Origin of the sequence: Caloranaerobacter longqiensis (genome assembly GCF_050286925.1) — a bacterium.
In the GTDB taxonomy this organism is placed as follows: domain Bacteria; phylum Bacillota; class Clostridia; order Tissierellales; family Thermohalobacteraceae; genus Caloranaerobacter.
This window is the reverse complement of record NZ_JBFWFX010000011.1, coordinates 1-84991: the sequence shown is the minus strand read 5'-3', so window position 1 is coordinate 84991 and position 84991 is coordinate 1. Positions and strand designations below refer to the sequence as shown.

General features: G+C 29.0%; 75 protein-coding genes and 1 riboswitch. Of the genes, 60 read left to right on the top strand and 15 right to left on the bottom strand.

The window, feature by feature from the left end:
* From AB4Y15_RS09925 to AB4Y15_RS09915, 3 genes are all read left to right on the top strand, one after another.
* Positions 1 to 295, top strand: a 295-nt coding sequence (locus AB4Y15_RS09925) for a His/Gly/Thr/Pro-type tRNA ligase C-terminal domain-containing protein (protein WP_427340175.1), incomplete at its 5' end; no start/stop codon positions are given.
* A 269-nt stretch (positions 296 to 564) separates the two neighbouring features.
* Positions 565 to 2514, top strand: coding sequence for an OPT family oligopeptide transporter (locus AB4Y15_RS09920; protein WP_427340174.1), 1950 nt, complete (start codon positions 565 to 567; stop codon positions 2512 to 2514).
* A 214-nt stretch (positions 2515 to 2728) separates the two neighbouring features.
* Entirely contained in the window at positions 2729 to 4423 is a 1695-nt protein-coding gene (locus tag AB4Y15_RS09915) for an FAD-dependent oxidoreductase (protein WP_427340172.1), read from the top strand.
* A 45-nt stretch (positions 4424 to 4468) separates the two neighbouring features.
* Here AB4Y15_RS09915 and AB4Y15_RS09910 read toward each other — a convergent pair whose 3' ends face one another.
* From AB4Y15_RS09910 to AB4Y15_RS09900, 3 genes are read right to left on the bottom strand one after another with little or no spacing between them, the layout of a single operon-like run.
* Positions 4469 to 6427 (bottom strand): hypothetical protein, encoded by a 1959-nt coding sequence (locus AB4Y15_RS09910; protein ID WP_427340171.1) that lies wholly within the window; start codon positions 6425 to 6427, stop codon positions 4469 to 4471.
* The gene (locus AB4Y15_RS09905) at positions 6402 to 7301 is read right to left on the bottom strand and encodes an ABC transporter ATP-binding protein (RefSeq protein WP_427340170.1); all 900 of its coding nucleotides are present in this window, start codon (positions 7299 to 7301) and stop codon (positions 6402 to 6404) included. Before AB4Y15_RS09905 ends, AB4Y15_RS09910 begins: the two co-directional genes overlap by 26 nt.
* Positions 7294 to 7683: a GntR family transcriptional regulator gene (locus tag AB4Y15_RS09900; RefSeq protein ID WP_427340169.1), complete on the bottom strand. Its 390-nt coding sequence runs from the start codon at positions 7681 to 7683 to the stop codon at positions 7294 to 7296. The genes AB4Y15_RS09905 and AB4Y15_RS09900 overlap by 8 nt, the downstream gene beginning before the upstream one ends.
* A 290-nt stretch (positions 7684 to 7973) precedes the next feature.
* Here AB4Y15_RS09900 and AB4Y15_RS09895 point away from each other — a divergent pair, with 290 nt between their 5' ends.
* The 4 genes from AB4Y15_RS09895 (at position 7974) to AB4Y15_RS09880 (ending at position 12119) form a co-directional block, all read left to right on the top strand.
* Complete coding sequence (locus AB4Y15_RS09895; protein ID WP_427340168.1) at positions 7974 to 8102, top strand: winged helix-turn-helix transcriptional regulator; 129 nt, start codon at positions 7974 to 7976, stop codon at positions 8100 to 8102.
* 245 nt (positions 8103 to 8347) lie between these two features.
* A complete protein-coding gene (gene pflB / locus AB4Y15_RS09890) occupies positions 8348 to 10573 on the top strand; it encodes a formate C-acetyltransferase (RefSeq protein ID WP_427340166.1) in 2226 nt (741 codons plus the stop codon).
* Between the two features lie 27 nt (positions 10574 to 10600).
* On the top strand, positions 10601 to 11332 hold the full coding sequence (gene pflA, locus AB4Y15_RS09885) for a pyruvate formate-lyase-activating protein (protein ID WP_427340165.1): 732 nt from the start codon (positions 10601 to 10603) through the stop codon (positions 11330 to 11332).
* A gap of 370 nt (positions 11333 to 11702) precedes the next feature.
* Positions 11703 to 12119: a secondary thiamine-phosphate synthase enzyme YjbQ gene (locus AB4Y15_RS09880; RefSeq protein WP_427340164.1), complete on the top strand. Its 417-nt coding sequence runs from the start codon at positions 11703 to 11705 to the stop codon at positions 12117 to 12119.
* Between the two features lie 233 nt (positions 12120 to 12352).
* On the opposite strand, the gene safA is transcribed toward AB4Y15_RS09880, so the two are convergent.
* Entirely contained in the window at positions 12353 to 12976 is a 624-nt protein-coding gene (gene safA, locus AB4Y15_RS09875) for a SafA/ExsA family spore coat assembly protein (protein WP_427340163.1), read from the bottom strand.
* A 292-nt stretch (positions 12977 to 13268) separates the two neighbouring features.
* On the opposite strand from safA, the gene AB4Y15_RS09870 reads away from it, so the two are divergent.
* From AB4Y15_RS09870 to mnmL, 32 genes are all read left to right on the top strand, one after another.
* Positions 13269 to 14459 carry a class I SAM-dependent methyltransferase gene (locus AB4Y15_RS09870; RefSeq protein ID WP_427340162.1) on the top strand — a complete coding sequence of 397 codons (1191 nt, stop codon included), beginning with the start codon at positions 13269 to 13271 and terminating at the stop codon, positions 14457 to 14459.
* 73 nt (positions 14460 to 14532) lie between these two features.
* Positions 14533 to 14641: riboswitch (TPP riboswitch) on the top strand.
* Between the two features lie 124 nt (positions 14642 to 14765).
* Positions 14766 to 14960 carry a sulfur carrier protein ThiS gene (gene thiS / locus AB4Y15_RS09865; protein ID WP_427340161.1) on the top strand — a complete coding sequence of 65 codons (195 nt, stop codon included), beginning with the start codon at positions 14766 to 14768 and terminating at the stop codon, positions 14958 to 14960.
* Position 14961: 1 nt separating this feature from the next.
* Positions 14962 to 15768 (top strand): sulfur carrier protein ThiS adenylyltransferase ThiF, encoded by an 807-nt coding sequence (gene thiF, locus AB4Y15_RS09860; protein ID WP_427340160.1) that lies wholly within the window; start codon positions 14962 to 14964, stop codon positions 15766 to 15768.
* A gap of 3 nt (positions 15769 to 15771) precedes the next feature.
* A complete protein-coding gene (locus AB4Y15_RS09855) occupies positions 15772 to 16548 on the top strand; it encodes a thiazole synthase (RefSeq protein ID WP_427340158.1) in 777 nt (258 codons plus the stop codon).
* Complete coding sequence (gene thiH, locus AB4Y15_RS09850; RefSeq protein WP_427340157.1) at positions 16548 to 17657, top strand: 2-iminoacetate synthase ThiH; 1110 nt, start codon at positions 16548 to 16550, stop codon at positions 17655 to 17657. The genes AB4Y15_RS09855 and thiH overlap by 1 nt, the downstream gene beginning before the upstream one ends.
* A gap of 17 nt (positions 17658 to 17674) precedes the next feature.
* Positions 17675 to 18694: a thiamine phosphate synthase gene (gene thiE, locus AB4Y15_RS09845; protein ID WP_427340156.1), complete on the top strand. Its 1020-nt coding sequence runs from the start codon at positions 17675 to 17677 to the stop codon at positions 18692 to 18694.
* A gap of 16 nt (positions 18695 to 18710) precedes the next feature.
* Complete coding sequence (gene thiC / locus AB4Y15_RS09840; protein WP_427340155.1) at positions 18711 to 20024, top strand: phosphomethylpyrimidine synthase ThiC; 1314 nt, start codon at positions 18711 to 18713, stop codon at positions 20022 to 20024.
* Position 20025: 1 nt separating this feature from the next.
* Complete coding sequence (locus tag AB4Y15_RS09835) at positions 20026 to 20634, top strand: thiamine phosphate synthase (protein WP_427340154.1); 609 nt, start codon at positions 20026 to 20028, stop codon at positions 20632 to 20634.
* Positions 20635 to 20799: 165 nt separating this feature from the next.
* Entirely contained in the window at positions 20800 to 22113 is a 1314-nt protein-coding gene (locus AB4Y15_RS09830) for an MFS transporter (RefSeq protein WP_427340153.1), read from the top strand.
* A gap of 166 nt (positions 22114 to 22279) precedes the next feature.
* Positions 22280 to 23551 (top strand): MFS transporter, encoded by a 1272-nt coding sequence (locus AB4Y15_RS09825; protein ID WP_427340152.1) that lies wholly within the window; start codon positions 22280 to 22282, stop codon positions 23549 to 23551.
* A gap of 231 nt (positions 23552 to 23782) precedes the next feature.
* Positions 23783 to 25360: a sodium:neurotransmitter symporter family protein gene (locus tag AB4Y15_RS09820; RefSeq protein ID WP_427340151.1), complete on the top strand. Its 1578-nt coding sequence runs from the start codon at positions 23783 to 23785 to the stop codon at positions 25358 to 25360.
* 181 nt (positions 25361 to 25541) lie between these two features.
* Positions 25542 to 26237 (top strand): hypothetical protein, encoded by a 696-nt coding sequence (locus AB4Y15_RS09815; protein ID WP_427340149.1) that lies wholly within the window; start codon positions 25542 to 25544, stop codon positions 26235 to 26237.
* A 133-nt stretch (positions 26238 to 26370) separates the two neighbouring features.
* Positions 26371 to 26850: a 4Fe-4S ferredoxin gene (locus AB4Y15_RS09810; RefSeq protein WP_427340148.1), complete on the top strand. Its 480-nt coding sequence runs from the start codon at positions 26371 to 26373 to the stop codon at positions 26848 to 26850.
* A 394-nt stretch (positions 26851 to 27244) separates the two neighbouring features.
* The gene (locus AB4Y15_RS09805; RefSeq protein ID WP_427340147.1) at positions 27245 to 28702 is read left to right on the top strand and encodes an aminoacyl-histidine dipeptidase; all 1458 of its coding nucleotides are present in this window, start codon (positions 27245 to 27247) and stop codon (positions 28700 to 28702) included.
* Positions 28703 to 28721: 19 nt separating this feature from the next.
* Positions 28722 to 29033, top strand: a complete 312-nt coding sequence (locus AB4Y15_RS09800) for a DUF1292 domain-containing protein (RefSeq protein WP_427340145.1) — start codon at positions 28722 to 28724, stop codon at positions 29031 to 29033.
* 31 nt (positions 29034 to 29064) lie between these two features.
* On the top strand, positions 29065 to 30366 hold the full coding sequence (locus AB4Y15_RS09795; RefSeq protein WP_427340144.1) for a M18 family aminopeptidase: 1302 nt from the start codon (positions 29065 to 29067) through the stop codon (positions 30364 to 30366).
* A 42-nt stretch (positions 30367 to 30408) separates the two neighbouring features.
* Positions 30409 to 31245, top strand: coding sequence for an HAD family hydrolase (locus AB4Y15_RS09790; protein ID WP_427340143.1), 837 nt, complete (start codon positions 30409 to 30411; stop codon positions 31243 to 31245).
* Between the two features lie 707 nt (positions 31246 to 31952).
* On the top strand, positions 31953 to 33248 hold the full coding sequence (hisZ, locus tag AB4Y15_RS09785) for an ATP phosphoribosyltransferase regulatory subunit (RefSeq protein ID WP_427340142.1): 1296 nt from the start codon (positions 31953 to 31955) through the stop codon (positions 33246 to 33248).
* Positions 33249 to 33260: 12 nt separating this feature from the next.
* On the top strand, positions 33261 to 33899 hold the full coding sequence (hisG, locus tag AB4Y15_RS09780; protein ID WP_427340141.1) for an ATP phosphoribosyltransferase: 639 nt from the start codon (positions 33261 to 33263) through the stop codon (positions 33897 to 33899).
* Between the two features lie 2 nt (positions 33900 to 33901).
* The gene (gene hisD, locus AB4Y15_RS09775; RefSeq protein WP_427340140.1) at positions 33902 to 35191 is read left to right on the top strand and encodes a histidinol dehydrogenase; all 1290 of its coding nucleotides are present in this window, start codon (positions 33902 to 33904) and stop codon (positions 35189 to 35191) included.
* A complete protein-coding gene (gene hisC / locus AB4Y15_RS09770; protein ID WP_427340139.1) occupies positions 35188 to 36246 on the top strand; it encodes a histidinol-phosphate transaminase in 1059 nt (352 codons plus the stop codon). The genes hisD and hisC overlap by 4 nt, the downstream gene beginning before the upstream one ends.
* The gene (gene hisB, locus AB4Y15_RS09765; protein WP_427340138.1) at positions 36243 to 36827 is read left to right on the top strand and encodes an imidazoleglycerol-phosphate dehydratase HisB; all 585 of its coding nucleotides are present in this window, start codon (positions 36243 to 36245) and stop codon (positions 36825 to 36827) included. Before hisC ends, hisB begins: the two co-directional genes overlap by 4 nt.
* Positions 36827 to 37429: an imidazole glycerol phosphate synthase subunit HisH gene (gene hisH, locus AB4Y15_RS09760; protein WP_427340137.1), complete on the top strand. Its 603-nt coding sequence runs from the start codon at positions 36827 to 36829 to the stop codon at positions 37427 to 37429. The genes hisB and hisH overlap by 1 nt, the downstream gene beginning before the upstream one ends.
* Positions 37426 to 38148 carry a 1-(5-phosphoribosyl)-5-[(5-phosphoribosylamino)methylideneamino]imidazole-4-carboxamide isomerase gene (hisA, locus tag AB4Y15_RS09755; protein WP_427340135.1) on the top strand — a complete coding sequence of 241 codons (723 nt, stop codon included), beginning with the start codon at positions 37426 to 37428 and terminating at the stop codon, positions 38146 to 38148. Before hisH ends, hisA begins: the two co-directional genes overlap by 4 nt.
* Positions 38149 to 38169: 21 nt before the next feature.
* Positions 38170 to 38934, top strand: coding sequence for an imidazole glycerol phosphate synthase subunit HisF (hisF, locus tag AB4Y15_RS09750; protein ID WP_427340134.1), 765 nt, complete (start codon positions 38170 to 38172; stop codon positions 38932 to 38934).
* 5 nt (positions 38935 to 38939) lie between these two features.
* Positions 38940 to 39569 (top strand): bifunctional phosphoribosyl-AMP cyclohydrolase/phosphoribosyl-ATP diphosphatase HisIE, encoded by a 630-nt coding sequence (gene hisIE, locus AB4Y15_RS09745; RefSeq protein WP_427340133.1) that lies wholly within the window; start codon positions 38940 to 38942, stop codon positions 39567 to 39569.
* Positions 39570 to 39746: 177 nt separating this feature from the next.
* Positions 39747 to 41402 (top strand): LytS/YhcK type 5TM receptor domain-containing protein, encoded by a 1656-nt coding sequence (locus AB4Y15_RS09740; RefSeq protein WP_427340131.1) that lies wholly within the window; start codon positions 39747 to 39749, stop codon positions 41400 to 41402.
* On the top strand, positions 41380 to 42144 hold the full coding sequence (locus AB4Y15_RS09735; RefSeq protein WP_427340130.1) for a LytR/AlgR family response regulator transcription factor: 765 nt from the start codon (positions 41380 to 41382) through the stop codon (positions 42142 to 42144). Before AB4Y15_RS09740 ends, AB4Y15_RS09735 begins: the two co-directional genes overlap by 23 nt.
* Before the next feature lie 131 nt (positions 42145 to 42275).
* A complete protein-coding gene (locus AB4Y15_RS09730; protein ID WP_427340128.1) occupies positions 42276 to 43706 on the top strand; it encodes a carbon starvation CstA family protein in 1431 nt (476 codons plus the stop codon).
* A 219-nt stretch (positions 43707 to 43925) separates the two neighbouring features.
* On the top strand, positions 43926 to 44741 hold the full coding sequence (locus tag AB4Y15_RS09725) for an FTR1 family iron permease (RefSeq protein ID WP_163234169.1): 816 nt from the start codon (positions 43926 to 43928) through the stop codon (positions 44739 to 44741).
* Positions 44742 to 44994: 253 nt separating this feature from the next.
* Positions 44995 to 46251, top strand: a complete 1257-nt coding sequence (locus tag AB4Y15_RS09720) for an MFS transporter (protein WP_427340127.1) — start codon at positions 44995 to 44997, stop codon at positions 46249 to 46251.
* A gap of 100 nt (positions 46252 to 46351) precedes the next feature.
* Entirely contained in the window at positions 46352 to 47308 is a 957-nt protein-coding gene (mnmL, locus tag AB4Y15_RS09715; protein ID WP_427340126.1) for a tRNA modification radical SAM protein MnmL/YtqA, read from the top strand.
* A 2-nt stretch (positions 47309 to 47310) separates the two neighbouring features.
* Here mnmL and AB4Y15_RS09710 read toward each other — a convergent pair whose 3' ends face one another.
* The 6 genes from AB4Y15_RS09710 to AB4Y15_RS09685 all read right to left on the bottom strand — a co-directional run bounded on the left by AB4Y15_RS09710 (position 47311) and on the right by AB4Y15_RS09685 (position 54103).
* Entirely contained in the window at positions 47311 to 48069 is a 759-nt protein-coding gene (locus AB4Y15_RS09710) for a glycosyltransferase family 2 protein (protein ID WP_427340125.1), read from the bottom strand.
* Complete coding sequence (locus AB4Y15_RS09705; RefSeq protein ID WP_427340123.1) at positions 48062 to 49420, bottom strand: TIGR03111 family XrtG-associated glycosyltransferase; 1359 nt, start codon at positions 49418 to 49420, stop codon at positions 48062 to 48064. Before AB4Y15_RS09705 ends, AB4Y15_RS09710 begins: the two co-directional genes overlap by 8 nt.
* Complete coding sequence (gene xrtG, locus AB4Y15_RS09700; RefSeq protein WP_427340121.1) at positions 49413 to 49991, bottom strand: exosortase family protein XrtG; 579 nt, start codon at positions 49989 to 49991, stop codon at positions 49413 to 49415. The genes AB4Y15_RS09705 and xrtG overlap by 8 nt, the downstream gene beginning before the upstream one ends.
* Positions 49992 to 50612 (bottom strand): DOMON domain-containing protein, encoded by a 621-nt coding sequence (locus tag AB4Y15_RS09695; RefSeq protein ID WP_427340120.1) that lies wholly within the window; start codon positions 50610 to 50612, stop codon positions 49992 to 49994.
* A gap of 67 nt (positions 50613 to 50679) precedes the next feature.
* Positions 50680 to 53646 (bottom strand): 6-pyruvoyl-tetrahydropterin synthase-related protein, encoded by a 2967-nt coding sequence (locus AB4Y15_RS09690; protein WP_427340119.1) that lies wholly within the window; start codon positions 53644 to 53646, stop codon positions 50680 to 50682.
* Between the two features lie 4 nt (positions 53647 to 53650).
* Entirely contained in the window at positions 53651 to 54103 is a 453-nt protein-coding gene (locus tag AB4Y15_RS09685) for a GtrA family protein (protein WP_427340117.1), read from the bottom strand.
* Positions 54104 to 54726: 623 nt separating this feature from the next.
* On the opposite strand from AB4Y15_RS09685, the gene AB4Y15_RS09680 reads away from it, so the two are divergent.
* Positions 54727 to 55137: a hypothetical protein gene (locus tag AB4Y15_RS09680; protein WP_427340115.1), complete on the top strand. Its 411-nt coding sequence runs from the start codon at positions 54727 to 54729 to the stop codon at positions 55135 to 55137.
* Between the two features lie 114 nt (positions 55138 to 55251).
* Positions 55252 to 55890: a tRNA (guanosine(46)-N7)-methyltransferase TrmB gene (gene trmB, locus AB4Y15_RS09675; RefSeq protein ID WP_427340114.1), complete on the top strand. Its 639-nt coding sequence runs from the start codon at positions 55252 to 55254 to the stop codon at positions 55888 to 55890.
* Between the two features lie 153 nt (positions 55891 to 56043).
* On the opposite strand, the gene AB4Y15_RS09670 is transcribed toward trmB, so the two are convergent.
* A complete protein-coding gene (locus AB4Y15_RS09670) occupies positions 56044 to 56220 on the bottom strand; it encodes a DUF1540 domain-containing protein (protein WP_427340112.1) in 177 nt (58 codons plus the stop codon).
* A gap of 156 nt (positions 56221 to 56376) precedes the next feature.
* Between AB4Y15_RS09670 and AB4Y15_RS09665 the strand changes: the two genes are divergently transcribed.
* From AB4Y15_RS09665 to AB4Y15_RS09640, 6 genes are all read left to right on the top strand, one after another.
* Positions 56377 to 57762, top strand: coding sequence for an RsmF rRNA methyltransferase first C-terminal domain-containing protein (locus AB4Y15_RS09665; protein WP_427340110.1), 1386 nt, complete (start codon positions 56377 to 56379; stop codon positions 57760 to 57762).
* 15 nt (positions 57763 to 57777) lie between these two features.
* Positions 57778 to 58500, top strand: coding sequence for a pseudouridine synthase (locus tag AB4Y15_RS09660; protein ID WP_427340109.1), 723 nt, complete (start codon positions 57778 to 57780; stop codon positions 58498 to 58500).
* A 195-nt stretch (positions 58501 to 58695) separates the two neighbouring features.
* On the top strand, positions 58696 to 59340 hold the full coding sequence (locus AB4Y15_RS09655; protein WP_427340107.1) for a phosphatidylserine decarboxylase family protein: 645 nt from the start codon (positions 58696 to 58698) through the stop codon (positions 59338 to 59340).
* Positions 59330 to 59845 (top strand): CDP-diacylglycerol--serine O-phosphatidyltransferase, encoded by a 516-nt coding sequence (gene pssA, locus AB4Y15_RS09650; RefSeq protein WP_427340105.1) that lies wholly within the window; start codon positions 59330 to 59332, stop codon positions 59843 to 59845. Before AB4Y15_RS09655 ends, pssA begins: the two co-directional genes overlap by 11 nt.
* An 87-nt stretch (positions 59846 to 59932) precedes the next feature.
* Complete coding sequence (locus tag AB4Y15_RS09645; protein ID WP_427340103.1) at positions 59933 to 60484, top strand: DUF6648 family protein; 552 nt, start codon at positions 59933 to 59935, stop codon at positions 60482 to 60484.
* Positions 60485 to 60556: 72 nt separating this feature from the next.
* Positions 60557 to 61210, top strand: coding sequence for a DUF4397 domain-containing protein (locus tag AB4Y15_RS09640; RefSeq protein ID WP_427340101.1), 654 nt, complete (start codon positions 60557 to 60559; stop codon positions 61208 to 61210).
* A 112-nt stretch (positions 61211 to 61322) separates the two neighbouring features.
* On the opposite strand, the gene AB4Y15_RS09635 is transcribed toward AB4Y15_RS09640, so the two are convergent.
* Entirely contained in the window at positions 61323 to 61862 is a 540-nt protein-coding gene (locus AB4Y15_RS09635; protein WP_427340099.1) for a hypothetical protein, read from the bottom strand.
* A 269-nt stretch (positions 61863 to 62131) separates the two neighbouring features.
* On the opposite strand from AB4Y15_RS09635, the gene AB4Y15_RS09630 reads away from it, so the two are divergent.
* From AB4Y15_RS09630 to AB4Y15_RS09600, 7 genes are all read left to right on the top strand, one after another.
* On the top strand, positions 62132 to 63100 hold the full coding sequence (locus AB4Y15_RS09630; protein ID WP_427340097.1) for an RluA family pseudouridine synthase: 969 nt from the start codon (positions 62132 to 62134) through the stop codon (positions 63098 to 63100).
* A gap of 85 nt (positions 63101 to 63185) precedes the next feature.
* On the top strand, positions 63186 to 63614 hold the full coding sequence (locus AB4Y15_RS09625) for a CBS domain-containing protein (protein ID WP_427340095.1): 429 nt from the start codon (positions 63186 to 63188) through the stop codon (positions 63612 to 63614).
* A gap of 129 nt (positions 63615 to 63743) precedes the next feature.
* Positions 63744 to 67289: a pyruvate:ferredoxin (flavodoxin) oxidoreductase gene (nifJ, locus tag AB4Y15_RS09620; RefSeq protein WP_427340093.1), complete on the top strand. Its 3546-nt coding sequence runs from the start codon at positions 63744 to 63746 to the stop codon at positions 67287 to 67289.
* 529 nt (positions 67290 to 67818) lie between these two features.
* The gene (locus AB4Y15_RS09615) at positions 67819 to 69483 is read left to right on the top strand and encodes a uridine kinase family protein (protein ID WP_427340091.1); all 1665 of its coding nucleotides are present in this window, start codon (positions 67819 to 67821) and stop codon (positions 69481 to 69483) included.
* A 68-nt stretch (positions 69484 to 69551) separates the two neighbouring features.
* Positions 69552 to 70469: a glutaminase A gene (gene glsA, locus AB4Y15_RS09610; RefSeq protein WP_427340089.1), complete on the top strand. Its 918-nt coding sequence runs from the start codon at positions 69552 to 69554 to the stop codon at positions 70467 to 70469.
* A 171-nt stretch (positions 70470 to 70640) separates the two neighbouring features.
* Positions 70641 to 71102, top strand: a complete 462-nt coding sequence (locus AB4Y15_RS09605) for an NUDIX domain-containing protein (protein ID WP_427340087.1) — start codon at positions 70641 to 70643, stop codon at positions 71100 to 71102.
* Between the two features lie 124 nt (positions 71103 to 71226).
* Positions 71227 to 71751: a GerMN domain-containing protein gene (locus tag AB4Y15_RS09600; RefSeq protein ID WP_427340085.1), complete on the top strand. Its 525-nt coding sequence runs from the start codon at positions 71227 to 71229 to the stop codon at positions 71749 to 71751.
* A 102-nt stretch (positions 71752 to 71853) separates the two neighbouring features.
* Here AB4Y15_RS09600 and AB4Y15_RS09595 read toward each other — a convergent pair whose 3' ends face one another.
* The 3 genes from AB4Y15_RS09595 to AB4Y15_RS09585 form a co-directional block, all read right to left on the bottom strand.
* On the bottom strand, positions 71854 to 73896 hold the full coding sequence (locus AB4Y15_RS09595; RefSeq protein ID WP_427340083.1) for a M28 family metallopeptidase: 2043 nt from the start codon (positions 73894 to 73896) through the stop codon (positions 71854 to 71856).
* Positions 73897 to 74121: 225 nt separating this feature from the next.
* Positions 74122 to 75270 (bottom strand): rod shape-determining protein RodA, encoded by a 1149-nt coding sequence (gene rodA / locus AB4Y15_RS09590; RefSeq protein ID WP_427340081.1) that lies wholly within the window; start codon positions 75268 to 75270, stop codon positions 74122 to 74124.
* Between the two features lie 92 nt (positions 75271 to 75362).
* Entirely contained in the window at positions 75363 to 76772 is a 1410-nt protein-coding gene (locus AB4Y15_RS09585; protein WP_427340079.1) for an aminotransferase class V-fold PLP-dependent enzyme, read from the bottom strand.
* Between the two features lie 136 nt (positions 76773 to 76908).
* Between AB4Y15_RS09585 and AB4Y15_RS09580 the strand changes: the two genes are divergently transcribed.
* The 6 genes from AB4Y15_RS09580 to AB4Y15_RS14135 form a co-directional block, all read left to right on the top strand.
* Positions 76909 to 77718, top strand: coding sequence for a 5'-methylthioadenosine/S-adenosylhomocysteine nucleosidase family protein (locus AB4Y15_RS09580; protein WP_427340077.1), 810 nt, complete (start codon positions 76909 to 76911; stop codon positions 77716 to 77718).
* On the top strand, positions 77669 to 78685 hold the full coding sequence (locus AB4Y15_RS09575; protein ID WP_427340075.1) for an SPL family radical SAM protein: 1017 nt from the start codon (positions 77669 to 77671) through the stop codon (positions 78683 to 78685). The genes AB4Y15_RS09580 and AB4Y15_RS09575 overlap by 50 nt, the downstream gene beginning before the upstream one ends.
* Positions 78686 to 78696: 11 nt before the next feature.
* Positions 78697 to 79521, top strand: a complete 825-nt coding sequence (locus AB4Y15_RS09570) for a deoxyribonuclease IV (protein ID WP_427340074.1) — start codon at positions 78697 to 78699, stop codon at positions 79519 to 79521.
* Positions 79522 to 79754: 233 nt separating this feature from the next.
* Entirely contained in the window at positions 79755 to 80498 is a 744-nt protein-coding gene (locus AB4Y15_RS09565) for a hypothetical protein (RefSeq protein WP_427340072.1), read from the top strand.
* Positions 80499 to 80631: 133 nt separating this feature from the next.
* Positions 80632 to 84069, top strand: coding sequence for an RHS repeat domain-containing protein (locus tag AB4Y15_RS09560; protein WP_427340070.1), 3438 nt, complete (start codon positions 80632 to 80634; stop codon positions 84067 to 84069).
* A gap of 33 nt (positions 84070 to 84102) precedes the next feature.
* Positions 84103 to 84991, top strand: an 889-nt coding sequence (locus tag AB4Y15_RS14135; RefSeq protein WP_489672024.1) for an RHS repeat domain-containing protein, incomplete at its 3' end; no start/stop codon positions are given.

Genomic DNA, 84991 nt, shown 5'->3' with positions numbered 1-84991 from the left:
TGTACAAGTAAGTATATTACCTATTTCTGATAAGTTTAACGAATATGCATTTGAAATTAAGAAAGTATTAGAAGAAAAAGATATAAGAGTTGAAGTTGATACAAGAGCAGAAAAAATAGGATATAAAATTAGAGAAGCACAACTTAATAAAGTTCCTTATATGCTTATTGTTGGGGAAAAAGAAGCAGAAAATAAAACAGTTTCTGTAAGAGCAAGAGGTGAAGGAGATATAGGAACATTTGATATCGAAGAATTCCTTAATAGAATATTGGATGAAATTAAGAATAGAAAATAATGTTTGACGCCTATCGTATAGATAGGCGTTATTTTTTCAAAAAAATATTAAAAAAAATAATTCAAAAAGGAATTTTATGAGAAATATGAAATATATTTTTAATAGTAATAATTAAAAATGTTCTAAAAATTCCAAAAGTCAAGTGGTAGTGGTAAAGTTTTACAATTTCTAAAGATTTTTTAATTGGGGGGTTTTATGAGAATAACAAAATATGAAAGGAGTGAGGAATTAGCTTATTTAAAAAAATTATATAAAAGGGGGAAAGATTGATGTCAGAAGTAAAAAGAAGTTTGTCAGACGCTGCTTATAATCCAAAGGCAGGAGAAGAGTATGTTCCGTTTATACCTGCCAACAAAGTGATGCCTGAATTTACTGCTACAGCAATCATTATAGGTTTTCTTATGGCTATTATATTTGGTGCAGCAAATGCTTATTTAGGATTAAGAGTGGGTATGACTATTAGTGCATCAATACCAGCAGCGGTTATTTCAATGGGCATCATAAGAGGTATAATGAAAAAAGAATCAATACTTGAAAACAATATGGTTCAAACTATAGGATCAGCCGGTGAATCACTTGCAGCAGGTGCTATATTTACACTACCAGCGCTTTTCATTTGGTCTCAGGAATTAGGAATGGATGCTCCAAATTTATTCAGAATAATAGTTATATCACTTATAGGCGGTATATTAGGCGTACTATTAATGGTTCCTTTAAGAAAAGCACTTATTGTTAATGAGCATGGTAAACTTCCATATCCTGAAGGAACTGCTTGTGCTGAGGTTCTTGTAGCAGGAGAAGTTGGGGGCTCTAAAGCAAAAACAGTATTTATGGGATTGGGAATTGGTGCTCTTTATAAGTTTATAGCTGATGGAATTAAGTTGTTCCCAAGTGAAATTGAATGGGAAATAACAGGGTATAAAGGAGCGGCAATAGGTGGAGATGTACTACCTGCGTTATTAGGTGTTGGTTTTATTATAGGGCCTAGAATTTCTGCTTATATGCTAGGCGGTGCTGTTCTAGGTTGGTTAGCCATAATACCTTTGATCTCACATCTTGGTGAATTTATAACAGCACCTATATATCCAGCACCTGTACCAATTAAGGAATTAGGATATTGGGGGATTTGGAACTACTATATCCGTTATGTAGGTGCAGGAGCCGTTGCATTTGGTGGTATTATTAGCTTGATTAAGTCTTTACCACTTATAGTTAGAACATTTAAAGAAGCTCTTGGTGGATTTAAAGCAGGTTTTGAAAATAAAAGCAACTTAAGAACTGACCAAGATATGTCTATGAAACTAGTTGTTGTAGGAGTAATTGTATTAATACTAATAATGATATTTACAGATATTATACCAGTAGGTGTTATGGGTGCAATATTAATAGCAATATTTGGCTTCTTCTTTGCGACAGTTTCATCGAGACTAGTAGGATTAGTTGGTAGCTCATCAAATCCAGTATCCGGTATGACAATTGCTACATTATTGATTACATCTATTATATTTAAAGCTATAGGTTTTGATGGACCTGCAGGAATGATAGGGGCACTTTCTGTTGGTGCTGTAATTTGTATAGTTGCAGCAATGGCAGGTGATACATCTCAGGACTTAAAAACTGGTTTCTTAGTAGGTGCAACTCCTAGGAAACAACAATACGGTGAACTTATTGGTGTTATCGCTTCAGGTTTAGTAATTGGTTTTATTCTAATGTTATTGAATAATGCTTGGGGATTTGGTTCATCTGAACTACCAGCTCCACAAGCTACATTAATGAGATTGGTTGTTGAAGGTGTTATGCAAGGCAACTTACCATGGGCACTTGTATTTACAGGTGTAGGCATTGGTGTAGTTATAGAACTAATGGGTATTCCAGTATTGCCAGTTGCAGTTGGTTTATACTTACCTATACACTTAAGTACACCAATTATGGTTGGTGGTTTATTGAGAGGAATATTAGAAAAGAGAAAAGAAGCAGAAGCAGTTATAAAAGAAAAGATTGAGAGTGGTGTACTATATTCATCAGGATTAATTGCAGGAGAAGGTTTATTAGGTATTTTATTGGCTATATTTGCTGTGATACCAGTAAAGGATAAAAGTCTTGGAGATGTAATTGCATTCGGCAATGGTGTATTAGGCAAATATGGTGCATTGATTGTATTCATATTGTTGGTACTCACATTGATGAAATATTCGTTTTGGAAAAAAATAGAAGAGTAAACTGTTGAAAGGGGATAGTTTTATCCCCTTTTAATAATAACTTTATTTTGTAAGGTAATATAATAGTTAAAAGGGTATAATTAATAATAAAATTTGACATATGTAAAACTGTAAGGGTAAAATATAATTGTCAAATGCCAATAACATTTTTTAGAATTATATTTTAATTTTAAGTCTGACAAATAACAAAAAGAACTTTTCGAGGAGGGTGTTTATGTCTAAAAAATACGTTATTATCGGTGGAGTAGCATGCGGACCGAAAGCTGCTGCTAGGTTAAGAAGATTAGATCCTGAAGCTGAAATTACATTAATTGAAAAAAGTGATGTTATTTCTTATGGTGGCTGTGGTATGCCATATTATTTATCAGGAGAAGTTAAAGAGTTAGAAGAATTATGGTCAACTCCTGTTGGAGTACCTAGAGACCCTCAATTTTTTAAAAAAGTTAAGAATATTAATGTACTAAATAATACTTTAGCAGAAAAGATAGATAGAAAAGAGAAAAAGGTTATAGTAACTAATTTAAAAACAAATGAAAAACAAGAGATACCTTATGATAAACTTGTCTTAGCGGTTGGTTCTATACCTAATGTACCACCAATAAAAGGAATTGATTTAAATAATGTATTTAAACTATATCATCCTTATGATGCAGAAAAAATTAAAAGTTTATTAGATAGTGGCAAAGTTAAAGATGCGGTAATAGTTGGTGGAGGATTAATAGGTTTAGAGGTTGCAGAGGCTTTAACTAAACAAGGTGTTAAAGTAACAGTAGTAGAAATGATGGATAAAGTGCTTCCTAAAATGTTGGATACTGAAATGTCTATGTTATTAATAAGAGACATGAAAAAGAATAAAGTAGATGTATTGACTAGTACAAAAGTATTAGAATTAGAAGGGGATAATGAGGGAAATGTTAAGTCTGTAGTTACTGATAAAGGGAAACTTGATGCTCAATTGGTATTAATTTCAGTTGGTGTGAGACCTAATATAAAACTTGCAGAAGAAGCAGGATTAGAAATTAGTGAAAACAGAGCGATAAAAGTAAATGAGTATCTTCAAACAAGCGACCCTGATATATATGCAGGTGGGGACTGTGTAGATAATGAAAATATAATTTATAATAGAAGATTATATACACCATTAGGAGATATAGCCAACATTCATGGTAGAATTATAGCCAATAATATTTATGGAAAAAAAGAAAAATTCCCTGGAACAGTAGGAACAAGTATATGTAAAGTTTTTGATTTCAATGTTGCTTCTGTGGGAATGACAGAGGAAATGGCAAGAAAAGAAAATAGAGATATAGTTACAGTTTTAGCACCTGCACCAGATAAAGCACATTTTTATCCAACAGGTAAGCCAATTTTTATTAAATTAATTGGAGAAAGACCAACAGGAAAGATAATTGGAGCACAAATAGTAGGGTATGGTGATGTGGCTAAACGTATAAATATGATAAGTGTAGGACTTTACTATGGAATTACTGCATCTGATTTAGCAAACATGGATTTTGCATATGCTCCACCATTCTCACCAGCTATGGAAAACTTAATAGTAGCTGCAAATATAATGCGTAATAAAATAGATGAAATTGCAAAGTCTATTTCTGCAATTGATGTTAAGAAAAAACTAGATAATGGAGAAGATTTTATCTTATTAGATGTTCGTTCACCTAAAGAAATTGAAATGATGTCTTTACCATATGAAAATGTAAGATACATACCATTAGGTGCATTAAGAGAAAAATACGGTGAATTACCTAAGGATAAGGAAATAATAGCATTTTGTAAAATAAGTTTAAGAGGATATGAAGCACAGAAAATTTTAGAAGAAAAAGGATTTAAAAATGTGAAATTTATGGATGGCGGAATATTGGCTTGGCCATTTGAACGTAAAATGAAATAAAAAAACATCTGCCCTTATTTAGTGGGGCAGATGTTTTTTCGTGTATTATAAGCTGTTTTTAATGAAATCTGGTACATTTTCATCAGAATACCAACCAGTTATTTTATTAGAATCTTTTAAGTAAAATACTACAGCATATTGTTTATTGTTTAAAGAAAAATTTCTGCAAGTCCTTAATAGTTTCTCTATTTTTTCTTTATCTTTAATTTCTATTTTTTTACCCTTTATAGATTCAAAATCATATATATTATCAATGTTTTCTACTTCTTTTATATTTTTTACTATTGCGTATTTAATGTCATTAGGTGTTATTCTTGCTTTTTCGTAATATCCTTTTTGTTTTAGCCAGTTTTCCAAGTTCTTATACGATTTTTTCCATTCCGGCACTATCATTGACTCGTGCGGTTTAACATTATCTATATATTCAACATCAATATATGCCCAAGGCTCTTGTTTTGCAGTCATTTCCTCATAAGATTCTTCCAAAATATCTGCTTTTACAGCTTCTATAAATTCTTTTATTTCATTTTTGTTAGAAATTGTAACGATTTCATTTGAATACATCGGATTGATTTTTATGATTTGTATTTTATTCGGATCTATCCTAAATATACTATTATTAATTATTTTATATTCTTTTAATTCGTATATTTTCTTTATATACGGATTATTATCAACCATCTTTTGAGGTACAGAGTATTCTCTCATTAAAATACTTCCATTTTTCAATTTGTATCCTATAGCAATTTGCCTATTTCGGTTTTCTGATGGTATATTTTCTATTTCAGATTTATTATTTATTATCGTTTCATGTAGTTTTAATATATAAATAATATTATTTTTATTGCGAATCAGTAAATTATCTTCTTTTAAACTCTTTTCATTTACATAACTTCCGAAATATGCACCTTCTATTTCGTCTAAATTAGGTAATTTTTTCTCATATCCTATTAAATCTAAATCAATAATTGTAAAAAATAAACCGGCAGCTATTACAAAAGGAATAAAACCATATAGCCTATTAAATACCCATATAGACTTTCTTATTATCATTTCTGCTATGATGTAGCCGAATAATGCTCCTATAAAAAATCCAAAATATAGCCAAAAATGATTTTTTGTAACTGCAAATGAAAAATATAATCCTCCTAAAATCATACTGCAAAACGTAACACCATATTTGAATATAGGTTTTAATATATCAAATACGATACTATCTCCGGCACTTTCTAAATTTCTTTTATGATATAAGAATTTTGAAACTAAAAACAAAATAACCAATAACGCTATATACCATATTATCAATAAAGGATTTATTTTTTCTCCGTATAAACCTCCAGTTATAGGTATTACTTTTAAAGCAAAATTTTCAATAATTGTATCATTTGCAGCATAGCCAAACAACATTATATCTAGAGTTAGCATTATCAAACCTGTTAATCCTAGAGGTAAAAATAAAAATATTAAAGATAATATGGCTTGAATAAAAGAGACACCACTTATCATGCCTGTAAATACTGTCATAAGAAGTACGGTGTAATTTAAAATTAGTGTAGTAAACAGCCATTTATATATATCACCAGCGGTTATATTTGCTCCTGTGTATATTCCATTATAAATTAAAAACATAATTATAAAATTTACAAAAATTGGCATAAACAATATGATTGAACTAGCTAATACATGGCTATTAAATAGCATGTTTCTTGTAAATGGAAAAGAATGCATCATACCTGTTGAATTTTTAAGTTGCATATACCTGAAAATAATAGTTCCGAGTATTAATGGGAAAACTATGGCAAATATTATTTGAAAAATATGTTCATTTATGCTGATATATGTTTCAAAGTAAGAATTAATTGTATTTGCGTTTTTTACATTGATTAAAAAGACTATTGGACCAGTAAATATTAAAGCTAAAAAGTATAATGTTCCTATTCCCCAAAGTCTTCTCAAATCTTCTCTTATGATAGTTTTATTAAAATATGATGTTTGTGATTTCATAACCTGCACATCCTAACTCATATATAAATACTTCTTCAAGGGAAAGTGGTAGTATGTCTAATATAATAGGATTATATTTGTTAAAGATTGATACTACCTTTTCTCTATTACCTTTTACGATTAATAAATGTATGCTTCCACGTTTTTCTTTATGAAGTATTCTTAGTTCTTTATTTAGATTAGTTGGAAAATCATTTTTATATGCTATTTGAATTTTATGGACATCAGATTTTAAATCATCTAAGTTACTTTCTATAAGCATTTTACCTTTATGCATAATACCTATATGATCACATATGTTTTCTAATTCTTTTAAGTTATGGGACGATATAAGTACAGTTGTTTCTCTTTCGGCTACATCTTCGACTATTAAATTCCATACCTTTCTTCTCATTAAGGGATCGAGTCCGTCTATAGGTTCATCGAGTATCATTACTTCTGGCATAATTGATAGAGTAAGCCAGAAAAGTACTTGTTTTTGCATTCCCTTTGAAAGCTTGTTTATTTTTTTGTTTTCATCTATTTCAAATACTTTTTTTAATTTTTCATATCTCTCTTCATTCCAATTAGGATATATTCTTTTATAATATGATGCCATGTTTTTAATCGTATATTGAGGAAAGAAATATAAGTCATCAGGGATATAACCTATTTTTGATTTGATATTTATATTTTCATATACTTTTTCTCCTAATATTTCTACATCTCCTTTATCTTGTTTATATATGCCTGTTAAATGCTTTATCAATGTGGTTTTACCAGCACCGTTAGGACCAACTAAACCATATATAGAACCTTTTGGAACATTTAAATTTACATTATCTAAAGCTTTAAAATTACCGAAATATTTATCTAAATTTTTTACTCTAATCATTATTTTCTCCTCCTTTCACTCTATCATAGGTTTCTTCTAATAATTTGATTAATTCTTCCTTTTCACAACCTAAATATATTAATTCTGATAAATTTTTTATTATTTCATTTTTTAATCTTTCCATCTTTTCTTTATCCACCTTCTCTATTTTCTTTGATACAAAACTTCCTCTTCCTCGAACAGAATATATATATCCTTGTCTTTCTAGTTCTCTGTATGCTTTTTGAATAGTATTTGGATTTATAGTGAGCTGTTTTGCTAAATCTCTTACAGATGGAATCTTTTCATCAGCTTTTAGTACATCGTTTATTATTAATTCTTTAAATTTTTCTACAAGTTGTTCATATATTGGTTTTCGATTTTTTAAGTCTATTTGAAACATTTTGCACCTCCTTACATGTGTAATAAGTGTACTATTAGTATTAATACACTCATTATATCTTTTTTTCATATTATTGTCAACAGTTGAAATTTTATCATGTTTTGTTAAATAAGCATTTTGGTACACTGAAATGTATTAGATTAAAAAAACTAAATTTTTTCAAGCGTACATAGGTATTGCGGTCAGAAGAAATCATTCAAAAAACATGTAATGTTTTAGAGTTTTAGAGATAGATGAGAAAGAATTAAGGAAAAAGCAAAAAAACAAAAAGATTGGTTGAATGTAGATAAGTGATAATTATATTAAGTAAAAGATATAGTGATATCAGTAACAAAGAGCTAGGACAAAGGTTAAATCTATCAGAACCAACAGTGTCAAATATTTTAAGTGAACAGAGTAATCATGAAAAGCTGAAGTAGACTATTGAAAAGATTGAAAAAGTTATAAAATTATAAAAGCCTGACCCTTGTTATTCTTCATCTCGACAAACCATATAAATATATTTCCTTGATTTATTTATCATTAAAAATTATAATTATATTAAGAAGTTATGTATACAGTATACAAAACAAAAAACAAAAATCAAGATAGAATATAGTATAAACATGAAGGTTATTATATATTTAGAATTTTATATAAATACATGAAAGGATGTGTCGATTAAATGAAAGAATGGCAAGGTTTTGAAAAAGGTAGATGGATGAAGGAAATTGATGTAAGAGATTTTATCCAAAAAAATTATAAACCTTATGAAGGGGATGAAAGCTTTTTAGCAGGGCCAACTGAAAGAACTAAAAAACTTTGGAATAAAGTATTGGAATTAATGAAGGAAGAAAGAAAAAAGGGAATTTTAGATGTTGAAACTAAAAAGGTTTCAACTATAACTGCCCATGCACCAGGATATATAGATAAAGAATTAGAACAAATAGTAGGACTGCAAACTGATAAACCTCTTAAAAGAGGAATTATGCCCTTTGGGGGATTAAGGGTTGTTAAAAAGGCTTTAGAGTCCTATGGATATGAATTAGATAAAGAAACGGAAGAAATATTCTTAAAGTATAGAAAAACCCATAACGATGGGGTATTTGATGCTTATACCGATGAAATGAGAAGAGCAAGAAGATCAGGGGTTATTACAGGACTTCCTGATGCCTATGGGCGTGGAAGAATTATTGGCGATTACAGAAGGGTAGCATTATACGGCGTCGACAGATTAATTGAAGGTAAAGAAGAAGAAAAGAAACAGTTAGAAATGGATTATATGGAGCCTCATGTTGTTCAAATTAGAGAAGAAATTGCAGAACAAATAAAGGCTTTACATGAGCTGAAGGAAATGGCTAAATCCTATGGTTATGATATTTCCAGACCTGCAGCAAACGCTAAAGAAGCGGTGCAATGGACTTACTTTGCTTATCTTGGAGCTATTAAAGAACAAGACGGAGCAGCAATGTCTTTAGGCCGTGTATCTACATTCTTTGACATATATATTGAAAGAGATATAAAAAACGGCGTATTAACTGAAGAAGAAGCTCAAGAATTAATAGATCATTTTGTAATGAAATTGCGTATGGTTCGTTTCCTTAGAACGCCAGAATATAACCAATTATTTTCTGGAGACCCAACTTGGGTAACTGAAGCCATAGGCGGTATGAGTATAGATGGAAGAACTTTGGTTACTAAAACAAGTTATCGTATATTACACACCTTATATAATTTAGGACCAGCTCCAGAGCCAAACTTGACAGTTTTATGGTCAACAAGATTGCCAGAAAACTTTAAAAAATATTGTGCAAAGGTATCAATAGACACAAGTTCAATACAATATGAAAATGATGACCTTATGAGACAATGGTATGGTGATGATTACGGCATAGCTTGCTGTGTATCAGCTATGAAGATTGGTAAACAAATGCAGTTCTTTGGTGCTCGTGCTAATCTGGCAAAGGCTCTTCTCTATGCTATAAATGGTGGGAAAGATGAAAAAACTGGAGTACAAGTAGGACCAGAATTTGCACCAATAACATCAGAATACCTTGATTACGATGAAGTAATGAGAAAGTTTGACCAAGTAATGGACTGGTTAGCACAGCTTTATATAAATACATTAAACATAATCCATTATATGCATGACAAATATGCCTATGAAAGATTACAAATGGCTTTACATGATAAGGATGTATTAAGAACTTCAGCTTGTGGTATAGCAGGGCTTTCAGTTGTGGTAGACTCTTTATCAGCTATAAAGTATGCTAAGGTTAAAGTTATTAGAAACGAAGAAGGATTAGCAGTAGATTATGAAGTAGAAGGTGAATATCCTTCCTTTGGTAATAACGACGATAGAGTTGATGAAATAGCAGTAGAGATAGTTAAGAACTTTATGAATAAATTACGTAAGCATAAAACTTATAGAGATTCTATACCAACACTTTCTATATTAACTATTACTTCTAACGTGGTATATGGTAAAAAGACTGGTAGCACTCCAGATGGAAGAAAGGCTGGAGAACCATTTGCGCCAGGGGCAAATCCAATGCATGGTAGAGATAAAAGAGGAGCAATAGCTTCAATGGCATCTGTTGCAAAACTTCCTTACGAGCATGCAGAAGACGGGATTTCATATACATTTTCTATCGTTCCAAAGGCACTTGGTAAGGATAAAGAGGAAAGAATAAACAATCTTGTTGGAATACTAGATGGGTATTTCCATGATACAGGACATCATATAAATGTTAATGTCCTTGATAAAGAAACATTATTAGATGCTATGGAACATCCAGAAAAGTATCCACAATTAACAATTCGTGTTTCAGGATATGCTGTAAACTTCATAAAACTTACAAGAGAGCAGCAATTAGATGTAATTAAGAGAACTTTCCATGAGCGTTTCTAGAATTAAAAAATTAAAGTGGTGTTTAAAATGAATGTGAAAGGTAAGATTCACTCAATTGAAACTTGTGGAACTTTAGATGGTCCTGGACTTCGCTTTGTGATTTTTACCCAAGGTTGTCCCTTAAGATGCCAGTATTGTCATAATCCAGACACCTGGAAATTTGAGGATGGAGAAGAGGTTACAGTAGATGAAATTATGAATGAAATTGTTAAATATAAATCCTTTATGAAGTTTTCAGGTGGTGGGATAACAGCTAGTGGTGGGGAGCCTTTAATACAGTCTGATTTTATTAAAGAATTGTTTAAACGATGCAAAGAAGAAGGAATTCACACTGCCCTAGACACCTCTGGATGTGTAAGTATAGAAAAGGCTAAAGAAGTTATTGACTATACAGATTTAGTTTTACTTGATATAAAATCTTTTGACGCAATAAAATACAAGAATTTGACAGGAATAGCTTTAAAACCCACAATAGAATTTGCGAAATATTTATCTGAAATCAATAAGCCAATGTGGGTAAGATATGTATTAGTACCTGGTTTAACCGATGATATAAAAGATATTGAAGAATTGGCTAAGTTTCTATCATCCTTAAAGAATGTAGAAAGAGTAGAAATATTGCCATTTCATAAAATGGGAGAATATAAATGGGAAGAGCTTGGATATGAATATAAATTAAAGGATACAGAGCCTCCAACAAAGGAGAAGATTGAAGAAGTGAAAGCGGTATTTAAAAAATATAATTTGGATGTTAAGTAAAAAGCACTACAGACCATATGGTCTGTAGTGCTTTTTATATGTGCGCCAGGTGGGAGATATTTAGAAGGAAAAATTTAAGAAGATGATTAAATTGAAATAGAAGAGATAAAGAAAGTATATCAATAGAAAATATCAATTTGGATAAATTTTATGGAAAATATTACAAAATAAAAAATGAATATAGATATTAAAACTTTATATAAAAAGAAAATCTTAGATTCTGGTGAAATGATATGATACTATTAATATAGCAGTTATTGCATGTGTTGATGCAGGAAAATTAGCATGAATAGAGTATATGAAAAAGATATATAGGTATTATTTTAAATTTGAATTTGGAAACTTAACAAAATTACAGGAGGTGGATATTTTGAAAACCTATAGAAAAGAATTATGGTTTAAAACTGAAACTAGAAGAGCTTTTATAAACATTACTCCTCAAATTGAAGAATGTTTAAGAGAGAGTGGTATTAAAGAAGGATTACTTTTGTGCAATGCTATGCATATTACATCAAGTGTCTTTATTAATGATGATGAACCAGGATTACATAGAGACTTTGAACGCTTTTTAGAAAAACTAGCTCCAGAAAAGCCTTATGATCAATATGACCATAATGGATTTGAAGATAATGCAGATGCACATTTGAAAAGGACAATTATGGGAAGAGAGGTTGTTGTAGCTATAACAGATGGAAAATTAGATTTTGGTCCTTGGGAGCAAATATTTTATGGAGAGTTTGATGGAAAAAGGAGAAAAAGAGTTTTAGTAAAGATTATAGGAGAATAGAAAAAAGTCCCTATGGTACTATGACACATTGATTGAGGTGAAAAGAGATATTGGAAAAAACAAATATTATGCCATTAAAAAGCTTGAGATTTGTAATATTGGAGAAATGAATAAGTTGTTATATGCCTTAGAGAAAAATGGTTTTTGATCTGAGGGAATAGAGAAGATATTTTTTAAAAATGCTAAAAGAGTTATCAAAGGAATTTTATAAGTCAAGGGTAAAAACCCTTGACTTATTTTCTAATTGCTTTCATAAACATTTGAGTCCAATAGTATCTTCCGTATTTATCTTTTGCTACACCTACACCTATTTCGTTGTATATTGGACTTAGTATATTATTTCTATGACCTTCTGAATTCATCCAACTGTTCATAACCTGTTTTGGAGTTCTCTGCCCTTTAGCTATATTTTCACCTGCTGCAGTAAATCTTAAGCCAAAATCCTCCATCATTTTAAAAGGAGAACCATAAGTTGGAGAATAGTGTCCAAAATAGTTTTTGTTTATCATATCTTGTGATTTAAATCTTGCAACTCTTGAAAGCTGCCAGTTTGCTTTAAGAGGTTGTAAACCTCTTTTTGACCTTTCTATATTAACTAGCCTAATAACTTCATTTTCAAGTGCTTTAACATCACTTATGTCTGGTATTTTAAGTTTTTGTCCTGGATATATTAAATTAGGATTTTTTATTTGTGGATTTGCTGAAATAAGTTCACTAAGTCCAACTTCGAACTTAACAGCTATTTTCCACATACTGTCTCCAGGTTTTACTGTATAGATTGTTTGTTGTGCAGAAGCAGGTATAGAAGTTAAAAATAAACTTATTAAAATATATAAAATCAAAAACTTTCTCTTCATATTATCACCTATATTTTTATTTACAAATAGTTTAAGTAATAATAGTTATGATTATGTTATATAAATAATGTTAAAGGTTCTAATTTTTAAAAGAACAAAATCTTCGATTTAATAAATTAAGGAAGATTTTGCCCATATCCATAGACGGAAATTATATTTGAATTTATCCACAATTTAAAGTAGTCTAATAATTTCCTATGGATTATAAAAAAAAACTTATAATTTGTTTTAAGTTTGTTATAATGATATAGGATAACTAAACTTGCACGTAAACTAAAGGAGAGATATGTAGATGGATGAAATTCGAAAATTACTTCATGATATTATTGATAAAAATAGTTTAATATATGGAGTTTTGAGTAAAGTCAAAGTTAAAGATGAACAGAATTTTTCAAAGGTTACGATAAAGCCGGTACTGATTAAAAATTCTGTTAATATACAGTTTACATATCATTATAAAAATAAGGTTATGCATAAAAATATAAAATTGAACGAATCTTCAAATGAGATAGTGAAATTAATAGACACATATTTTAGGCAAGCTGTTTTATTTACAACAGAAGCCGATTATCAGATTTTAATTAGCAAGAAGGGAAAAGTTAAGATACTTAAGAAAAAACCAACAAAGAGTTTAGTAGATTTAAGTCATAATCGTAAAAAGAACTATTTGATAGAAGAGGGAAAACCATGTCCATTTTTAATAAGATTAGGAGTAATGAATGAAAAGGGTAAAATATATTCAAAAAAATATGATAAATTTAGGCAAATAAATAGATTTTTAGAAATTGTTTCAGATGTTATATCGAAGGTAGAAATAGGAAAAAGTTTTAATATAGTCGATTTTGGGTGTGGTAAATCTTATTTAACTTTTGCACTCTATTATTATCTAGTCGATATTCTCGGTTTGGATGTTAATATAGTAGGGCTGGATTTAAAGAAAGATGTTATAAATTTTTGTAATAATGTAGCTAAAGACTTAAATTATGATAAACTTAAATTTATACATGGAGATATAAAAGAATTTAATGGTTTTGAAAAAGTTGATATGGTTGTAACATTGCATGCTTGTGATACTGCTACTGATGATGCACTTAGTAAAGCTGTAATGTGGAATGCAAAGATAATACTTTCTGTGCCATGTTGCCAGCATGAACTGTTTTCAAAAATTAAAAATCCTATAATGATGCCTATGCTAAAACATGGGATAATAAAAGAAAGACTTGCATCTTTGGTTACAGATAGTATAAGGAGCAATGTATTGGAAATATTAGGATATTCAACTCAAATGATAGAGTTTATAGATATGGAACATACTCCTAAAAATATCATGATTCGTGCAATAAAAAAAGCTAATTATAATAAAAAAGCGATTAAAGAGTATATAGAATTTAAAGAATTTTGGAACTTAGAAAATCTTTATATTGAATCAGTTTTTGGTAATAAACTTACTGACTTGTTGAATATTAATGATAATGTAGATTAATGAAATAATAATTTTATTGGTTGTAAACGAGAAAAACGTATGTTATAATTTTTGTAGAATTAAAACTGAATATTTGCACAACTAGGGGAGCCTATAGTGATAGGCTGAGAAAGAGATGTTATCTCTGACCCTCATAACCTGATGTGGGTAATGCCATCGTAGGGAAGTTTGTGTTTGTAATTTATCACAAATTCTCTAGGAATTTGTGATTTTTATTTATACAGACTTATTTGGTTATGAGGGAAGCGTTAGATAGCTTCCCTTTTTCTTTTAAGTTCATCAAAATAACGGAAAGGAGGTGGAAAGGTGATAGTCAATGGAAAAGAAATGAACTTTGAAACAGAAATAACAGTAGATGAACTTCTTAAAAATCTTGAACTAGATAAAGATAAAGTTGTTGTCGAGGTGAATTTTGAAATAGTTCCTAAGGAAAAGTATACAGATAGAATACTAAATAAAGAAGACAAAGTTGAAATAGTAAGTTTTGTAGGAGGAGGTTAATTTGAAAATATTTTTGAATGAAAGAAAATTTGATATAGCAGAAGGTACTACAGCTTTTCAAGTTAGAGATATTGTTAAAAAAGATGCAGATATAGTTGTGCTAAACGGATTTATTATAAAAGAAGATATGGTTTTAAAGGAAAATGATAGATTAACATTGATTAAACGTGGAGAAATTCCCGATAGAGATGAATTGGAAGCTCTTTTAATTGCACGTCATACTCCTGGAGTCCATGAAAAAGTAAAAAAGGCATACATAGGTATTGCGGGGCTTGGAGGACTCGGTTCTAATGTGGCTATTTCGTTGGCGAGAATAGGTATAGGTAGACTTCTTTTAGTAGATTTTGATGTCGTTGAACCTAGTAATTTAAATAGGCAGCAGTATTTTATAAAACATATAGGTATGTATAAGACATGTGCTATGAAGGATATTATTTTTCAAATTAATCCATTTGTAAACGTAGATATAAAAAATGTGTATTTAGATGAAAACAATATTACTGAAATTTTTAAAGAAGTTGATATTATAGTAGAAGCTTTTGACAATCCTTACTCTAAAGCAACATTAGTAAATACAGTACTAAATAAAATGCCGGAAAAAGTTGTGGTAGCTGCTTCTGGATTAGCTGGCTACTTTTCTAATAATACAATAGTAACTAGAAAAATTAAAGATAATTTTTATCTGGTAGGTGATGGGGTAAAAGAAGCAAAAGTTGGATGTGGTTTAATGGCACCAAGAGTGGGAATAGCAGCTAATCATCAGGCAAATACCGTTTTAAGAATTATTATGAATGAAAGGGATGTATAGATTATGGATAAGTTAATTATTGGTGGAATCGAGCTAGAAAGTAGATTATTTATAGGGACTGGTAAATTTCCAAGCAAAAAAGTAATTCCAGATGTTATAAAAAGTTCCAAAACACAGGTAATTACTATGGCATTAAGAAGAGTAGATTTAAATTCTAAAGAAGAAAATATTCTCGAGTATATACCTAAAGACTGCATTTTACTTCCAAATACTTCTGGTGCAAGAAATGCAGAAGAAGCAGTAAGAATAGCAAGATTGGCAAAGGCTCTGGGATGTGGAAATTGGATAAAAATAGAAGTAATATCAGATAATAAATATCTTCTACCAGATAACTACGAAACTATAAAGGCTACTGAAATATTAGCAAAAGAAGGATTTATAGTGCTTCCATATATGAGTCCAGATTTAATTGCTGCTAAAAGGCTAGTTGAAGCTGGGGCAGCAGCAGTTATGCCGTTAGGAGCACCTATAGGTACAAATAGAGGGCTTAAGACCAAGGAATTGATACAGATTATGATAGATGAAATAGACTTGCCGGTAATTGTAGATGCTGGTATAGGTAAACCTTCTGATGCAGCTGAAGCTATGGAAATGGGTGCAGCAGCAGTGTTAGTTAACACAGCTATTGCCACTGCTGGAGACCCTGTTAAAATGGCAGAGGCTTTCAGATTGGCAGTTGAAGCTGGGCGATTGGCTTATACTTCTAAATTAGGTCCTGAAAAAAGATTTGCTGAAGCTTCTTCACCACTTACAGGATTTTTAAACGAAGGTGAGAAATAATGAGTTTTTATAGAGAATATTTAAAATATAAGGATTTTGAATTTAATAAATTTTTGGAAAATATAACATCAGCGGATATATTTAGGATAATAAATAAAGATAAAATAGATGAATACGACTTTTTGGCTTTTCTGTCAAATGAAGCCGAAAAGCATTTAGAAGAGATGGCACAAAAAGCACACAGATTAACAATTCAAAATTTCGGTAAAACAATACTTCTTTATACACCGTTGTATCTTTCTAATTTTTGCATAAATAGATGTTCATATTGTGGGTTTAATATAGAGAACAAAATTAAAAGAAAAAAATTGACTTTTGAAGAAATAGAAGAAGAAGCTAAAGTGATTTCATCTACAGGGCTTAGACATATTCTAATATTAACAGGTGAATCGAGAAAAGAAACTCCTGTTTCTTATATAATTGATGCAGTAAAAATTTTAAAGAAATATTTTGATTCTATTTCTATAGAAATATATCCTCTTAAAGAAGATGAATATAGAGAAGTTATCAAGGCGGGAGTAGATGGACTTACTATTTATCAAGAAGTATATGATGAAGATATATATGATAAAGTCCATATAGCTGGGCCTAAAAAAAATTATAGATTTAGATTAGATGCTCCTGAAAGGGCATGCAAAGCCCGAATGAGAAGTGTTAACATAGGTGCTCTTCTCGGGTTAAATGATTGGAGAAAAGAAGCCTTTATGACAGGGCTTCATGCAAAATATCTACAGGATAAATATTCTGACGTAGAAATAAGCGTTTCTTTGCCTAGAATAAGGCCTCATATAGGAGTATATGAAGATATATATCCAGTAAGCGATAAGAATTTAGTTCAAATAATGCTATCTTTAAGACTTTTTCTACCCCGTATAGGCATTACGATTTCTACAAGAGAAAATCAGAAATTAAGGGATAATCTAATTCCATTAGGAGTTACTAAAATGTCAGCAGGAGTATCTACAGAAGTTGGTGGCCATTCATCTAAGACAAAAAGTGATAGTCAATTTGAAATATCTGACAAACGAAGTGTTATAGAAATGAAAGAAGCTATATTGTCAAGGGGATATCAACCGGTATTTAAGGATTGGATGCACATAGATTATTAATGTTGAGGTGTTCTTTTATGAATATTTACAGAATGATTGATGCAAATATTAATAGAGTTTCTGAAGGATTGAGGGTTTTAGAAGACATATCTCGGTTTATTTTAGAAGACTATAATATGTCTAAAAGCCTTAAGGAAATGCGTCATCTTGTTAGAAAGAGTTTTTTAGATTCTAAACTGATAACTTTTAGAGATTCCTGTAATGATTTGGGATTTAACATATCACAATCCAGTACTATCGATAACAAAGAAGATTTATTAAGTTTAGTAGAAGCGAATTTTAAAAGAGTACAAGAAGGTTTGAGAAGTATTGAAGAATCTCTCAAGATTTTAGGGCATTACGATAAATCAAAAGTATATGAGAGATTAAGATATGAGTCTTATGATTTGGAGAAAAAATTTGGTTTAAAAAAAGATTTCCTCGATACTGATATATACGGAATTACTGCTGAAGAGTTTTCTTTAGGTAGAACTAATATTCAGGTAGTTGAAGAAATGATAAAGGCTGGAATAAAAATTATTCAATATAGAGAAAAAGAAAAAAGTAAACTTGAGAAATATAATGAATGCAAGGCTATTCGAAAACTAACAAAAGATAGTGGAGTAACTTTTATTGTTAATGATGATGTAGATATAGCTATTGCTGTAGAGGCTGATGGGATTCATTTGGGACAAGATGATATGCCTATAGAAGAAGTCAGAAAAATAGCAGGTAATATGATTATAGGCTTGTCAACACACAATATTGAACAAGCTAAAACAGCGGTTAAAAAAGGTGCAGATTATATAGGAGTAGGACCTATATTTAACACTACAACTAAAAAGAATGTAGAAAAATCTGAAGGACTAAAGTATCTCAAATGGGTTTCAGAAAACATTCCAATTCCCTATGTAGCAATAGGAGGGATAAAAGAGTCAAATATTATAGAAGTTAAAAAATACGGTGGAAAATGTTTTGCTATGATATCTGAAATTGTTGGTTCGCCGAATATAGTTAAAAAAGTAGAGAGTATAAGAAAATTACTAAAAACTATATAGTAAAGGAGAATGGGATATGAATTATACAACTCAAATGGATGCCGCTAAAAAAGGCATAATTACTAAGGAAATGGAATTAGTTGCAGAAAAAGAAAAAATAGATGTTGAAGTTTTAAGAGAAAAGATAGCACAGGGTAAGGTTGTAATACCTGCTAACAAAAACCATAACTCACTTGATCCAGAAGGAATAGGAGAGGGTTTAAGGACTAAAATAAATGTAAATTTAGGAATTTCAAAAGATTGCTGTAATATTGAAGAAGAGCTTAAGAAAGTAAAAACAGCTCTTGAAATGAAGGTTGAAGCGATTATGGATTTAAGTTCTTATGGAAAAACTGAAGAGTTTAGGAAAAAGCTTATTGATATGTCTTCAGCTATGATAGGCACTGTACCTGTATATGATGCAGTTGGTTTTTATGATAAAGAGCTTAAAGATATAACAGCAGAAGAATTTTTAAAGGTTGTAGAAAAACATGCTCAAGATGGTGTAGATTTTATGACAATCCATGCAGGGATAAATAGAGAAACTGCTGAAGTTTTCAAAAGAAACAAAAGGCTTACTAATATAGTATCAAGAGGTGGTTCTTTATTATATGCATGGATGGAACTAAACAATAAGGAAAATCCATTTTACGAATACTTTGATGAAATTTTAGATATATGCGAAAAATACGATGTAACCATAAGTCTTGGTGATGCCTGTCGTCCAGGAAGTATAAATGATGCTACAGATGCAAGTCAGATTAAAGAACTTATAGTGCTTGGAGAACTTACAAAAAGGGCATGGGAAAGAAATGTACAGGTAATGATAGAAGGACCTGGACATATGCCTTTAAATGAGATAGCTGCAAATATGATTCTTGAGAAAAAGCTTTGTCATGGAGCACCTTTTTATGTGTTAGGGCCTATAGTAACAGATATTGCACCGGGATATGATCATATTACGAGTGCTATAGGAGGAGCTATAGCGGCTGCGAATGGTGCAGACTTTTTATGTTATGTAACACCTGCTGAACATTTAAGACTTCCTACATTAGAAGATATGAAAGAAGGTATTATTGCTTCTAAAATTGCTGCACATGCTGCTGATATAGCAAAAAATATTAAGGGTGCAAAAAAGTGGGATTATGAAATGAGTAAAGCAAGACAAAGCTTAGATTGGGAAAGAATGTTTGAGCTAGCTATTGATCCTGAAAAGGCAAGAAGATATAGAAGGGAATCTATGCCTGAACATGAAGATAGTTGTACAATGTGTGGAAAAATGTGTTCTATGAGAAATATAAACAAAGTAATGCAGGGTAAAAATATAAATATTTTAAGAGAGGACGACTAAAATGCTTTACCTCATTACTAATAGGAAAATTATTAAAAAAGACAGCTTTTATGAAGTAATAGAAGATGCAGTAAAAGGTGGAGTAGATGCTGTTATATTAAGGGAGAAAGATTTATCTTATAATGAACTTCTGCCTATTGCAGTTAAATTGAAAAACATCCTTAGTAGTTATAATATACCATTAATAGTCAACGGAGATTTAGATATTGCAAAAAATATAAAAGCAGCCGGTTTTCATACAAGTTTCGATAGATTTATAAAAGAAAAAATTGAATTTAAAGGACTTTTAGGTGTATCTGTACACAGTTTAGAAGAAGCTATAATTTCTGAAAAGTACGGAGCGAGTTATATCTTGGCTAGTCATATATTTGAAACGGAATGTAAAAAAGGATTAAAACCAAAAGGCATAAAAATGATTGAAGAAATAAAGATGAATGTGAAAATTCCTGTAATAGCATTAGGTGGTATAAATCATGAAAATATAGATAAAGTTTTATCTGCAGGAGCTGATGGAATTGCAGTTATGTCATACATAATGGCTTCGGAAGAACCATTCTTGTCTGCTAAAAAACTAAAAGTGAAAATTAATGAATTTTTATCTAAAAAATAAGAAATAAAAATCATTTTAAAATTTTCTAACAAATTAAATGATTTTCACAAAATTTTTAAAAAGAACTTATAAAATATTAAAAAATCACTTTATATATTGAAAGACAGAAAATATTGTGGCATAATTAACAAGATAGCAAAATAAATATGATAGGAGGATATATTAATGAACGCAGTAATTAGTTACATTAAAGATGTTAAGAACTCATCAAAGAATGCTAAACTATTCATACTAACAAACGTTTTATTTGCTATCTTGATGGGTGCCACTTGGACTGGATTGGGTATAGTAATTGAAAAAACTTTTAATCCCAAAGTATTAGGAACTGCATTTGCAATGCATACATTGGGTATGGCAGTATCGGCTGTTCCTGTAGGTAGAGGAGCTAATAAGTTTGGATATAAGCCTGTATTAATGGCAGGTACAATTGTAGGAGCAGCATGTCTTGTTTTAAATGGTTTTATTCCGAATGTTTTATTACTTTATGTTATCAATTTTATATTTGGATTGTCTCAAGGTGTTTATGAGGTACTTCCTGCACCATGTATAAATGCTAATACAAATGAAAAAGAAAGAGCATCAGTTATGGCGGTTATGTTTGGACTATACTGGCTAGCGGTTGTAATAATAACTAAAACTTCAGGGAATTTTATTTCAATTTTTCAATCAAAGCTAGGAGTAAGTGAATTAGTTGCATATAAATATTATACTTTTGTTTCTGCAGGAATTGGATTGTTAGGGATTTTTCCTATTATGGCAATGGATGAAGTTAATAAAGATGAAAGATTAGATATAGAGAAGAAAGAATCAACTTTACTTCAAGATTTAAAAGTAGTTGCTAATAAAGAAGTAATGTTATATTTAGTATATATGGGATTAATAGGTCTTGGAGCAGGATTGTTCTGTCCGTTCTTCGCTAATTTCTTTAAAAATGGACTAAACTTAGAGCCTACTGTTGTTGGTAATATACTTTCAGTTCAGTATTTTGCAATGGTTATTGGAATGTTTATTTGTCCATTATTGGTTAAGAGGGTAGGTTCTGTTGTAACATTAGGAGCGGCTTCTTTAGCATCAGTACCTTTTATGTTAATTATTGTTAATTCAGATCAATTTGGTTCTGCAATGATACCAGTATTAACAGCTGCTTTCTTCATGAGATCGGGACTTATGAATTTAGCTATGCCAGTTATGTATAGTTTACCATTAGAATTTGTTGAAAAAGAAAAAAGAGCTCCTCTTGCAGGAATAATATCGTTATTTAGTTCAGGAACCCGTGCATTATCTTCATTTATTGCGGGTCATATAATGGCTATACCAGCTTTTAATGTTGGAAAATATTTACTAGATGGATATAGAATTCCTTACTATGTTGCAGGAGTGTTATATACAGTAGCTACAATAATATTACTAAAAACTTATGTTAAAAAATATAACAGAATTAATAAAGGCGAAAACCAAGAAAGTCAAATGGCAGCTTAATAAAATGAGGCGTGAGTTTAAAACAAGCTCATGCCTACTTTTTTTCTAAGATATTTGTACTTTTCCTTTTTTAAAGAGGAATAAGAATAATTTTGTTGAATTAATAATAATCATTAAATAACTTTGAGTTTATATTTTGCTTATATATTGATTAGGAGGTGTAGTTATGCAAAATGTTTATGCTGAAATAAAAAAAGATAAACAAATCTGGAAATTCTGTTTTTATGGTTTTTTGAAAAACCTGAAGTTCTTTGAACCATATCTCTATATATACCTATTAGCTAACGGATTAAGTTTATTTAAGGTTGGTGTTTTATTTGCAATAAGAGAAATAGTAACGTATATTTTTGAAGTTCCTTCAGGTATTTTTGCAGATAGTTATGGTAAAAAGACAGAGTTGCTTATTTGCTTTACATTTTATATAATATCTTTTATATTTTTCTTTTTAAGTACCAATTATATGGTGATAATTATAGCTATGATATTTTTTGGACTAGGTGAAGCATTTAGGTCAGGTACACATAAGGCTATGATATATTCATATTTAGAACAAAAAGGATGGTTTTCTTATAAAGGATTTGTATACGGAAGAACTCGTTCATTTTCACTTTTAGGTTCATCAATTTCAGCCTTTTTATCTATAATTTTTGTTTTAAAACTACCTGCAATGAGATGGATTTTTCTTATTTGTATTTTACCCTATATTTTAGACTTTTTATTAATCTTAAGTTATCCTAACAGTTTGAATGAAAAGAATGAAAGTGATTTAAGTATTAAAAAATTTTTTGTTAATAGTTTTATAAAGCTTAAAAGCATATTTAATAATAAAATGCTAGTAAAAGTTTTAATCAGTTCGTCATTATATGATGGAATTTTTAAGACTATAAAAGACTATATACAGCCAATTTTACAGACTACTATATTATTAATGGGAGCTTCATATATTACAAATCTGGATTCAGATAGCCAAATAAAGGTAATTTTAGGTATTACGTATGGAATATTCTATATATTTAGTTCGATGGCTTCGAGAAACATATATAGGCTGAACAAATATTTGCCTTCAAGTAAACTTATGCAGATTTCATTTGATATTATGGGTATATTATCTATAGCATTGTATTTTACAATTAAATTTAAATTGATATATTTAGTGTTAGGGTTATATTTCGTTTTATATGTGTTAAAAGATGGACGAAGGCCATTAGTTGTTGATGTATGTGGAGATTATATGAATAAAGATGAAAGAGCGACTGTTATGTCGATAGATAGTCAATTGAAATCGCTATTTGTTGTTATTCTAGCACCATTATTTGGATTTATAGCTGATAAGTTTTCAATTCAGGTTTTATTCCTTATAATAGGAATAAGTATGTTAATAATTAATAGACTGTTAAGTCTTGTTAATGATTCGAAATATATGTCGACTAATTCTTAAAAATGGCTTAGGCCATTTTTTTTTGCATAAAAATAAAATAATTACACACATTAACAATTGCACCTGAGATTAATTTGTCAGAAAATAACTTTCAAAAAGTTAGTGTGGGGAATATAAATCAGACAATCTGCACACTCCGATATTTTCAGAAAAGTAAAAACATTTGAAATTCGTCGACATATGTCATATAATATAACTAACAGTCGAATTAAGCTTGGAGGGAGGAATTCTATGGCAAACAACAGAGAAAATTGGGGATCGAAGATAGGACTGATACTAGCGATGGCAGGTAATGCTATCGGTTTAGGTAACTTTTGGAGATTCCCATATCAGGCTGCCAACAATGGTGGTGGTGCATTCCTAATTCCATATTTTGCAGCACTTATAATGATTGGTATTCCAGTAATGCTAGTTGAATGGAATCTTGGACGTTATGGTGGTAAATATGGACATGGGACATTAGGTCCTATGGTATATTTACAAGCTAGAGAAGGGATAAGTCCGAGAAAAGCAGCAATAATAGATGCTTTATCAGGTGCATTAGCTTTTGCTGTTACATTATTAGTTAATTCATATTACAATCAAATAATTGGTTGGACTTTAGGATACAGTTATCTTTCAGCAACTGGTGGTTATATGGATACTGCAAAGTCGACAGGTGAAATTTTCGTAAACTATATTCAAAGTCCAAAAGTATTTATATTTTGGATATTAGCTTTATTAGGTCTTGCATTTGCAGTTACAAGGGGAGTTCAAAAAGGTATTGAGAGTTGGGCAAAATTAATGATGCCTGTATTATATATATTCGGAATTATATTAGCTATAAGGGCTTTAACTTTAGGAAGTCCTGTTAATCCTGACTGGTCTTCATTAAAAGGTTTAAATTATATTTGGAATCCTGATTTTACAAAACTTAATTGGAAAGCTGCATTGGCTGCTGCAGGACAGATATTCTTTACATTATCAATCGGTATGGGTATTATAGCAAACTATGCTTCGTATTTGAAACCCGATGATGATGTTGTAGTTTCGTCATTGGCAACTATCTCATTAAATGAGTTTGCAGAAATAATTTTAGGTGGTACTGCTGTTATACCTATAGCATATGCATTTTTAGGACCTAAGGGAGTAGATGTAGGTGTAGGACTATCATTTGTTGCATTACCAAACGTATTTAGATCGATGGCTGGAGGTCAGTTGTTTGGTGCATTATGGTTCTTGCTATTATTCTTTGCTGGATTTACTTCAGCGATAGCTATGTTTAACTATTTAACTGCATTAGTTGAAGAAGATTTGAAAATTGAAAGATCTAAAGCTGCATGGATTATTTTCTTTGGATATATAATTGTTGGATTACCAGTAGGTCTTGAACCGATTTTAACTAAAACTGCTGACCTTATGTATTTAACTGAAGTAGATAACTGGGTTGGTTCATATTTACTATTAGTATTAGGTTTAATAGAAGTAGCAGTTGTTGGTTGGTTAATGAGAGAAAGAGCTTTAGAAGAATTAAATAGAGGTGGTATATGGAAAGTTCCAACATGGTTCTTCAACTTATTTGTTAAAATAATAGCTCCTGCTTCAGTTGCTATACTTCTATTCTTCTCAACCAAAAAATATATCGAAGATGGATACTTTGATTTGATACCATCTTCTGTTGCTGATAAACCTCAGTTAATACCTTGGGTAGTAGGTGGTAGAATAGTTGTAATTGTTGTATTAATAGCTGGGTTCATACAATCATATATTTCAATTAAGAATAAGTATGGTAATGAGCTAAAAGAAGGTAAGATATTGATCCGTTCATAAGGAGGAATGTTAATATGACTGGTGCTGCTTTAGGTTTTATGATTACTGTATGGACTATTATATTTGTTTCCATGTTTGTAACAGTGAGACCATTACTAAAAGAAGAAAAGAGATAAAATCCCCATCAAAATGATGGGGATTTTTTCCCTAAATGAGATATAATAAATATTGAGGTGATTTAATGAATACAACAGAAGTAATAAAAGTTTTAGAACAATTATCTACAAAAATAGAAAAAACAAATCTAATAAATGAAAAGAAAAAAGAAAGATATCTTCAAAAGGTAAGCAGTTTAATTAATGAGTATAAAAATATTGAAGTATCTGATAGTTTGGAAAATGTTTATACTTCATTAGTAAAAAAAGGTAAAGAGTTATTAAAAGAATTTAGAGCAAATGCAAATTCTAAAGAATTGAACGATAAATTAAGTTATTATATAAGGTATTTAAAAGCAGCTAAAGCAGATTTTACTGGTAATACTGATTATATAAACAAGTATTTTAGAGTATATTTATTTACATCTATTTTATTCCTAGCATTATCACCACAATATTTCGGCTTTGTTTTACCAGCAGTATTTTTTATACCTATTTTCTTAGGGGTTAGAGGGATAAAAAATAGGTCATTAACTGGATTTAATTTAAGCTTAACAGTAATACCAGTATCTATAATGACGTCTTTTATATGGATAAGATATGGATTATTTGTACTATCAAATTATAAGGAAGCAGTAAATCAAACTTTAAACTATACTGGTTTATCTCTTACTTTGGCAACATTATTGACTGTTATACCACCTGTTTTAGCAGTTATATTATTAATTTTAATATTTATTCAATCATATAGAGCGATAAAATGTAAAGATTTGTTTGTATAGAAAATTAAAACAATTGTGAAAAAAATTAATTTTAGAACTTCGGATGCAGCCATTGAAACATACAACATAATATCATAATATATTAATATCGTAATATATTGATATATTAATATTGCATCCGGAGGTGTTTGACATGAAGAGTAAATCTCATATGAATTGGTCATGGATTTTAATGGTATTATTCTTTATTTTATCAATTATTGATATAAGATTTGGAATATTAGGATTTTTGTGTATGGGATTTCCTTTATACCATGCTTTTAAGGGAAGAGGTAAGGTTCATTGTGTAAAATATTGCCCAAGAGGTTCCTTCCTGGGGAAATTTTTAAGTACTATAAGTTTGAAAAATAATTTACCGAAAAGTATGAATACAAAGACTTTTAAAAATATAGTATTAGTAGTAATGCTTATAGTGTTTAATATTTCTTTATATAGAGCTGGTTTAGATTTTATTAATATTTCAATATGTATTTTTAAATTTATACTGATATCGAGCATTATAGCTATTATTTTGGGAGTATTTTATAAACCTAGAAGCTGGTGTGTAATATGTCCAATGGGACATGCTACTGGGATGATAAGAGATGCACAAAATAAAAACAGAAAAAACTAAAATGACAGAGTGCTAATAAGCACTCTGAACTTGTTGACAAACTTATATTTTTCAATATTTATGAAAATGAAAGCGAATGCTTGAAAGAATTTAGTTAAAAAACTAGGAGAAAATTTTTGAGAAAATCCGTAGGTTTGACAGGAAGTCAAACCAGCATCCTACAAGACAGGAGGTCTTGATTAGGTGCGTTAGGATTTTCTAAAAATTTAAGCCTTAAGTTTTTTCTAAATTCGTCCGCATGAGCGTCATTTTCATAAAATACTTAAGAGAATAAGTTTGCCGGCAGTCTGGGAGTGCTAAATTGGCACTCTATTTTTTTTGAAAAAAGGATATTTCTAATTAAGGTATAATTATATAATTAGCAAGAAAATATAACAAAAGGGGGGATGTTTCTATGAATTATGTTCTAGGTACTTTAGAACCTAAAGCTGTATTTAAATATTTTGAGGAAATATCTAGAATTCCTAGAGGTTCAGGAAATGAAAAGAAAATCAGCGATTATCTAGTTTCTTTTGCTAAAAATCATAATTTAGAAGTTATACAAGATGATGCATTAAATGTTATAATTAAAAAGGGTGGAACTTTAGGATATGAAAGTTCACCAACTGTTATTTTACAAGGGCATATGGATATGGTGTGTGAAAAAGACAAAGAAGTTGAACATGATTTTGAAAAGGACCCTTTAAAATTAAGAGTTGACGGTGATTTTGTAAGAGCAACAGGTACGACATTAGGTGCAGACAATGGGATTGCTATAGCTTATTGTCTAGCGATATTAGAGTCAAATGATATACCACATCCACCACTTGAAGTTGTTTTTACTACTGAAGAGGAAACTGGTATGGGTGGAGCTTCAGCTTTAAATCCTTCGAATTTAAAAGGCAAAATACTTATAAATATCGATTCAGAAGAAGAAGGTAAACTTTTAGTAAGCTGTGCAGGTGGGGTGAGAACAAGGATTATACTTCCTATAGTTAAAATACAAGTTGACGAAAAATTAAATACATATAGAATCAAGGTCAAAGGATTAAAAGGTGGCCATTCGGGTATGGAAATCGATAAAGGCAGAGGCAATGCTAACAAACTTATGGGAAGAGTATTAAAGGACATACAGAAAACGCTAAAATTTTATTTAGCAAATATTAGTGGTGGAGCTAAAATGAATGCAATCCCTAGAGAAGCTGAGGCAGCTATATTGATTAATCCAGAAGATGAGCAAAAACTAAATGAAAAAATTAAGTATTGGAATGAAATATTAAGTAATGAATTTAAATCTTCTGATCCAGACGTTAATGTGGAGCTTGAAAAATTGAATGATAATATTGATAGCGTATTTTCAATTGAAACAACAGAAAAAGTAGTGGATTTACTGGTTATGATACCAAATGGTATACAAACTATGAGTATGGAAATAAAAGGTTTAGTTCAAAGTTCGACTAACCTTGGAGTAGTAGCTGTTAAAGATAATGAAGTAGTATTTGAAAGTGCAGTCAGAAGTTCAGTAAGAAGTTTAAAGTATGATATAGTATCTCAGACAGAAACAGTGGCAAAAGTTATAGGAGCTAAGTTTGTAACAGAGTCCGATTATCCTGAATGGCAGTATAATCCTAACTCGTATATTCGTAAAGTATTTGTTAAAGTATATAAAGATTTATACGGGAAAGAGCCAGAAATTACTGCAATACATGCAGGTCTAGAATGTGGGCTTTTTAAAGAAAAGTTAGGAGATATTGATATGATTTCATTTGGTCCAAATATGTATGATGTTCATACACCAAATGAACATTTAAGCATATCTTCGACTAAAAGAACATGGGATTACTTGTTAGCAGTATTAAGAGAAATAAAATAAAAGATAAAGGAGAATGAAAATGACTAAAGATGATAAAAAGATAATGTGCCAATGTGGTTGCAATCATGAACATACTCATGACAATGAACATGAGGATTTTCCAAGGATACATCTTGTTTTAGAAAATGATACAGAAGTAGATTGTTTAGTATTAACAACAATGGAACTAAGAGGCAAAAAATTTGTTGCGTTGTTGCCAGTAGGTGAAGAGAGGGTTTTATTATATGAAATTAAAGAGACAGAAGAAGAAATTGAACTTATCAATATAGAAAGTGATGAAGAGTTTGAACTTGTTTCTAAAGCATTTTTAGAAGAGTTTGGAGATGAATAGTATAAAAATATTTTTGGGTGGGAGGTAAATTATGACAAAAGAACTAAAGTTAGCACAAGAACTAATAGATTTTATTTATAAAAGTCCAACTCAGTATCATGCTGTAAAAAGCATAAAAGAAATGTTAATCAATAAAGGATTTGAGGAATTAAAATTAAGAGATAGATGGAATATAGAAAAAGGTGGTAAATATTTTGTAACAAAAAATGATTCAGCATTAGTAGCATTTGTAGTAGGAAAAGGAGAGGTTGAAAAAGATGGATTTAAATTAATTGGAGCACATACTGATGCACCAACATTTAGAATTAAACCATCACCTGAAATGATAGCGGAAAATAGTTACCTAAAATTAAATACAGAAGTATATGGAGGACCTATTTTAAACACATGGTTCGACAGACCTTTGTCATTAGCTGGTAGAGTAAGTTTAAAAAGTGATAATCCGTTATATCCAGAAACTAGACTAGTAAATATTAATAAACCGATACTCATAATACCAAATCTAGCAATACATATGAATAGAAAAATAAATGAAGGAGTTTCAATAAATAAACAAAAAGACGTATTGCCTATATTATCTTTAATTAATGATGAATTTGAGAAAGATAATTATTTAATTAAGTTATTATCAGAATATTTAAACGTAAATCCAGATGATATTATTGATTTTGATCTTTATTTGTATGAATTTGAAAAAGGTAAAATTGTTGGCCTTAATAGGGAATTTATTTCTTGTGGAAGATTAGACGATTTAGCAATGGTACATGCTGGAATAACTGCATTAGTTAATACTAAAAGTTCAAATTCAACAAATGTAATGGTATGTTTTGATAATGAAGAAATTGGAAGTCAAACTAAGCAAGGTGCAGGATCACCAATGTTAATAAATATTTTAGAAAGAATAGTTTATGCATTAGGAAAAGATAAAGAAGATTTCTTTAGAGCAATTTATAGTTCATTCTTAATATCAGCTGATATGGCACATGCAGTCCATCCAAATTCACCAGAAAAGCATGATCCGGTGAATAAACCAAAAATAAATAAAGGCCCAGTAATAAAGATTAATGCAAACCTAGCATATACTACTGATAGTGATTCTTGTGCTGTATATGAGATGATTTGTAAGAATGCAGGGATTCCTTTGCAGAAATTTGTAAATCGTTCAGATGAAAGAGGAGGATCTACTATTGGACCTATTTCATCTAGTCAGTTAGATATACGTTCAATTGATATTGGAAATCCAATGTTAGCAATGCATTCAATAAGGGAATTGGCAGGAGTTTTGGACCATTATTATGTAACTAAATCTTTTGAGGAATACTTTAGATTATAGTATATTGAGTTTGGTTTCAAACTTAAACAATAGGGTGATGCTGTGAATTATAAATTATTAGCTATAGATTTAGATGGTACACTTCTAACTGATGATAAAAGAATATTAGAAGAGAATAAAGAAGTATTAACTACTTTATCTAAAAAAGGTTTAGAAATAATAATAGCAACCGGTAGAAGATATTGGTCAGCTAAAAATTTTGCAAAAGAGCTAGGAATTGAATTAACAATATTAGCAAATAACGGAAATATTATAAGGAGAATATCAGATGATAAGGTATTAGTTGCTAATTATTTAGAAAGAGAAGATTTTAATCGGATTGTTAAGAAGGGAAGAGAAATGGGACTGTACCCAATTTTGCATGTAGATCATTATGAGGAAGGATATGATTTACTAATAGAAGAAGATGAAGAAGGTATTAAATATTCGAATTATGTTAAAAAGAATATTATTAGGCATAAAAAATTAAAAAACATATTAGATTATGAAGAATCAAAAATATTAGTTATATGTTATGAGAATAGTTATGAAACTTTGAGAAAATTTGAAGAAAAAATACACAAAGAATATCCACAAAAATTTAACACCCATATTTTAATAAATGGTTCAGATATCGGACCTATACTTGAAATAATGAGCTTAAAAGGGTCAAAATGGCTTTCATTAAAAGATTATGCTAAAGACAAAGGGATTGATGAAAGTCAAATCATAGCTATTGGAGATGATAATAATGATGTTGAAATGGTTGAAAAAGCTGGTTTAGGAATAGCTATGAAAAATGGAACTGATAAAATTAAAAAAGTTGCTGATATTGTTACTAAAAAGACAAATAATGAAGCTGGAGTATCTCAGATATTAAGAGAAATATTTAGGATATAGTTTTGCAATATTTTACTATTATTTATATATAATATGTTTTAATAACAAAATTATTTTGATGGTAGTATACTATATTTTTAAAAGTAAAGATTTTGTTTATATAAGAGTAGCTTATATTAATAGAACTTTAGGATTGTATACAATTATATATATAATTTTTTAACCTAAGCTTTAAGCTTAGGTTTATTCTTTTTTTGAAATAGCAAGGTTTAATTTCAGACTACCTCCTGTCTTGTAGGATGCTGGCTTAGCGTCCTGCTAAGCCTACGGATTTTCTCAAAAATTTTCACCTAGTTTTTTTAACTAAATTCTTTCAAGCATTCGCTTTTATAATCCATAAGGAAATTATAATAAAATCTTATATTTTTATAAATATTAATGTTAATTTTATTGAAACTTTGTCTGGCATGCTTGCATGCCAGAGTCGTTATAAACTTTATTAAATCGTAAGTAATTTTAGATATAATTTCCGAAATGGACTTCAACAAAATCCTCTTTGATTTATTTAAATCGAAGATTTTGTTATTTTCATATATTTTTTAAAAAATTAACTTTGTCAACAAGCTTGTTTAATTTTTGCTTTAAAATTTAAATTTTTTTAAAACTTACATAATTCTATTGACGTAATCAAAAAAAAATAGTATCATTTACAGAAATGATTTAATGCGTTAAAGCGATAAACAAATAAAGCGAGGTGTAAATTTTTTATGCTGAGTTTCAAATACCAGACTCCATACGGAGTAAAATATGAACTCTATAATGATTATGAGATTAAGGAGATGATTATAAATGGTATAAAAGATAATTTTAGAAGTTATGGATATAGACAGGTTTCTACTCCTACAATTGAATATTATGATATGTTTTCATTAGTCAAAAGTACTGTATTAAAAGATGAGATGTTTAAGTTCATAGATAGCTCAGGAGAAATATTAGTTCTAAGACCTGATGTGACAATTCCTATAGCTAGAATGGTTGCAAATAATTATAAAACGAATAAAGATTATTTTAAGTTTTTTTATGTTTCAAAAGTATTTAGAATGAGTAGGAATCAAAATGGAAAAGAAAGGGAGTTCACTCAGGCTGGCATAGAATATTTCGGCAATAATGAACCTGATGCAGATGCAGAGGTAATTGCAATAGCAATTAAAAGCTTACTTAAAAATGTATCAAATTTTCAGATAGAAATAGGCCATACAGATTTTTATAAAGGGTTATTGGCAGAAATAGATATTGACAGAGCTATTCAAGATAAACTTAAAGGACTTATAGAAAATAAAAACTTTGTAGAAATAGAAAGATTATTAGATAACTTGGATATTAAAAAGGAAGTTAAAGATATTATAAAACAGTTACCGGGTCTTTATGGAGAGTTTTCCGATGTTTTAAAAAGGTCAAAAAAAATGTGTCTTAATGACAGAATGGCCAGATCACTAGAAAATCTGGAAGCTGTATATGAGATATTAAATGATTACGGATATAGTCAGTATATATCAATAGATTTAGGATTAATAAACCATTTGGACTACTATACTGGAATTATATTTAAGGGATATATGGCCAATCATGGACAGATTATTTTAAATGGTGGAAGGTATGATAAACTGACTGAGCAGTATGGTCATTGTATGCCGGCAACCGGTTTTGCAATTAACATAGATGAATTGCTTAACGGTATAAGGTCTACTATTAAGAGGTTTGATAAAGGATTTAATACGGATTATTTAATCCTTTATACAAAAGAAAACAGAAAAGAAGCCTTTAAAATGGCAAATTATCTTAGGAATGAAGGCTTAATAGTTGAAACGGATTTGTATAAAAATCTCAAAAAGCATATAGACTATGCTGAGGGCAATAAAATCAAAACTTTAATTATATATGATACTGAGAGGTTGAAGCTTATTGACATACAGAAAAATAATTGTATGAATATTGATATTGATAATTTTATGAAGCGATTAGATAACAAAGCTAAAAACTGCTTTTTAACATCAATACATTAAGGAGGATAGATTGTGGACTACTTAAATATTGCTCTTGCTAAAGGAAGATTAGGAGATAAAGGATATGAAATGTTTAAGAAAATTGGATTAGGATATAGTGAAATGGAAAAAAATTCAAGAAAATTGATATTTACAAATGAGAAAAAGAATGTACGCTTTATATTGGTAAAGGCTAGTGATATTCCGGTATATGTAGAAAGAGGGGCGGCCGATTTAGGTGTAGTAGGGAAAGATATTATTATGGAAGAAGAGAGAGACCTCTATGAAATAGCTGACTTAGGTTTTGGAAAATGCAAATTTGCTGTTGCAGCTCTTCCTGGATATAAGATGGATAATATCAGAAGACCTTTAAAGGTAGCAACAAAGTATCCAAATGTTGCAAAGAAATATTTTTTATCAAAGGGGATACAAATAGATTTAATCAAGTTAAATGGTTCTGTAGAGTTGGCTCCTTTAGTTGGTCTTTCGGATGTAATAGTAGATATTGTTGAAACAGGAAGAACTCTAAAAGAGAATGGATTGGTAGTTGTAGAAGATATGTTTCCTATAAGTGCCAGATTGGTTGCGAATAAGGTAAGCTATAAAATGAAAAATAAGAGTATAAGAGAAATAATCGATAATATACAAATGATTTTTAGAAAGGAGTTATAAGTATGATAAAGATTATAGAAACAGGAGATAGAGAATCGGAAAAATTAATAAAAGATTTGCTAAACAGAAGCCAGCTTGAATTCGGAGAGGTAAACAAAAGTGTAGAAAAAATACTAGAAGATGTTAAAGAAAATGGCGATAAAGCATTATACAATTATACAAAAAAGTTTGATGGTGTAGAATTAGATAATCTTATTGTATCTGATAATGAGATAGATGAAGCATATAATAGTTGTGATTCGAAACTTGTTGAGGCTTTGGTTGAGGCTAGAGATAATATCTGGAATTATCACAGTAAACAACTCAAAAATTCATGGATATGGAATAAAGATAAGGGGATAATATTAGGGCAAATATATAATCCAATTGAGAAGGTAGGTATATATGTACCTGGCGGTACTGCTCCTTATCCGTCAACGGTTCTTATGAATGCTGTACCTGCTAAAGTGGCGGGTGTAAAAGAGATAATTATGGTAACTCCTCCTTCGAAGGACGGAAAAATTAATAAAAATATATTGGCTGCAGCAAAAGTAGCAGGTGTAGACAGGATATTTAAAATTGGCGGTGCACAGGCAATCGGTGCCTTAACCTTTGGAACGGAGACTATTCCTAAAGTGGATAAAATTGTGGGGCCGGGTAATATTTATGTAGCTATGGCAAAAAGGATGGTATACGGATATGTTGATATAGATATGATTGCAGGACCAAGTGAGATATTGATAATTGCAGATGATAATGCAAATGAAAGATATATAGCTGCCGATATGCTGTCTCAGGCTGAACATGATGTACTGGCATCATCTATATTGATAACTACTTCAAAGGAGTTAGCTGTAAAAGTAAGAGATGAAATAGAAAGGCAGGTTAAACAATTATCCAGAAGGGATATTATAGAAAAAGCCCTCAATGATTATGGAGTAATTATAGTTGTTAATGATTTAGAAGAGTCAGTTGAGTTATCTAACAAAATTGCACCAGAGCATTTAGAGTTAATGGTGGATAAGCCATTTGAATTAGTTAATAGTATTAAAAATGCAGGAGCAATATTTATGGGTGAGTATTCACCAGAACCTTTAGGGGACTATTTTGCTGGTCCAAACCATACTTTGCCTACAAGTGGTACTGCTAAATTTTTCTCTCCATTAGGAGTGGACGACTTTTACAAAAAATCTAGTATTATATACTATGACAGAGAAAGTCTTAATAAGTGTAAAAATAAGATTATAAGAATTGCTGAGGAAGAAAGGCTTACAGCTCATGCAAATTCTATAAAAGTGAGGTTTGAAGAATGATAGAGTTATTGGTAAAGAAAAGTATATTGGATTTAAAGCCGTATATACCCAACGATTATGAATATAAGTATAAAATGGATGCCAATGAAAGCCCTTTTAATTTACCTGATAATGTTATAAAAAGTATTATAAAAAACTTATACAACTTAAAATTAAACAGATATCCTGATACAAACAGTAATGCATTGAGAAGAGAAATTTCAAAATATATAGGTGTAAATTTCAAAAATATAATAGTAGGTAATGGTTCTGACGAAATGATTAATATAATAATCAATACTTTTGCTGATAAAAATGATGTTGTTGTATCCCACTCTCCTACATTTGTAATGTATAGACTTATAAGCAAAATTGCAGGTGTAGAGTATATAGATGTACCTACGGATGAAGATTTTAATGTAGATATAGATGCTTTAATACAAACTGCTAATGATAGAGAGGCTAAACTGATATTTTTATGTTCACCTAATAATCCAACAGGAAACCTTATAAGAAAAGAAGAGATTATTAAAGTTGTAAATGAAACCAAAAGTGTTGTAGTTGTCGATGAAGCATATTTTGAGTTTGGAGGTAAAACAATAGTACAGGAAGTAAAAAACTTCAGTAGGCTTATAGTGTTAAGAACATTGTCTAAGGCTTTTGGAGCTGCTGGAATCAGGACAGGCTATTTGGTAGCGGGAGATAAGATTATAGACAGACTAAATAGCGTTAAACTTCCCTATAACTTAAATACCATATCACAACTTATAGGAATAGAGTTACTAAGGAATAAGAGTGAGATTTTAAGCAGAGTTCGATTGGTAAATGAAGAAAGAGATAAATTGTACGATGAAATGAAAAAAATAGACGGAATAAAAGTTTATCCTTCAAGTGCAAATTTTATACTTTTCAGGGTGGATAACGGGAAAAAAGTTTTTGAAGGATTACTAGATAAGGGAGTAAAGGTAAGATTTTTTAGCGGAGGTAGATTGGAAAATCATCTTAGAGTAACGGTAGGAACTCAAGAGGAGAATAAGGCTTTTATAGATGCATTAAAGGAAGTGATGAAAAAATGAGAATGTCGGAAAAAAAGAGAAAAACGATGGAAACAGATATATCTTTAAAATTAAATATTGATGGAAAAGGAAGGGGCAATATAGATACGGGAATAGGCTTCTTCAACCATATGTTGAATCTTTTTGCCAGACACGGATTATTTGATTTAGATTTAAAATGCGAAGGAGATTTATACGTTGATGGTCATCATACCATTGAAGATATTGGTATAGTGCTGGGAGAAGCTTTCAAAGACGCTTTAGGAGATAAAAAGGGAATAAAAAGATATGCAAGTGTATTTACTCCTATGGATGAGTGTCTGTCTTTAGTAGTATTGGATATTAGCGGAAGACCTTATTTGTCTTTCGATGTAAATATTACCAGGGAAATGGTAGGGGATTTTGATACTGAACTTGTAGAAGAGTTTTTTAGGGCCTTTGTAAATAACAGTAGAATTACACTTCATATAAAAATGATAAATAGTGGGAATACCCATCACATGATAGAGTCAATTTTTAAAGGATTTGGCAGAGCATTAGATGCAGCTACTGCTATAGATGAAAGAATAAAAGGTGTAATGTCGACTAAGGGGGTTATATAATGATTGCTATTATAGATTATGGTGTTGGGAACCTAAAAAGCGTATATAAAGCTTTGAAAAAATTGGGGATTGAGGCTAAAATTACGGATGATATTTATGATATAAATAATTCGAAGGGAATAATTTTACCGGGAGTAGGAGCCTTTAAAGATGCAATGAAAAATCTAAAAGAGAAAAATATAATTTCCTGTATAAAAGAAAATATAGCTTCAGGGAAGCCATTGCTTGGGATTTGTCTTGGAATGCAACTTTTATTTGAAAAGAGCTTTGAGGATGGAGAATGGGAAGGTTTAGGAATTTTATCTGGGGAAGTTGTAAGATTTAATGAAAACTTGAAAATTCCCCATATGGGATGGAACAGGTTAAAAATAAATAAGGATAACAAGATTTTAAAGTATATTAAGGAAGGAGATTATGTATACTTTGTCCATTCCTATTATGTAAAAACAAAGGATGATAATGTAATATGTGTGTCTGATTATGGAAAGAGATTTCCTGCAATTGTTGGAAAGGATAATGTATTCGGGATGCAGTTTCATCCTGAGAAAAGTGGTGAAACAGGATTAGCTTTACTAAAAGCTTTTGGGGAGATGATTAAATGATAATATTTCCTGCTATTGATATAAAGGATGGAAAATGTGTTAGGTTAAGACAAGGTCGATTTGATGATGTAACTATATATAGTGATAATCCGGTTGAAATTGCAAAAAAATGGGAGAAAGAAGGATGTCAATATCTCCATTTGGTGGATTTAGATGGTGCAGTTAATGGAATTCCTAATAATATAGAATTAATTAAGGAAATAGTAAGTTCAGTAAGTATTCCCGTTCAGATAGGCGGTGGAATAAGAAGTAGAAAAATTGTTGACATATTACTGGAATGTGGAGTTGAAAGGGTGATTATAGGTACTTTAGCAGTTAGAAATCCGGAACTTTTAGAACAATTAATAAGAGATTATGGTAATAGAATTGTAGTTTCTATAGATGCTAATGATGGTTTTGTAGCAGTTGACGGATGGATAAACTTAAGTTCTATTAATTCAATCGAATTTGCAAAGGACTTAGAAAAAATCGGTGTAAAAACAATTGTATATACAGATATATCAAAGGACGGAATGATGAAAGGACCTAACTTTAAAGTATATGAGGAATTAAAGAAAAAAGTTAATATTAATATAATTGCCTCAGGTGGAATTAGCAGTGCAGGAGATGTAAAAAAGTTAAAGGAAATAGGTGTTTATGGTTGCATAGTAGGAAAGGCCATATATAGTGGAGCAGTAAAGATTACCGAGCTACTTAAATATCAGATAATTAAGGATTGAATTGTCAATGGGGGTGCTTAAATGCTTACAAAAAGAATAATACCATGTCTTGATGTTAAAGCTGGAAGAGTCGTTAAAGGTACTAAGTTTAAAAATATAAGAGATGTTGATGATCCAGTAGAGCTTGCTAAATATTATAATGCTCAGGGGGCAGATGAATTAGTGTTTTATGATATTACAGCTTCTTATGAAAAAAGGAATATACTTTTAGATGTGGTTGAAAGAACGGCAGAAGAAGTGTTCATTCCATTTACAGTAGGTGGAGGTATAAGAACTATTGATGATTTTACTGCATTACTCAGGGCAGGAGCAGATAAAATTTCTATTAATTCAGCTGCAGTAAGAAACCCTAATTTAATAAAGGAAGCTGCATTAAAGTTTGGGTCACAATGTGTTGTACTTTCAATTGATGCAAAAAGGATGGATGGAAAAGAAAGATGGAATGTTTTTATAAATGGCGGAAGACTTGATACGGGTCTTGATGCAATTGAATGGGCCAAACTCGGTGTTAGATTGGGAGCAGGAGAACTAGTAATAAATAGTATAGACGCTGATGGAGTCAAAAGAGGATATGATATTGAGTTAACTAAGATAATTTCTGAAGAGGTTAATGTCCCGGTCATAGCTTCTGGTGGTGCAGGAAAAAAGGAGGATTTTTATGAAGTATTAGATGAAGGAAAGGCCGATGCTGCATTAGCTGCCTCCGTATTTCATTTTAAAGAGATTCTTATACAGGATTTAAAAAAGTATTTAGATAAAAAAGGCATAGCGGTGAGAAAGGGATGAAACAGATGGAGTTTGTTGAAAAAATAAAGTTTGATTCCAACGGTTTGATTCCTGTTATAGTACAGGATGTAGAAACTAAAGAAGTTTTAATGCTTGCATATATGAATAAAAAATCTTTACTAAAGACAATGGAAACGGGTAAAACATGGTTTTACAGCAGAAGTAGAAAAAAATTATGGAATAAGGGAGAAACATCGGGTAATTTTCAAGAGATTGTAGATATGTATTATGATTGCGACGGTGATTCGATACTTATTAAAGTTAAGCAAAAGGGAGTAGCTTGCCATACAGGGGAATACTCTTGTTTTTACAATAAGATTTTAGAGTCTAGTGCTTTAAGTAATGAAGACAATATAGATAAATTTGTAAATTATTTATACAAACTGATAGAAGATAGGAAAAATAATCCACAAGAAGATTCATATACAAGTTATTTGTTTGAAAAAGGTTTGGATAAAATTCTTAAAAAAATAGGAGAAGAGACAAGCGAAGTTATAATTGGAGCCAAAAATAAAAGTAAAGAGGAAGTAATATATGAAGTTTCCGACTTAGTGTATCATATTCTTGTTTTGATGGTAGAAATGGGAGTAACTGTAGAAGATATTAAAAGGGAACTTTATAAAAGGCATAAATAGGCTTAAGATAAAAATATCTTAAGCCTTTATTTTTTTCTTTGAACTTATATTTATTTAATAATATAAATAGTATAAAATTAAGTTATAGTGAAAATTAAAGAGGTGTTTATATTGATACTAACAATACTTACCAGTTTAGTAAATAGAGTTGGAACAATAATAATACTGGCTTTTATTATGTCAAAAATAGATTTATTTAGAAAGCTTGTTACTAAGAAAAATATCAGTCTCTCAGATAAATTTATTCTTTCAATACTTTTCGGAATATTTGGTATAATTGGAACTTACTCAGGTATACTGGTTAAAGGGGCATTGGCAAACTCCAGGGTAATAGGTGTATTTGTTGGAGGACTTTTAGGAGGTCCTTTTGTAGGAATATTATCGGGTATAATTGCAGGATTTCACAGGTGGGTTATAGATATAGGAGGATTCACAGCTGTAGCCTGTGCGATTTCGACGATTATAGAAGGTATAATGGCTGGGATGTTAAGTGAAAAGTTTTACAAAACCGAAAATAAATGGTTATTTTCTTTGGTTATGGGAATTATTGCTGAAATTATTCAGATGATAATAATCCTTATAGTAGCGAAACCTTTTATAGAAGCAGTTAATTTAGTGGAAATAATTGGTATACCAATGATAGTTGCTAATTCCATAGGCATAGCGATATTTATTGCTATTACAGAGAGTATATTTAAGGATCAGGATAGGGCAGCTGCATATCAAGCACAGATAGCATTAAAAATAGCAAATAAGACATTAAAATATTTTAGAAAAGGTTTTAATGCTGAAACAGCACGTGAAACAGCCCAGATAATTTATGAGATGACTGATTTAAAGGCAGTTGCTTTTACAGATAGGGAAAAGATTTTAGCTCATGTTGGAGCTGGTGAAGACCATCATAAAGCTGGTGATAGGATAAAGACTATTATTACGAAGGAAGTAATTAAGAGTGGCAAATATATGGTAGCGAATTCTAAGGAGGAAATTGATTGTAATGTTCATACGTGTGAATTAAAGTCAGCTATTATAGTTCCTTTAAAAGAAAACAATAAAGTAATAGGTACGTTGAAACTCTACAAAACTGATGATAATTCCATTACTCAGGTTGATTTAGAATTGGCTTTAGGATTAGGACTACTTTTTTCAACACAAATTGAATTAAGTAAAATAGAATATCAGTCTGAATTACTTGCAAAGGCTGAATTAAAGGCTTTACAGGCTCAAATCAATCCCCATTTTCTATTTAATGCTATAAACACAATAGTATCATTTATAAGGACAAAACCAGATAAGGCTAGGGAACTTTTATTACATTTAGGTTCATATTTCAGGAAAAATTTGCAGCAGAGTGGAGAAGAAGTTGAACTTACAAAGGAAATAGAATATATAAAATCTTATCTTGAAATAGAGAAGGCAAGATTTGGAGATAAGTTAAATGTAAAGTTTGATATACCGGATAAAATAACCTGTTTTTTACCTCCTCTAATATTGCAGCCTATAGTAGAAAATGCTATTAAACATGGCATAATGGAAAAACTTGAGGGAGGTACTATAATAATTAAAGCTATTGATGATGAAAAAGAAACAATATTAATTGTAAAAGACGATGGTGTCGGAATGGATGAGGAATATATAAAACATATTTTTTCTAAAAAGGAGGGAAATGATTCAGTAGGACTTATAAATGTAAATAATAGGCTAAAAAACAAATATGGTGAAGAATATGGTTTGAAAATTGAGAGCGAGCTAGGAGTTGGGACAACTGTAACAATGAGGATTCCTAAAAATTCAAAGGAGGATAGCTTAAATGATAAGGTGCATAATAGTTGAAGATGAAATGCCTGCAAGGGAAGAAATAAAATATTTGTTACAGGAGTTTGATGACATAGACATAGTTGGTGAAGCAACTCATGGATTAGAAGCTATTGAATTAATCCAAAGGTTAAAGCCTGATTTGATTTTTTTAGATATAAAGATGCCTAAAATTAGTGGAATAGAAGTGACAGAGCGTGTTGTAAAAGGTGAATATGTTCCTTTAATAGTATTTATTACAGCCTTTGACCAGTTTGCTATAAAGGCCTTTGAGGTAAATGCTGTTGATTATCTACTAAAACCCGTATCTAAGGAAAGACTTAAAAAGGCAATAGAAAAAGTAAAGGAGATACATTATAGTAGAGCAGATTATGATGATAAGTTAGAAAAATTTTTAAGATTTATAAAGAATGAAAGAAGGAATAAAATTAGTAAAATATCTGTGTATAAAAACGGTAAACTGATTCCTTTAGATCCCGGTGAAATAATTTATATTACAGTAGAGGGAAGAAATACAATTATAGTTTCTACAAAAGGGAAATTTGAATCAAACAATACATTAAGTCAACTTGAAAAAAAACTTAACACAAAGAATTTTTTTAGGAGCCATAGAAGCTTTTTAATAAATCTTGATTATATAGAGGAAATTGAGCCGTGGTTTAACAGCACGTATCGGGTTAAGATGAAATATAGCAAAGAAAAGATACCTGTAAGCAGGAGCCAGGTTAAAGAATTCAGAGGGATAATGGATATAAACTAAATGTAGTTTATACATGAATATTGCAGTTTAAGAGCGAATATTTGCAATTTAATCCTATTCCCCCTATTTTATTACTATTTAAAGTTATAATAAAACTGAAATGAACAACATTATAATAGGGGGTAGAAAGCATGGTATCATTCTTAACTTCTATCTTAATTTTAGTATTGGGATATTTCACTTATGGTAAATTTGTGGAAAAGGTTTTCGGAGTTGATGAAAAGAGACCTACTCCTGCAGTTGCAATGAATGATGGGGTGGATTTTGTTCAATTAAGTTGGCCAAAAATCTTCTTGATTCAATTCTTGAACATTGCAGGTTTAGGGCCAATTTTTGGTGCAATAATGGGTGCTTTATTTGGACCAGCGGCATTTTTATGGATTGTATTGGGTAGTATTTTTGCTGGTGCTGTGCATGATTATTTTTCAGGCATGCTTTCAGTTAGACATGAGGGGAAAAGTATTTCAGAGATTGTAGGTATTTATCTAGGCGAGAAAGCAAGAAAGATAATGAGGATTTTCTCAGTAGTATTATTGATACTAGTTGGAACAGTATTTATGACTGGACCAGCTAAACTTTTGGCAAGTCTTAATTTAGGTGGAATAGATAGTGCTAGTGTATGGTTAGGAATTATAATTGTATATTATTTCTTAGCCACTATTCTTCCTGTAGATAAGGTGATTGGTAGGATATATCCATTATTTGGTGCAGCTTTATTAATAATGGCAGTTGGAATAGGCGGTATGCTAGTTATTAAAGGATATAATATTCCAGAAATAGCATTAACTAATCTACATCCAAAAGGATTACCGATTTGGCCTATGTTATTTGTAACAATTGCTTGTGGCGCTATTAGTGGTTTCCATGCTACACAATCACCAATGATGGCAAGATGTATTTCTAATGAAAAATATGGAAGAAGAATTTTCTATGGTGCAATGATTTCTGAAGGTATTATAGCATTAATATGGGCAGCAGCAGCTATGTCATTCTTTGATGGTGGTATATTAGGATTAAATGAGACTATAGCAAGTGGTGGACCAGGAGCAGTTGTTAAAACTATTTCAAGTAGTTTGCTTGGACCTATAGGTGGGGTACTTGCTATGCTAGGTGTTATAGCAGCGCCTATAACATCAGGAGATACTGCATTTAGAAGTGCAAGACTAGTTATTGCAGATGCATTAGGATTTAAGCAAGGTGAAATTAAAAAGAGATTAATGCTTGCAGTACCACTATTTGCAGTAGGTTTTACTTTAACAAGAATTGATTTTGGCATAATATGGAGATATTTTGCGTGGTCAAATCAAACATTAGCAATGATAGTTCTTTGGGCTTCAGCTGCATATTTAATGATTAATAAAAAGATACATTGGATTGCTACAATTCCTGCTACATTTATGACAGCAGTAAGTGTAACTTATATACTTCAAGCTCCAGAAGGATTTAGATTACCAACTACTATTTCATATCCAGTTGGTATAATTGTAGCTGTTATTGCTTTAGTTATATTTATTACTAAATTTAAAAATGTTAAAGGGTTAGAATCTGAAATAAAAGCATAATTTTATATTATAAATAATGAATTCATTAGATGAAGAGACAGCTTTTGTTTACACAAAGGTTGTCTCTTTTTATTTTTATACTTTTCTTTGGTAGAAATATATAATGATAATCGTTATCAAAATACTTGACAATTTTGTTGCTACATTATACAATATAATAGAAAATGAAAATCAATATCAATATCAACTAAACACATTAATATAAGGAGAGGTGATTATATGTTTAGTAGTTTTCTACTAATATTTAGAGAAGCTCTTGAAGCAGCATTAATTATCGGTATTATATTAGGTTATTTAGCTAAAATTAACAAACAAAATCTTAATAAATATGTATATGGTGGAGCTGGGTTTGCAGTTTTAGCAAGCGCTGTTACTGCTTACTTATTTGAGGTATTAGCAGGTGGATTTGAAGGGAGAAGTGAAGAAATATTTGAAGGAATAATAATGCTTGTTGCAGTTGTGATACTTACTTCAATGATTATTTGGATGAAAAATCAGAGTAAAGGTCTGAAAGAAGACCTACATAGAAAGATAGACAGCGCTGTTAGTGACAATAAAGTGTATGGATTAGCATCACTTGCATTCTTATCAGTATATAGAGAAGGTGTAGAAGTTGTATTGTTCTTTAAAGCACTATCAAATCAAGTATCATGGTTAAGCTCTTTGATTGGTTCAATTATTGGGCTAATAGCAGCAATTGCTGTAGCATACATTATATTTAAGACTACAGTAAAATTAAATTTACAACAATTTTTTAAAGTTACAGGAGGTTTAATAATATTAATTGCAGCAGGATTATTTGCTCATGGAATTCACGAGTTACAGGAAGCTCATGTTATTCCTATAATAGTTGAACATTTATATAATATAAATGGTATATTGAATGAAAAAGGGACTATAGGCTCAATATTAAAGGCTATGTTTGGGTATAATGGTAATCCGTCTCTAATTGAGGTGATTAGTTATTGGATTTATTTAGGAGTTGTAGGATTAAAGTATTTTAAAGATAAAAATGTTGTTAAAGAAAGTGCTTAAATTGTAGAAAAACTGTTGACTTATAATGTCAGCAGTTTTTTTGTTTTTAGAGAAAAATTTAAGGAGAAATATTTATCATATTTTTTTAAAAAATTCAGAAAATATTTATTGACATATGAATGAAATTAAGATATTCTATACAAAGAAGTCCAAAATAACAAATAAATGCAAATAACTACAGATGTTTAAAAGTTTGGAATTGTACAACATCTATTTAACTTTACGAAAAAAGGTTTTATTTGGGGGGAGTTAAATGGACGAAAAAGCTATAAAAGAGAAAATGAGTTATAAAGTATTGCTTAAAGAAACAGAGTATATGAAATATATTATAGGAAAGTTGATTTCAAGATTTGGAGATTCTTTAGATATTGTGGCGTATGGTTGGATGGTATTTAAATTAACCGGATCAGCTGCAATGCTGGCTACATTATATGCTGTTAATGGTATTCCGTCGATTTTATTTAATGTTGTATCTGGAGTTGTTGTAAGTTATTTACCTAAGAAGAGAGTTGTTTATTTATGCGATATAGGACGCGGATTTACTGTTTTTCTAACGGCTTTTCTTTTTATAAAGGGATTTTTACAACCATGGCATTTATTTGTATTTACGTTTATAAATTCTACATTTGAAGCATTTAGAGCACCGTCAGACACATCATTACTTACTCAAATTATTAGCAAAGAGAAATTCGAACATGCAATGTCTTTAGATTCAAGTATTATTACATTTATGGAACTTATTGGATATTCTATAGCAGGTACTCTTATTATGATAATTGGTATAGGTGGAGTAATATTTATTGATGCAATTACGTTTTTTATTTGCGGTTTTTTAATAGCATTAATAAAAGTACCTAAAGAAACTTTGAAAGAAGGCAAGTTGACAGTCAATCAATATTTTAAGGATTTAAGTGAGGGAACTAGGTACATACTAAAGAAAAAATTTATTTTAAATGTCTGTATATTTGCAGGAATGTTTAACTTATTTTTAATTCCATTTAATTCTATGATGCCTGCATATGTAGAAATCGTTTTAAACAGAGGGCCTAATGCAATTTCTGTTATGGCTACATCATTTTCGATTGCAATGATTATTGGAAGTATGTTAGTACCATTTATAAAGAATAAACTTTCAGGATTCCAAATGTTTGTTCTTTCAGGAATCATATTTAGTCTATGTTATGCAAGTTTATCTCAATTACATATATTTAAAGGAACTGCATTAGTATATTTACCATTAGTAATTATTTGTGCATTTATGGGATTATCAATTCCTATGATGAATGTACCATTAAAGGTAGCATTAATGTCTAGGGTAGATCAAGAATATATTCCACGTGCAGTATCATTTGTAAATGCATTAGCATTATCAGCTACACCTATTGGTGGTGGAATTGTTGGATTACTTGTTGGATTTATATCACTTCAAAATGTATATCTATTATTTAGCATTGTATTGTTACTCTTGTTTATAGCTCAAATGTTTAATAAGAGCATGAGAACTTTATAAAGCATTAGACTGAATATACTGTGAAAAAGAAAGTTAGTATTAATTATAGTTTTTGTGATAAAATAGATAGAGTCTAGTAATAAATTTATGGGGTGGCAGTATGGAAGAAAAAGACTTATACAGAGTATATTCAGTCTATCTAAAAAACAAATATGGAGAAAAAGTTTATAAACTTCCAATAAATTTACCAATTACATGTCCTAATAGAGATGGGACGGTAGGATATGGAGGGTGTATTTTTTGTGGAGAAGTAGGTGCAGGTTTTGAAAGCTTATCGAATGTGCTTTCGGTAAGAGATCAAATTTTAACGAATAAGGCATATATCAAAAAAAAGTATAAAGCGAATAAATTTATAGCTTACTTTCAGAACTTTACAAATACATACATGGATATAAGTTCATTTAAAAAGAATATTACAGAAGCTATATTAGAAGATATTGTCGAAATTGACATATCTACAAGGCCAGATTGTATTTCTGATAAGTATTTAGAATTTCTAAAGAAGATAAAAGACGATTATGGAGTTAACGTTACTATAGAATTGGGGTTACAAACTGTTAATTATCATACTTTGAAAAAAATTAATAGAGGACATACTTTAGCTGAATTTATCGATAGTGTAATTAGGATTAAAAGTTTTGGATTTGAAGTATGTGCACATTTGATATTAAATCTACCATGGGATACAATGGATGATGTTATTGAAAATGCAAAAATATTGTCTGCTTTATCAGTTGACCAGGTTAAACTGCATTCTTTATATATTGTTGAAAATACCCCTCTTGCAAAACTTTATAAAGAAGGAAGAATACAAATAATATCAAAGGATGAGTATATTTTTAGAGTTATTAATTTTTTAGAATATCTTAAATCTGATATTGTTGTACAGAGGCTTATAGGAAGAGCTCCTGAAGAAAATACTATTTTTGTTAATTGGAATACAAGTTGGTGGAAGGTAAAAGAGGAAATAATTAATAAAATGATAGAATTAAAAACTTTTCAAGGGAAAAAATGTAGTTATTTAAATGGGAGTGCTCTTAAGAAATTTAAAGGCTGAATTTAATAGTTCAGCCTTAATTTTATACCTATTGTAATACTTTTAATAGCATTTTTTAAAACTTTCATTTTACTTTGCCCAATTTTTTTATCATAATTAAGTGTAAAAGGTGCTTCTTCAAAAATACATCCAGATTTATACAATTTATATAAAAGTTCGACCATACAAGTAAAACCTTTTTCAGTTATTATTTTTTCACCATATTTCTCAAAGGATTTTTTAAGTATTTTTGAAGAATAAAGTCTATAACCACAAGTATAATCTTTAACATTTGGTATATGTAGAATAATAGAAAAGAAAAGTTTAGCACCAAAACTCATAAAATTTCTGTAAAAAGGTACTCCTTTTATTTTTGAAGTTTTACAGTATCTAGAAGCTATTATGCAATCAGCTTTTAAATTTATAACTTTATTAAACATATTAACTAAATATAATGGGTCATGTGTATTATCACCATCCATAGTGCATATAAAATCATTATCATTTGATTTATTGACTACATATTTTAAGCCAGTTTTTAAGGTTTCACCTAATCCTTTATTTATTCCATGTTCAATCAAGGTGATTTGTGGATATTTTTTCATTTTTGATTCTATAATTTTTTTTGTATTATCGTTACTACCGTCATTAATTAAAACAATTTCTAAACAATCTATAGAAAATTGTTTTAGAAAATCAGTAATATTAATCCATTTTTTTATAAGTGCATCAATATTATTTTCTTCGTTATAACATGGGATTATAGCGTAAAGTTTATTCATTGTTTATCATCCTTTCTAACTTTTTTAAGAAATTAAATTTTATTTTTATGTTGTTTAAAATTAAATTAAACTCTTCGGTTAATGTTGAGGTGTGCCATTTCGAGCTAGTTGAAAGACTATTTATAATACCAGCTACCCTAATCCAATAAACTATGAACCTGTAAAATGGCAATATGAAACATATATACCATTTAGTGAGTAAATATTTTTTCATACTCTTTTGATTTTTTAGATAAATTAATGCTGTAAATAAATTTAAAAAACTGACAATGACGTACAATAGATACATTAGTATGTTTGCTCCAATTAGAAGTCTTAAAGGATAATTAATAAAATATAAATATATCATTCCAAAAAACCAAACGAGTTTTGGTAAAGCAAGTGTATGGTCATGAATAAGAATCCTCAAAGGAAAGCTTTTGAATATATGTATTAAATTTTTTATATGTAAATGAGGAAATAAGCTAGCAATTTCTAATTGTCCTCTTTGCCATCTTTGTCTTTGGGTATATAATTTGTTAAAATTTTCTATTGGGTCTACATAGAAAAAGGCATTTTCACAAATTGAAATATTACCTTCAATTGAATTTCTAATCTGAAATGTCATATGAGTATCTTCTCCTACAGTTTCAAAACTGTACATTTGAGTTTTTGATATTACGTTCTTTTTAAAACATGAGAAAGCCCCTGCAAGTGTATACATAGAATTTGTCATAGACTGATGATTTCTACCTACCAAAAAAGCTTCTGTATATTCAAAAAGTTCACAAATCCTTAATATTCTGATAAATGTATTTTTAGTATTTTCTATTAATTGGGGGTCGATTAATACCACTCCAGTCATACAGCTTATTTTATCGTCACTTTCGAATTTTCTGACAATTTCAAATAAAGCTTGTCTATCAAGCCAACCGTCACTATCAATATTTATTATGTATTTGCCACTACTTAAAAAAATACCTTTATTTAATGCTTTTGATTTTCCTTGAGAAGAACAATACCATTTTATATTTAGATTTGGATGCTTGTTATGAAAATCTAGAAAAATATTGTAACTATTATCCTTACTTCCATTGTCTATTAGTAAAATTTCAATCAAATGTTTTGGATAATTTTGATTTAGTATAGATTTTAAACACATATTCAGAGTTTTTGCTGAGTTATAAACAGGAATAATAATAGTAATTGGTGGAAAAAAATCAAGTTTTGACATTTTATTACTTTTATTTGCTAAATATTTAAGTAAAAGTAGTGAAACACCGATAAGATTTTTAAAAACCTCAAATAAAAATGGTATTATAAGCCATATACACCAGTATAAAAACTGTTGAAATATTTTGCTTTTAATCATGTTGTAAATTACCTACCTTCAAGTTTAAAATATGTGGTTTAGTAAATACATAATAATATAGAATAACTATAAGCATGAAGAAAAGTATTCTTGCAAAAATTGTATGGCTAAAAAACATTATCCTAGGACCAGCAAATTTAATAAGAATACATATAAAACTCACTCTTAATACATTAGCTAATAGAATATATATTGTACCTAAAAAAGTATATATTATTTTTTTAAAAAAAGTAAATACTGGGTAGAACCATAATAATGATATATATACTAAAGTTTCAACAAAACCTGAACATTCATAATCTACCAAAAAAGAAATAGCTTGATTACAGTAATATACTGTTATATGAGAGTATTTTGGATATGCTATGCAAAGTTTAAACATTTTCCCAATATAACTCACTAAAAAAGTTACACTATATTCAAGAATTTTTTCGGTATAATTTAATCCAAAATACATTGAAAAGCAAAACAAACCTATACTTCCAGCTAAAAACTTAAAAAAATGCATATTCAGTTTTTGAAAAAAAAAGAGTATAAAACACCAGACAATTAATAAGATAAATGGTAACATTTATAAGTTCTCCTTATTAAAAAAAGTCGTAATTTTAGTTAAAATGAAGATGACTATAATTAATAAGATAAAAGATGTGTAAGTATTAACTGTAGATATAACAATCATACCTTTATTAGGTATATTGTCAAATCTACTTTTTATTTTTAACTTGACTTCATAACCACTAGTTGTTGAACCTACTAAATATTTTAATGGGACATAAAACTCTAGTCTTTTACCTTGTTTCTTACTATCTCCCCATTTACCTTTTGCTTGCCAAATATAAAAATTTTTTTCATTATATAGTTTTACATTTACAAATCTATTTTTTGGATTATAACTTACTTTAAGTATTCTAATACCTATATCTGATGAAAAATATATTCGAAAAGTCCATTTATTTTTACTATATTTGCGTTTTACAAAAAGGTAAAGTCTATCTTTTGAAGTATCTACATACCATTTCATTTTAACTATATCGTATCTAGGAAGTTCATCTCTAATAGTGTCATTTAATATGGGTTTATCTTTCCAATCATTGAAATATCCATCTAATGTAATGGTTTCGGAGTATGCATACTTACTGTAAAAGAGTGATAGGAAAATAATCCCAATAAATATATATTTTTTTCTTTTCAATACAAATCACACCTATAAAAAGAATTGTCTGAAAATAATATTAAGGAGAATGAATAAAATATTGATATCAATACTTTTGACGGTTCAAATACAAAAATCTAATTAGAAACGTGAGTAGAATTAAACTGATAAAGCTTATAAAAGCACCAGTTCTAATATATGGATATATAATTTTTATAACTACATTTTTATTTTTAATTACTAAAAGGTTATGCGATTCGTATGTGTTGCCTTCGATAATTTTAAAAGCATCAATATTTGCTAAATCGGTTACAACGTTGTTTTCTTGAGATTCTAGTCTAATTATATTATTATCAATTATTTTTTTTATTTTTACTATTTTACGACGTGGTAATTGGAAAGATTCTAATCCCGTTATTTCCTCAAAGATTTTTATAAAATTATTGTCTTTTGTTATCATTGTAAAAAAAGGCAAATTAAAACCAATGAAAACTATATTTGAGTTTAATTTAGTCCCATAAAAATCTATATAATGATTTTCAAATTGGGTATAACCATAAACCGTATCGAGATTTTCAAGATAAATAGTTTTCCACGTAGAATATTCATTTGGAAAATCCTTTGTTTTTATTTTTTCACCATTTATTATAAAAAAAGGATATTTTTGTTTAAATACAATAGGTTGAGCAAAAACTTCTAAGAAACTAGGTCTAGATGTATATATATCGCAGTCTGCATCTGTTAGATCTATTATAAACTTTATACCCTTTTGTGAAAGCTTACGAACAATAGATTCTGCTAATTCTTTGTTTCTATAGCGAAAACCAGAAAGATATATTACTTTAAATTTTATTAATTCATTTTCAGAGTAATCATCTAAATATACACTATTTCCAATTTTTATATTTGGAAAAATATATGCTATATTGCTTGCGTATTTTCCTATAGCTAGTCCTTCGTAATGGACTTTAGTCCCAAAGTTATAATTAACAGGGTATTTTAATGTAATACTTAATTTAGTTTCGGATATTTTCTGATATCCTATTTTATTAGCAATATTTAAAAAATTCTTTATATTTTTAACCTTATCCTTTTTTACAATGAGAGTATCTGCACCAAGTTCCAAACATCTATCGAATAAAAAATTGAACCATTCTTTTTCTAGTGCTGTATTTATCCAAACAATATTTTGAGATGTTTTTGCTCCTTGCCAAGCCCAACCAAAAGTTTGGTTTAATTTTTTATTTTTTTCATTATAACTTAGATAATAGCTTGGGAATGAACCAAACTCACTACTATCTAAAACAGCTATTCTTTGATGTGAAGATTCTACTGCATTATCAAGTGCATTTTGTAGTTCAATAGGCCATTTTACATTATAGCAAAGGGTTTTGAAAGATATAGAGCTATCTATGATTATAAGGAATATTAAAATATAAAGAAATATTTTTTTTATTTTTCGCCATAGGATAAGTCCTATAAACAGAGCTCCCATGGATAATGGAGTAAATCTCATCATCCAAAAAAGTTGACTCATTGGAAGTTTTTGGACAACACTAAGTAAAGCTTTTGTAGTACCTAAAAAGATTAAAATAACTGTAATGAATCCTGCACGACTTTTTTTGCCACCAAATATAAAACCTAAAATAGCCGTTATAATTAATGAAAGACCAAAATAGTAAACTTCTATGTTTTTAAATCTGATAAATGGATTAAGAGATTGCGATATAGGGTATGTTAAATCTTTCATTACATTTTTTACAGCTTCTGTGTCTAAAGACATCATCCCACCATTAAGAGCAGGATATAACCAAAAACTAGCAACACCAATACCTAAAAGTGCAGCTATAATTATTAATAAAGATGATTTAATTTTTCTATTTTCAATTCCATATAAAAAAGCAAAAACAGTTATTGTTATTCCAGACATTGCAGCTACCATAGCATGACTAAGTGTAATTAAAAAGAATAATGTAGCAGTTATAATTATTTGTTTTTTATTTTCTTTTTCGATGCAATCCCAAACACTTAAAAAAAGATAGGGAATCATCGTTGTAGTTATAACTCTAGGAATATTGCCTTCTGAAAATAAGACTCTTAAATTATCTGGCAGAAAGAACCATAATAAAGAAAGTAGAAAAGATAGAAACTTTCTTTCAGTTTTTGTTCCCCAAAGTAACCATCCAAAACCACCCAAAATAAAAATAAATGCTAAAAATAGGTTATAAGTTAAAAAAACATCACCTCTAGTTAATAATAGAAATAAAAGTAGTATATAATAAGGAAAAGGTGCCCAATATCTAAAAGGTTGAATACCATTATACCAAAGTTCAGTATAAAGAGGGAAAAAATTACCTTTTATTACTTCGTTATATAAGAGTTTTGCTTTAAATAGATGTCCCCAGGTATCAGATCCCCAGGGAAATGAACCATTTTTTGTTATCCACAACATCAATACTAAAGAAAACATTGTAAGGCATAAAGAAGATATAATTAAAAAATTTTTATTTAATGCATCTTTTAATTTACAATAAAATTCATGTTTTTTAATAATTGTTTTTTTATGAAGAATATTAGATGTAAATAGTTTACTTTTATCCAACAAGAAATTTATAATGTTGCTTATTGAAATCATATTTTGTTTTTTTTTCTTTAAAATACTATTTATTTTTATTTCAACTATGCTTTTTTTTTTAGTTGGCATAATATTAGCTTTACATTCTATAACATATGTTCTTGCTGGATTTTCACTTATTTCAAGTTTCTCTAAAATCCAACCCTTTGCTTTAAGTATTCTTTTAATTTGTTCGAAAATAACTTCACCTATATTTTCTAAAGTAGGTTCAATGATATTAAAAGGAGGTATTTCGTTTAATAACTGACCTTCATATATCGATAGGAAAAATTGTACATCTTTTTCAATATCACTAAATTTAAAAAAAATATTTTCATTTCTATATATGGTTATTACTATTTCCCAAGTATGAGGATGCTCTTTAGATTTAGAATCAGAAAATTGAAGTATATGTCGAGCATTTAAATAGAACTTGAATTTATATTTTTTTGTAAGCATTTTTTTATCCCCTTTGATTTCGTATAAAATAAATTCTATAAGTAAATTTTCTTAAATAATATGTAAATAAAAAAGGTACAATTATAGATAAGAATTTACTAATCTCAAAAGTAAAATTCATTTTTTCATATGAGAACCATATTGTTAAATTTGCTAAAATTAAACCTAAAACAAATGTAAGAAAATAAATTAAAAAAGAATAAAAATTAATTTTAAGTTTAAAAACGAACTTTATACTAAGAAAAAAGTGTATTAGAAAACCAGTAAAATTACCAAAAATATTTGATAAAATGTAATTCAATTTAAGAATATAGAACATATTTAAAGTAACCAAAAAATCAATTATAAGGGTTAGAAAAGAAATAGAAAAATATTTAATTATATCTATTAATTCATTGTATAGTTTATTAACTTTTCCTATATTCTTTAGTTTTAATAAGTCTATCAATAGAAACACTAACCTTTCGTATTTGGATTATCTTTTGATAAACATAAAAACAAAGATACATAAAAGATTTATATTGACATATTAGCTTGTCCTAATTATTTTAAAAAATTCTTTATTCAAGAGAAATTTTAAAAACAGATAACATTATAAAATTAAATAAAATATAATCTTATATATAAAATTATAAATATCAGAATTTGATATTGTCAAGTTTTGGATTAATAGAATTAAAAATGTAAATAAAATATAGAAAAATGTAAACTTGTAGAGATTTCGATTTTTAAGAGGATTCTTTTTATTGAATTAAGTAGTAATGTATATAACTTATTTTAAAGTAAAGTATTAATAGATATATTCTAGAGGAATTAATAATATCAAAAGTATTAATACAAATAGCGTTTGGACAATTCTTGAAGAAAATACTATTTTTGTTAATTGGAATACAAGTTGGTGGAAGATAAAAGAGGAAATAATTAATAAAATGATAGAATTAAAAACTTTTCAAGGGAAAAAATGTAGTTATTTAAATGGGAGTGCTCTTAAGAAATTTAAAGAATAGTTTGAAAAATTTGAAGGATTTTAGTTTGCTGTGACGAAATTATATGTAAAAGGTTAAATTGGAGGGGATTAAAATGGTTAAATTGGTCTGTGGGAAAAAAGGTACTGGAAAGACTAAACGATTAATAAAAATGGCTAATGAAGATGTGAAGGAGCCTTTGGGGGATATTGTGTTTATCGATTCAGATGTAAAACATATGTTAGATCTTAATCATAAAATAAGGTATATTAATGCCATGGAATTTGAAGTTAAGGGTATTGAAATGTTCCATGGCTTTTTATGTGGTTTAATAGCAGAAGATTATGATATAGAGAAAATTTATATTGATGCAGTATATAAAATTGCAGATATAGATTTATCATTGTTACAAAAATATATTCAAAGGTTAGAAAACTTGGCTAATAAATTTAAGGTAGATTTTATATTAAGTTTAAATGTTGAGGAAAAAGATATACCTGAAAATATAAAGAAATATGTAATATAGACTGGATTTAGTATCCAGTCTTTTGATTTTAAAATACTTGTTTTAAAAAACTATTTGAAATATATAATAATATATATTAGTATAATAATTGTATAATTACATGGAGGTATTTTTATGGGAAGACTAAGGAGGAAAAAAGGTTTATTAGAGAAACTTTTAGAGAAAGATAATTATTTAGTTAAAAATCCAGTTGAATATAAAGGAAAATGGAAAGAGATATTTGGTAAAGATATCTTACATATAGAATTGGGAACTGGAAAAGGCCAGTTTATAACGACTTTAGCTGAGAAGAATGAAAATGTTGGATATGTTGGAGTTGAAAAAATAGCAGATGTATTGTTTCAGGCTGTAAAAAAGGCAGAAGGTAAAGAATTAAATAATATTAAATTTTTACTTTTTGATGTTAATGAAATAGAAAATATATTTGAAGAGAATGAAGTTGATAGAATTTATATAAACTTTTGCGACCCTTGGCCAAAGAAAAGACATACTAAAAGACGATTAACTTATAGGGAATTTTTAAGCAAATATAGAAAAATACTAAAAGTTAATGGTGAAATCCATTTTAAAACTGATAATGAAAAATTATTTGAGTTTTCATTAAATGAAATGAGTGAATTTGGATTTGAATTAAGAGATATTTCATTAAATCTTTATAGAGATGGAGATTTAGATACTGTAAAAACTGAGTATGAAGAGAAATTTATTAGTCAAGGTAAACCTATATATTTTGTTAGGGCTGTAATTAAGTAATATGGCGGCATAGGCCGCCTTATTTTGTTATAATCCGCAAGGATTTCAACAAAATCTTCCTTATAAATTATTTTTATTTAAATTAAAGATTTTGTTATAATCTGTATAGATTTCAACAAAATCTTCCTTAATTCATTTGAATCGAAGATTTTGTTATAATTTATTTTTAGGTATAAAAGTTGCACAGTCAGTTTCATGAGAATTACTAGCATTAGGTGGTTGAATTTGAATTGAAGAAGCTAGACAATGATCTCCTTCTCCATAATAATAACAACTATTTACACTACATGTTACTCTACCAATATAATTATCTGTTTTTTGTGCACGCAATTGACATCCTCCTTTAAGTTTTATACATAAAACTTTTTAATAGTTTCAAAAATAGTGTATGAAAACTTTAAATAATTATTCATATCAAAAAATTTAATAGTAACCACATTTTTCAAAAATTTATTTGAAAAAGAGTTAAGTTAATTATAAAATATAATGGAAAAAGTTAAAGTAGGTGGTTTTATGAATTTACCAGAAGAATTTTTAATAAAGATGCAAGATTTATTAGGAAATGAATATAATGATTTTATTGAAAGCTATAATGAAGAGTCATATAAAGGTATAAGAGTAAATACACTAAAATTAAGTGTAGAAGATTTTAAGAAAATTTCTCCTTTTAATTTAAGGGAGATACCTTGGTGCAGGGAAGGTTTTTATATAGATGATTTTGATAGAGTAAGACCAGGCAAACATCCTTACTATCATTGTGGTTTGTATTATATTCAAGAACCAAGTGCAATGATACCAGTTGAAGTTTTGGACCCGAAACCAGGGGATAAGATACTTGATATAAGTGCTGCTCCTGGAGGTAAAACAACTCAGATAGGTGCAAAATTAAATGGTAAGGGTTTGCTTGTTGCTAATGATATAAATCCTAAAAGAGTTAAAGCGTTGACTAAAAATATTGAAATGTTCGGAATTAGAAATTCTATAGTAACAAATGAAACTCCAGAAAGATTAGCTGAAAAATTTAAGTATTTTTTTGACAAGATTTTAGTTGATGCTCCTTGCTCAGGAGAAGGTATGTTTAGGAAAGACCCAAAGTCTGTTAAGAGTTGGAGCAAATTTTCAGTAAATCAGTGTTTAAGAATGCAGAAAGATATATTGAAACATATTCCTAAAATGTTAAAGCCAGGCGGCATGTTGGTTTATTCAACTTGTACATTTTCTCCAGAAGAGAACGAGGGTACAATGGAATGGTTTTTAAGAGAGTTTCCAGAATTCGAGGTAGTTGAAATAAAAAATATTGATGTGTTAGATAGAGGTAGACCAGAGTGGATAGATGGTAGAGTAGAGATTGAACGGACTTTAAGAGCATGGCCTCATAAAATCAAAGGAGAGGGTCATTTTATAGCTTTACTTAGAAAAAAAGATGGGCAGACTGAAGAACTTAAGGAATTTAGTAAAAAAGATTCAAATTATGATGCTTATTTAGAGTTTGAGGATTTAAATATGAAAATATCATTGAAAGAGAGTCTTCATAGTATAGGAGAAAATTTATATAGTATACCTGATGAATTACCTGATTTAACTGGTATTAAAGTTACTAATTTAGGTTTGTATTTAGGGAAAATTAAAAAAAATAGATTTGAACCTAGTCAGTCATTAGCTTTAGCTTTTAAAAAAGAATATTTTAGGAATTTAATAGATTTTTCAAGCGAGAGTATAGAGGCAATTAAATATCTTAAAGGTGAAACCTTGATGTTAAGCGGTAAAAAAGGATGGAAATTAGTATGTATTGATGGATTTCCTGCAGGATGGGGTAAACAGACTGACAGTTTTCTTAAAAACTATTATCGACCCGAATGGAGAATGAGATAATGACAGGAGGAAGTTATGGATAAAAAGATTAGATTAGATAAAATACTTTCTAATTTAGGTTATGGTAGTAGAAAAGATATAAAGAAAATGGTAAAAAGTGGCTTAGTAGAAGTGAATGGTGAAGTAATAAAGGATAGTTCATATAAGTTAAATCCGTATAAAGATGTAATTAAAATAGGTGATACAGTTGTTGAATATAGAGAATTTATTTATTTGATGATGAATAAACCTAAAGGAGTAGTTTCTTCGACAGATGATCCATTATCAAGAACTGTGATTGACTTAATAGATGAAAAGTATAGGGTATTTAATCCTTTTCCAGTAGGAAGGCTAGATAAAGATACAGAAGGGTTATTAATTATTTCTAATGATGGTAAGCTGGCACATAATTTATTATCTCCTAAAAAACATGTTGAGAAAAAATATTATGTAGAAGTAGAAGGACATGTTACTGAAGATGATAAAGAAATTTTTGCTGAAGGTGTAGTAATTGACGGTAAATATAAAACTATGCCTGCTCAGCTTGAAATTATCGATACAGATAATATATCAAAAGTTTATCTTACTATTAAGGAAGGTAAATTTCATCAAGTTAAGAAGATGTTTAAAGCAGTAAATAAAAAAGTAGTGTATTTAAAAAGAGTTTCTATGGGTAGATTGGATTTGGACGAGACTTTATTGCCTGGTGAGTATAGAGAATTGACAGAAGAAGAAATACTTCTACTAAAAAATTCTTGATGTGATTTGCATATATAGATATACATACATTTATAGTAAATTATTGAAAGTAATAGAGTTAGTTATTGATATTTTTGTTTATTGTTTTATTATAAATGATTTATAATTTGATTATACTCTATGTTTTGATATATAATGGATAAATGTATATTTATAGAGTTTTAACTGATTTTAAACAATAGAAAGGGGTATAAGATGAGGAATTTTATTATTTCACCTGATGGCTTTCCTTATATTTTATTATTGTTAGCTATTACTATTATAACTGGATTTATAAGTATATATGCAGCAATTATACCGTTTGTTTTTTTGATATTTGTAACATTCTTTTTTAGAAATCCACCTAGAAAAATAAAAAAAGATGATAAAATTATTTTATCACCAGCAGATGGTAAAATTCTAAGTATAACTGAAATTGATGAAGATGAATATCTTAAATGTAAAGCTGTTAAAGTAAGTATTTTTTTATCTTTATTTAATGTGCATGTAAACAGAACTCCAATATCAGGTAAAGTTGAATATATTAACTATAGACCAGGAAAGTTTTTACCTGCTTTTAAAAGTCATGCTTCTGAAATTAATGAGAGGAATACTATAGGGATAAATAATGGGAATATTAAAGTTTTAGTACATCAGATTACTGGTTTTATTGCAAGGAGAATAGTTAGTTGGGTTAAAATAGGAGATGTTCTGCAGCAAGGCCAGCTTTATGGATTAATTAAATTTGGTTCATGTACAGAAGTTGTAATTCCAATAGATAGAGTAGAATTAAAAGTTAAGGAAGGCGATATCGTAAAAGGTGGATTAACAGTAATTGGAGTGATTAAAGATGAAAATTAAAGGGTATATCCCAAATTTATTTACTTTTTTAAATCTATCATTAGGAATATTGGCAATATTGTATATTATTCAAGGAAACTATTATATTTCTTCTTTACTTATTTTATTAGCAGCTTTATTAGATAGATATGATGGTAAAATAGCAAGAATGTTTAATGCAACTTCAAGTATCGGTAAAGAATTAGATTCTCTGTGTGATTTAATTTCGTTTGGAGTTGCTCCGTCAATATTAATTTGGCATAGTCAGCTTATTGATATAGGTGTTTTGGGTATAATAATAACAATTTTATTTGCTATTGCTGGAGCTTACAGGTTAGCAAGATATAATACTATAGATTTTGATGGTATATATATTGGGATACCGATAACTTTATCAGGAGGCATATTGGCTATAACTTCTTTATATACAATAAAGTATGAGATTAACGTATATGTTTTAATATTTATAATGTTAACACTATCATATGCTATGGTGAGCAATAAAATAAAATTAAAAAAGAGGTAAATTATTACTAATAAGATGCTTTTGAATTATGATATAATTAATATATAATTACAGTTTAAATAGCAATTATTAGATAGGGTGTTAGTTGTGGCATATTATAAAAGAGAGAGTTTATTCGATAAGTTTTTTAATCATAGAGATGCACTTATTATTCAATATATTAATGGCGATATAACTAAAAGAGAGTTTTTAAAATTGAATTTTGAATATATACAGAAAATGAATGTTAAACCATTTAGCAGAATAGATAGTTTTGAAAAAGGTATGTATAACTATCAGTACTACAATATGTTAGCAAAATATTATTATATGACGGCAATGGATATAAAGAAGAAAAATAAGCACTTTGATTATTATAGAGCTTGTATTGATGAAGCAAATTACTATTATAACTTAAAGGATAGAGCTACATTAAAGCTGCTAAGATTTTTAAAATTTAAGAATGTAGAAGCATATTTTATTAAAGTGCAATCTAAATTTCTTAAGGATAAGTTATATGAAATAGATTTAAAGGATTATGAAAATGCAATTTTACATTCTAAAAGTCCATGGCTTTTAAAAATTCTTAAAGATGAAGGTGTTTTTTTTGAAGGCGTAAGAAAATCATTAATTGATAGTTATATAAATGAAAAATATTAGTTGCAAAAATTTACCTACTGCATATATTGTACTAGCAGTAGGTAAATTCTTTTTTTAGGGAGATGATTTTAGATGTATGAATGTTGGTCAAATTTAAATTTTTGCTACAATCCTATGTATAGGATGCATTCATACGTACGTTTTTTACATGCTTCTCCAGGCACATCTAATATAGATATTCTAATGAATAACAAAGATGTATCTACAAATCTTTCTTATAAAGATTTTACAGAATATTTTCCTGTTTATCATGGTAGATATAATATTAAAGTTTTTCCAGCAGGTAACAGAACCAAGGTTTTAATCGATACAGATATAAACATTCTACCAGGTTCTATTTTTACTGTATCGGTTATTGGAAAGTTAGAAGATATATCTTTATATCCTATTTTAGATCCGAGATTGCCTATACCGATGGGGAAAGTATGTTTAAGATTTATTCACCTATCACCAGATACACCACCAGTAGATGTTAGGCTTTCTAATGGTGCTCTTTTGTTTTCTAATATAGGTTATAAGCAAATAACGAATTATATTTTGTTATCTCCTGCAACCTATAACTTTGATATTTATTTAGCAGCAACTAATAAAAGAATTTTATATGTTCCAAATGCATCATTATCATCAGATAAATTCTATTCAATATATTTTATAGGATCGTCAAGGCAAGAGCCATCATTACAAGTATTAATACCATTAGATGGAAATTCATATCTTAGATTTTAGCAATAAAAAAAGAGCTAACAGCTAACAATTGCAAACTGTTAGCTGTTAGCCCATAGCTACTAGTCTAGTTTTATAGTTTGTTTTAAAAGTGGTTACAATAAATGATTAGGTTCTAAATTACTCCTGCGATAATTTTTATTATTTTATCTAATGAGCTATTGCTTTCAATTTTAAAGCTACCTGCTTTAAGTTTTGTATCAAGTTTTAATTCTTTAGCTCTGTTTAAAAATTCGGTTTTGCTGTCAATTAAACCTTCTCTTAATAATATATCGGCGATAGTAGGACCTAAAGAACCTTTTGGTATGTTAATAATAACTATTTTAGTATTTTGTGTATTGTTTGAATTTGTATTTTTGTCAGGTTTATTAGAGTCTATTTGGTCGTTTTGGTTATTATTTTGAGCTGAATTATTTACTTCAGTATTATCTGTTGTATCCGTAGAAGTAGAAGTATTTTTGTTAATAGATGCATTATTATCATTATTGCTTACGACTTCAGAGCTAATTATTGGAGTTTTTACTGTATTATCTGCAAACAGAATATCTAATCTCCAACCTATGATTCCAATAACTATAACTGTAATACCAATTATTATTATGTAGTCTATGATATCGTACAAAAAGTCTTTAAATTTTTCAAAAAAGCTGTTCAATTTAGTCACCCCAAATATTATTTTATAATCCATAGAAAATTATATATCTTATTAATATTGTAAATATTTTTAAATATAATTTTTGTAATGAATATAGGCAAAATCTTCCTTAACGATTTATTTAAATCGAAGATTTTGTCCTAACAAAATGATATCATATTAGGTGGTATAATTTCAATAAATAGAACTGATATAGAGTTGTAATTTGTTGACAATTGAAAGAAATAATGTTTAAATAGTTTATTATACAAATGAGAAAGGAGACGAGTATGAAAGAGATAACAATAAGTAAAAATGAAAGTAATCAAAGATTAGATAGATTTTTAAAAAAATATATGCCTAGAGCTTCTAAAGGATTTATATATAAAATGCTGAGAAAAAAAAGAATAAAGCTAAACGGTAAGAAAGCAAAACCAAATGATATTCTTAAAGAAGGAGATGTATTAAGTTTATATTTAGCTGAAGATACTATAAATAAATTTAAAGAAGAAATTAAAATAGAAAACAATAAAGTAGACATAGATATAGTATATGAGGATGAAAATATTATTTTAATAAATAAACCTAAAGGATTATTATCACATTCTGATAGAGCAGATAGTAAAAATGATGTTGTAAATATGCTAATAAGTTATTTATACAGTAAAGGTGAATATAATCCTAATGAAGAGAAGACTTTTGTACCATCTATATGTAATAGACTAGATAGAAATACAAGTGGGATTATAATTGGAGCTAAAAATTTTACAGCATTACAATTAATTAATAAAGCTATAAGAGAGAAAAAAATAAAAAAATATTATAAATGTATTGTTAAAGGAAAAATAGAAAAAGATTTTAATGTAAAAGGCTATATGTTAAAGGATGCGAAAAAAAATAAAGCAAATATTTTTCAAGATTATGTAAACGGGGCAAAAAAGATTGAAACAGGGATAAAAGTTTTGAAAAGCAATGATAAATATAGTTTACTTGAGATAAATTTAATTACTGGAAGAACACATCAAATCAGGGCTCATTTATCTTATTTAGGACATCCTATTATAGGGGACACAAAATATGGAGATGTTATTACAAATAGATTTTTTAAGGAAGAATATAATTTAGATAGTCAATTTTTACATTCATATAAGATAGAGTTTAATGGATTAGATGATTACTTATCATATTTAAATGGTAAAAGTTTTATTGCTAATTTAGATGAGTTATATAAAAAAATTATTAAAGATTTATTTAGTTGATTTTAAATCAAGAATTTTGTTCTATGTTTAAAAAATAAATTTTTGCATATCCTAATTGTGAGTAATCACAAGGAGGGTGAAAAGTTTGAAGGTAAGAGAGGTAATGACTACTAATGTTTCAGTTGCTAGGGAAAATAGTACCATAAAAGAAGTAGCAGACCAGATGAAAAGTTTAAACGTTGGTTCTATTCCAGTATGTGATAGTTCTAACAGACCTATTGGTATAGTAACAGATAGGGATATTGTTGTTAGAGGATTAACATCTGGAAGCGACAATTCTGCACCTGTATCAAGCGTTATGACAAGAAATGTAGTTTCTGTTTCTCCAGATACAGATATTCACGAAGCAGCAAGAATTATGGCTGATAATCAAATTAGACGACTTCCTGTTGTTGAAAATGGTAAACTTGTAGGTATATTATCAATTGGTGACCTTGCTGTAAGAGATATATATGTAAATGAAGCAGGAGACGCATTATCAAGTATTTCAGAACCAAGCAGACCAATGAAATAGTTCCTGGTTACAGGAACTATTTTTTTTAAAAGTATGTTATATACTAAAAAATCAGGGTATGAATTGTAGTGGGTTTTATTAATTTGAGAAAAAGCTTTTTTGCTTATTATAAATAAGGGGGTCAAAAACATGGCAAAAAAGGTTATGAAAACTATGGATGGTAATATGGCTGCTGCATATGTTGCATACGCATTTACTGATATTGCAGCTATCTATCCAATCACACCATCATCACCGATGGCAGAATATGTTGATGAATGGTCAATTAATGGAAAGAAAAATATTTTTGGTCAGACTGTTCAAGTAACAGAATTACAATCTGAAGCTGGTGCAGCAGGTGCTGTACACGGTTCGCTACAAGGTGGAGCACTTACTACTACATTTACAGCTTCACAAGGGTTACTTTTAATGATACCAAATATGTATAAAATAGCAGGTGAATTGTTACCTGGGGTATTTCATGTAAGCGCACGTGCTGTAGCAAGCCATGCATTATCAATTTTTGGTGATCATTCAGATGTAATGGCCACAAGACAAACTGGTTTTGCATTACTTGCATCAGGTAGTGTGCAAGAAGTTATGGATTTAGGTGGAGTCGCACATCTTAGTGCTATTAAGACAAGAGTTCCATTTTTACATTTCTTTGATGGGTTTAGAACTTCTCACGAAATTCAAAAGATTGAACTTATTGATTATGAAGATTTTGCAAAACTTATTGATTTTGAAGCTGTAAATGAGTTTAGAAAGAGAGCATTAAATCCTGAACATCCTATAACTAGAGGTACTGCACAAAATCCAGATATATTTTTCCAAGCTAGAGAAGCATCAAATAAATTTTATCAGAAAGTACCAGATGTAGTTGCTAACTACATGGCTGAAATAAGTAAGATTACTGGTAGAGACTATAGACCATTCAATTACTATGGTGCAGAAGATGCTGAGTACATAATAGTTGCTATGGGTTCAGTTATAGAAACTATAGAAGAAACTATTGATTACTTATTATCAAAGGGAGAAAAGGTTGGTTTAATTAAAGTTCGTCTATATAGACCTTTCTCAGAAAAATACTTCTTTAATGTATTACCAAAAACTGTTAAGAGAATAGCAGTACTTGACAGAACTAAAGAACCTGGTTCTTTAGGAGAACCATTATATCAAGATGTACGTACATTGTTTTACGATAAGGAGAATGCTCCGTTAGTAATAGGTGGACGTTATGGATTAGGTTCTAAAGATACTACACCTTCACAAATTAAGGCAGTATTTGACAACTTAAAGTCAGACAATCCAAAAAATGGATTTACTATAGGTATAGTAGATGATGTTACTAACCTTTCATTAGAAGTTAAAGACCACATTGTTACTGAGCCTGAAGGAACTGTAAGATGTAAGTTTTGGGGACTTGGTTCAGATGGAACTGTTGGAGCTAACAAAAATGCTATCAAGATAATCGGTGATAATACTGATCTCTATGTTCAAGGTTACTTCTCTTATGATTCTAAGAAGTCTGGTGGAGTTACAATTTCTCACTTAAGATTTGGTAAGAAGCCTATTAGATCTACTTACTTAATAGATGAAGCTGACTATGTTGCGTGTCATAACCAAGCATATGTTGGGCAATATGATATATTAAAGGGATTAAAACCAGGTGGTACATTTGTACTTAATTGCAAATGGTCAGTAGAAGAATTAGAAGAAAAATTACCTGCTTCAATGAAAAAATACTTGGCAGATAACAATATAGATTTCTATATCATCAATGCTACTGATATAGCTCAAGAAATAGGACTTGGTAATAGAATTAACATGATAATGCAAGCTGCTTTTTTCAAGCTAGCAAAGGTTATTCCCGTTGAAGTTGCTATTAAGTACTTAAAGGATGCTATCGTTAAGACTTATGGTAAGAAAGGTGAAAAAGTAGTTAAAATGAACTATGAAGCTGTTGATAGAGGTGTAAACAGCTTAGTGAAAGTTGAAATACCAGAAAGCTGGAAGTTTGCTACTGCAGAGGAAGAAGCAGCTGTGACTAAAGAAGTTCCTGAGTTTATAGAAAAGGTATTGATTCCTATGAATAAACAAGAGGGAGATTCACTACCTGTAAGTACTTTTGTAGGTAGAGAAGACGGTACTTTTCCACAAGGAACAGCAGCATATGAAAAACGTGGCATAGGTGTGAATGTTCCAGAATGGATTAAGGAAAACTGTATCCAATGTAATCAATGTTCATTCGTATGTCCACATGCTGCAATCAGACCATTTTTATTAAATGAAGAGGAGAAAGCAAATGCGCCTGAAACCTTCGAAACTATTAAAGCTATAGGGAAAGGATTTGAAGGACTTGAGTTCAGAATACAGGTAAGTACTCTTGATTGTGCAGGCTGTGGAAACTGTGCCGACATTTGTCCAGCTAAGAATAAAGCATTAGTAATGAAGCCACTTGAAACTCAAGTGGAAAAAGAAGTTCCAAACTGGAATTATGCAATAAATAATGTAACTTATAAAGATAATTTAATGTCTACCGGGACAGTTAAGGGAAGCCAATTTGCACAGCCATTATTTGAGTTCTCAGGAGCTTGTGCAGGTTGTGGGGAAACTCCATATATCAAAGTTATAACTCAATTATTTGGAGATAGAATGGTTATAGCTAATGCTACAGGTTGTTCTTCAATTTGGGGTGCTTCAGCTCCTTCAACTCCATATTGTACTAATAAAGAAGGTAAAGGTCCAGCTTGGGCTAACTCACTGTTCGAAGACAACGCAGAATATGGATATGGTATAGCATTGGCAATCAAGCAAATGAGAAATAGATTAGAAGAATTGATGAAGGAATTAGTTAAGCTTAATATAGATGAAAATATTAAAGCTCCATTTAAGGCATGGCTTGAAAACAAAGAAGACGCTAAAGGTTCTAAGGCTGCTACATTAGAAATATTGAAAGTATTAAATAATAATAATGTAGAAGATGAAAGAGTTAAAGCAATCCTTAAAGAAATCGAAGAAAAGAAAGATTATCTAATTAAGAAGTCTGTATGGATTGTTGGTGGAGATGGATGGGCATATGATATCGGTTACGGTGGACTTGACCATGTATTGGCTTCAGGTGAGAATGTAAACATATTAGTATTCGATACTGAGGTATATTCTAATACTGGAGGACAGTCATCTAAGGCTACGCCAACAGCAGCTGTTGCTAAATTTGCTGCATCAGGTAAGAAGGTTAAGAAAAAAGACCTTGGTATGATAGCTACTACTTACGGATATGTATATGTAGCTCAAGTCGGTATGGGAGCAGATAAGAACCAATTCATGAAGGCTATTCAAGAAGCTGAGAGCTACGATGGACCGTCATTAATCATAGCTTATGCTCCATGTATCAATCATGGTATTAAAGCAGGAATGGGTAAAACTCAAGAACGAACTAAGAAGGCTGTTGAAGCAGGATACTGGCATTTATGGAGATACAACCCAATGCTTAAAGAACAAGGTAAGAATCCATTTATCCTAGATTCTAAGGAACCGACAGCTGATTTTAAAGAGTTTTTGAAAGGCGAAGTAAGATATACTTCACTCATGAACTCATTCCCAGAAATAGCTGAAGAACTTTTCGAAAAAGCGGAAAAAGATGCAAAAGAAAGATACGAAACATACAAGCGTATGGCAGCTATGGAATATTAAAAAGAAAGGTCGGGCATAGATTAAACTGCTCGACTTTTTATATAAAAATTAAGGATTTTTCTCAAGCGTTTTAAAATAGTTATTTTATGGTAAAAAATTCCTTATATAGTATTCTAAAAATATTTTCTTTGTAGTTAAATAGAATAAAATTGCAAAAGATAAAAAAGAAAGGTGCTAGGAGTAGAAAGGCATACAACAATTAAAACATTGCTTGAGAAATAGTATAATAAAACATAAATAGCGAATATACTTTAAATTGGCGAAAAACAACAATGAGAGCAGAGCTTTGAAATAATTTGATGATAAGGTCTACACAAAGCAGAGTAAAATATAAAGCAAAAATTTAGGTTTAAATTAAAAAAGTAAATTTATTAAAAAAATTGAATTTTTTAAATAAAAATCTATGGTTATTACTATGCTACTCATAATATTATGTATAATATATAATAGTTGTAAAACCAATTAGTTGTATATTAGAATTATAAAGTTTTGCAACTAACTAATTTAAGTATTGCTAGGAGGTATTAAAATGGAAGAAAAGATTAAAGTTAAATTAAAAGGTATAGGTGAACTAACTTTCAATAAAGGTGTAAAGATTATTGATATAATAAAATCGATAAAAGTAGATGATGAAAAAAAGTATTTAGGTGCTATGGTTGAAAATGAGGTAAGACACCTAGAGTATCCTTTAGTAAGTGATTGTAATGTTGAGCTTTTAGATATCACTCATAAAGATGGATTGAGGATATACACAAGAACTCTTTCTTTCATTTATATAAAAGCTTGTAAAGATTTATTTGGAGATGCAACTGTAACTATAGAACATTCGTTGAGCAAAGGTCTTTATAGTGAAATACATAAGGATAATAATTTTACTTTAGATGATGTAAAAAAGATAAAAACTAGAATGCAAGAAATTATCAGTGAAGATATAAAAATAAAAAGAGAACAGGTTAGTACTGATAGAGCAATACAAATTTTCACAAATCAGAAAATGTTTGATAAGGTGAATTTAATAAAAAATTTAGATAAAGATAAAATGCATTTATACAGTTTAGAAGGCTATTATGATTCTTTTTATGGTCATCTAGCACCTTCAACTGGATATATCAAAAGTTTTGATTTAGTATATTATCCCCCTGGAATAATAATAATGTTTCCAAGAAAAGAAAGTAATTTTAAAATTCCTAAGTTTGAGCAGCAGAATAAACTAGCTAAAGTTTTCAAAGAAGCAGAAACATGGGGAGATATTTTAGATATAGGATATGTTAGTAATTTAAATGAAAGGATATTAAATGGTACAATAAAAGACATAATTTTAATATCTGAAGCATTACATGAGAAAAAAATTGCATATATAGCAGATAAGATAGCCGAAGATGAAGATAAAAGAATAATATTAATAGCTGGACCATCTTCGTCTGGTAAGACTACTTTTGCACAAAGATTATCGATTCAATTACAGACTAGTGGGAAAAAACCCGTTTCTATATCATTGGATGATTATTTTGTCGATAGAGAGAAGACTCCTAAAGATGAAAATGGAGAATATGATTTTGAATCGATTGAAGCAATAGATATTGAAAAATTTAATGAAGATTTATTAAGGCTTATTGCTGGTGAAGAAGTACATTTGCCAACATATAATTTTATTAAAGGGGTAAGAGAATACAGGGGGAGGATTCTAAAAATAGAAAAGGACCAACCAATAATAATAGAAGGAATTCATGGTCTTAATGATAGATTGACTTCGGCTATACCTAAAAATAATAAGTTTAAGATTTATGTAAGTGCATTGACTCAGCTTAATATTGATTCACATAATAGAATACCGACTACTGATTTAAGGCTTATAAGAAGAATTGTAAGAGATAGTAAATATAGAGGTAATGATGCTAAAAGGACTTTACAATTATGGGCTTCTGTTAGAAGAGGAGAAGAAAGAAACATATTCCCATTTCAAGAACAGGCAGATGTTATGTTTAATTCAGCTCTAGTATATGAATTATCAGTATTAAAGAAATATGCGATACCTTTATTGAAAAAAATTGGTAGGGATGTACCATATTATGCAGAAGCTAAGAGATTATTAAAATTCTTAAGTTATTTTAAAGATATAGATGATGAATCCATAATTCCAAATACTTCCATATTAAGGGAGTTTATTGGAGGTAGTTGTTTTAGAGAGGAATAGTCCTATTGACTATTCCTCTTATTTGTACTATTTTTATATATGTATAATAAAGATAGGAGATGAGATGATTGAACGAGTTATTAAATAGGATAATAGAAAATAATAGAAAGATAACTAGTAAAGGAAAGGTAGCTACATATATACCTGCATTAAGTAAAGCAAATCCGAAGCATTTAGGAATTTGTGTAGCTGATATGCAAGGTAATATTTATACAGCAGGTGAATATAATGTTAAATTTACATTACAAAGCATTTCGAAAACGATTTCCTTGATGTTGGCTATAATGGATAACGGAGAGGAAGAAGTATTCAAAAAAGTTGGAATGGAACCTACAGGAGATGCATTTAATTCAATAGTAAAACTAGAAACGATAAATCCGTCAAAGCCATTAAATCCGATGATTAATGCAGGAGCAATTGCAGTAGCATCTCTAATAAAGGGAAAAGATGGAGAGGAAAAATTTCAAAGGCTACTTAACCTTTTTAAAAAAATAACTGGTAATGATGATTTAAAAGTTAACGAAGAAGTATATTTATCTGAAAAAAGAACGGGTGATAGAAATAGATCTATGGCTTATTTTATGAGAGATGTTGGAATATTAGAAGGGGATGTAGAGGAAATTCTTGATGTATATTTCAAACAGTGTTCAATAGAAGTAGATTGTGTCGATATAGCTAAAATAGGACTTTTTTTAGCTAATAAAGGAAGAGTGCCACATACATCTGAAAAGATAGTTTCCGAGCATATAGCTAGAATAGTCAAGACATTTATGGTTACTTGCGGAATGTATAATGCATCAGGTGAGTTTGCGATAAAAGTTGGGATACCAGCTAAAAGTGGTGTTGGTGGAGGAATTATGGCTGCAGTACCTCATAAAATGGGTATTGGTGTATATGGACCAGCATTAGATGAGAAAGGTAATTCTATAGGGGGTTATGAAGTATTAAAAGAATTGTCTAGAGAGTTGAATTTAAGTATTTTTTAGAAAGATTTCCTGATTAAGCAGGAAATCTTTTTAAGATGACGAAATTATTAGAAGAATCGGAATATACAGAAAAATTTTGCTTAAAATAGATATGTAAACTTATGTACTTTTATGAAGTATCTTTCATAAATTAATTCTATAAAGATAATTTAAAGATAGTAGGTGATGAATTTGGAAAAATTTTATGAAATTAAAGGACGTAATGGAGATATTAAAATCTTTTTATCAGAGGAAGCAAAAAATAATTTAGAAGATTCGAATGGAGTTTTAGTAGTACTATTTTATAATGAGAATTTAGTTATGACTTATCATCCTAAGAGGAGAGGATGGGAATTTCCTGCTGGTACAAGAGAAGAAGGTGAAACTGTATTAGAGTGTGCTATTAGAGAGACTTATGAAGCAACTGGAGCAGAATTGTTAGAAATACAATCTATTGGGTACTATACAGTACAGAAAGAAGATGAAATATTAAAATATGCTATATTTATAGGAGAAGTTGAGAAATTTAATCCTAAACCAAGATGGAGTGAAACGGATTTAGTAAAATTATTTGATAAATTGCCAGAAAACATATCTTATGATGATGATGTATACAGCATAATAATAGATTACATTAAAAATTATAAAGAATAATAAGGCTACTGGCTCAAATGAGCTAGTAGTTTTTTGTATGTCTAGTACCTAAAATATTAACATAAACTAAATAAAAAAGTGGTATAATTAAATAAAAAGTTAACTTGTGATTGGAGGGTATAATATGGTAAGGAAACTCTCAGTTTTTATACTGGTTATTTTAATTATATTTAATCTAGTAGCTTGTAGTCAGTTCAAAAATAATATAGATGATAATAAAGATATTGAAAAAATAAAAGCGGAGAAAGATGTAATATTATATTTTGCTGATGATAAGCTAACGAGTTTAGTAGCAGAGAAGATAAAGGTACAAATAGATGAAAAACCATTAGAAGAGATTATTTTAGATAGACTTAAACAAGGTCCTAAAAATGAAAAACTTAGAAGAACAATAGCTCCACATATACAGATACTAGGAGTAGAAGTTGTTAATAATACAGCTAAAGTTAATATTTCTAGTAGTGGATTGCATGGTGGTTCAACAGAAGAAATATTTTTTATTGCATCTATTGTAAAGTCATTGACAGAATTAGATTATATAGATAAAGTTCAGTTTTTAGTAGACGGTAAAAAAGTAGAAAGTTTGATGGGACATATTTATATTAAAGAACCTTTTACAAGAGAATCAGTTGAGAATATTATAAGTTAATAGATTTACATGGTTTGAAGAAAGCTGCTTTTAAATTTTGGTAGCGATAATTATAAAGTGTATGCCATTGTTTGGCATACACTTTATCAGTACAATAAAATTTTATTCAAATATGTCATCTATAAGTTTATTAAAGTTGATATTTCTTATAAATTCGATAGTTTTGTCTTTAGAATTATTAAACCAATCTAATTTATGTATTTTTTTATTTTTATTTCCGATTTTTGCTTCTTCTATTTCGTATTTATTAATTGAGATTCTGTAAAATATGTTATTTTTTCCGATAATATTAACAACTTCGGATATATATTTTTTATTTTCATTATGCTTTGTAAATACAATCCAGTAAGATTGATTATTGTTTGAAACTTTTTCTATTGATAAATAGGATTGATTATTGTTTGAATCTTTTTCTATTCCATTATCTAGAACAACATACATTTCATTAATTATATTATCAAAGGATTTATTATTAAAATCAGATATATCATCAAGTTTAAATATATCGATTTCGAGTATTTTATTACTATCATTTTTAGTTGAATATTTAATATTAATATCGTTTATATAAGAAATAGAAAAATTATCATATGTATATATCTTATCAAATTCATCTATACGAGTTTCTGGCTTTTTAAAGCATTTGACAGTTATTTCTTTTAATTCATAATTTTCTATGTTTTCTGGTATATAAATATTATTAAATATCTTTTTTAGCTCTTCTAGAGAATTATATGTTTTACTTAGTCTTGTTATGTATACAGGAACGCCATCATCTAATATATGTTTGTATTGATTTAATTCTAAATCTTTACTTTCTGCTTCTATCATTTTTTCATATTCTGAAGTCTCTACTTCGTCAATATATTTAGCATTTGAATCATTGTCTATATTTACTATTTCATTATAATTTACACCATCATTTTTTATTAAGAATTCGAATATATCACTATTAAATTTTTCAATCAGATTTATATCCAAATTGTTCATTACATCGAGTTTTGAATGAATAATGTCTGAAGGTTGTCCAATAGTTACAGAAGGTATGTTATAATATATAAAACTTTCATGATCAGAACTATAACCGTCATCGAAAGAAATATTGTAGCCTTTACTTTTAAGATAATTATATAGATCATTATCTAATGTTTTTTTACTGTTAAAATTTAATCTATTAATAATAAAAGGTTTATCTTTAACGCCAATACAATCAAAGTTAATATTTGCTATGTTTTTGTATCTATCTTTAATGAATGCAGCAAAGGCTTTACTTCCCTGTCTGCCAGAATCTTCACCATTAAAGGCACATATTATTATATCTTGTTTTAATTCATTATTTTTTGAATATTCTTTTAGTTTTTTTGCTAAATCTAATAATATTGATATACCTGAACTATTATCTAATGCACCAGAGTATATTGTATTTCCGATTTTACCTATATGGTCAAAATGAGCTGATAAAATAATAGCACTGCTGTTATCTTTACCGGAAATTTTTGCTACAATGTTATTTGTTTTGATTTTTTCTGTATCTAGTTTATAGCTGAATTTTATATTGCATTTATTATTAATTAAATTATTATATAAATTTTCACTGATTTGAATGATAGGGGTTTTGACATTATTTATTGCGATATAATGATGAAAATTGTTTGTTTTTATTAAAATTCCTTTAGCTTTTCTATATTGGGGTTTTATATTGTTGTCGACTAATAAAAAGGAATTTTCATCTAATTCCTTACTTACTTTAGCACTTATGTCTATTTCTTTTGTATACGAAATAGGTAAAAAATCTTTACCTATAGTACATTCTTTGGTAGCTCCATTTTCGTATTCTATGGTCATTTTTATATTTTGATTATCAAAGTTAACAAAACTATGATCATACGGAAATAAATAACTATCATCTTCAAGAAATTCCAAAGGTTCTAATTCTAATACTTTGAAATATTCAGAGATAAATTTTTCAGCTTTTTTATTTCCTTCTGTTCCTGTTAGCCTACCTTCTAGTTCTCTGTCAGTCAAAAAAATAATTATGTCTTTTGTAGTATAGTTTATTGAATATTTATTTGTGTTTAATTTAAAAACTATGCCGATTACTAGAATTACAGCTAGTATTAAAAAAGTTTTTTTCAGATTTTTCATTATAAATCCTCCTCCTTGTAAGATATAAATTAATATAAATTGAATTTTTAATAAATCATCTCTCTCTCCTTTAAATCTTTTTTAATATAAATTCAACATTTTGTCAATAAAACTATGATTTAGTTAATAAAGAAAATATAAGTATTGGCATATACAAAAGGAACCTTTTACAAGAGAATCAGTTGAGAATATTGTAATTAAAAAAAGGGATGCATAAAGCATCCCTTAAAAATTAAGCTTGTCTTTTCTCATTCCGATACTAAGAACTAGTCCAATACTTATTAAATTTGCTAATAGGAAAGTACCCCCATAACTAATGAATGGTAATGGTATACCTGTTACAGGCATCAATCCCATTGTCATTCCTATGTTTTCTATAATATGAAAAGAAATCATTGAAGCTATTCCTATAACTATTAAAGAACCCATAAGGTCTTTAGAGTTTTTTGCTATTATTATAAGTCTATATAACATAATAAAATATAGTAAAAGTAGAACAAGCCCTCCTATTAATCCTAATTCTTCACCAATAACAGCAAATATAAAATCTGTATGTTTTTCAGGCAGAAATCCATACTGTGTTTGAACACCATGAAAAAGGCCTCTGCCAAGAATTTTACCAGAACCGATTGCTATTTTTGATTGTATAACCTGATAACCTGCTCCCATTGCATCAAGACTAGGATCTAGAAAAACTCTAATACGGTCTTTTTGATAATCTTTTAATAAAAATAACCATAAAACAGGTAAACTGAGTAGCCCAGCACTAACGGCATATAAAATATATTTAATGTTGAGTCCTGCTATAAATAACATAATGAAAATGAAAAACATAAAAACGGTAGCTGTCCCAAAGTCAGGCTGCATAAGAATTAATGCAACTGGTGCTAGAGAAAACATTAAAATTTTTAATAATGTAAAAGGTTCATTAATTTTTTCTTTATTATTATCTATAAATTTTGCTACTGATATTATTATTCCTATTTTAACAATTTCTGAAGGTTGAAAACTAAAACCTCCAATAGATAACCAGCTTCTAGCACCCCAAGTTTCTTCACCAGTTCCAAACAGTAAAACTGCTATTAATAAAAGGTTACAGAATCCATATATTAAAAGATATAATCTACCAAATGTTTCATAATTAAATAATGTTAATATAAATATAGCTATTAAACCTAATATAAATGAAGTGATTTGAGTTTTAAGAAAAGGGTTTTTAATAAGTTGCTTTAAGAAATCAATACCTAATTGTATATCACTTCCTTTAGTTTTAGAAGTTGCACTTGCAATCACTATGAAACCATATATACATAATAGAACTATTGTTATAAATAATATATAATCAAACTTTTTCCAAAGTTTCCTTTCTAACATATTTTAGCTTTTCCTTTCTCTTAAGTTATTTTAAGATATTTAAATTATATCATATAATTTAATGTTATATTAAGTAATTCTAATTTTTCATATTACAAATTAAAGTCATTAAACATATTTTCTGGAAGAATACTAGGTTGATATTCATTAATTTTTTTATTATATATATACTCTTTTATAATACTATTTTTATTACTAATAATATACTCTAATTTTTCAACAAAACTATTTATTTCTTCCAAATTATTATACATTCCGAAACTTACTCTAACTAAGCCAGGTGTATTTTTTAAATTACCCATTAGCAACTCTTTTTGAAGCTTTGCTATTTCTTCTTGACTAAGTCCTAGAAGATAATGAATATATGGATGAGCACAGAAACAACCATGTCTAACTCCTATTCCACCTTCATAAGATAGCAATGAAGCCAATAAATTGTGAGGTATGTTTGATACATTAAAAGTAACTACTCCAACCATGTCTTCAGACTGTTTATAAACAGAGTAAATTTTTATATTAGGAAGAGTTTTAAGTTTATCTAGTAAATAGGTTGTTAGTATTTTTTCATGTTCTTTTATATTTTCCATGCCTATTTCTTTTAATATTTTGATTATTTGTATAAGTGCAACAACACCGACAACATTAGGAGTACCTGCTTCTTCTTTATCGGGTAAGTTTGCCCAATACTGATTATATTTTGTTACGCTTATAATTGTACCTCCTCCTACGTATTCAGGTGTACCTTTTTTAAATATTTTTTTAGGACCAATTAAAACTCCTGTGCCAAATGGTGCATACATTTTATGAGCCGAAAAAGCTAGAAAATCAATATAATCATCATCTTTACATCCTTTCATATTGATTTTTCTATGAGGAATAAGTTGAGCAGCGTCTACAAGTATCATAGCTCCATATTTGTGGCTAAGTGAAGCGATATAATGAATATCATTTACATAGCCTGTTACATTTGAAGCTCCTGTAACGGTAACTAGTTTTACTTTACCTTTATAAGTTTTTAATTTTATCTCTAGGTCATCTAAGTCAAGTCTACCATCTTTAAGCAGATTTACATGTATCGTCTTAGCTTTATTTCTCCAAGGCAAATCATTAGAATGATGCTCCATTAGAGTAGTAATTACTATGTCTTCTTTAGAAAGAGCTAATCTATATGAGAGCTTGTTTATAGCTTCTGTTGTATTTTTAACAAAAATAGATACGTTTTTATTTTTATCACAATTTACGAAATCTAAAACTATTTCATGTGCTTTGTCATAAATTTCAGTTGATATTTTAGATTTATATCCAGTTCCTCTATGAATACTTGAATACCATAGTAGAAATTCGTTTATTTTATCTTGAACTGGCTTAATAGTTGGAGTACTTGCGGCATTGTCAAAATTGATATATCTAACCTTTTTACCATTCCTTAAGATTACTCTTTTATCTAAACCTACAACATATTTACGAATATTTGATATAGAATATGTTTTGCTTTGAAACATAAAGGTCCCCCTTCCCAAAAAAGAGAATTTTATAATATATAAGCTATATTATTCATTTTATGAAGATTTAGTTTGATTGACACTTAAGGTTTTATGCTATAATGCTGTATATAATACTTAATTTAGGGTGATAGTTATGTTATATTTTATTTGTGCTTTTTATAATGAAGCAAAACCAATAATAAATTTTTACAAATTAAAAAGAGTTAATGAAAATAAGTTTTTTCAAGTATTTGAAAGTGAAGATATAAAGTTAATTGTATCTGGTATAGGTAAAATAAATTCTGCAATAGCTTTAGCACATATTGTTTCTAAATATGGTATTTCTGATGAAGATATTGTTATAAATATAGGTATTTGCGGAAGCAGAAATAGAGAGATTGGAGAGGTAGTACTTGTCAATAAAATTCATGATGTTGAAACAGGAAAAGATTATTATCCAGATATATTGATTAATCATCAATTTGAAGAAGGGACTTTAGAGACTTTTTCAAAGCCAGTGGTTGATTTTGATGTAAAAGATATATGTGATATGGAAGGAAGTGGTTTTTTTAAGGCTTCATCAAAATTTTTCTCTCCTCACCAAATTCAGCTTATAAAAATCGTTTCTGACAATTTAGATGGTGTAAGGCTAACAGGCGAATTTGTTGAGAATTTGATAGAAAAAAATATTTTAACGATAGATGATTATATAAATAAAATGAAAAAAAGTTTCATAAAAAAGGATTTGCTTAATGATTGGGATAAAAAAATGATAGATCAAATAAGTTTAATACTCAATTTAACAGAAAATCAAAAAATTCAGTTTAATAAGGCTTATATTGGATATAAGATAAGGGAAAGCAAAAGCCCAGAATTTATAAAAAATATACTTAATGTAAGGGTGCAAGATAAAAATGAAAGTAAAAGGGAGTTCAAGAAACTTATCAACAAACTTTATGAATAGTTTTTCACACATATATGTAGAAAAAGAAGTTTTAAATCATCATATAACATTAGAAATATTAAGTAAATTTCCAAACAGCAAGATAGTAGAAATAAAAAACTACAAAGATGTTTTCAATAGACCAAGACAAAACTTTATAATTCAAAAAAAGTCTCCAAAATTGATATTGGCTAAAAAAACAGGCAACTATTTATATGAAGGTTCACCTATCTGTGAAGATTTTGGAGAAACTTCATTTTATTATTCTTCAAATATATTTAATTGTATTTATGATTGTGAATATTGCTACTTAAGAGGTTTATATTCATCTTCTAATATTGTAATCTTTGTTAATATAGAAGATTTTTTTGAAGAGATTATTAAAACGACTAAAGACAGAAGAGCTTATATATGTATTTCATATGATTCAGACATATTGGCTTTTGAAAATATAACTGGTTTTGTTAGAAAGTGGATTGAATTTGCAAATAGGAATAAGAATTTGCTTATAGAGATAAGAACTAAAAGCAGTAATTTTAGAAGTATCAAAGATTTAGAAATACCATCAAATATTATATTTGCATGGACTCTATCGCCTCAAGAAATAATTGATAATTTTGAACACAAGACGCCTAGTCTTACTGCAAGGTTAAATGATATAAAGGTAGCTATTTCAAAAGGATTAAAAGTAAGGATATCTCTTGAGCCTATTATGAAAGTTAAAGGGTTTGAATCAGTATATGGTGAATTTATAGATGAAGTATTTACAGAAATACCATCAAATACTGTAAGAGATGTTAATATTGGGGTATTTAGAATGAGTGAAGAACATATAAAAAGACTAAGGAGGTTAGATAAATATTCCAAAGTGTTCGGATATGATTTTAAGAAGGAAAATGGAGTTGTAAGCTATTTTGATGAAGAATATTTAAAAAGTTTTGTAAAAGAAAGATTAGTTAACTACATTGATGAAAAGAAAATATATTAGAGGTGATAATAATGTTTTTAGGATGTCATTTGACGATTTCTAAAGGTTATTCAAACGCTGCAGAAGTTGCAATTAGTATAGGGGCTAATACTTTTCAGTTTTTTACAAGAAATCCTAGAGGAGCAAAAGCAAAAACTTTAGATATGGAGGATATAAAGAAATTTGAAAAAATATTAAATGAATATAAATTCGGGCCATTAGTAGCTCATGCTCCATATATACTTAATCTTGCTTCTCATAAAGAAGATACTTGGAATTTAGCAAAAAGAGTAATTAAAGAGGATTTAGAAAGATTAGAAAATATTCCGTGTCCATATTTTACATTTCATCCAGGGAATCATCTTGGTAAGGGTATAGACTATGGAATAGATAGAATCGCTCAAGGACTCAATGAGATAATTACAGGTAATGAAAATACTATGATTTTATTGGAGACAATGTCTGGGAAAGGTACAGAGGTAGGATATACATTTGAGCAATTGAAAAGTATAATTGATAAAGTGAAATATTCTGAACTGATAGGGGTTTGTCTAGATACTTGTCATATATATTCAGCAGGGTATGATATAGTTAATGAACTAGATAATGTTTTAGAAGAGTTTGATAAAATTATAGGCATTGATAGATTAAAAGCTATACACTTAAATGATAGTATGAAAGAGTTTGGTAGTAAGAAAGACAGACATGAAAAAATAGGGAAAGGGACTATAGGACTTGAAGCCATTTTAAATGTATTAAACCATCCTCAACTCAAAGATTTACCATTTATTTTAGAAACTCCTAATGAGCTTGAGGGATATAGAGATGAAATAAGATTATTAAATAAATATAGTTAGTTAAATTAATCCTCGGGTTACTTACCCGGGGATTTTGAATATATTAATCTTGATTTTTGTACCATTTGAATATGTTTAAAAATTTGTATTAAAAAGTAAAATGGTTTCGGAATAAAAATATAATATTACCATTGAAAACCTTGTAAAATCATCCTATTATATACAAACATAATATTCAAAAAATTATAAAAATAAAAACAATTTATTAAAAATTAGGTTAAGGGGGGGATAACTTGAAAATAAAAGGAATTAACAAAAAGATAATATCTTTTGTTTTACAGCTAAGTATAAGCTTTATGTATCTATTTACACCGATAGTAGTGCAAGCAAGTATATTAACTCCAAATTGTACTCAAGAGTTATTAAATGTAGTAGCGATAGAAGAAAACATAAATAAAGGGAATGAACAAATGATAACAGAAGATGAACATAAGACAAAGACAGTTGTTTATCAAGATAAAGAGCGATACAATCAGTTCCTAATAGTAATAAGAATATTGTCTAACAAAACCAAATATAGTGAATTAACAACAGAAGAAAAGGAACAAATTTTTAAAGCATACAGTGATGCAGATGAAGAAATTTTACAAAAATGTAAAACAAAAGGATATTCGTTAATAGAATCTATTGGTATAGCTTTAAGAGTAAAAGAATATGAACTATCTATCGAAGAAATAGAAAGTCTATTATCAAGTATAAAAGATAAAATAAAAATAGATAAAGAGCTTAGTAAATTGAAACAATTTAAACAAAGAATAAAACTTACATCAAAAGAAATAACAAAAATAGTAGATTTATTAATAAAAGGATACAGCATGAATGACATTGAGCCAGCATTTATAGTATCATCAGCACTAGGATTAGAAATAGAAAAAGTAATAATCAAAAATGAAAAACTTAATAAAAAAGAAATAATAGAAACTATTTCAGAAAAAAATACAGAAGATAAATTTAAAACATATAACAGACATTCTTGATAAATATAAAGTTAATATAAAAGAAGTTTTAAAATATGCAAAACAAAATGACATTCAAATCCAAGAAATAAAGAAAAGAATATTTGATTATCAAACTAAAAGAAATAAAAACAATTCAAATGAAATCACCATAATGGCAGAAGGAACGACAGAAGAACCAGTAGTAGAAGAAGTAGATTATCAAAAATATTTTAATGCACCATATAATATAAAAGAGGACAGCAGAGAGCATATTACACCAAACAACGGGAACTTAGAATATGAAAATAATATACTAAGTCTACCAGGAAGAAATGGACTCAACTTAAACATAATAATAAGATACAAAGCACAGGATGGAGAATTATATGAACCTGACTATGATATTGATGTAGATTATGATTATAAAGTAAAAAAATATGAGACACAATACTGGAGCAACTGGATAGGGACAGAAATATACAAACCAAAAAAATTAATAAGTTCGCAAAATTGTGAGACATATACTAGAGCCAAAAATTCTGCTAAAGCTTGGGCAAATAGTAGTTATATAGAACAAGACCATTGGGAAGACGGTACAGATTTAATAGTTGTTCGAGAAGCAGAGATAATTAAATATTTAGATTACAGAAGAGAAACTAACATTATTAACAAAAACACTTACACAGAACTACGCAACAACCTAGGTTTAGGCTGGTCACTAGGATTTTCATCCATAAAAATAGATGGAAGTAATAAATACCTACACTTAGGAAATGGACAAGTATATAAAATTAAAATCACACCAACCATAGGAGATTCTAATCTAGATAAATACACACTAAAAGATATGAGGATAGAGAACATAATAGGGAACTATACAAACGGACAAGAAACATCCTACTATGAACTAATCTACAAAAATGGGACAAAAGAATACTTTGCAAAAGACGGAAGACTTTTAGGAATAAAAGACAGATACGGGAACGAGATAAAATTCAACCATATAATAATAAATGGACATCCAGTAATAAATAAAATCACAGACACACTAGGGAGAATAACAACTATCACATATAATAATACAGCTACAGGAAAAGAAGTAATAATAACAGCACCAAACAAAACAAAGACCATACTAGCACTGAAACCAACTTCAGTAGATTCCAGTAAGTATGTATTAACAAAAATAATAGACCCCAAAAACAGACAAACACAATTTAGCTATAAATATCAAAATGGAAGATTTACCTTCTTTGATAAAAACTTTACAAGCTCACCAACAGCAAAAACAAATATATTTGCAACATTAGAAACAATAATATATCCAACAGGAGCAAAAACAAAATACACATATGAAAAAGCAATAGCAAACCTAGGGAGCAGAGGAATAAAAGAATACTACAGAATAAAAACAAGAGAAGATATAGAAGACGGAGTATCATATAACAAAGAAACCTATAGCTACAGCAGTAACGACTACAGTGGATACCCACAATACAAAGACCCAAGCTCATTGCCAAGCACATTCACATACACAACAACAATAACAGATACAAATAACACAAAAACAATATACACATTCAACAACAAAAATCTTAATACAAAAATACAAATAAAACAAAACGGAACAACCCTACTAAGACAAATAACAAAAGAATATGATAAAAACAAACTACCGATCAGAAAAATCACAATAGCCTACACACCATCAACAGGAGCAAGTGCATCAAAAGCAGTAACATATAAATACAATGACTATAAAGATTTACTAGAGTACACAGATGAATTAGGGCATAAAACAACCTATACCTATGACAGTAAATATCATATTCTAACAAGTGAATCAAAATATATGAATGCAAGCACCATACAAAAAACAGAATATGGAGTAAATCAAACAACAGGAAACATAGATTGGAAGAAACAAAGACATATAGTAAATGGCACAGACAAATCAATAATAACATACTACACCTATGATACTTATGGGAACATAAAAACAAAAAAACTAAAAAAACAAGACGGAACATATATACAAGAAAACTACGAATATAGTACAACCTACAAAAATGCTTACTTAACAAGAAAATATATAACAGTAAAAAACTACAATGGAGAATCAGAAATAATAGAAGAGAAATACACCTATGATTTTAACACAGGAAAAATAAAAACATACACAGATGGAAATGGCAACACAACCACATACACCTATGATAGTTTAAAAAGATTAACAAAAATAACAAACCCAGACAGAACATATAAAACTCTAGAATATGATGATACAAACAACATAGTCACATTAACAGATGAGAAAGGACACAAAAAAAGAAAAATCTATGATAGATTAGGAAGACTAAAAAAAGAACAAGAAATAAAAAATGGAGCATGGATAACATTAAAAGAAAACCACTATAACGCACTAAGTCAAATAGATTGGATAAAAGATGCAAAAGGGAACATAACAAGATATGAATATGATGCGCTAGGGAGAAATATAAAAATAGTAAATCCAGACAATACCTACAAAAAGACAGAATATTACGATGCATGGACATATAGCAGTGAAACAAATTGCATAAAAGAAATAGATGAAGAAGGAAATAGTATATATTACTATTATGACAAAGCAGGAAATCTAAGAATAAAAAATAACGGAAAATACTCATATAACTACTATGACTATGTAGGAAATCTAATAAAAACAAAAGATGAAAACGGAAACAGCACATACTACTACTATGATGACTTAAATAGACTAATAGAAGTAAAAAATGCCCTAGGAGAATCAACAAAATATCAATACGATAACCAAGGGAATCTAACAAAACAAACAACCCCGAAGGGGAACACTACCGAAAGATACTATGACGAATTAGGGAGACTAATAAAAGAAACAGACCCACTAGGAAAAAGTATATATATAAAATACGATAAAGTAGGGAATATAAAAGAAAAGATAGACAAAAAAGGTCAAGTAGAAATATTAACATATGATAAAAGAAACAGATTAATAAAGAGACAAAAAGGCACAATAAGCATTTCCTACACATATGACAATGTAGGAAGAGTACTAACAATGACAGACCAAACAGGGAAAACCCAATACCAATACTATGAAAATGGATTACTAAAAAAAGAAATAAAGCCAGATGGAAGATATATCTATTACGAATATGACAATAATGGTAATAGAACAAAAATGATAGATTACTTTGGCAAATATACCTATTATACTTATGACAGTTTAAACAGACTAAAAACAGTAACAGTAGACGGTCAAACAACAACCTATGATTATTATCCAGACAGCTCAATAAAATCCATAATCTATCCAGGAAGAAGTAAACAAGAATACTACTATGACAGTAGGAATAATCTAACAAAACTAATAAGTAGAAAACCAGGAGGCAAAATAATAAATCAATACAGCTATACCTATGATGCAGTAGGAAATCAGCTAACGAAAACAGAAAATAATAAAACAACATATTATACCTATGACAAATTAGACAGAATAAAAACAGTAAAAGAACCAGATAGAACAACTATAACCTACTCATACGACAAAGATGGAAATATATCAAAAAAGAATATACATGGCTTATAACAAACTAAATTAGGTGCAACTACACTATATTATATAAATAAGACAATAACTTATAATTATAATAAAAACACTCAACTTATCACCTCAATAGAAGAAGTCAAAATTAAAGACAAGATTTATAAATATCCTATAGATCCTCCAATAGAATATTCTAAGTTACCAAGTGAAATTACAACAGAAACTTATAAAGGGAATAAATACAAAGACTTATCTTATACAGGAGGTTCATATATACAACGTGACTATATAAAGACATTAACCTTTAAGTATGATACCAATGGAAATCTGATTGAAAAACAAGATAAAGATATATATAGTACATTTTTAGTAACAGAATCAGGGGCAGCGAGAAAAAAAATAATTTATTCGAACACAAATAAATCTGAATACAAATACGATGAATTGAATAGGCTTATAAAAGCAAATACAGGAACAACAACCACCTATAAATATGACGGTAGTAATCTAAGAGTAGAAAAAATATCAGGGTTAAAAACAACAAAATACTACTACGACGGACAAAACATAATAAACGAAACAAAAAACAACCAATTCAGTGCAAGAAACATAAGAGGAATAAACCTAATAGCCAGGGAGGATAAACAGGGAACAAAAGCGTATTATATATACAATGGGCATCAAGATGTAGTAAACCTAATATTACCGAATGGAGAAATAATAAACACATACGAGTATGATATATATGGAAAAGAAAAGAAAGCAGAAGAAGAAGAAGAAGCTATAACTAACCCGTATAGATATGCAGGGCAATACTACGACAAAGAAACAGGGCTATATTACCTAAAGTCAAGATATTATGACCCATATATAGCAAGATTTATCACAGAAGATACCTACAAAGGAGACATAAAAAACCCCCTTAGCCTAAACCTATACACTTACTGCAAAGGTAATCCAATTA

Bases quoted from the DNA above. Each gene is read 5' to 3' on its own strand.
- AB4Y15_RS09560 (WP_427340070.1), top strand. From the start codon at position 80,632: ATGGCAGAAGGAACGACAGAAGAACCAGTAGTAGAAGAAGTAGATTAT.
- AB4Y15_RS09665 (WP_427340110.1), top strand. From the start codon at position 56,377: ATGGAAAAAGTTAAAGTAGGTGGTTTTATGAATTTACCAGAAGAATTT.
- AB4Y15_RS09900 (WP_427340169.1), bottom strand. From the start codon at position 7,683: ATGTTTCAAATAGACTTAAAAAATCGAAAACCAATATATGAACAACTT.
- AB4Y15_RS09600 (WP_427340085.1), top strand. From the start codon at position 71,227: ATGGTAAGGAAACTCTCAGTTTTTATACTGGTTATTTTAATTATATTT.
- hisZ (WP_427340142.1), top strand. From the start codon at position 31,953: ATGCTGAGTTTCAAATACCAGACTCCATACGGAGTAAAATATGAACTC.
- pflA (WP_427340165.1), top strand. From the start codon at position 10,601: ATGAATGTGAAAGGTAAGATTCACTCAATTGAAACTTGTGGAACTTTA.
- AB4Y15_RS09810 (WP_427340148.1), top strand. From the start codon at position 26,371: ATGAAGAGTAAATCTCATATGAATTGGTCATGGATTTTAATGGTATTA.
- hisC (WP_427340139.1), top strand. From the start codon at position 35,188: ATGATAGAGTTATTGGTAAAGAAAAGTATATTGGATTTAAAGCCGTAT.
- safA (WP_427340163.1), bottom strand. From the start codon at position 12,976: ATGAAGAGAAAGTTTTTGATTTTATATATTTTAATAAGTTTATTTTTA.
- hisB (WP_427340138.1), top strand. From the start codon at position 36,243: ATGAGAATGTCGGAAAAAAAGAGAAAAACGATGGAAACAGATATATCT.
- AB4Y15_RS09905 (WP_427340170.1), bottom strand. From the start codon at position 7,301: ATGATTAGAGTAAAAAATTTAGATAAATATTTCGGTAATTTTAAAGCT.
- AB4Y15_RS09920 (WP_427340174.1), top strand. From the start codon at position 565: ATGTCAGAAGTAAAAAGAAGTTTGTCAGACGCTGCTTATAATCCAAAG.
- AB4Y15_RS09805 (WP_427340147.1), top strand. From the start codon at position 27,245: ATGAATTATGTTCTAGGTACTTTAGAACCTAAAGCTGTATTTAAATAT.
- hisIE (WP_427340133.1), top strand. From the start codon at position 38,940: ATGGAGTTTGTTGAAAAAATAAAGTTTGATTCCAACGGTTTGATTCCT.
- hisA (WP_427340135.1), top strand. From the start codon at position 37,426: ATGATAATATTTCCTGCTATTGATATAAAGGATGGAAAATGTGTTAGG.
- AB4Y15_RS09800 (WP_427340145.1), top strand. From the start codon at position 28,722: ATGACTAAAGATGATAAAAAGATAATGTGCCAATGTGGTTGCAATCAT.
- thiC (WP_427340155.1), top strand. From the start codon at position 18,711: ATGAATTATACAACTCAAATGGATGCCGCTAAAAAAGGCATAATTACT.
- AB4Y15_RS09740 (WP_427340131.1), top strand. From the start codon at position 39,747: ATGTCAAAAATAGATTTATTTAGAAAGCTTGTTACTAAGAAAAATATC.
- hisF (WP_427340134.1), top strand. From the start codon at position 38,170: ATGCTTACAAAAAGAATAATACCATGTCTTGATGTTAAAGCTGGAAGA.
- AB4Y15_RS09615 (WP_427340091.1), top strand. From the start codon at position 67,819: ATGGAAGAAAAGATTAAAGTTAAATTAAAAGGTATAGGTGAACTAACT.
- AB4Y15_RS09660 (WP_427340109.1), top strand. From the start codon at position 57,778: ATGGATAAAAAGATTAGATTAGATAAAATACTTTCTAATTTAGGTTAT.
- pflB (WP_427340166.1), top strand. From the start codon at position 8,348: ATGAAAGAATGGCAAGGTTTTGAAAAAGGTAGATGGATGAAGGAAATT.
- AB4Y15_RS09825 (WP_427340152.1), top strand. From the start codon at position 22,280: ATGCAAAATGTTTATGCTGAAATAAAAAAAGATAAACAAATCTGGAAA.
- AB4Y15_RS09710 (WP_427340125.1), bottom strand. From the start codon at position 48,069: ATGAATAAACTTTACGCTATAATCCCATGTTATAACGAAGAAAATAAT.
- rodA (WP_427340081.1), bottom strand. From the start codon at position 75,270: ATGTTAGAAAGGAAACTTTGGAAAAAGTTTGATTATATATTATTTATA.
- mnmL (WP_427340126.1), top strand. From the start codon at position 46,352: ATGGAAGAAAAAGACTTATACAGAGTATATTCAGTCTATCTAAAAAAC.
- hisH (WP_427340137.1), top strand. From the start codon at position 36,827: ATGATTGCTATTATAGATTATGGTGTTGGGAACCTAAAAAGCGTATAT.
- AB4Y15_RS09705 (WP_427340123.1), bottom strand. From the start codon at position 49,420: ATGATTAAAAGCAAAATATTTCAACAGTTTTTATACTGGTGTATATGG.
- AB4Y15_RS09795 (WP_427340144.1), top strand. From the start codon at position 29,065: ATGACAAAAGAACTAAAGTTAGCACAAGAACTAATAGATTTTATTTAT.
- pssA (WP_427340105.1), top strand. From the start codon at position 59,330: ATGAAAATTAAAGGGTATATCCCAAATTTATTTACTTTTTTAAATCTA.
- AB4Y15_RS09735 (WP_427340130.1), top strand. From the start codon at position 41,380: ATGATAAGGTGCATAATAGTTGAAGATGAAATGCCTGCAAGGGAAGAA.
- trmB (WP_427340114.1), top strand. From the start codon at position 55,252: ATGGGAAGACTAAGGAGGAAAAAAGGTTTATTAGAGAAACTTTTAGAG.
- AB4Y15_RS09820 (WP_427340151.1), top strand. From the start codon at position 23,783: ATGGCAAACAACAGAGAAAATTGGGGATCGAAGATAGGACTGATACTA.
- AB4Y15_RS09585 (WP_427340079.1), bottom strand. From the start codon at position 76,772: ATGTTTCAAAGCAAAACATATTCTATATCAAATATTCGTAAATATGTT.
- hisD (WP_427340140.1), top strand. From the start codon at position 33,902: ATGATAAAGATTATAGAAACAGGAGATAGAGAATCGGAAAAATTAATA.
- AB4Y15_RS09680 (WP_427340115.1), top strand. From the start codon at position 54,727: ATGGTTAAATTGGTCTGTGGGAAAAAAGGTACTGGAAAGACTAAACGA.
- thiH (WP_427340157.1), top strand. From the start codon at position 16,548: ATGAGTTTTTATAGAGAATATTTAAAATATAAGGATTTTGAATTTAAT.
- AB4Y15_RS09725 (WP_163234169.1), top strand. From the start codon at position 43,926: ATGTTTAGTAGTTTTCTACTAATATTTAGAGAAGCTCTTGAAGCAGCA.
- AB4Y15_RS09655 (WP_427340107.1), top strand. From the start codon at position 58,696: ATGAGGAATTTTATTATTTCACCTGATGGCTTTCCTTATATTTTATTA.
- AB4Y15_RS09730 (WP_427340128.1), top strand. From the start codon at position 42,276: ATGGTATCATTCTTAACTTCTATCTTAATTTTAGTATTGGGATATTTC.
- AB4Y15_RS09910 (WP_427340171.1), bottom strand. From the start codon at position 6,427: ATGAAATCACAAACATCATATTTTAATAAAACTATCATAAGAGAAGAT.
- AB4Y15_RS09595 (WP_427340083.1), bottom strand. From the start codon at position 73,896: ATGAAAAATCTGAAAAAAACTTTTTTAATACTAGCTGTAATTCTAGTA.
- AB4Y15_RS09915 (WP_427340172.1), top strand. From the start codon at position 2,729: ATGTCTAAAAAATACGTTATTATCGGTGGAGTAGCATGCGGACCGAAA.
- AB4Y15_RS09835 (WP_427340154.1), top strand. From the start codon at position 20,026: ATGCTTTACCTCATTACTAATAGGAAAATTATTAAAAAAGACAGCTTT.
- xrtG (WP_427340121.1), bottom strand. From the start codon at position 49,991: ATGTTACCATTTATCTTATTAATTGTCTGGTGTTTTATACTCTTTTTT.
- AB4Y15_RS09630 (WP_427340097.1), top strand. From the start codon at position 62,132: ATGAAAGAGATAACAATAAGTAAAAATGAAAGTAATCAAAGATTAGAT.
- nifJ (WP_427340093.1), top strand. From the start codon at position 63,744: ATGGCAAAAAAGGTTATGAAAACTATGGATGGTAATATGGCTGCTGCA.
- AB4Y15_RS09640 (WP_427340101.1), top strand. From the start codon at position 60,557: ATGTATGAATGTTGGTCAAATTTAAATTTTTGCTACAATCCTATGTAT.
- AB4Y15_RS09570 (WP_427340074.1), top strand. From the start codon at position 78,697: ATGTTTTTAGGATGTCATTTGACGATTTCTAAAGGTTATTCAAACGCT.
- AB4Y15_RS09815 (WP_427340149.1), top strand. From the start codon at position 25,542: ATGAATACAACAGAAGTAATAAAAGTTTTAGAACAATTATCTACAAAA.
- AB4Y15_RS09690 (WP_427340119.1), bottom strand. From the start codon at position 53,646: ATGCTTACAAAAAAATATAAATTCAAGTTCTATTTAAATGCTCGACAT.
- AB4Y15_RS09855 (WP_427340158.1), top strand. From the start codon at position 15,772: ATGGATAAGTTAATTATTGGTGGAATCGAGCTAGAAAGTAGATTATTT.
- thiE (WP_427340156.1), top strand. From the start codon at position 17,675: ATGAATATTTACAGAATGATTGATGCAAATATTAATAGAGTTTCTGAA.
- AB4Y15_RS09870 (WP_427340162.1), top strand. From the start codon at position 13,269: ATGGATGAAATTCGAAAATTACTTCATGATATTATTGATAAAAATAGT.
- AB4Y15_RS09720 (WP_427340127.1), top strand. From the start codon at position 44,995: ATGGACGAAAAAGCTATAAAAGAGAAAATGAGTTATAAAGTATTGCTT.
- AB4Y15_RS09830 (WP_427340153.1), top strand. From the start codon at position 20,800: ATGAACGCAGTAATTAGTTACATTAAAGATGTTAAGAACTCATCAAAG.
- AB4Y15_RS09580 (WP_427340077.1), top strand. From the start codon at position 76,909: ATGTTATATTTTATTTGTGCTTTTTATAATGAAGCAAAACCAATAATA.
- AB4Y15_RS09575 (WP_427340075.1), top strand. From the start codon at position 77,669: ATGAAAGTAAAAGGGAGTTCAAGAAACTTATCAACAAACTTTATGAAT.